This is a genomic window from Kosakonia sp. S57, assembly GCF_016516575.1.
In the GTDB taxonomy this organism is placed as follows: domain Bacteria; phylum Pseudomonadota; class Gammaproteobacteria; order Enterobacterales; family Enterobacteriaceae; genus Kosakonia; species Kosakonia cowanii.
Genome location: NZ_JACVUL010000001.1, coordinates 226,727 through 338,248, shown reverse-complemented (window position 1 = coordinate 338,248; position 111,522 = coordinate 226,727). Strand labels below are relative to the sequence as shown.

Below are 111,522 nucleotides of genomic sequence, written 5' to 3'. Positions count from 1 at the left end.
TTGCTATATCGAACTGGCGATTGAAGACAGTTATTACAATATGCGCGAGAAGGTGGCGGAGTTCCCGCACATTATTGACATTGCCCAGCAGGCGATGCGCGATTGCGATATCGAACCGGAGATGAAACCGATCCGCGGCGGCACCGACGGCGCACAGCTCTCCTTTATGGGGCTGCCCTGCCCGAATATCTTTACCGGCGGCTACAACTATCACGGCAAACACGAGTTCGCCACCCTCAACGGCATGGAAAAAGCGGTGCAGGTGATTGTGCGGATCGCGGAGTTAACCGCCGAAAGGGAGACCGCGCAGGGTTGATTCCCGGCGCGGGAATCATTGCCGGATGGCACGCGTTTGTAGGTTTTGTAGGCCTGATAAGCGCAGCGCCATCAGGCAGTTTTCAGGTGCAGTGCTCATTGCCGGATGGCGGCGTACCGCCTTATCCGGCCTACGGGTTAGTACGGTTTTGTAGGCCTGATAAGCGTAGCGCCATCAGGCAACAGGGATTACGAATGGAAAAGGAGTTTCCAGATGTCTGACTATCGTCGTCATTATGTGCGCGGCGGCACATGGTTTTTCACCGTCAACCTGCGCGATCGGCGCAGCGATCTTCTTACCCGCCATATTGATACTTTGCGTCATGCAACCCTCACGGTGAAACGCCGCCAGCCTTTTGATATCAACGCCTGGGTTATCCTGCCGGAACATATGCACTGCATCTGGACCTTGCCCGAAAACGATGATGATTTTTCCGGTCGCTGGCGAGAGCTTAAAAAAGCCTTCAGCAAGTCGCTCGGAGATAAAGAGATCTGGCAGCCGCGCTTTTGGGAGCACACCATCCGCGATGAGCGGGATTACCGGCATCATATGGATTATGTGTATATCAACCCGGTTAAACATGGATTTGTGAAATGCACCGCGCAATGGCCCTTTTCCACCTTCCATCGCGATGTCCGCGCCGGGGTGTATCCGGAGGATTGGGCAGGGGAGATAGCCGATATGGATGCCGGGGAAAGGCGGTAATGCATTGCCGGATGGCACGCTTTTGAAGGTTTTGTAGGCCTGATAAGCGCAGCGCCATCAGGCAGTTTTCAGGCGCAGCGCTCATTGCCGGATGGCGGCGCAAGCGCCTTATCCGGCCTACGGGTTCGTGCGGTTTTGTAGGCCTGATAAGCGCAGCGCCATCAGGCATGATGCCCGATGGCGCCAGAGGATATTAATCCTCGAAGAACCAATACCCGCTGTTTACCAGTGCGGCAAGCATGGCGAGGAAGGAGGGATCGTCCAGCGCATCGCCAAACATCTCGCCGGAGATAACGCTATGGCGAGCCAGCGCTTCGAGCGCCGGGCGGTGCGGGGAGTTGATCTTCTCGCCGTTGGCGTAGACATCGTCGCCGATGCGCAGCACGCGCAGGCCGCCGAGACGCGCAAGTTTGTCGCCCTGTTTCAGCGCATCGTAGATCTCATCCGGCTGATAGGGCGGTTCCGGCGGCGCGATATCCAGTTCGTGACGCGACTGGGAGATAAACTCGCCGAGCCATTCGTTAAACTGTGCCGGCTGATTAATCAGCCCAAGCATCATCTCGCGCAGCTTATCCAGCTCCTGCGGCAGGATATCCGCCGGGTGGTCGCGCTCCGGCACGTCCGGATCGCTGTAGCGCTGGCTACCCAGTTCTCGTTGCAGCACATAATCGGCAAAGCCGCTGATCAGCTCACGCCCGCTTGGCGCACGGAAACCGACCGAGTAGTTGAGCGAATTCTCCAGCGAATAACCTTCGTGCGGGAATCCTGGCGGAATATAGAGAATATCGCCCGGCTCCATCTCTTCATCGATGATCGCTTCGAAAGGATCGACTTGCAGCAGATCCGGGTGCGGGCAGTGCTGCTGCAGCGGCACTTTATCCCCGACGCGCCAGCGGCGACGGCCGGTCCCCTGAATAATAAAGACATCATACTGATCGAGGTGCGGGCCAACGCCGCCGCCCGGCACCGAGAAGGAGATCATCAGATCGTCGGTGCGCCAGTCCGGCAGCACGCGGAAGGGGCTCATCAGCGCTGCGGCAGGCTGATGCCAGTGGTTCACCGCCTGCACCAGCAGCGACCAGTTGTTTTCGCCCATGTGATCGTAACTCTCAAACGGGCCGTGGCTTACCTGCCATTTGCCATCAAGATGGCTGACCAGGCGGCTGTCGACTTCATTCTCCATCGCCAGCCCCGCCAGTTCGTCCGGGCTAATCGGATCGACGAAATCCTTAATTCCGCGTTTCAGCACCACCGGGCGTTTCTGCCAGTAGCGTTGAATAAAATCTGGCCAGTTTATCTCTACGTGATATTCCATATACATTTCCGGCAATTAATCATGGGCTGAATAATCGATTATAGCTGGGTTAAGGGGGTTCAGTCGCCCGTTATTCCCGTTTGCTGACGACCAAAAATCACTTCCATGCGCGCACCGCCGAGCAGGCTGTCGCCGGTCAGGATCTGCCCGCCATACTGCTCGACGATCTCCCGCGCCACCGAAAGCCCGACGCCCTGGCCCGGACGCAGCGTGTCGGCGCGCTGACCGCGATCGAACACCAGCTCGCGTTTCGCCAGCGGAATACCGGGGCCATCATCCTCGACAACAATGTGCAGCATGTCGTCGCTCTGGTTAACGGAGACCTCAACAAACTCGAGGCAATATTTGCAGGCGTTATCCAGCACGTTGCCCATCACTTCCATAAAGTCGTTCTGCTCGCCGACAAAACCTACCTCCGGCGAGATATCGAGCGTGATATTAACCCCTTTACGCTGATAGACCTTATTCAGCGCGGAAGTGAGGTTATCAAGCAGTGAGGCGACCGGATGTAGCTCGCGGCTGAGCATGCTGCTGCCGCGCATGGTGGCGCGGTGCAGGTAGTAACCAATCTGTTGCGAGATGCGGCTGATCTGCTCAAGCATCACCGGTTCGGCCTCGCTGACGCTCATCTTGTCGCTGCGCAGCGAGCGCAACGTGCTTTGCAGCACCGCCAGCGGCGTTTTCAGGCTGTGGGTGAGGTCGGTCAAGGTGGTGCGATATTTGTCATAGCGCTCACGCTCGCTTTTCAGCAAGCGGTTGAGGTTAAGCACCAGGCTGGTCAACTCGCGGGTGGTTTCCGGGTTGAGCTGCTCGCGGTGGTGCTCCTCCAGCTCGCGCACTTCGCGCGCCAGATCCTCAATTGGCCGCAGGCTCCACCAGGCCGCCAGCCACAGCAGCGGGATCACCAGCAGCAGGTTGGCTGAGAGCACGTAGATAAACCAGTTCCACACCATATAGGAGCGTTTAAGCTCGATCGGGATGGTATCGACTACTACGATGGTCAACTGCGGCATACGCGCGGTGGCAGGGTAGAGGTTTACCGCCACCGAGTGGGTCATTTCAGAGTCGCTGTCATCTTCACGGATCGCTTTGAGTTGCTCCGAGGCGGCGTGATCGTCGTTGATCAGCGTGCTGGTGGAGTCGATATCCGCTTCAATTTCATGAAAACCATCGCTTTTCAGCCACTCCGGCTCAATGCGTTTTTGCAACCACGGCACATCCCGCTGGGACCAGATCAGCTTGCCGTTTTTGTTGTAAATAAAGGTCATGGTCGGGCTTTGCAGATCGAGGTTTTCCGGCAGGTCGATCTCAAGCTTGTTCTCTTTCCACTGCGCCAGCGTATAGAAGAGGTTGCTCTCGCCGCGCAGCAGTCGGAAGGTGGTTTTATCGAAGCTGACGCTGTAGCCGACCAGCGCGACCACGCCATACGCCAGCGACAGCACCATCACTACCGCGGCGGTGGCGAGTAAAAAGCGCACCCGCAGCGAGAGCGGGAAGAGGTGCCGCAACAGGCGTTTCATTTTGGCAGTTCGAAAAGGTAGCCCTGACCGCGCACGGTAGTGATCACCTCATCGGGATACTGTGCCTGGATCTTTTTGCGCAGGCGACCCATCAGCACATCAATGGTGTGGCTCTCGCGCAGTTCGGCATCGGGATAGAGTTGCAGCATCAGCGAATCTTTGCTCACCACTTTGCCGCTGTTACGGATCAGCGTCTCCATAATGGTGTATTCAAAGGCGGTGAGTTTGACCACTTCCTCATTGACCGAGAGTTCGCGGCGTGAGAGGTCAACCTGGAACGGTGGCATGGAGATCAGCTGTGAGGCGAGGCCGCTGTTACGGCGCATCAGCGCCTGAATGCGCGCCACCACTTCTTCGATATGGAACGGTTTGGTGACGTAATCATCGGCGCCCGCGCTCAGCACTTCGACCTTATCCTGCCACCCTTCACGTGCGGTAAGCACCAGCACCGGCAGCGAGACCTCATGGCTGCGCCAGCGGCGGATCAGCGACAGGCCATCTTCATCCGGCAGGCCAAGATCGACAATCGCGATATCCGGCAGGTGTTCGTTCAGAAAGTAATCCGCTTCCTTTGCATCTTCGGCGGCGTCGACCTGATGTCCCAGCTCTTGCAACTGCACTTTTAAGTGGTGGCGCAGCAGAGCATTATCTTCCACAACCAGTACGCGCATCGTCAGACCTCTCCCTCTATTTTTGGAGTGAATAGTTTAACGCTGATTTTGTTACAAGAGGGATAAACATTTACTCAACCGTAACAGGAAGATGCCCTCTTTCCGGCGAAAGAGGGCGGGCAGAGCGGACGGGGATTACTTCAACTCATCAACCATGGTGATAGCGCGACCAATATAGTTGGCCGGCGTCATCGCTTTCAGGCGCACTTTTTCGTCCTCCGGCAGTGCCAGGCTGTCGATAAACTGCTTCATCCCTTCGGCGTCAACGCGCTTACCGCGGGTCAGCTCTTTCAGTTTTTCGTACGGCTTCTCAATGCCGTAACGGCGCATCACCGTCTGGATCGGCTCGGCCAGCACTTCCCAGTTGTGATCCAGCTCATCCAGCAGGCGGTCGCGGTTCACTTCCAGTTTGCTGACGCCTTTCAGAGTCGACTGGTAAGCGATCAGCGCATAACCGACGCCGACGCCGAGATTACGCAGCACCGTCGAGTCGGTCAGATCGCGCTGCCAGCGCGAGACCGGCAGTTTGCTCGCCAGGTGTTGCAGCACGGCGTTGGACAGGCCGAGGTTACCTTCGGAGTTTTCAAAGTCAATCGGGTTCACTTTATGCGGCATGGTCGAGGATCCAATCTCCCCGGCAATGGTCTTCTGCTTAAAGTGGTTGAGGGCGATATAACCCCAGACATCGCGATCGAAGTCGATGAGGATGGTGTTGAAACGCGCCATGCAGTCAAACAGCTCGGCGATGTAGTCATGGGGCTCAATCTGCGTGGTGTAGGGGTTCCACTCAATGCCTAATGAGGTGACAAACTCTTCGCTGAACTTGTGCCAGTCCACTTCCGGATAAGCGGCGATATGGGCGTTATAGTTGCCAACCGCGCCGTTGATTTTGCCGAGAATCTCCACCTGGTTGAGCTGGCGGTACTGGCGCTCCATACGGTAAGCGACGTTCGCCATCTCTTTGCCGATGGTCGACGGGGTGGCCGGTTGACCGTGGGTGCGCGACAGCAGCGGAATATCACGGTACTCAACGGCCAGCGCTTTCACCGCGTCAATCAGTTGACGCCAGTAGGGCAGGATCACCTCATCGCGGGCGCTTTTCAGCATCAGGGCGTGGGAGAGGTTGTTGATATCTTCGGAGGTGCAGGCGAAGTGGATAAACTCAGAGACCGCGTGCAGCTCCGGCACTTCGGCCACTTTCTCTTTCAGAAAGTACTCTACCGCTTTCACGTCGTGGTTGGTGGTGCGCTCAATGGTTTTGATGCGCTGCGCATCTTCAACCGAGAAGTCCGTAACGATTTTGTCGAGGAAACCGTTTGCGTGATCGGCAAAAGCAGGAACTTCCTTGATCGCCGCGTGCGCCGCCAGTTTTTGCAGCCAGCGTACTTCAACCTGAACGCGAAACTTCAGCAAACCGAATTCGCTGAAGATCCCGCGCAGCGCGCTGACTTTATCGCCGTAGCGTCCATCGACAGGGGAAACGGCGGTCAGTGAGGATAATTCCATAAGTCACAACTCCGGGAGGTTAACAATGAGCGAGAATGTGTTTGGCCTGTGTCGACAGGCGATTACGGGAAAACATTAACTGTAGCCGACCGCCGCCCACCTGGTGCCACAGCACGGCGGCGCGGATGCCTGCCAGCAGGGTGGCGCGCACTTTGGCCTGCACCTGAGCGCTTTGCAAAATGGCAGGGGAGCCGGTGACCTGAATGCGCGGCCCGAGCGGGCTGATGACGTCGACATAGATGGCGGCCATCGCACTCAGCAGGGTGTCGGATTGCAGATCGAAGTGTTCAAGCTGGCGCTGCAGGCCGCCAATGCGGGTGCCGAGCGTCTCCATCGCCGCTTTTTTTGCCGCCAGCTTGCGCTCGAGTACCATCATGCTCAGGGTGTAGCGGGTCACTTCCCCGTTCAGCCCCTGGCGGTTGCTGCCGTTGAGCACGCCAAGCAGCGACTCGAGGCCAATGCGCAAGTTGGCTTCGCTGCCGCCAAACACGCCGAGGGTGGAGTCCGGGTTCATATCGATAACGCTATTAAGGGAAACGTGCAGCGCGTCGGCGTCACAGTGGCCCTGGTGCGCAAGCTCCTGCACCAGACGTGCTGACTGACAGATGCCTGCCAGCGCCAGGGTAATGTCGTAATAGTTCTTCGCCACACTTACTCCTTTTTGTGCCCGCGTATGAGTGCATCTGCGCGGGCGTTAGCCAGTCCGATATCGCTAAAACAGAGTTAAACCGGCAGCGGCAGGCGCTGCTCGATAATGCCGCCGCCAAGGCAGACGTCATCCAGATAGAAGACGGCAGATTGACCCGGCGTGACGGCAGCCACCGGCTCGTCGAAGCGCACTTCAATGCGATCGTCGTCCAGCGCCGTGACGGTGCAGGGAATATCCTGCTGGCGGTAGCGGGTTTTCACCGTACAGCGCAGCGTGCCGTTGACCGGCTCGCGATCGACCCAGTGCAGCTGCTGGGCAATCAGCCCGACCGACATCAGGCGCGGGTGGTCGTGGCCCTGGGCGACGATGAGGATATTGTTTTCGACATCTTTGTCGACCACATACCACGGATCTTCGCTGCCCTCTTTGGTGCCGCCGATGCCTAAGCCTTTGCGCTGGCCCAGTGTGTGGTACATCAGGCCCTGGTGTTCGCCGATCGCTTCGCCATCAACGGTGACGATTTTGCCCGGTTGTGCAGGCAGATAGCGGCCGAGAAACTCGCGGAATTTGCGCTCGCCGATAAAGCAGATACCGGTCGAGTCTTTCTTCTTCGCGGTGGCAAGGCCCAGCTCTTCGGCGATTTTACGCACCTGAGGCTTTTCCAGCTCGCCGACCGGGAAGAGGCTCTGGGCGATCTGTTCATGGCCCAGCGTATAGAGGAAGTAGCTCTGATCCTTGTTGCCGTCGAGACCGCGCAGCAGGCGGCTTTTGCCGTCGACATCGGCGCGGCGTACATAGTGGCCGGTGGCAATATAGTCCGCACCAAGATCTTCGGCGGCGAACTCAAGGAAGGCTTTAAATTTGATCTCTTTGTTGCAGAGAATATCGGGGTTTGGCGTGCGCCCGGCTTTGTACTCCGCAAGGAAGTGCTCAAAGACGTTGTCCCAGTACTCTGCGGCAAAATTGACGGTGTGAAGCTCAATGCCGAGCTTGTCGCAGACGGCCTGCGCGTCGGCCAGATCCGCCGCCGCGGTGCAGTATTCCTCGCCGTCATCCTCTTCCCAGTTCTTCATGAACAGGCCTTCCACCTTGTAACCTTGTTGCTGCAACAAGTAGGCGGAAACGGAAGAGTCGACACCGCCGGACATGCCGACGATCACTTTTTTTGGGCTATCAGACATAGAATACTCACAACGAAGAACTTCAGGGCGGCGTATTCTAGCACGCACTGCTCGCTCAGGCATCCCCTGTAAACGGCCAGTTAAATTCTGCGATTGTTGCCAGCGGCAGACGCTGGCCGCTCTGGTAGCTGCGAATACTCTCGGCAACCAGCGGCGAGCGCAGGTTTGACGCGGTGAGGATCTCTTCAGCCGTGACCCACAAACAGCGGTCGATGTCGCTGTCGTGCGGCTCAGTGGCGCACATTTCGTTAAGCTCAATGGCAAACAGGAAGCGCAAAAAAGGCGTGCTGTCGGGGGCTATCCACTGATGCATGCGGATAAAGTGCTGCGGCGCGGCGTCGATGCCGGTCTCTTCCCATAACTCGCGCTTTGCGGCCTGCACTAATGTTTCGTCCGCTTCAAGATGACCGGCAGGCTGGTTCCACAGCACTTTGTCGCGGATCGTCTCTTCGACAACGAGGAACTTTCCCTGCGCGTGAACCACACAGGCTACGGTGACATGGGGTTTAAACATCGATTTCTCCCTGACAGTTAAGCGTCACGCCATTCGCCATTGGCGAGGTTTTCCAGCGTGTAGTTTCCCATAGCGTAGCGGATGAGGCGCAAAGTGGGAAAGCCAACGTGGGCGGTCATTCGCCGCACCTGGCGATTGCGGCCTTCATAAAGGGTGATTTTCAGCCAGCAGGCCGGGATCGATTTGCGCTCGCGAATCGGCGGGTTGCGCGGCCACAGCCATGCAGGCTCCTCGACACGCTCAACTTCAGCGGTCAGGGTAGGGCCATCGTTGAGCGTCACGCCAGTGCGTAACTGTGCAAGAGCTTCTTCGGTGGGTTCGCCTTCGACCTGCACATAGTAGATTTTCCCGGTGCGTTTACCTGGCTGGGTTAAGCGGGCTTGCAGCGCGCCGTCGTTGGTTAACACCAGTAAGCCTTCGCTGTCGCGATCGAGACGGCCTGCAGCATAGACGCCGGGAACGTCGATATACGCTTTCAGGGTGCTGCGCCCGGCTTCGTCGGTGAACTGGGGTAAAACATCGTAGGGTTTATTAAACAAAATCACGCGTGTTGGCGCGCTTTTTTCAGCCGATCGGCCAGGTTGTCGTGAGCTGAATCGCTCAAGCTTGTGATTTCTATAAGAAGTTTTCTTCATGGTATTTTCACAGGTTATCAATTGCCGCATTATAGCGGAATCATGATTGCCTTTCATGGCGTCGAACTATCGGTTAGTATTGACGGGCTCATTACAATTCATTAACAAAAAACGGTTTGCTCTGTGTGATTCACGTAACAGGTGAGCGGACGCAGTCTGAGCGCCCCGGCATGAAGTCAGCGAGCAAAACAACCAGAAGCGCTCGAAGGAGAGGTGAATGGAAAGCAAAGTAGTTGTTCCGGCGGAAGGTAGTAAGATCACCCTGCAAAATGGCAAGCTCAACGTTCCTGTTAACCCGATTATCCCGTTTATTGAAGGCGACGGTATCGGCGTTGACGTGACCCCGGCAATGCTGAAAGTGGTCGATGCCGCTGTGGAAAAAGCCTACAAAGGTGAGCGTAAAATTTCCTGGATGGAGATTTACACGGGCGAGAAATCGACCCAGGTTTATGGCCAGGATGTCTGGCTGCCGCCTGAAACACTGGATCTGATTCGTGATTACCGCGTAGCGATCAAAGGCCCTCTGACCACCCCGGTTGGCGGCGGTATCCGTTCTCTGAACGTTGCCCTGCGCCAGGAGCTGGATCTCTACGTCTGCCTGCGCCCGGTGCGCTACTACCAGGGCACTCCGAGCCCGGTGAAACAGCCTGAGCTGACCGATATGGTCATCTTCCGTGAGAACTCCGAAGATATCTACGCTGGCATCGAGTGGAAAGCTGACTCTGCCGACGCGGAAAAAGTGATCAAATTCCTGCGCGAAGAGATGGGCGTGAAGAAAATTCGCTTCCCGGAACATTGCGGTATCGGCATCAAGCCGTGCTCCGAAGAGGGCACCAAACGCCTGGTTCGCGCAGCGATCGAATATGCCATCACCAACGACCGTGACTCCGTGACGCTGGTGCACAAAGGCAACATCATGAAGTTCACCGAAGGTGCGTTCAAAGATTGGGGTTACCAGCTGGCTCAGCAAGAGTTCGGCGGTGAGCTGATCGACGGCGGCCCGTGGCAGAAAATCAAGAACCCGAAAACCGGCAAAGAGATCATCATTAAAGATGTGATCGCCGATGCGTTCCTGCAGCAGATCCTGCTGCGTCCGGCAGAGTATGACGTTATCGCCTGTATGAACCTGAACGGCGACTACATCTCCGACGCCCTGGCTGCACAGGTTGGAGGTATCGGTATCGCACCTGGCGCGAACATCGGCGACGAGTGCGCACTGTTCGAAGCCACCCACGGTACCGCGCCGAAATACGCAGGCCAGGATAAAGTGAACCCGGGCTCCATTATTCTGTCCGCAGAAATGATGTTGCGTCATATGGAGTGGTTCGAAGCCGCAGACCTGATCGTTAAAGGTATGGAAGGCGCGATCGCTGCCAAAACCGTGACCTACGATTTCGAACGTCTGATGGATGGCGCTAAGCTGCTGAAATGTTCAGAGTTTGGCGACGCGATTATCGCGAACATGTAATCCGCGCTGTGGGTTGCACAAGAACGGGAACCTGATGGTTCCCGTTTTTTTATTGGGCGTTTGAGTGCTTCCCCAAAACCTTTCCCCAAAACTCCCTCTTCACGACCCTGTTTTTGCGCTCAGTATCACCCAGTCTTTCCCTCGGTCATCATTGTATCTGTCCGTCATTTCCTGTGTCTTATGCCCCAGGAGTTTTTGCGTATCTACACCCTGGTCTCTGTATAACCGTTCCGATAAAGAACGCTGCTCACGGAAAGTAGGGGCTAACGACCCCAACACCTGACAGAACACGGGCAGGGTGGAATGGGCACGCAGGCGCACGGCCTGTTTGTAATCCGGCTTTGCAGAGTGCATCACGACGCGTTGCACACTGACACCGTGGCATTCACCGAAATATGCTGCGAGAAATCACACGTTATGAACCTGCTTAAAGATTTTAGCGACAAGATGCTTGCTAGATTCAAAAAAATGGGTGGGGTTTTTCTAACGATGGGTATTATATATTCACTGTACAGAACCCGCTCATAGTAGCGGGTTTTTATTTGGCGTTAGTAGCTTTCCGGATGTCTGGTTTTCCAGTTAGTCAGTTCACAACCTATTCAGTTAAGGCTACACCTTTCGCTGAAAAAAATTCTTCCTGTCATGGAATACGGAGCAGAATTTTTTGTAAAAAGGAACGCCATGTTTCACCCCATGGAGCTGGTGAAAATTGACTCTCTGCAAGCGCAGCCATAGTGCGGTTTAACTCCTCATCACTTTGTATAGCAATTGCCTGAGAAGCCTGTTGTTTGAGATTGCGAATAGCTAATTCGTTTTCCATCTCAACATAAGAACTCATAATTTCGTCGATGTTTTCGCCAAATATTTGATAATCCGGACCGAAAAAAATCACCAGCAGCTTTCTTAGTGTTTCGTAATTTTTGTCCATTATTTATCCCATGAATGGATATGCAGTTAAAACGTAATAAGGCTTGTTGTTATACATTTTTTTGAGAAGAACAATTCGTACTACATAAAGAGTTTCTTTGATCTGACTCCCTTGGCGGAAACCGTAACCAACTGCTGAGCCTGATTTATAAGTAATATCCAGCGTATTTTCTGCGCTTCGGGACAGATTTGCCCAGTGCAGAATTTTCAACCGGTTAGCTTTAAGTGCAGAACTGATAACTTTTTCAGCTTGCTCCAGCTTAAAAAAAGACGATGTGGACTGCATTTGAGGGGTTCTGGCAAGGCGAGCCAGTAACTATTCTTCAGAAACAGCGATATGTTTCGCCATTGTATGACCGCCAGCTTTAATACCTTTTACAGCTTCATGCTCTGCCAGCCTGAAATTGCCTGCGCGAACGTAGGCAACCCGGGAAGCGCCAAGCGACAAGCCGAAGGCTAGCGGCACCGCAATATCAACAGTTAAACCGATGTTTAATGCGGTATCCTCATCCGCGCCAAACTGACGGGCTGTCTGCACAGCCAGCTGGTAAGCCGCTGTGCGGGTATCACGCCCTGATATTGTCTGGTCGATGGCTGCCTGCAGTGAATCCATGCTATGAGCGCCAACAACAACACAGTCTGCCTTGGTCAGCGTGGTAGGTTCAGGTGTGACGCAAAGGACTGTCGCACCAACCAGCTCTAATGTACCCATAACCACGCCGAGACCGCCGAGAAGGCGGTTTTGCATGGTTTCGGCTTCAGTTACGGTTTTATCCGACAGGACCGCTGCCATTTGAACTGGTGACATAACAATCTGTAATCCATCACTCATATTTTTTCTCCAGAGTTCTTCGAGATCGATAATAGAAAAAGTCGCTACGCTTCGCAAAAAGCATGATTCGAACAAAGCCTTTTTATTCTTTTTTTATGCCAACAATCTCAGTTTCGCTTTTATGCGTGGATTTTCCTTTCACCTTATTTCAAGAGGATTCACAGCAAATACGAGGGGGCTTAATGTCCGAACCTGTATCCGGGTCCGCTGCGGCGGCCAGCGCCTTAACCGGTGCCAGTCTTTATGGGCTTCTGACTGGTACTGATTACGGTGTCGTTTTTGGCGCTTTCGCCGGCGCGGTGTTTTATATGGCAACTGCCGCTGATCTGACTTTGCCGCGGCGAACGGCATACTTCGTCGTCTCGTACTTTGCAGGTGTGTACGGATCCGGGCTGGTGGGCTCGATGCTCGCCAGCATTACCCATTACAGCGAATGCTCTCGGCGCGGTTCTGCTTTCTGCGCTGGCCATTAAGACGCTGACCTTTTTCAGTGAGCAGGATCCTCTGTCACTGCTGCAAAGGTGGCGGGGAGGAAATAATGGTAACGACTGACCCACTGGTGCTGACGGATGATCGTGATCCGCCTGATGATGTTCCGTAAGCCGGGCGGGAAGCACAACGTATGGGCCTCCTGGCTGGCATACGTGATCATCCTGGCGTATGCGTCCGTCCCGTTCCGTTTCATGTTCGATTTCTATTTCCACGTCCACTGGGCGACCGTCATGTTGAATCTCATCATTTGCGCTGCCGTGTTCAAAGCGCGTGGCAACGTGGCGCGCCTGTTTAACGTACTGAGGCCAGAATAATGCGGATCAGCGATAAAGGCATTTCTCTCATTAAGCAGTTTGAAGGCCTGCGCCTGACTGCGTATCAGGACAGTGTGGGCGTCTGGACAATTGGTTATGGCTGGACACAGCCTGTGGACGGCAAGCCGATCCGCGCCGGAATGACCATCAAAGAAGAAACAGCCGAGCGCCTGCTGCGCACCGGGCTGGTGGGCTACGAAAGCGACGTGTCGAAACTGGTCAAGGTGAAGCTGACGCAGGGTCAGTTTGATGCGCTTGTTTCGTTCGCCTATAACCTCGGTGCCCGCGCGCTGTCGACTTCCACGCTACTGCAAAAACTTAATGCTGGTGATAACGCCAGTGCTGCTGATGAGTTCCCACGCTGGAATAAGGCTGGTGGAAAGGCACTGCCTGGCCTGACACGGCGTCGTGAGGCAGAGCGGGCGCTGTTCCTCTCGGACAGCAAAAAATGATCTCCAGCTGGAAAGCCGCTGCGGCTTTGCTCTTACTCGCCGGCGTACTATCCATCGCCTGGACGATTAACCATTACCGCAATAATGCGATCACTTTCAAAGACCAACGCGATAAAGCCACCCACAACCTAAAACTGGTTAATCGAACAATCGCCGATATCAAGGTGCGCCAGAGCGAAGTTGCTGCACTAGATGCTAAATACACAAAGGAACTCGCCGATGCAAAAGCTGAAAATGCTGCTCTGCAACGTAAGCTTGATAATGGTGGTCGGGTGCTCGTCAAAGGCCGCTGTCCAGTGTCAGTCACAACCCAAAATAACAGTTCCTCCAGCATGGGCAATGATGCCACCATCGAACTCTCTTCAGTTGCTGGACGAAACGTTCTTAGTATCAGAGACGGAATCAAGCTTGACCGAGCAAAAATAGCCGCACTTCAACAGTTCATTACTGAGCAGTGCAGCCAGTGATTTTGGTTGTCAGTTGATGAGTTATGTAGATTAGTACTGCTCTGGGAAATGCACCTCGAAAGAGTAATTTTGCTTATCACTGCTTATGGTTAAGGTGCATTCTTCTTCGTCCCACTCCATTTTTTGAAAGCGCGAATCAAAATACTGATAACCACAGATTGCGGACTCAAAACTAAATATAACTTTGTCGTAGTCTGATAAAATAGTCACATTGTGAGGATTACCATCTACATACCCGTTTACGGTTACGTAAGTATTTCCCTTTATTCCCAAATACTCACGACAATCTTGGGCTGCTGCAATTGACTCAAAAGCCATTGTTGATTCCTTTTCAAAAAGAGAGACATAAAGATCGGCAATCCATAATAAAGCTTTAATTTACAATCGAACGAATTTGAAAAAAACGATACTGGACGAACTCTAAGATGGTGATCAATTTTAGTGGACCACTAGATTGTCGCACTGGCACAAGAGAGTAGTGAGTGGCTTTACTTCGCTCCGGGAGACGTTAAGCTCTCCCGGTTCACGCAGACGGAGGATAAGCGCCCTAGTAATCTATAAATCAAGGTACTACTTATTCCTTACTCATCTTCGCAGTCTTCCCCTTGGTACTCGCATGCACCAGATGAAGGGCCTTCATCACTATGTACGTCAAAGGCGACAACACAGTTTTCACAAAGGGTCTTGTGTGCAATGCCTTTTTCAGTACATGAAACCAGATAATCATGAACCATAAATCTCTCCTAAGAATTGAAATGGAACCCAATGACAAACAAGAAATGTTCTGTCGCGAGTACCTCATCGATTTGAACGCCACCCAAGCGGCTATTCGGGCGGGGTACAGCGCAAAGACTTCTAACCGTGCCGGCTTAAAAACCTGTCAAAATCTGAAGTCTAATCCAGAATTGCCGAAACGAAAGCTGAGCGCAATGATCTGGTTGGCATAAATGGGATATATCTCCTGAAACGTCTTGAAGGCGTCAGCCACCATTTCTGCAACCTTCTCGATACCGAACGCGAAAACGTAAGCGCTGAGCTTTCTGAGACGGCGAATCACTCTGTCGAAGCACAGGAAGCTGCGCGCTGCCTAGCTATTGCCCGCACCAAAATGCAGGAAGCCTGCATGTGGGCATGTCGTGCTGTAGCACTTCTAGACTCAGACTGCAGGGTTCATCACAAGGCGCATTTGCGAGTGCGCCTGATGATGAATCTTTTCAACAAGGGATAACGGCTAGCCACGCTGTTAAGCGTCATATTATCGGCATATACTGAAGATCCAATTTATTATGAAAAGGTTAAATGCAATCCGTGAAGCGCTATATGGTTTTTGCTTATAAAAAGGATGGGCTTCCAGGTGGCTACCGAGATTTTTGCGGTTTTGCTGACAATTTAGGACAGATCGCTGATTTAGTCGGTGCCGCTCAAGATAATGTGCTCATTAATCCTGATGTCGTCGAAGTATATGATTCCGAGCAAGAGGAACTAGTAGAGCTATTTGCTATTAATTCTGACGGTGATTGGATTCGACATGAATTAGATAACTAACCGCCTCCGGGCGGTTTTTTGTTGCCATCACCGTGCGGCATTACAGCAGGCATTCACTGAGTGCCTGTGATAATGTTAATTTGTGGAGGAATTGCCAAGGCTGATTAGCGTGACCGGTCGTTCTTGTGGCACCACAGACCTAGATCGTTAAGCCGCAAAGCCGGAGATCAGCACCGGCCACCATAACACATCTAAGCTACTGGCATCCGCTGGTGGCTTTTTTTATTGCGCCTCGCATGCGCTAAACAATCGAGAGTCTTTCAGTCGTGAGCCTGGGGAAAGCTGTGTTCTCGGGCGGCTGTCCCATGCGACAGGCTCACATCTAAAAGGATAAATCATGCGCATCACCGTTCTTGATGATGATCCCGATAAAAGAATTAACCCTGCTGTTGAGCGCTATAAAGTTTTTATTGATGGAAAAGAGATCAAACACTGCTTTGCTGCTGACGATGATAAAGGCGAAGTGATTTGCGCGGTATTCAAAGACGAGCGAATCGTACTTGAATCCGGAGAGGTTAAGCGGCAAACCCTGCGGGGCTCGGTAAGGATTGAGCCATGCGAGTAGAAATCGATGGTGTCCCGTATGTACCTGCCTGCGCGCCAACCACCAGCCGTATCGGCATAGCCATCTCTACGCACAATCGCGCTGCTGTTCTAAGCCTGGCACTGGAGCATCATCTCCGGCATCTACCTGCTGGCGCGCTGGTGGTTGTGGTTGATGATGGTTCACAGCCACCAGCGGTAGTGCCCGCCAGCGTTAATCTGATTCGGCACGATAAATCGCTGGGCATAGTGGCATCTAAGAACGCCAGCCTTACCGCGCTGATGGATGCCGGGTGTGAGCATCTCTTCCTGTGGGACGATGATGCTTTTCCGATCGCTGACGGCTGGTGGCTGCCTTACATCGAGTCACCCGAGCCGCATTTGAGTTATCAATTCCTCGATCTGGCTGGCGCGCGCAAACTTCATGACATCGCTGAACTCTACCGGGACGATAAGCATGTGGCTTATACCGGCCAGCGTGGTGTGATGCTGTATTACCACCGCAGCGCCATTGAGCTTGTCGGCGGATTTGACCCGATTTACGGTCGCGGCATGTATGAGCACAGCGATCTCGCCCTGCGCATCCACAATGCCGGGCTGACGTCGTGGGCGTTTGCTGATGTGGTTGGTTCTGAAAAGCTGATTCACTCCCTCGATGAGCATGAGCTGGTGGAGCGCTCGGTGCCACGTCCGGATCGGGAAGAGCAGGTTAAGCGCAACGTCAGGATTCACAACGAACGTCGGGACACCGGTTATACCGGCTACGCCCCATATCGACCGCAACGTAATGTGGTAATCACCACACTGCTGACCAGTGAGCCCGACCCGCAGCGCAGTACCAGAATGACAGCCTCACCTGACCTGCTGGCGAAGTGGGCTGGTTCGTTGCGCGGCCGCAGCCGGGTCGTACTGGCTGATGAGCTGGCGAACGCACCATTCCGTACACTGGAACCGACACCCTGTTTTTCATCCCCACCGCCTCGTTATAGCAAAGCAGCGGCGTGTTGCTGGCGCAACCTGACTCTATTAAAGAAACCAGCACAGCCGCCGAGGTGTTAATTATTTTCATATTTATTCCCTGAAGAATTTTGTAGCTTTCGCCAATGGTTCTGAGGGGTGAGATGTGATGGAAATGGATGAGTTTTTACCCAGCTCACCATAGATTTTAATAAATCGAATCCGCAGCACTTGCAGGGTCTGATTGGATATAGAGAATTATTGTACGATAAGCCTGTTTTTGAACAGGCTTATCTATAGAAATAGGCCGTAGTCAGGCACTAAACAGCGTTATTACCTGGCAGTCCCAGTCGATCTATTTCCAGTTCGTCGGCTGCTTTGAGGCGTTTATTCTCTACAAGGTAATTATGAAGGCGCTCAATCAGGGCTTTATCACCCTCCCAGAAGTAATATCCTTTCTTGCCCCTTCTCTCTAACATTTCAGAGTGCCAGATATCCTCCCACCATACCGATTCCTGACAGCCATGTTCAATTAAATAGTGTGGATGACAATGCCCTTCGCGATAGTAAAGGGATAAGTCATTTTCACTAAGATCATAGCTTTTCACGAAAAAATCCCCTTTTATGTAGCGGGAATATAATTCCTGAAGGATAACAAGAAAATCCGCAAGATCATGAAACCCGCCGTTACCGATTTCTTCACTCAAATGAAGATTTGTGTAAAAAAAGTCAGTGCTTAAAGTATCTTTGAATTCTCTTAAAATCAGTATGTTACCAGCGGAATTGGTTAGACGAATTATGCGAATAAACGTTACGGGATTACCTTTAGCATCTGGAGCGAGCAAAGCATCAACATCTTCAGTACTCCCTCCTTTCCAGTTGATTCGACTCTGGGAATTCATCGGAAAGGGTACTCTTTCTCCAAATTTAAGCCATTCTGCGCAACAGCCTAGTAATTCGCTCAGATTATTGAGATCTATAAATCCGGGAACTTCATTACCTGTAAACCAGTTTTCAGCGGACAATGCATTTTGGTGTCCCAATAGCTCCGCCAACTTTGCCGGAGTTAACGGAGATCCCCTGCGAAATTTATTCACAGTTGGCAAAATATTGTTCAATCGTTCAGTTATTTCATGCTGATAACGGTCTCCACCAGAGATGTTTTTCTTGCTCTCCACTGATTGAGTAAGAATATATCTGGCGTGGCCTTCCAGAGAACGTTCTGCTTCGTTGGCGGCTGTTTCAAGAGCCTGGTATATATTTTCAGGAATAAGTCGGATGAGTAATTTTTTCATAAGCCTTCCATAGGTCACGCGTTTTATCTTATGTATCATAATGACATCATTTAGATATCATCTGATTTTTTGTATGTTACAAAATGTAAATTTTGGTGCTGAGAATGATTTTTGAGCGCGATTTACCTGATCTCATGGCTTCCTATCGTGGCAAAAATGAAAAGCTGATGTAAGTTCAGGATCACCTGAATGCGAAGGGCGGGCGAGGCGCACTTTATTTTGCCGGGGAGGGGATAGATCCCGCACGGTAGATGAAGCGTGAAATGCTTTCCGCACGTATAGCGCGATTTTTCATACCTGTTAGTTGTCAGGTGAACAGGGAGCAAAATTATTTAATGGATCCAGCCAATACCTGAGCCAGAGTTGCTTATACCACCGGGATATTAATCAAGCGGCGGCAGATCGCTGAGAAGCTTTACAAAGCGCTTTCTCACTTCCTTATATCCGTTATTTTCATAAAATTTGTGCGCCTTAACCCTTTTTTCGCTGCTTGATAGTTCAATCTGAGAACAACTCTTGATAGCCGCGATGCGTTCAGAGGCGATAAGGAGTTGCTGCCCTACGCCTTGTCCTCGTGACGACTCATCTATTACCAGCGCTGAGATTAATGCCCATAAGTTATTTTCATGAACAGGCATGATGAAATTTATGACAATAACGCCACAAACCTCTTTCTCTGATTCGGCAACTAAAGTACACAGCGTGTCATGCTGTTCACGGATACGTTGTTCTAAACTCGCACTCTCTGTCTTATAGCCCAACTGCAGGAAAAGCCGTTTTAACGATGGAATGTCTTTGAGTTCAGCAGCCCTGATTGAAATCATTATGATAGCGTCCTTATTTTGATTTCGATAAAGATATTCAGGTTTGACTAATCAATTCAACAAAATTTCTGAGACGGGTACATGAACTATGCGCAGGGGCAGACATTGTTGGCATTGTGTTATGTTGTTAACCGGATGCCGTTCATGAAGGGCGGAATTGCCTGACGACACTGTTTACTGATGGGGAAGATGAATGACAAGTGATGTGATCGCGCTTTCTGCTATTGGCGTAGCTATCCTGTTTGGCGCAATGAGCCCGGGAGTGAGTTTTCTGCTCGTCGCCCGAACGGCCATGTCCAGTTCGAGAAGGGCGGCTTTAGCTGTTGCTACAGGGATGGGTTTTGGTGCGTTTGTTTTTGCTGCCATCGCCTTAGCGGGTCTTCACACCCTGTTGACGTTGATCCCGTCACTGTACACAGGTCTGAAGCTTGCAGGCGGTTGCTATCTTTTATGGCTGGCTGTGAAAATGTTTCGTCGTCCTTCAAATCGTTTTAATGATTTGACCGAAACAGAGGAAGTCAGCGTCTCAAAAGCATTTATAACTGGCGTATTTACGCAGATCAGCAATCCCCATACGGCACTGGTATTTGCCAGTATTTTTTCCGCAGCGCTTAGCAAAAATATTCAGCCTGTTATGTACATCATCCTGCCAACAATGGCATTCGTTATCGATGTGCTCTGGTATGCAGTCGTCGCATGCTTATTATCAACTCACGGGCCACGCCAGGCTTACATTAAATACCGTAAGCTTATAGATAAACTAAGTGGAGGCATTATGGCCTTGCTTGGAATACGGCTGTTGCTGAAGTAGGTCAGCAGGTGCGAGCTTTTATCGATGCAGTCTTTAGCTGGGTAGCTTCAGAACGTGGGGAGAATAAGCGTCGTAAGTATGGTGAAGAACAAACAGATAGATCGTCCTGAAGGGTAAAAGCGCTGCTAGAGCAGCGCTTTTTAGTAATTAATAATCGTGTGTAAAAGTCAAAAATCAGAAACTTTCCCAGTCTGTATTACGAGCTTCACCAGCAGTAGATGCGGGTTTTGTTTGCAGCTGCTGTGTTCTGGCGATCGGCGCGCTTACCGTTTTTCCGACATACCCTGTATTTTCGTTAAGCGTAAAAGTAGAGACCAGGCTCGACAAGGTTTCAGCCTGCTCCTGCAGAGATTTAGATGCCGAAGAGGCTTCTTCAACCAGTGAGGCGTTTTGCTGGGTAACTTCATCCATTTGCCCGATCGCCAGGTGAACCTGCTCAATGCCCTTACTCTGTTCATTGGTTGCAGCCGCGATTTCGTTAACCAGATCCGCGACCTGGCGAACCGCATTGCTCACATTTTCTGTGTTACTCCCCACATTCGCTGCCTGGTTAAGACCCTGCTCAACCTGGGAGACAGAAAGTGAAATGAGATCTTTTATTTCACGGGCAGCAGAAGAGGAACGTTGTGCCAGGCTACGTACTTCAGAAGCAACCACCGCAAACCCTCTGCCATGCTCGCCGGCACGTGCAGCCTCTACCGCAGCGTTAAGCGCCAGGATGTTGGTCTGGAAGGCGATACCTTCAATAAGGCCTGTAATATCGGAGATTTTTTCTGAGCTTCCACGAATCTCTGACATCGTTTCCAGCATCTGGCTGACTGCGCCCGCATTCACGCTGGATAAATTGTTAGCGTTATTCGCCAGTTCGCTTGCCTGAACTGCGCCATCGGCATTCTGGCGCACGGTTTCACTCAGGGTGGCCATACTGGCAGAGGTCTGCTCCAGAGAGGCGGCCTGCTCTTCGGTTCGTGATGACAGGTCTTCGTTGCCTGCGGCAATCTGAGCGGAGCCGGTGCTGACCGATTGCGCAGCATGGTTTACCGATAGCAGCGTTGTTGAAACCTTCTCCAGCAGGCCGTTAAACGCTGATGCAGTCTGGCCTATTTCATCGTTTCTGTAGACAGTGGCAACCTGGGTCAGATCGAGACTGTTACTGACCTCTGTCATTGTGCTCTTTATGCTGTTAAGGCTGCGCTTGATGCCCTGAATAATAGTGATGGAAAACAGACCAAGCAGAATAATCACCACCGCTGCGGCGCTGGTCATCATCCACCACGTTTTTGCATAAATTGTCTTGTTTTGCTCTCTCAGTCCTTCGCCAATTTTTATATTTAATTCAATCTGATTGGTGAAATCGGCTTCCATTTTACGCGATGCGGCACCCACGCCATCTTCACTTTTCAGAAGCGACAAAGATAACGCATTGTCGTGATTTCTTGAGGCTGCTAAAAAAGCGGGTAACGCCGCACGAACGGCTTCGATATTACGGTATGCCTGCTCGGTCATCGCTTTATCTTCATCGCTGGAAATATCATTTGCCATGTAATAATCCGTGAGCGATTTCAGCGTGTTAAGCAGGCTGTTTATTCTCTCTTCAGCAGCAGTCTGGCCAGCAGTGTCTAAAGCCGTCTGGTGACGATAAAAGGCGATACCAAGCTGGCTGGTAGTACTGATTGATTTATTCAAATCCTTGATGCTAGGTATGGCATTGACCTGTACATACTCAAAACGCGACTGGAAACCCGAAATCACGGAAAGTGAGACGGCAACAATCGCGAAAAGTGATATAGCGAGCAACGAAAATGCTAGCGACAAACGCTGTGTGATAGACATAAGAACCCTGGTGTTATTAGTAAATGGAGCAAAAAGGGGTTATCGACGCCGCGTTTAAAGGCTTTAACGATATTTAATAAATATATTTTTTTTGAAAAAATGGCTACTTCCCGAATTTATGCTAGCCAAGTTTTTTTACCGACATTAATTTCATTATCCTCTTTCATATTAAATAACTTAATTAATCACCGTTGCGAAAGTGACTGATAGATAAGTCAATTTACAAATAAAATAAGCAGAACATAGCCATAATAAAATTTAACCAGACGGGCTCTATGGTTATTAAAGTTGGAAAAAATTCCTTTTAGCCCGTTGATTGAACTCGCTCAACGAGAGCTCTTCGTCTGACAGCTGTGCCCGCGACTGCGACGTTAATATCAACGGTAACGGCTGGCTGCTGGCGTTACCCAGCAGCAGCGGGCCTAATGCGGCCATCAGGAACCTTTTGTCAGGCAAGTTTGAAAACCGCAGCTGATCGGTTCAGATGAGCCGCCTGATCTTCCAGCGATGCGGCAGCAGCGGCGGCCTGTTGAACCAGTGCGGCGTTTTGTTGGGTCACTTCATCCATTTGGGTGATAGCGATGCTGACATGCTCAATACCGTTCACCTGCTCGCCGGAGGCGGTGTAGATTTCGGCCATAATTGCAGAGACGTTGTTGATTGCCGTGACTACCCCAGTCATGGTTTTGCCCGCTTGCGCGACCAGGTCGGTGCCTTCCGATATGCGGCTGTTCGAGGCTTCAATCAGTGCTTTTATCTCTTTTGCCGCCGTCGCGCTGCGCTGGGCAAGTGCGCGCACTTCGCTTGCCACTACGGCGAAGCCACGGCCTTGCTCACCAGCGCGGGCTGCTTCCACCGCAGCATTAAGCGCCAGGATATTGGTCTGGAAAGCGATGCTTTCAATGGTGCTGATGATATCGCCCACGCTTTTCGAGCTGTCAAAAATAGCCGCCATGGTGGTGACGACTTTATCCACCACTTTGCCTCCCTGCTGCGCGACGCTGGAGGCGTCAGATGCAAGGCTGCTGGCGTTTTGTGCGTTAGAGGCATTTTGCCTTACTGTCGCCGTCAGTTGTTCCATGCTGGCTGAGGTCTCTTCCAGCGAAGCGGCCTGCTGTTCCGTTCGTACAGAGAGATCGGTATTACCCATCGCAACTTCTTTAGAGGCGCTGTCGATAGAGGTCGCGGCGGTCTGAATATCAGAGACCACTTTTTTGAGCTGCTCCTGCATGGCGGTCAGGGTGACGATCAGCACACCGGCTTCATCTTTTGAACGCGCAACCAGGCGGGTGGAGAGATCGCCTGAGGCAATCGCCTTCGCTGCGTTTACCGCTTCCCCAAGCGGAAGGGTGATGGCACGGGCAAGGAGATAGCCCAAACCTGAAGCGATAAGGACACCTAACAGCGCGCCGATAAACAACGCCAGGCGGGTCTGCGTTTCAACGGAGTCAACAGAACCCTGACGCTCGCCGAGCAGTTTTTTTTCATTGTTGATGATTTCATCAATGGTGGCGCGCATTTGATCCATCTGCTGCTTGCCGGTGTTAGCTTCAAAGGCGGCATTGAAATCGGCCTGCGTCATGGTCCCGGCATTGAGTGCACGACGATGAGCCAGCAATTCAGTAACAAACTTATTTCCCCACTCTTGCTCCTGTTGCAGCAAATTATTCAGGCGATCCTGCTGAGTAGGGTTATCAGAAGTTAAGCTTTTCGTTTCCTGCAAAACGTTAACGAAATCCTCTTTGCCTGAGCTCCACGGAGCCAGCATTTCCTCTTTGCCATTAATGGCATAGCCGCGCAGTCCGGTTTCCATATTTACCAGGTCCTGGGTCAAGGCACGGCTTTTATCAATAACGCGCCAGCTATGTATATTCCATTCGTTAGTACTGACAATTCTGGAAAAGTTATTGTAGAAAGTGGCGCAGAGTAATAGCAGTAAAATTAAAACGGCGCCAAAGGCAAAAAAGAACTTTTTCTTGATAGGTAAATTCCTGAACATTTGAACCTCGTTCTACAGAGAATGACAGAGCAGCTCCATGAGCCCTTAAACAGATAAGTTATCGGCATTGATTAATCTGCCTTTAACTAAAACTCGTCGAACTACAGGCAACGAAGAATATATCCACTTTGCTTTTTTTCTATGCGCATGATTTTAAGGAGATAGCGCACTGCAAACGCAAGAAGTGAAGCAGGATATATCGTTTGCGCTGGTGGTGTGGCGCAAGCAGGGCAGTGCAGAGCTCTATCAGATGCAAAATCAGGAAGAAATCCTGTGTCTTATATACACAGGATTTCACCATTTTAATTTTCCCTGACGCGCTATAAAAATGAAGTTCTGCCTGTAGAACGAGGGATTAATAATCCAGGTTATGGCGTTGTGGTTATTTACTAATAAAGAGTGGCTTTCTTCACAAATGTTATTTCGCTGATTCCTGTTCTTTTGTTAAAGCCTGTTCCAGAAAATGAATCGCGTTATTTAACGCCTGGTCGGCTTCCGGCAGAGTACCGGCCAGAAGATGCCATACATGAAACATCCCTGGCCACACTTCGAGCGTTGTTCGTACGCGCGCTTCGCCTAAATTTGCAGCCAGCTTGATAGCATCGCTCAGCATGACCTCATTCTCACCTATCTGGATGAGGATGGGTGCAAGCCCCTGGACATTCGCATAAACCGGGGAGGCATCAGGATGGGTGGCAAGCTCTCTCGCCAGAAAGCATCTTGCCAGCCTGTTAAGAAAGTCGACGTTACAAAGGGGATCAATCCCGTCACGGGTCGTCGCAGATAAACCGCTATGGGTAAGATTAGCCCAGGGCGAGATAGCCACGCCTGCGGCCGGAAGCGGAATACCCGCGTCACGGGCCTTGCGCATGATCGTCACCACCATCGCGCCACCGGCTGAATCGCCTGTTAGCACGAGATTTTCAGGCTGGACGCCGCTATCGAGAAGGGCACGATAAGCTGAAAAAACATCATCTATTGGCGTAGGGAAAGGGAATTCAGGCGCCTGCCGATAATCTGGTGTGTACACCCTGGCTTTTAGTGCCTTAGCGATACGTCCAGTAAGGCCGCGGTATGCTTCGACCCCGCCATGGACATAGCCGCCGCCATGAATATAAAGCACCACTCTGCTGCCAATATGTTCATGCCTCTCACTGATCATCGCGGGCATATTGCCCAACACGCTTGTCTTGTAGGTGACCCCTTCGATCGCAGGGAAGATTTTTTCGAGCCCCTGCATATAGCGGGCGCGAACTTCAGGCCAACTGGCTTCTGACGTACCGTAAACCTTCTCGACAACCGGACCAGCTGCACTGATCCATCCATTCAGATTTTTTTGAGCGTTTTTCGACAACATTATTGAATCCTCACTGATTGAAATTCTACAATCCGAGTATATTTAAATGATTGGCGAAAAAGGTTCCCCAATGACGGGCAGAAAAATCGCGTCGCCAGAGAGTGCTGGCTCAGCTCTGGAAATTAACGCATTACGTATCTTTGTTGCTGTGGCAGAGGCGGGCAGTTTCGTTGCTGGCGGTAAGGCAATGGGGCTGACGCGTTCAGCCGCAGGGAAAGCCATTGCGCGTTTAGAGGCTTACCTTGAGATCCGGCTTTTTCAGCGTACAACCCGCCGTTTATCGCTTACGACAGAGGGGCACGAATTTTATCATCGATGCAGCCAGATACTGGAAGATTTAGACGAAGCTGAAGCTAATATTCGTCAGAACCTGCCGTTGCCGAAAGGCACCCTCAGAATGACCGTGTCAGAAGGCTACGGCAAAATGATCGTTCTGCCCTTTATCAATGAGTTTTTGCGGGCCTCGCCAGATATAAGTATTGAAATCAGCTTCAGCGATCGGATTGTCGATCTCGTAGAAGAGGGGTTCGATCTTGCAATACGCGTAGGCAACGGAAGTACCAGTTATCAATACATCACCCAGGTGATCGACAGAACAAGCCCACAACTTTGGGCTTCACCAGAGTATCTCCGCCAGGCAGGCATGCCTGAATCACTTGCTGAGATTAAAAACCACCGTCGACTCGTTTATGGTCTGGGCGCGGCTTCCACCGCATGGACTCTCGTTGATAAAGCGCAGGGACAGGTAACAGTGAACGGCCACAATCACGTCAGGTTTGACAGCGGGGATGCCATTCGTACAGCAGCTATAGCCGGGCTGGGTATCGGATTTCTCCCCTCATTTATGGTTGAGAAGGATATTCAGGAAGGGTGCCTGGCCCAGGTGCTGCCCGACACACGAGGTGAAGAAGTCGCTATTCATGCTATCTACCCTAACCGGCGACATCTTCCTGTCAGGGTGCGGGCTTTTATTGATAGCTTTAAATCTTTCCTGAGTAACAGATAAAGCAGCGGCACATGACGCTGTATTGTTCGGGAAACCTACGCTGCCAGAAGGGGACGTTTTCATTCCTGCCCATCCCCGGCACCGTGGTTTTTAACCTCATAGTCCGTGCACGCTCTGCTATTTGAATAGCTCCGCGCCCGGATTAAATTCGCGAAAAGCATCATCACTCAAAATAAGGTCTTAAAACTTCCTCCGTCCAGTTCATAAACGCTCTTACACGCGGCGATAAATTGCGCCGGTGCGCGACAACAAAAGAGGCGGTGATTGGTTCAGGACGTAGGTCTGGCAGGATCTCTATTAGCGCGCCGCGCTGGATATGCGTTAACAGTGAAGGGTAGCCACCCTGAATCAGTCCCAGACCTGCAAGACCCGCATCATGATAAGCCGGAACGCTGTTGACCGTGATCGCACCAGGCAGCATCAGCGACTTATAGCCGTCGCCTGAGGGGTACTCCCAGCCGTCAGGTTTCGCTCCAAAACTCCGGAGGTAATGCACCATCCTGTGCCTCTGCTTGAGAAGATCCTCTAACGTCTCTGGTACCCCAAAGCGATTGAGATAGGCCGGGCTGGCGGCATTTATCATGCGCAAATGGCCCAGCGGCCGGGCAATAAGCGTTTCGTCGACAATGGGCCCCAGCCGCACCACGCAGTCAAACCCCTCCTGCACCAGATCGACGCGGCGATCGCTGCTTGAAAGCTCTATCGCCAGTTCAGGGTATGCTTCCAGCAACTGGGGCAGGGCAGGGATCACCACGCTCTGCGCCAGGATCGCAGGCATATCGACGCGCAACTTTCCCTTCAGCGGCATGCCGGATGCAGTGAACATTGAGCGCAGATCGTCGGCTTCCGCAAGTAGATCCCGCGCACGGGCATAAAAAGCCCGCCCGTCTTCCGTCAGTTGTACCGTCCGTGTTGTACGGTGAAGGAGCGTAGCGCCCAGTTCATGTTCCAGCTCACGCACCACCATTGACGCCCGTCCTTTCTGGATCCCCAGGCTTTCCGCTGCCTGGGTAAAGCTCTTCAGTTCTGCCACACGAGCAAAAATAACCAGCGGCTCAAGGTTCTTCATTGTTCATCCTCAGGGTAACAGTGCGTATTTTCTGGCGCCGTTTATGCAGGTATTAAAACTCAATAGAGTACTTTCACAGCGTCTATTTCGCATCACGTTTTCTGAAGGCAAATGAGGAGTAAACAGAAATGAACAAAGGTTATTTAATTGGTCATGTGACCGTCAAAGACCCCGACGCGTATGCCGAATATGCCCGGGCAGCGGGGGAGGCCATGCAGCCCTTCGCGCCAAAGATCATTGCCTGGTCCGGGCAGTATGAAAACCTTGAGGGCGAGTCGCATCAACGGCATGTCATTTTTGAGTTCGCTTCTTTTGACGAGGCTAAACGCTTCTATGAGAGCCCTGAGTATCAGGCGGCAAAAACACTCCGCGCAGGTGCGGCGACCGGCACCTTTGTTTTGGTTGAAGGGAGCAACTTTTAGCAGGCATAAGCCCCTGCTCTTCACACTAAGAAAGGGGAGCATTTGCTCAGGTTGTAACGTTGTAACCGGGGGGGTAAACTTACCGACACTCGAGTAGACCGTGTCGCCTGAAGGGAAAACCCTATTGAAAACCCCTAATTTCTCTGAGCTGATAAAAATGACAGCTCTGCAACTGTTCAAAGAAAACGGGTTGAATAAGGTTTCAACCCGTGATTTAACGCAAAAACTCAATATTTCACGAAGCCACATCTATCACTATTATCGTGATTGGGAAAGTCTCAAAATAGATGCTATCCAGTACATGCTGGATAAAGATATTAATGAATACCATAGCTTTTTACAGGCTTCTGAAGTCTTAAGCGCAACTGAGAACGTTCTCCACTATATTCGATATCTGCTGCCTGACGCACCTTCCGCACACTGGTTGCTCTATCTTGAACTCTGGCCAATGGCCGCCCGCGATAATAATTATGCTCAATTAGTTCACAATCAATATCTCAGGTGGAGAAGCATCCTCGAGGAAATTATTAATCTCGGCATTAAAGAAAAAGCGTTCCTCACCCAGGACGCCTCAGCCTCTGCCCGGAAAATAAATGCATTAATAGATGGTTACTCCAGTATGCTGATCCTTGAGTTTACTGCTGAAAAGCGCACTGTTTATATCAGCGAACTTTCTGAGCTTTCTTTTGAGATACTTAAAGTAAGCTCCCGGTGAGGTGACAAAATGCCTTGCGGGAGTCATCACTTTTTTATGTCAAAATAAGACAAAATACGCGCCATTTTACTCTCCGCAGTCGTGTTACCTGGCATTGTGGAATCAATCCAGGTTTCATCAGCCTCAGGATGTGGGCCAGAAAGCAGCACGGTACCTTTACCGTATTTATAGCGTGCCATTGCGATATCACCGTTCTCATAATAGGCAATTGCTTTGAAACCGTCAGCCGGATTGCCATTATTCATATAGGGCCCATCCTGATAGTAAAAAGGCTCATGTTTATTATTCCAGTCTATCTGCAGCGTGTAATCACCCTGATCGTAGGCGCGCGATCTCGGCCTGCCTACTTCTGACTCCAGTGAAGTATCGATCAACCCAATCCAATCTTTGTCTGCGAGGTAAGCGCCCATGCAAAGACCAATAAATCCTTTGCCACTTTTTACAAAATTACGCACAGCTTCGGCACCTTCATCGCTGAGTGCCTCATAAGAACCCGGGATATCCTGTCCTCCTCCAGGCTGAACGTAGATATCAAAACTTCTCAAGGTTTGTTCATTCACTTTGAGCTTTTCAGCTTCGCCTACATAGGTAATATCCAGCGGCAACCCTGTTTTCATCAACGATTTGTAGACCATTTCGGAACAGCCAGCGCATCCGGCCTGACCGCGATAAAGGGCGATGTGATAAGTCTTATGATCCTGGACTCCAGCCGCGGCAGTGCCGTAAGAAGGGGTTAAAAAGAACAAAGCTAATAAGGTTAACCTACGTATTGTTGCGGATTTTGTTGCCTGTTTTAAAAGAAACATACGAATGATTCCCCTGTCATATAAATGTCATCTTCCCGCCAGGTAAATATTTGCAGGTCACGCCAGAACCTTTTGCAAAATTAGAGCGGTTGCTCAAATTTATGCGTATCGTCGTTTATGTCAAGTTTTTTTGCTTTAGTAAGATAAAAGAAAAAGGCAACTGAACTGAAAAATTCGGCGTCCATTTCGCGGTCAACTATCTGTTTCGGTTGCGATATGTGCAGGTGGTAGAGTGAAATGGCGGGTAAAAACAGGTGCAGAATTCTGTTGTGAACAAGAACCGTTTAAAAAGTCATTACAGTAACTATTATCGCGGATTCACACTGCCTGTTTTATTAATGACGTTGGGCGGTGCAGTAAATTTTGGCTGGCAAGTGTTGCTTCCTCTCTCTTTTAGAGAGGGTTGCCAAAGGTCACTGGCAGAGGCGGGTTTACTTCTTACCTGCAATTAATCGCTTATGCGGCAGGTTTTTGCTGGCAGCGTTATGCCCAAGGCGAATGTCAGCAACCTCGCTGCACATCACGGTGCGGGATCTGCCGTTCTCTTTGCGGCAAAATAGTGTGCTGGCGTGCTGCCCATGGTTTTCTTGAACATGGTGATAAAGGCATTAACCGACTCATAGCCCAGATTGGCCGCCACGTTTTGTACCGAGACTCCACTTGCCAGCTCCCGCAAGGCAATGATCAGATGCAGCTGCTGGCGCCACCGTCCGAAGGTCAGGCCGGTTTCGCGTAGCATCAAGCGGGCTAAAGAGCGCTCGCTGAGCGCCAGCCGCTTCGCCCAGCTTTTAAAGGTGCTCCGATCTTCCGGATGGCTGACCAGCGCATCGGCCATGGCGCGGATTTTTGGATGCGATGACACCGGCAGGCTCAGTTTCTGCTGCGGCATGGTGGCGAGCTCATCGAGCGTCACGCGGGTCAGCCTGCCGGCATGGCTCTGTGCGGCGCAATCCACCTCTTCATGAGTTAAGCGCTCCACCAGCGCTTTAATCAGCGGTGAAATCGCCAGCGTGCAGCATCTCTCCGGCAGCGCGGCGGCGCCCGGTTCAATAAACAGATAGTTGAGATGCGCATTCCAGGTCGCTTTGGCGCTATGCGCGATCCCGCCGGGGATCCACATCGCGCAATCTGGCGGCACGATCCAGAGATCATTTTCCGCCCGGCAAATTACCGCGCCGTACAACGCAATGATCAGTTGCCCCTTGCGGTGCGTATGAACCGGCACTTCTGCTGCGTAATCCACGAAATCAATATGGCGTGCAACCGCCGGGCCGGAGGTGCTGTCCGGATCAAACAGAGTATGAGCAAGTCGGGGTGTCATCACTTTGGCAACATTTAGGTATTTTTTGACAGAATAGGGTATTTAGTGACCTGCGCAAACCGGAAATAATGCCCGGTATGAGCAAAATAACCTTTCGTCACATAGTTCCCGTGAACCTGATAAGCCGCATGTCGGGCCGCAGGCTTGCATCGACGCTGCTGAACGATGCCCACGCCATGCTCTACTCCGTCAGGAGCTTTGCCGCCGCGATGCTGGCCTGGTACGTTGCCCTGTCGATCGGGCTTGAGCGACCCTCCTGGGCAATCATCACCGTCTATATTGTTTCGCAAACCTCGGTGGGCGCGTCCCTAAGCCGCAGCCTCTATCGTCTGGCAGGCACCGTCGTGGGGGCAGGGGCGACGGTGTTGATTGTGCCGACATGTGTGAACATGCCCATTTTATGTAGCGTGATGCTGACCGGCTGGATCACCTTCTGCCTCTGTTTATCCCTGCTGGAACGCACGCCCCGCGCCTATGCCTTTGTGCTGGCCGGCTACACCGCAAGCCTGATTGGTTTCCCCGCCGTCTCCGATCCTGGCTCGGTGTTTAACATCGCCATCATTCGGGTGCAGGAGATCACCATCGGCATTCTTTGCGCCGCGCTGATCCACCGATACGTTTTTCCGCGCCGGATCTCAGGGCTGTTCAACACCACATTAGCGCAGACCCTGCACTCGGCGCGCCAGCGTATCGCCGACACCTTGTCAGGCAAGCCCGATGCGCAGTCAGGGCCGCTGCATCTGGCGCTGGACCTGCAATTTCTACAGGGCATCAGCCACCATATTCCCTATGATTTTGCCCTTTCGGTGCCGGTGCGCCAGGCAAGGAAAGCCCTGCACGACAGGCTGGCGCGGCTGGTCATCGTTAACGGTGAATTACGCGATCGCGTGCAGATGATTGCCGATATGCCAGCCGATATTCAGTTGCTTCTGGATGACGTTCAGGCCTGGCTTATCTGCGACGCTGCCGGGCAACGTAAAAGCACGGCAGAGGCGCTACGAAAACGCAGCGCCCGGTTGGCGCAGCGGCGCGCGGCGCAGATAAAGACATTTGAGGAGGCGCTGGTGGTGAATATGATCCGCTATATCACGGAGTCTATAACCCTCATACACGAGTGTGAGCATCTTTCTACCGCCATCCATCACGCCAGGCCAGTGCCTGCGCCGACAGAAAACTACGCACTGAAAGGGTATGTTTTTCATCGCGATCCGCTTACGGCCGCCCGCACGGCGCTGGGCGCCTTTGTCATCATCCTGAGCGGCTGTCTGGTATGGATTTACTCAGCCTGGCCAGAGGGCGGTACGGCGGTCTCTATCCTTGGAGTGTGCTGCACGCTGTTTGGCAGCTTCGACGCGCCAGCACCCCATCTTGTGAAATATATTATCGGCTCCATCTGGGGCGTATTGATAAGCCTGATCTATAGCTTTCTCCTGCTTCCCCAAATCAGCGATTTCGCCGTACTGGTTGCGGTGTTTGCGCCGGTCTATCTGCTGGCCGGGTCACTGCAGGCGCGGCCACCCACCACCTTTATGGCAATGGGCATCACGCTGACGCTGCCGGTGTTATGCGAACTGGGGGCGCACTACAGCGGTGACTTCGCCGTCGCGGCGAATACCGCAATCGCGCTCTTTATAGCGACCGGCTTTGCATTTATCAGCATGAGCCTGCTGCAAACCGTGCAGGCAGACGCCGCGATAAGTCGTTTGCTGAAGCTCTGCCAGCGCGATATTCGCCGCAGCGTGAGCGGGGTGGTGACCAGCGATGAGGCGCACTGGATCAACCTGATGATTGATCGGGCCGCGCTGCTGATCCCGCGCCTGTCGCGCAGCGGGGCGTCATCAGCACGGGCGCTCGATCATCTGTTGCACTTTCTGCGCATCGGTCTTTCTGTCCGCCACCTGCGCCGCGGCGATTCGCCTGTGAGATGTGAGATCAACGAAGTGCTGTATCGCCTAACCCGCACAACTGAAACCGAAGCCTTGCGTGAGCGCATCGTCGCGATCGCAGGCCGCTGCTTGCGTGCAACTGATGAGCCATCGCGCCAGTTTGTCGACAAGCTGGTTGATCTGCACTGCGCGTTACGCGCGCAGGACGAGGAGTCCGCCAATGATTAATGACATTAATATCGGGGGCGTTTTTATCCCCGGATTGCTGGTAACGGCGCTTATCGCGCTGGTCTGCACGTTGCTGCTCGTGCCGCTACTTTGCTACAGCAGGCTTTACCGCCGTTTGCCGTTTCGCCCGTTGCTCGATCTCTCAAGCTATATCGTTACCTTTTTCCTGCTGTTGCAGGGCCTGACCACCCTGGGGTTACTCGTATGAAATCTTTACTCTCTTTACTGGGACGCTATGTGGTGACGCTGAGTGCTGTCGCGGTGGCAACGCTTGTGGCGTTTATCCTCTGGAAACATTACGCACAGACGCCGTGGACGCGCGACGGGCGGGTGCGTGCAGATGTGGTGCAGATTGCGCCGGATGTCTCCGGGCCGGTAAGCAGTGTGATGGTGCGTGATAATCAGTGGGTTAACCGGGGCGATACTCTCTATGTTATCGATCCGCACTGGCTGAAGCTGAGTGTGCTCAGCGCGCAGGCCGACGTTGAGGCAAAACGTCATGAGATGCTGATGCGCCAGGATGCGGCGCGCCGACGTGCACAAATCAAAGAGGTCATTTCCGGCGAGGATATCCAGCAGACACGCAGCGCGGCAAGTGTCGCGGTGGCTAATTATCAGGGCGCGCTGGCTGCGCTGGAGCTGGCGCAACTGAATTTATCCCATGCCACCGTTCGCTCGCCGGTGGCAGGTTATGTCACGCATCTGCGGCTCCGCCCTGGCGACTATGCCACGGCGGGGGAGACAAAAGTCGCCATTGTTGATGCGCACAGTTTCTGGGTGGTCGGTTATTTTGAAGAGACCCGGCTGCGACATATCCAGGTTGGCAACCGTGCGCAGGTTTCGCTGATGGGGTATGACGCGATGATTAGCGGACACGTGGAGAGTATCGGGCGTGGGATCGGCGACAGCAATGACGAAACCGGCGGGCTGGGGCTGCCGGAGGTTAACCCGACCTTTAACTGGGTGCGGCTTGCGCAGCGGGTACCTGTGCGTATCCAGTTAGACAAGATCCCTGAGGGCGTAGTGTTAGTGGCCGGGCTATCCGCCAGCGTCGCTATCGCGCCTTAAACGGCATTTGCGTCCCAGGCGAGCATGGCGGACGACACCGCCGCCTCATAACGTTAAGGTTAGAGCGTGAATATCCCGGAAGGAGACGCATTCTGATGATCAGAACCACGGATTATGCACTTAACGAGCAACGGCTTTTTCGCGACAAACAGTTTATCTTTTTGGGCGAGTCCATCCATGGTGTAGCGGAATTTATGCAGTTAAGAGAGGAGATCGCGGCGTGCTATTTTGACCACGCCGCGGTGTTGATATTTGAGGCTGACAGTACAGGGATGCTGTTTTCTCATCAACACAACGAATCTGCCTTGGGCAGACTGAAGAATTTCCCCAAAATATTACGCACTCAGGAAACCGTAAGCTTACTGGCATGGGCTATCTCAAGGGATATTCCCTGTCTGGGCATCGACCCCATTCCTCGCAGACCTTTAACCGATTTCACCCAGCAGTGGCACGCAATCCGGCACCGGGAAACAGATGACTATTCCAGCGCCAAATCAGCGGGCACGCTTTTTGCCTGGCGTGACGCAACCATGGCTGAAAAGTTAATCGCCTTAACCTCAGCCTACCCCCGGCAGCGGATGCTGATCATGCTGCATAACCTGCATATAAAACGAGCCGGGAGCCGGGAGGGAGCAGCATTAAAGCTGAAATCTGTACGAGAATATTTCGAAGAGGTTTTTCCCGGGCAAAGTCACTCTGTGGCTCAGCTTGCCCGCAGTGGCAGCGCCTTACACAATGATTTATCCCCCTTTCGTTTTCACATTACCGACCCACACTCCGCAGAGTCTCTGTGCGGTGATGCTGCCTGTACTCTGCTTACCGCGGCAGAAATACCGGCTACCTGCACCGCATGGCACCATGCCTTTGAGCGTGAATCCGTGACGGCTAAACATCAGTACGAGGGCTGTTTTATCTTCAACGCCGTGCGTTCGCCAGTGATAGTTTCCTCGTAACATCCCCTCACCATCTCTGCCGTATGCCAGCAAGCGTGCAAGGGCCGCATCAATCAGCCTGATATTTATCTGCTCTCCTCGTTAAGCAGGGTTTCGTTGAGCTTTTTCAGCACTTCGTTCATTCCCCTGTTGACGATCCTGTCTTCACGCATAACGGTGCCGAGCGTCCGCTGAAGCGGGGGTGTCAGCGGGTATACGCTGAGTCCTTCACACTCTTCAGGGGCTGCCACGGCGATGCGGGGAACGATGCTGTAACCCAGCCCGGATCGCACCATTCGTTTGATCGCTTCGATACTGCCAAGCTCCATCACCGGGCTGGCAAGCTGGCCTGCGTGCCGGAACCATTCGTTAATCAGCGCGCGCGTTCCGCTTCCTGATTCAAAAATAATCAGCGGCAGCGATAAGAGCTCGTCAGGAGAAAGCGCTTTCATCGATCGCGCGGATAAATCCTCCTCCATGATGACCACAAACTCATCCCTGTAGAGTGGATTAACGCTCACGCTTTTGCCTGCAGCTGGCAGTGTGACCAAGCCGATATCGATCCGGTTCTCCTCGACGCCGCGGACAATCTCTGAGGTGTTGCCGGTGCGCACATTCACTTTCAGCAGCGGATGCGTCTGGCGTAGCTGCTGCAATATCGGCGGCAAAAGATGGATGCAGGCCGTTGCGCCTGTGCCAACGGTGACGGTGCCAGTGATCTCATCTGAATGTAGCGAGACTGCTTCCACCGCAGTGGTTACCGCTGCCGCTATTTTATGGCTGTGCTCACAAAGCGTTATGCCAGCCGCCGTGGGTTTGATTCCCCGGCCGGTTCGCTCAATAAGCCGCACCTGCAGCATCTGCTCCAGCTGTCTTATTTGCAGGCTGACAGCGGGCTGCGACAGGCCAAGCTCCTCCGCTGCTTTGGAGAAACTGCCCCGGCTGATGACCAGTCTGAAGGTGGCCAGATGGTCGAGGTTAAGGTTTGTCATGTCAAAGTTTTCCTTATGCTGCTGATAAGCCCGGTGGCCTGTCTGAAATGATCGCCAGCGGATAGTCTCTTTCTCAGACGCAATAAGGAGCCGTACTGATGGAAATTATTCAGGCAGAAGAACGACATATCCCGGCTATACAACAAATTTATGCATACCACGTATTACACGGCTGCGCCACGTTTGAAACCCAACCGCCCGACGAAGCTGAAATGGCATTCCGCCTGAAGAGGTTGCAGGCCGCAGGGCTGCCCTGGTTTGTTGCTATTGTGGATGGCCACGTGCGCGGTTACTGCTATCTGGCGCGCTACCGCGAAAGGCATGCCTACCGGTTTACCCTCGAAGATTCGGTCTATATCGATGCCGACTGTCAGGGGCGGGGCATCGGCAAAAAACTGCTCTCGCGTGCGCTGGCATGGGCCGAAGCGAGCGGTTTTCGCCAGCTCGTCGCCGTGGTGGGTAATAGCGAAAACGCCGCCTCACTTGCCCTGCATCACGGGGCGGGATTTATGCTTACCGGCACACTCAGATCGGTGGGATTTAAACATGGGCGTTGGCTCGATACCGTCATGATGCAACGCACCCTCGGGCAGGGGGAGAGCACGCTGCCGGAGATGGCTGAAAGATCCGGACATCCTGCGTACTGATGCAGTCGGCTGGAGATCAGCAGAGGTTGTTGTTGCTGATATGTTAATTCATTGTGGGTGTTTCGTTTTTGGTGATAACGTAGCCACATCATAAAACCCGCATAAGGGGTAACCGTGGCACACCAGCAAGCACCTTACATTGAAACAGAACGCCTGATTTTAAAGCAGTTTACCCTCGATGATTTTCCGGCGCTCCAGGCGTGCTGGTCGACCCCGGAAATGGCAAAAATAAGCGGTGGCGAGATCCCGACGGCAGAGATGGTCTGGGCTCGTTTATTACGTTATATCGGGCACTGGCAGGCGTTAGGGTATGGCTACTGGGCGGTGTTTGAAAAAGCAACGAACCAGTATGCCGGTGCGTTTGGCTTTCAGGATGCGCATCGCGATACCACGCCGAAGCTGGCATACCCGGAAGCGGGATGGACACTGATTCCGGAAGTCCGTGGTAAAGGCTATGCCTCTGAAGCGCTGGCAGCAATTTTACTGTGGGCAGATGAGACCTTCGCTTCGCCTGTCTGCTGCATCATTGCTGAAGAAAACCAACGCTCAAACTATTTAGCCGAGCGTTTCGGCTTCGAGTTTCAACATTATGTGAGTTATCGCAGTAAGCAGGTGCGGCTTCTGGTTCGCGGCTAAACTCTTAAAGCGCATTTATAAAATGTGATCGACATAACATTTTTTCCTCAAAAAAAAGTTTGTCCGATTAAATGTGCTTCGAAATGAAATAGTGGCGCCGGGTGAGTTAAAGCATTTCAACGGAATGTCGATATTAGATCGAATAACAACCCCAATGAGTGCCGCTAATATGACATGGAAAAATACCCAGGGCCGAATAGGCCTGTTACTTATAAGCTTTTTCGTTATCTTATTGATCGTTACCTATATTGTTATCAAGCTATTCGTTTCTCCGCAGATTATTGAAACCGAAACCAAAAATATTCAGGCGACGGTTGAATTACAAAGTAATGCCATTAAAGAGCAGATGAACCGGGTTAAGGCTCAGCAGCGCTCAATTACTGAACTGGTTGTCGGTCTGCAAAGCGAGCAAATCGACGCATTATTACCGCATCTGGTTAACCAGTATGGGGATCTCAACGTATTCGGCGGTGGGATTTGGCCTCTGCCTGGTCAGCGCGATCCGGCGCGGGACAAATTCAGTACTTTCTATGCCCGCGACAGCGGCGGCAATCTGCAAGTCAACACCGTATGGAACCAGCCGGAATCGGCTAAATACTGGGAGCAACCCTGGTATAAAGACGGTATGAATGCGCCAAAAGGCGAGTGTGCATGGGCGAAAGCCTACCAGGATGCGGCCAGCCCACAGCCCCGCACTAACTGTGCCATGGCGATCTGGAAAGATGGCAAAGTCTGGGGCGTGGCGACTATTGACGTGACGCTGGGCTTCTTTAACCAACTGGCTGTCGACATGGGCAAAGCGGTCAATGGCAGCGTGCTGATTGTTGAAGCGGACGGCAAAATCGTCGGCAATGGATCTTCCGTACAGGATAAGCCCGCGCTCTCAAATGTCCGCGATCTCGGTATTCCGGCGGCATCGCCGTTAATGAGCCTGTTAGGCCGGGGTAAAACAACGGAAGTGCGCGGAAGTTATGACGGTGAAGACGGCGCGCATTCGCTGTTCGTTCTGCCTATTAGCGGCAGCCCGTGGTTTATGGCGGTTGATATTCCGAGCAGCCAGCTGGTGAGTATTTCTGACGCCATTATGACCAAGCTCACCATCGTACAGGCGATTATTGGACTTCTTATCGTCGTGATCATGATGATTATTGTGCGCAATATTTTCCACAATGTGACGTTGCTCAACCGTAATATTGAAGCGCTCTCCAGCGGCGGCGCGGATTTAACGCAGCGTCTTGCGCAAAGTAAGAGCCCGGAATTTAATGCCATTATTAACAACTTCAATAAGTTTATTTCATTCCTTAATGAACTGATGCAGCAGGTCGGGAGCAGCACGCTGGCGATCTCGTCCGCTTCGCGCCAGATTGCCAGCGGTAACCTTAACCTCTCTTCGCGCACCGAAGATCAATCGGCATCGATTGTGGAAACGGCAGCGTCGATGGAAGAGTTGACCAGCACCGTGCGCCTTAACGCAGAGAACGCGTTGCAGGCGAACAAGCTGGCGGAAGAGGTTTCAGCGGCGGCAAAACAGGGGGCCAGCGTGGTCAACAAAGTTGTCTCCACGATGAACAGCATTAATGACTCCTCCGCTAAAGTGGTGGACATCATCAGTGTGATTGATGGCATCGCCTTCCAGACCAACATCCTGGCGCTTAACGCCGCTGTAGAGGCAGCCAGGGCGGGCGAGCACGGCCGTGGGTTTGCTGTGGTGGCCGGTGAAGTTCGTTCCCTGGCGCAGCGCAGTGCCCGCTCGGCTCAGGAGATCAAAAAACTGATTGAAGAGTCGGTGAGCAGCATTGAGCAGGGCAGCGGGCAGGTTCGTCTGGCCGGGGCAACAATGGACGGCCTGATGGAGAAAGTAGAGGGCGTGGGCGTGCTGATCTCAGAAATCAGCTCTTCCAGCGATGAACAGAGTCGCGGGATTGCCCAGATCAATATCGCCATCAACCAACTCGATAGCGCCACGCAGCAGAATGCGGCGCTGGTGGAAGAGGTGGCGGCCGCCGCGCAATCGATGGAAGAGCAGACCGTCCAGCTCGAAAACGTGGTTGGCAGCTTTAAGCTCTGACATACATAAAAGCCGGCCCTGCGGGGTCGGCTTTTTTCTCTCTTGCGTCTATCGCTTATGCTTTTCGTCGATGCTCGCTTCGCACTTCCCAGGTGAAAGATATCCCTTCGTATTTCTGCTTTTTACTAAACGGTTAATCGCCGCGGATTCGGTGGTTATTGTTAGTTTTGCAGGAGATGGACAAGGTCGGTTCTGTGCCAGGGGCGGAAGTTTAAGCACTTTAGCCTAAAGAGAAAATACATCCACCAATGCAAAATTGATGGATGTATATGATGGGCAATGGTTATTTTGTTTTTGCCACAAATGAAAACAAGTATTCACCCTCCTCTACATATCCCAGTTTTTCGTTAAAAACGTGAGCATTAAAATCGCTCACTTTCCCCACTCCTGTTTTTATTTTTAAATCTTCTGGCTTTGTCTTTTTTGCAGTCGTCTCGATGATATTTACGCTTACCTCAGGTATTGTTTGGAATGCAGGATTGAAGTGACCTGCAAATGATGCGAAATTGTTAGGTCTCATTACTTGAATCTTGATGGTTCCCTCATGGGTACCATTCTTGTTTATTTTGCTATCCTGAGCGATAACTTTTAAAACAGGATTTTTTTGCCCATTTAACCTTATCTCTTCGTATGACTGGGATTTTAATGCTGACCTTAAACTCATTAACTCATTACTCTGTATATCTATGAGTTCTTTATACGCCCTCTTTATTTCATCGATGTTGTCTTTATTAGCGGATAACTCTTGGATTTCAGAATCAAGTCTTTCTTTCTCAGAAAAAAAATATTGCTCCTTCAAATATCTATCACTTTCCAGCTCATTGTTTTTTCTAATCAATTCTACAAGATCATTAACGTAACTACCCATTTCATCAGCGCTTCCAGCCAACCGATTAAATATTGTCAAGTAGCTCATCAAGTTTTCGTCATCAGAATAATCAGGGTATCTTACCTGATGATCTATCTCACTCCAACCCTCCTCAAAAATAGTTCTTGTTTGTATTTCGCAATAAACTTGAACAGACTGGATATTTGTAGCTGGCACAACATAGTGGATTGAACGGTAATTATGTTTATGAATCTCTTTTTTACATTCAGGATGCTCATCATAAATCTTCATAATGTCACCATCTCGGTGGTAAATCATTACTGGTTCGTCTTTTTTTATTGTCCACCGTGATAAAATATGCTCATGAACTTCTTTCCAGTCACTTTTGAAGAGATAAATAGCTCTGACACCTATAAGATCAGTAATTATCGTTTTATAATTACCGGAATTTATTTCTTTGTATTTTTCAGATGGATTATCTTCCGTCAGCTTTCTAATTATTTTATTTAATAGATGGGCGGTGTTTTTAATTCGCCAACGAACGGAATGTCCAGCATTGCAGCGTTGGATTTTTTTTGCGATATATTCAGCCTCGTCCAGCAAAGTAAGCTGATTGTCTTTATAGTCTTGTGCGATTGATTTCAAATTATTTATAGATAAACCACTCTTCTCGACTAAGTCTGAACTAAGTCCCATTTCTCGTAGAAAATTTAAATCATCGTTTGTAATGTCCATTTCTTGCTCCAAAAGATACTATACATAATGTTTCTTACAAAGCGGAATTTACGTAACCATCCCCTGAACCCTTTTTATAACAGTTACCTGCCAGATTGGCGAGTCAGATATCGGTAGACTGGTCACAATTTATGAATAGGTAATATCTAACTGCTATATAAGCGCCAGAAGTGAGTATTGCTGCATCACAATATGTTACCTTACCGTGAATAGGTCAGTCAGGTGATGAAGGGAGTGAGTTGTCAAAGCTACCACCCTCCATCAACAACAGCGAGTATTCTTTCTGTTAAAGTTGCTTCAGCCTTTAGTCTGTAAAGTAAAAGCTAAATAATATCGTTGATTGAATTCCTTCTTATATAACTTAACGGTTTCTTTGTTTCTGGAAAATATGGTTTTGCAAGATGAACGGGCTACTTTAGTATTGAGCATGTGTACTTCATCGTAACTTAGATGATTGCTCGAAAAATATTTCATCCCACTGGTATTTATTAATAGAGCTTTACTGGGTGATAATGGGTAATAATAATCAACAAATTCACCTTCACTTCCTTCTGGATTCAGATTTATTACTGGTTGATCAGATGTAATGAAGTCAATACTGGATTTGTTCTCAAGTAGAATGACTTTTCTGCAGCTGTTCAAGGACATGTCATAAGAAAGGTTTGTTGCCATAAATGAACACATAAACCACCAGTTTCTATTGTAAAAATCCCTTAAACGATCCCGGATGTGTGTTTGGCCAGGAATCTTATCTAGTGACAGAATTAATAATTGCTTCATTTTCTGTGTCCTGGAAAATTGATGCCCTAAAAAATAACAAAACCCATAGTAAGTGCCTTTATCATCCAAGGGTAACAAGTTTCCTGCTTTTAATTCACTCAAAATTTTTATGGCGCTCGATTCTTGCTCGGACAAATAATTTTCGAAAGCATTGCTCTGTATAATATCTTGTAAGTTTATTGCAAGTTTTGCATTAAGAGCAGGTGATAATAAGGAGACCATTTTCTGTGCTTCGAATATCATATTTACAAAATTCCAATGAAGTTCTTTTAAAGTCTCATTGCATTTGTTTGTGAAGAGAGCTATGAGTTCTTTGTCACTTTCCTTCAATATACCCATTTTGTAGAAATCTTTTTCAAGTCCCAGACCTCTGACACTGTCAGATGCAATGTTAGATTTCTTTGTGATGTAGTAAATGTTGGTTCCATCAAGTGTCCAATCCTGAAGGTAATGAGCCCATACATAATGATGTTTGGTTTTCTTCTCAAGAATTTTCATTGGATTCCTTTCGATGATAACGATAGTAAGTGATTTATAAACCATGTTACTGTTTTTGTCTTCGGTAACTTAGAGGTCTACTGGATTAACTTTTTGTTTTTCCAATCACTGAGCCACGCGCAGTATGACCCCATACCTGAGGGGGAAATCTCCCGCTTATCCCGACCATTCCCTTTTATAGATCCTCTGCGGTATGGCTGAGGGCGAACTTCCGTTCCTCGCTCATAGCGGACCCTATGACCTTGATTTCTGTCCACACTGTGCCAGAAGCGGAAGAAATCAGCTCATTCAATTGAGGTACGTGCTTTGATCTCGTATGTTTAAGTCTATAGAGATGCGGCTTACAAAATTTTGTGGAAGAGTATGAAAATTAAAATATGTGATTCGTCAGATATTCCTGCTCTGGCGAAAATTTTTGTAGAAATGGACACTTATTACTTTGGAAGTGAGGGGGCCAGCTATGACGAAATGTTATCTTATCTGACCCACCGGGTTTTCTCTGTCTACTCGGGCGTGACCGTCCTGGGGGCATGGAAAAACGGATCGCTTGTTGGATTTGCCACGTTCACCATGATGTTCCCTGCGCCAAAATGCTCCGGTCAGGCGTATATGAAAGATCTCTTCACATCAGCTGCAGTAAGAGGTCAGGGGGTAGGTAAATCACTTATGCGATTTATAGCTGCTTTTGCAGTTAAGCATGGCTGCACAAGATTTGACTGGACTGCTGAAACTACCAATCCGAAAGCAGCTGAGTTTTACTTATCCCTTGGGGCATCCCTGATAGAAGAAAAACAGTACTTTCGATTAGATCACAAGGATTTGGCTACGTTTTCAAAGCTGGATCCAAAACTCTGATACCCTTTTGGTCCGCATGACTTAGCACTGTGTTTAAGCTTTTTTTTTGGGGATCACAAACATAGCCTTTCGTCACGAATTGAATGTTCGCCTCTCACTCAAAGCTGACCTTCAGCTCAGTCACCGTGTCCGCATCGTGCCGAAAGCATTCGTTACAGATATCAGCCCTCTTGCTATAAAGTGATTGGTTTAATTGCTCACTTTACAAAGACGACCTAAGTTGATTAAAACCCTCAGGATTATGAGGACGCAGATGATTACCACAATGGAGTCATTAAAGGAGCATTATGCATTTTCAAACGTCTATTTTACTGGCTGGTATTTTTGCTTTAACCGGCTGCGTGGTGGCAGATATGGACTCGTCTAACTACACCTATGTTCCCTGGATACAGCTCTTTCAGAAAGTGGATTCAACGGGGCAGACAAATTTCCGGGAACGAAAAGAAGCGCTCTATAGCTGTGGTATTGATCGAAGCGAAAACCTGGATGATAAACACTGGAGTTTAAATACTCTGATGCCGAATGAGACGTCCGATGAACAGTCTGAGAGATTTGATCGGGTTATTGCCTGCATGAAACGTGAAGGCTACAAGGTGTATGGCTTTGATGAGTGCGGGCCATTAAAAAAGCCCACGGGTTTATGCCCTAACTAACGCGACTCTGGTTCAGCCGAGTTTTTATTCAGTGAACGGGTCATTAGCACGGAATATCTCTTTCCCGCTCAAAGCAGCCCTGACTTCTCTCTATGTCTCCAAAAAATCCCGCCGGAGCGTGAATATCCGCTCCGTACTTTCCCTGTGCATGAATAATTTATGGCAACCCGATTCTTTGCCATTGATTTAAAAGCCTTTTATTAATCTCTTCCCGCGAGCAGCAAAAAGCGTATACGTTATCGCTTGACCAAAGTAGAACGATCGTTCTACCATCAGCCCATGAACAAAAACATACCCAACACACGCGAGAAAATTCTCGCAACCGCTGAAGAGCTTATCTATCAGAACGGTATTCATGCCACCGGTATGGAGCTTCTGGTGAAGACGTCCGGCGTGGCGCGAAAAAGTATTTATCACCATTTCACCAACAAAGATGAGGTGGCTGCCGCGGCGCTGAATGCGCGTGATGTGCGCTGGATGGAGTGGTTCAGGCGTGAGTGCGACAAAGCGGAGACGCCGCGTGAACGCATCCTGAATATCTTTACCGTGCTTAAAAGCTGGTTCGAGTCGGAAGGCTATCGCGGCTGCGCGTTTATCAACACCGCAGGCGAAGTGGGGGATGCGGACGATCCGGTTCGTCAAATCGCCAGGCTGCACAAACAGAAACTGCTCGACTACCTGGTTGAACTTACCGGGCAGTTAAAACCGGATCAGCCATTACCGCTGGCGAGGCAGTTACTGATACTGATTGAAGGCGCCATCACCATGTCGCGCGTGATGGGCGATTACCGCGCCGCCGATGAGGCAAAAGATGTCGCTCAGCTATTACTAAAGCAGATCCCGTAGCCGGGACCTACGTTCCAAAAATCAAACACTCACCTGTCCACTTATGCTGGAGGCACCACCATGTCCGATTCACCTATCCGTCCGCCACTGCCACCGTTTACCCGCGAGTCAGCGCTTGAAAAAGTCAGGCTTGCTGAAGATGGCTGGAACAGCCGCGACGCCGAAAAAGTGTCGCTTGCTTACTCTCTGGATACCAAATGGCGCAACCGGGCGGAGTTTGCCAATAATCGTGAAGAGGCGAGAGCGTTTCTTGAGCGTAAGTGGAAAAAAGAGCTGGAGTACCGACTGATCAAGGAACTGTGGGCATTTGACGGTGACCGTATCGCTGTCCGCTATGCCTATGAGTGGCGCGATGACTCCGGGAACTGGTTCCGTTCTTACGGCAATGAAAACTGGGAGTTTGGCGAAGATGGGCTGATGCACCATCGCTACGCCTGTATCAATGACATGCCGATTAAAGAGAGCGAGCGTAAGTTCCACTGGCCGCTGGGACGTCGTCCGGACGATCATCCGGGATTATCCGCGCTGGGCCTGTAAGTCTTCGGGCATCCCTCGCAGGATGCCCGTCCATTTTTGGCTGGCAGAAGCCGCAGGCCTGGAGGATCAGAAAGGTTTGGTGGGAAGGTACTTGCCATCCAGCGTGATCACGGCGCGATGGCCTCCATCCGGATCGTCGACTTTTTTGATATCCAGCTTGAAGTTGATCGCACTGATCACACCATCGCCGAATTTCTCATGAACCAGCGCCTTCAGGGTCGGCCCGTAGACCGACATCATTTCATAGAAACGGTAGAGGGTCGGATCGCCGGGCACTTCGCCCCCAAAGCTTCCGCGAACCGGCACCGTTTGTAGTAGCGCAATTTCATCAGCATTCAGATCGAGCTTCTCGCCCACGACGCGCGCGGCACTCTGCGGAAGAGGGTGCTGGCCGAGCAACGCGGCAACAACGAAGGCTTCGGAAAGCCCAGTGCCATCAACGATCTCCGCATAGGAGAGGTTTTTGCGCGCCTTCGCCAGAATGATGGTTTCAGTAAGCACCTGGCGGGCGCTCTGGGTAACTTGAGTCTGGATCATTATTTCATCTCCTGTTGATAGGTATTTCAGGCAACACGCCTGGTACGTTGGGAAACAGCATGAACATCCGGGTTCTCCGCGAGGGAGACGAATTCCCGGCCGTTGAAGGCGTCAATGCGTCCGCTGCCGATGTCATATACCCAGCCATGCAGCGTGACGCGGCCCTCTTCAAGCGCGAGGCGAACAGAGGGGTGCGTCTGAATATTGGCAAGCTGCGCAATCACATTTTCACGCACCATCGCCGCGACTTTCGTCGGCCGATCCGCATGCTGCCTCGACTCATTCACGACCTTCGCTGAATCAGCGTATCGCAGCCAGCTGGCCACGGCGGGCATATGATCCAGACACTGACAGGTGGCAATTGCCGTCATTGCGCCGCAGTCGGAGTGGCCGCAGATCACAATGTCTGCGACCCTGAGGGCGGAAACGGCGTAATCCACGGAGGCGGTAACACCGCCCGGCTCGGGGCCATACGACGGCACAATGTTGCCAGCGTTGCGGATCACGAACAGATCGCCGGGTTCGCGTTGAGTGACCAGCTCCGGCACCAGCCTGCTGTCGGAGCAGGAAATAAACAGCGCCCTCGGGCTTTGCTGGGTGGCGAGATCCCGAAACAGCGTGATGCGCTCGGGAAACGCCTCCTGCTGGAACTTCAAAAAACCGTCAATGATCGCTTTCATTGTGCTTTCTCACTGTCGTTGGGTGTGGAGCAGAGAGTAAGCCGTGCGTTGTATAAGGTAAAAGACTCATTTATTATGAGGTTTATTAGATAATCTAATGGAGAGCATGATGCTCGCCCGCCATATTCACTATTTTCTTGCAGTTGCAGAGCACCTTAGCTTTACGAAAGCGGCAGCGGAGCTGCATGTCTCTCAGCCAGCGCTTTCGCAGCAGGTAAAGTTACTGGAGGAGAGTCTGGGCGCTCAGTTGTTTGATCGCTCAGGGCGCACGACACGTTTGACGGACAGCGGAAAGATCTATCTGCAATATGCCCGTCGCGCTTCGCAGGAGCTGCGTGAAGCCACGCGCGCCATTCATGAGGTGAGCGATCTCAGCCGCGGATCGTTACGCGTGGCGGTGACGCCAACTTTTACGACCTACCTTCTGGGGCCGCTGATTGAAGCCTTTCACGCCCGCTATCCAAAAATCACCCTCAGCGTGCAGGAGATCGCCCAGGAGCAAATCGAGGAGCGGCTTCTGGCAGGGGAGCTGGACGTGGGTATCGCTTTTGCGCCGGTGCACAGTCCCGATATTGAATCGGTGCCGTTGCTGGAGGAGACGCTTGCGCTGGTGGTCAGCCCCAGACACCCCTTGTCGAAAGAGAAACGTGTTGAGTTGCAAAGGCTTGGCGAAGAGTCGCTTGTGTTACTCAGTACCGAGTTCGCGACGCGCGAGCAGATCGATCGTTACTTTCGCAAGCATCACATCACTCCACAGGTGCTGATGGAAGCCAACGCCCTTGGCGCGGTGATTGAGATTGTCCGTTGGACGCCGCTATCAACGTTGCTGCCTGCGAAGACAGCGTTTGCCCAGGACGACCTGTTAGCCATCGCGCTTGAGCCCGAGCGGTTACAGCGTACGGCTGTTTTACTGGGGCGAAGAGATGGCTATCAAAGCTTCTCCGCCCGTGCCTTCACTGAAGTGGCAACAGAGGTTTCAGCCAGGCTAACTGACTGAAAAGAAGAACATTTATCGCTAACCCGGCGGATAGAATCTCTGTACTGTAACGCCAGATAACCGCCAGCCGCCGGGGCGAATATTCATCAGAAGCGATATGTCACAGTCAGGCTTCCGGTGGGGGACGCTTTGCGTTGCACAATGGGGCTATTACGCGCATCACCCGCCAGCTGCGTATAGCCTGCATCGGCGACCACGCTCCAGCGTTCGGTGAAGTTGTGCGTCCAGTCGAGATTGAGTGACCAGGCATAGATCCCCGAACCGGCGGTGTATTGCGTAAAACCCGATGCGGCCGACTGCGTGGCACTGACCCCGTAGTAAGTCTGCATATAATCATTTGTCCCCCAGCTGCTGGTTAGCCCCAGCGTCACGCTATTTTTCGGCGAGTGATAAAGCGGGCTGACGATACCGAAATGCAGCACCGCGCCGTTATCGCGCTGGGAAAAGGGCACCTCAGCCTGCAACTGCGCACTCAGCCAGTTGGTCAATTTATACCCGAGGCCCACCACACCGAGCGCCGAGCCTTTTACATTGCCCATTCCGCGCAAGTGGTCGCTGCCGTCGCTCATGGTATCGCTGTCTACATTGTGATCTTTACGGCCGGTGCGATAGCTCAGCGCCGCGCTGTAATCGACGTTGCCAAGGCTGTTGCCATAACCGAGGCCGCGCGTCGAGCTGGCGAAGAAGCCATTACGCATTGAGTAATCGAGCACCAGCGCCGTCGAGACGCGGTTTTCATCGGAACCGGAATAGCGCGGCGCGACACCCACGCTGCCCCCCAGCGTTAAGGTGGTACCCTGGGGCGGTTCTGCCGCCAGTGTTGGAGTGGCGAGCAACGCCAGCAGCGCGCCCGGCACGATGTTTTTCAGCGGGCGTCCCGGGAATGCAGGGAGGAACTTACGACGCGGTTCGGGGTTTCTCATTAAATACGTCCTTATGGAGTCATCTGATTACGAGTCACGCCTAGTTTGCAAACCCACCCTAAAGTTCTCATGAGCCGAAAATGAAGAAAGCCTGAAGCGCGTAACGGTGAGATAAACCTGATAGATTTCAGCAACCGTTTTTTCTTCAGACGTTCTTCATTCACGCCTGGTAACGTAACTATTGTGAAAATTCTACTTATCGAAGACGACCTCGATCTTGGCAACGGCGTACGTATTGCGCTGGCCGATCAAGGGCTAGACGTCATATGGGTTCGCCGCAAAGCGGATGCGCTGCATCAGCTCGATCTCTGCGTGCCGGAGCTGGTGCTGCTGGATCTCGGGCTGCCCGACGGCGATGGCATGAGCCTGATGGCGGCGTTGCGCCAGCGGCTCAACAGGATCCCGGTCATTATTCTGACTGCGCGAGGCACGTTGCAGGATCGCCTGAGCGGGCTGGATGCCGGTGCTGATGATTATCTGGTCAAACCCTTTGTGCTCGCCGAGCTGCTGGCGCGGGTGAGAGCCCTTGCGCGGCGCAGTTACGGTTTTGACAATGAGGTGATCGACATTCGCGGGTTGTCTCTTCATGTACCAACGCGGCGCGTGACCGTAAGCGCACGCACGATTGAGCTGACGGCAAGCGAGTACGCGCTGCTTGAGACGCTACTGTTGCGCCCCGATCGCGTGGTGACGCGCCGCTTTCTGGAAGAGCGCGTCTTTGGTGAAAAAGAGAATATGAGCAACACCCTCGATGTGCATATGGGCAATCTGCGGCGCAAAATTGGCGAAGGGTATGTGCGCACGGTGCGCGGCGTAGGGTATGTCATTGATACCGTTCCGATCGAGAAGAGGGAAGGGTGATGGGAACATTCTGGCGCAGCCTGAAGGCCCCGACGCTGGCTCGGCGAATTATCATCGCCCAGATGCTGCTGCTTACGCTGCTGTGGTGCCTCTTTCTCACCTTTATTTTGTGGGAGGACCTGCGCAGCCCGCCGATCCTCACCGGGAGTGAGACTTACGAAACCATCTTTACCATGGTCGATCATATGGACGATCGCCCGCGGGAACGAACCAGGATGCTGGAAGCGTTCAGTCGGGCGTTGCGCGAGGGGTATGGCGGCGGTGACGACCCGGCGCTCTCCATCAGCCTTATCGTGCGCAAGCATCACGCGATTATTTACGCCTCTGAAGGCGCGCCATCCGGGGTCACCAACAGCAGCTATGGCAAGCTACAGAAGAGCGAAAGCGAAGGGCGCAGCTGGACCAGCCGTACCCTGAAATCAGCAAACGGCGATACAGAGGTGACGCTTATCACGCCTGCCGGCAGCTTGAACTTCTTTATCTACCTCAACTCGCGCGGCTACTACATCTTGCCGCTGCTGGTCTGCATCCCGTTTCTGCTCTTTCCCGCCTGGCTGTCGATCCGCATCGCCATGCGCCCCTGGAACAGGGTGGTCAGCGAGATTGCCTTACGCACGCCGGAGGATCTCTCGCCCTTAAACGCCGTGCCAAAACATAAAGAGCTTCGCCAGATGGTAGATGCAATCAATGACTTTCTGGCGAGATTGCGGGAAAGCACGGAGCGGGAGCGGGTGTTTATTGCCGATGCCGCGCACGAGCTGCGCACCCCGCTGGCGGCGATGCGCATCAATGTTGAGGCGTTGCAGGGCTATATCAGCAGCGAGCGTCAACAGGCGTTGCTGGCAGGAATTATTCGTAGCAACAGCCGTGCTGCCCGTCTCGTTAATCAGTTGCTGCTGCTGATGCACAGCGAAGCGCGCACCGATACGGTGATGGCTCCCGTGCCGCTGACCTCGCTTATCCAGGATCGCATGGCGGCGCTATCGCCGCTGGCCGCTGAGCGGCGGATTGAACTGGAGTTTTACGCCGATGATGAGTTTTGCATCGACGGTGTCAGGGAGCGTCTGATGTCGCTAATTGATAACGTTATTGAAAATGCCATCAAATATAGCCCGGAATGCGGGCGGGTTGAGGTCGCAGTGCGAACGTGTGGTGCATTCACCCAGCTTCGCATCTCTGATGCCGGACCCGGCATCCCCGTTGAGCTGCGCGAGCGCGTCTTCGACCGCTTTTTCCGCGATCCCAATCAGATCCAGAGCGGCAGCGGGTTAGGGCTCTCCATCGTCAGGGCGGTGGCGCAGCAACACAATAGCCGCGTTAGCTTAAGCACCTCTGAAGAGGGCGGATTAGTGGTGACCGTTGAGTTTCCCGGCCACACCGCTGCCTGAAAAAAAGGAGCTGCTTTACGAAGCGTATCGGCTTCTTAAGCAGCTTCACCTCACGGGAGAAAAGGGAAGCGATGGATCACGTTTCACCCGGGCGTTGTGTCGTAAGGGTTTGTTATTGGTTATGTTTGCTGGTGTAGATGTCAGGCCGGCTAATGGACCAGGTGTAATTTTGCCGGTTCACCGGTTGATAGCCAAACTTTTCATAAAGCCATGGCGCGGTTGTGGTGAATAACACGATGGTACGAAGCTTTTCAAACACCGGGTGACGATGAATAGACTCCATAAGCCATCTTCCCAACCCTTCGCCCTGGTGCTCCTCAAGGAGATAGACATCACACAGATAAGCGAAAGTCGCGTGATCCGTTACCAGGCGTGCAAACCCTATCTGGGTTTCATGGTGATAAACACCAAAGTTAAGGCTGTTGGCGACTGAAACTTTGACGGTCTCCAGATCGATACCTTTTGCCCATGTGGATCTCGTCAAATAGTGGTGCACTGCCTGTATGTCCAGTTTTTCGTTGTCTGTGCTAACCAGAAAATCATGCATACGCCATTCATGTATCGCTGAAGTGCTCACGCTCACACCTGTCAAAATGATGTCGGGAAACTGCACATTATCACTATCTGCACGCCATTAACCCCCACTGGATCTGGCTGGCTTTTTGTGAAGTCTGAAAGGTTAGCACTCAGGCATACGCTTCGCAGCGGCCCTTTTATGCCGCGATGCGCACGCTATTTAGCTGGACGTAATCCGCGAAGTAGCAGGTTCAGCGCGGCAATGCCTTGCGCGAGGCGCGTATCGCTTTCATCGCTATCGGCAATCCAGAACGCGGCTTCAGCCAGGCTTCCGTAGATCAGCGAAGCGAGCCCCTCCGGGTCGGCTTCTTCAATTACGCCCTGCTGGATCAGATCGCGAATCAGGGTCTGCATGGATTGCACGCAATGGCGCTGCGACTCAGGTGAAAAACCGCCCAGAACGGCTTTGGCATCGCGCAACATAATGCGCTGAAACTCAGGCTCCAGCGCCATCTCAAGGCAAGCGCGGCAACGGCTGCAAAAACCTTCCCACGGATCGGCTGCACTGTCCGAAATCGCCTGGAGCCGTTGATCCATTTCATCATCAATTTGCTCTACTACCGCGGCCAGTAAGCCTTTTTTATCCCCGAAGTGGTAATAGAGCGCACCACGCGTCAGCCCTGCCTGAGCAGTCAGATCATCCATCGAGGTTTCAGCGAAGCCATGCTCTTTAAAAAAGTGGCGGGCAGTTGTCAGCAATGTCGCTCTTGTCTCTTCCATCTCGGCACGGGTACGGCGAACCATGATTTTTCCTTTACATACGCAATGAATGATTATTTACATACGCAGCGTATGAATATAGGATTGTTTTCATACGCCTTGTATGAATTGTCGCTGTGCCACGGCGTTGTGGCAAGCACATGCTACCGGAGAATGAGATGGCAACACTCTATCGAGACCTTTTTTCTGCCCCTGGAACCGGCCGTTTTACGGCGGCTGGGCTGATTTTAGCCGCGTATGCCTGGCTAGGTTGTTGTTCGGATCATTGCGCCTGACAGGGCGCTCACATAAGGAACTGCATGATGAGTACTTTCTCTGGCGCGACCCAGGTTCGCGGTTTATGGACGCCGGTCCTCGCGGTTGGTCTGGCAACATTCTCTGTAGTGACGACGGAAATGCTGCCGGTCGGGTTGCTGACTTACATCGCCGCCACGCTCTCTGTCACCACAGGCAGTGCGGGGCTGGTGATCTCTCTGCCAGCACTGCTTGCTGCGTTATTCGCACCCTTCGTGGTTATTGCATCGGGGGGGATCGATCGGCGTTTGATACTGTGTGGCCTGCTGGTGCTGCTGATAGTGGCTAACCTGGCCTCGGCGTTGGCATCCAGCCTGGCCATGATGCTGATGGCGCGCGCCCTTGTTGGCTTATGCATGGGGGGAATCTGGGCCATCGCTGGCGGTCTGGCGGCGCGCCTGGTGCCGGAGAAATCGGTTGGCCTGGCGACATCCATTATATTTGGCGGTGTTGCGGCCGCATCGGTACTCGGCGTACCGCTGGGGGCGTTCATTGGCGATGCGATCGGATGGCGTTGGGCTTTTGGCTGCATGGCGCTTTTTAGCACGCTGGTCCTGGCGCTGCATCTTGCTGTTATCCCGCCTTTGCCTGTTGCTGCTTCCGCGAAGGTCGGCCAGTTCATTGCGCAACTTACCAACCGCACATTAGTGGCAGGTTTGCTCCTGACACTGTTGCTGGTTACCAGCCATTTTGCGGCTTTTACCTTCGTACGCCCGCTGTTGATCTCCGTGTCCGGATTCCATACCCAGTGGATTTGGGCGATCCTCTTCGCCTACGGTATCGCGGGCATCATTGGTAATTTCCTTGTGGGGATTGGCGCTGCCCGCAATACCACGCGCACGCTGATGGTGGTGGCAACGGCACTGGCCGTAACGCCGCTGCTTTTTCTGAGCGCAGGGCAGACGGTCATGGGCGGCGGGGCGATTTTGATTTTCTGGGGGCTGGCATACGGTGGGCTCTCCGTCGGGCTGATGACCTGGATGATGAAAGCCGCTCCCGACGCCGTTGAGATAGCCGCAGCCCTTTATGTCGGCATATTTAATATTGGCATTGCGACAGGGGCATGGGTTGGCGGGGAGCTGGTTGATGCGTTAACGCTTACCGCGCCTCTGTGGCTTGCCTGCGCATTAGCGATTGCAGCTCTGTTATTAACCATGATGCCGGGTCGTATCTCTGCCCGAAGATAACTGTAGCGCCCCCCAGAATCAGGGGGGCATCAACCTTCAGGCGTTTTTGTCAGAGCCAAAATGCCATTCAGCTGCGGTCGAAAGCGTTACAAACGGCCCGCCGAGCGTGGCATTGTGATGGCTGATGATGTCACTTGCTGACAAGCATTCGCTATCCATGGTGGTGTGCGCATCTGAAATCAGCACGGTTTTAAAGCCCCGCTCCGGCGCTGCCCTGCAGGTCGTATCGACACAAAACTCTGTTTTCATGCCGACAATAACCAGCTGTTTTACGCCTGCCTGCTCGAGGTGATGCAGCAGGATCGTATCCCGAAAACAGCTGGGGTACTTTTTAACAAAGATGATATCCCGCCCGGCATCAACATCCATTTCCGCTATCAGTTGCGTTAGCGGGCTCTGCTCTGAGAAGGGCGAGTCATCTGGTCCGGTGTGGCGGGCAAAAAAGATCGGCACCCGATCCTGTCTCGCTTTAGCAATCAGCAGGCAAATATTTTCCAGCACGCTGTCTGCGCAGTGTGGGGCAACAGGGCCACGGAAAAGCCCCTGCTGCATATCGATAACCAAAAGTGCCTTGTCAGATGAAATCATGATGTGTCTCCATTCAGCATGTTATGAACGGAGAGATCGTTTTCCCCGTCCGGTTTGGCGGGGGCGAGGATCTGTTTGTCAGAATTCAGTCACAGATAACTCCACACCGCCGCAAGGCCCGGTGGTGGTGGTCGTTATTGAGTGAACTGACTTAATCATTTTCTGGCCTTTAGTGATGCGTTAACGATTAAAACAGCAAAGAGAAAGATGACAGAAGCGCCTCTTCGCTTATAACACCAGGCAAATAACGTTTTCAATCTCTAATCTGAACAACGCTCATTTAAAAATGGCACGAACGGAAAGATGTCACCCCGCCTCCTCATGTATATCTCCCTTCACAGAGAAAAAAGAGGAGATGAAGATGCTGAAAGGTAAAAGAGCGGTTATTACCGGCGGGGGCAGGGGATTTGGCCAGGCGCTCTGCGTATGGCTGGCGCGAGAGGGCGTTGAAGTCGCTTTTTCCGCGCGGCGGGCTGAGGATATTGAGAAAACCTGCGGCATCATTACCGCGGAGGGCGGTGTCGCAAGAGGGTATCTCTGCGATTTAGCCCAGCCTGAATCCTTCTCTCACTTTGCCGATCGGCTTTTAGGGTCAGACAAGCCCATCGACATGTTGATCCTCAATGCTGCGCAGTGGTTGTCAGGCACCTTAGACGAGCAGCCTGCGGCAGACATTATCACGACCATCAACTCTGGCGTGACCGGGTCGATTCTGCTGACGCAAGCGTTGCTGCCGGGGCTTCGGCGATCAGAGAGCGCGGATATCGTCGCCATCATCTCTTCATGCGGTATCCCGAACTTTACGGACTCCATTGCCCACCCGGCGTTTTTCGCCAGCAAGCATGGGCTTAGCGGGTTTATCACGAAACTGTCTCAGCAACTTAGCGAAGAGAATATTCGGGTTACCGGGCTCTATCCACCTGATTTTGAAGTGACAGGATTAGACCCGATTGCTGCGAGCCAGGCGAAAATGGGCGAGCGTCTGCTGAATGGGCGTTCGGTCTGGGAGACGATGCGTTTTGTGCTGACGCAGCCGCGAAGTTGCCATATCGGCCAGATTTACTTCCAGGGCCCAACCCGCGAAGCGCTGCAACCGTAGCACTTTCAGATTCAGCAAAAGGGAGTCGAATAAAAAACCGGGTTGGCACGTTTACACGCTAAACACCCCAGGGATTATCAACATGACGCGTATCGTGCCTGCCATCGCTCTCGGATTTCTGTTCTGTTCCTCTTCGTTATTTGCCAGCCCGGCTGACTACCGTATTAATTCGCAGGAGACCACCATTACCCTCTCCTGGCAGGCATTTAGCGATATGTCACAGGCAAGGCTAGGAAATGTCACCGGGGATATTGCGCTTAATGCTGGCAACGACAGAGATGACACTGTCCATGTTGCCATTCCGGTGGCGACGCTCAATGCCTCGAATCAGCTGTTAACCTGGCAGATGAAAAGTAGCCTCTTTTTTGACGCTGAACGCTACCCGAACATCATATTCACCAGCAGCCGGGTGGTGGCGATCGGGCAGGGCCACTATCGGATCCTGGGCACTCTGGCGGTGAAGAACATTGCGCGCCCGGTGATTCTGGATGCCTTGCTGAATGATAAAACCAGCGGGCCAGAGAACCTTTCCCTGCATGCAACAACCACGATTTCACGCTCGGCGTTCAATATGGCCAGTTTCGCGACATTGGTTGATGACCATGTGACCATCAATATTGCGATTCAGGCCCGCCTGCACCGGGCCGTCTGAGCGCGCCTTTGACTATGAAAGCGCCGCCTGCAGGGTGAGCGCGTTTTGCTTCAGCTGGGACGTGGGGTTGCGGCCAATCAACACAAACTGGTAACCGTCTGCATGCCACCAGACAAGGTTCATCTGGTGGCGCTGCTCGTGATTCAGCTCCGTGCGCACGGGCTGGCTGTCCGGCGAAATACAGAGCGCCATCGGGCCATAATCGGCATGCATCCAGGCGATCTGCGCAATGGAGGTGGTGTCGTAACGCAGGATGCGCACCATTTTCAGCTCTGCTCCGTGCAGTTCAAGTTGTTGCTCATTCGCCCGTAAACCGATGTCCTGTGCCGTGCGTGCCAGCCCGCGCTGCAATGCTGTGGGCGAGCTGTCTGCATCAAGCAGCGTCTCTGCGCTGTAGAGCGACATATACTGCGCCTCAAGGTCACGAATTTTTTCGCTCTCTCCCAACGTCTTTGTTGCAGGACGTGCCAGATAGCCCAGCCCGGAGCCGATCACCAGAAAACTGAGCGAGGCGGCGATCAGCGCCCGTCGCCTGACACCATTGGCCTTCGCTTCAGTTGCAGCTGGCCGGGCGAGCAGGGTGGCGAGCTGTGCTTCCATACGTGACTGCGGTGCTTCATTCAGCAGTGGCGCAAAAGCGCTGGCAATCTCGTGCTGATTAAGGCTTAACGCGTCAGTGCGTGCGGCGAGCTTTGCATCCTCAGCCAGTGCGGCTTCGAAGCGCCGGGCGTCGCTTGCCTCCATTTCGCCATCCAGCCAGGCGACGATAGCCTCATCGCTATAGGGCGCTGTAAATCTGATGGATTTCACTGTCGCTTCTCCTGTACAGGTCGCGGGGCGTGCATAAGCTGGGCAATTTTCGCCCTCGCCGTCGCCAGCCGGCTCATGATGGTGCCAATCGGCACAGACAAGGTATCTGCCGCTTCCTGATAGGTAAAACCTTCGACATAGACCAAAAAGACCGCGTTGCGCTGTGCTTCCGGCAGGTCGCTGACGTGCTGCATAATTTTTCCATAGTGCAGGCGAGCCTCATCCTGCTCATGGGTCTCCGGCGCCAGCAGTTCATCACTTTCGACGAAGCCCTGCCCGAGGCGCACCCGGCGGGCACGCACATCTGAGATCCAGATGGAGTGCAGGATGGTGAATAACCAGCTGTCGATGCGCGTGCCGGGGGTGAACTGCGCGCTTTTTTCCAGCGCGCGCACACAGGTAGACTGCACCAGCTCTTCGGCAACCTCACGATTGCGCGACAGCACCAGCCCATAGCGCCACAGGCGTGTCAGATGTTCAGCAAGATGCTGGCGGACGTCACTGCTAGTGATTTTTTTATCCTCATACCTTTACTCAGGATCCAGCATGGCTGTTAATTGCCGCTTCGAGATCCCGATACTCCTCGCAACTCTGCCCGCAGAGTGTGGCGATGGTTTTCAGTTGTGCTTTCGCCAGGTCAGGACGCCCTTTGATAAGCCACGCTTCACCCAGATATTCCCGCACTTTGGCATAGGTAGGATCGAGGGCGATAGCGCGCTGATAATAGCCGATACCCTCATCCGTACGCCCCAATTTGCGCGTGGCGTAGCCGCGATAATTCCACGCTTCAGCCGTATCGCCCTTTTTCAGCGTGTTGAGCAGATTCAGGGCAGCCTGATACTCCCCTTTTTTTGCCAGATGATAGGCGTAACGGGTTTTATCTTCATCACTGAGCTGGCCTGTTTTTTCGGGCACGCACTGCTTTGTCGAACTGTCGTACACCTGCCCGGTTGGGCAATCCGGCGTTTTGCTGTTACTGCTATCGTCCCCGGCGGCAAAAACCGGCGCGCTTAACAGAACAAAGGCCACAGGCAGCAGACGTTGAATCATGGCGGTGGGTAATTTCATGGTGGACTCCAGGTTAACGAAACGCACGGCCGGGCAGCATGCGCCGCAGCACGCCGTCCCGTAACAGGTAGTGATGGAAAAGCGCGGCCAGCGCATGCACCAGCGCCAGTGAGATCAGCGCCCACGCTACCGTGTCGTGCCACCCAGCAAGGGTATGCCGCAAGGTGGGGGGAATTTCCACCCAGCCTGTCAGGTCGAACAGACCAAAGAACTGGAAAGGCTCATGCTGTGACCAGCGGAAAAGAAACCCGAGCACGATTTGCGTAAAAAGAAGCAGATAGAGCGCGCCGTGCATGCCGTGCGCGAGCCCTTTCGCCAGAGTGGAACCCTCGAGCGGCGGCATTGAAAACTGGCGAGAGCGCTGGCTGAATAGCCGCCAGAGCGGGCGGACAACCATCACCAACGCCAGCAGGATGCCACAGGAGATATGCACGGCCTGCAACCCTTTTCGCAGCGGCGTCCCGCGCTCCATCAGCTCCCAGATATGTGCGCTGGCAAAGAGGAAAATGACGCTGGCTGCGGTGACCCAGTGCAGTATCAGGGTAAAACTATCGTAGCGCTGTCGTGTCAGCGCCGGTGTTGTTGCGGTCATAAAGCGATTCCATCAGTCTGTTGATGATGGGTAAACGCAACACCCTGGGGATCTATTCGATAAAAAAATGTTTTTCGCTTTTTACCCCGGCAAGCGGCGCTAAAAAGAGGCGGCTATCACGCAGCAAAACCGCGAAGCGGTGCGGTTTGTTGTTCTTTAGCGCCAACTTTGCCACCATGTGCCCCCAGACACGCGCTGAGCGGTAATGTCGACCTGTTCTGCTACGAGGACCTCATATGAGCACTTTTCATCAACATACCGCCACCAGCCTTAGCGGCGAGCCTGTTCCGATGACCGACTACGCGGGGAAGGTGGTGCTGGTCGTTAATACCGCCAGCCATTGCGGCTTCACGCCACAATACGCCGGCCTCGAAATGCTCTATCAGAAATATGCCGCCCAGGGGCTGGTGGTGCTCGGTTTTCCCTGTAACCAGTTTGGTAAACAGGAGCCCGGCAGTGCGGATGATATCGCGCAGACTTGCCACATTAACTACGGCGTGAGCTTTCCGATGTTTGAGAAAATTGAAGTCAACGGCGCCGCCGCGCATCCGCTGTTTCGTTACCTGAAAAAGGCGCTGCCCGGCGTACTGGGGGAGCGGATCAAGTGGAACTTCACCAAGTTCCTGATCGGCCGCGACGGCAAACCGATCAAGCGCTTTGCGCCGTTTACCAAGCCGGAGAAAATGGAAGCATCTATCGTTGCTGCGCTTGAAAGCTGAGTTCAGCGGTTAATCGAAGGCGTTATTTTAGGATGTTGGGGCAAAGTACCCGAGCTGCAAAACCGAATACGCCCACCGTTGGGATGCTGTGACAAGGTTAAATGTACCTTTTATGGCAATCTTGGATGGCTCCTGCTTGATTCGTGATAGGTTGTATCGTATGAAGTATGTATTGGCTCCAACCCAAATACTGGTGGCGTTTGTTCGTAAATAGCTTAACGAGTTTAGGCAAGGGATGCTCCTGACGTCGCGCCTCTTCTAAAAGGGTTAGCAGTTCTCTAATCCTCAACCAGATAAGGAAATAATAGTATGAGTTCAGAATTGATTGCAAAACCTGGAACAGGGTTGCTTTCCACAGACACAACGAAATTTGAAGGATATTTAGCCTATCTTGGTTTGCCGACCGAAAATATAATTGCCTCTCTCCCTGAGCGCCAAATTATTGAAAACAATCTCCCCGCATTCATAGAATCTTTACCTGCTGAGGTAAAAAGAGATGCGCGATATTTATCAAAGTTCGTTGCTGGTGCGGCTATAGGACTATTTGACGCATCATTGAATTATGTTTGGAATGAAGTCGTACTGAATTTAAGGGAAAAAGTGGTAGTTTATGGTCTCGATATGTTCTTTGATGCCGCAGTCGGCGGAGGACGTAGAGAGCTTTATTCTACCGAAGAAGATCTTTCTGGTTTAAAAGACAACACCCTTATTAATACATGCCGTAAACTTGAATTAATATCTGACATTGTTTACACCAAGCTCAATCATATATTGACTATGAGGAATGACATTGGTGCGTCGCACCCAAATTCATACTCCATAAATGCTTTTGAACTTCTTGGCTGGCTCCAAACATGCGTTCAAGATATTTTGAACGACAAACCGTCTGCATCTGCCATACAAATAAAATCATTCATTGAGAATCTTAAAAGATCCACTGATGTCCTTGATGAAGCCACAATTCAAAGCATGGAAAGACCTTTGAATGATCTGTCGCTTCAGAATACTGACAATCTACTCAATAGTATTTTCGGCATATATATATCTGATTCAACAGGAAACGTTGTCAGAAAAAATATCGCTCTTTTTGCTCCGCATATTTGGAATAAAAGCAGTGAGAGCGTCAAATACAAGCTCGGCGTGACTCTAGACGGATACAAGAACAACCTTCATAACGAGAAACATGCTTTAGGCATTGAATTTTTTACGTTTTGTGATGGTAATCGTTATCAATCATTAGACTCTAGAATTATATCACTGGACGGCCATGCCGACGATCTCTTAGAGGCTAGGTATGCTTGGGATAACTTTTATAATGAACCCCCTCATATGCGGAAAATTCTTTCGTATTTAAAGACTGAAAACGATATCCCATCAGAGAGGGTTCATAAGCTTATTAAAACAGTTTTGATTTGCCGTGTTGGTAAAGGAACACCATATAATACTGGTGTTTCTCCGGCGGGGCGCCCCTTGTATGATCAGTTTTTTGGTATGCTTGGCGATCAAAATATTATCAATACAGTTATAGCAATGCACTCTAATGAAGTGCGCGTTAATTTAGACAATAAATACTGCCAGCAACATATGGTAAGCGTTTTGACTTTGTTAAGAGCCAATGCTCGTAGCGAAAGAATTCAAGAAATTATAGATTTTTTGATCGCCAACCAAACGAACCTCCATAAAGTACACAATGATAAGAGATATAAAGATATAACTAAGAATCACATCAGTTTCGGCTAACAAAGCGCTGCACACGGACTAAAATTACGCTGCGCTTCATTTAGCCGGTGAGCGCGGTGTTGGGCTCACCAGGGAATCATAGAACGTTATGACTCATGAGGTAATTGTTGCATTAATAATGGCCACAACGGGAATTTTAGGCGGCTTGGCTAATTTTCTTTCTGATGATAACTTGAAGTTTGAGTTTCGATCGGTTGCTAAAAGCATAGTGTTAGGTGTTTCTGTGTCGGTAATGGTTCCGCTATTTTTGAGTATGCTATCGAGCAGCTTGCTCGTTGAATTAAGTACGATCACTGTAAGTTATTTTATTCTGGCTGGTTTTTGCATGGTTGCCTCTATTTTTTCAAGATCATTTATCAATGGCGTGTCATCGAAGGTATTAAACGATCTGAAACAAAAAGCTGAATCCATCGACAAAAAAGTAGACAGTTATGAAGAACCTGTTAAACCTCTGATTGAAAGGTCAGAAGAGCTAGGAGTTGAGTCAAACGAACCTTATGATTTCAAAGGAGAAAGTATAAAATCAAAGCTAAATGATAGAGATTTAAAAATACTGTCAGCTATAAATTAGAGCAAATATACAATAAGAACCTCTAGTGGTATTGCTCAACAGCTTGGTATGGCGGCAAATAGCAGAGAAGTTATTGGCCGACGCTTGAGAGAAATGAAAGATATCGCTCTCGTAGACGAGGTAAAAGGACTGGAGCCTATAAGCCCAAAACCTCGATGGTATCTAACAAATTGAGGTCGCGCAGTTTAAAGAAATTGGAATAATGTGACAGATGAAAAGCCTAACAAGCGCATGTTGTCAGACAGGGTTTCCGCTGTGCTACAAACCAGCCGCAAATGCGTGCGTTATACCTAAAGAGAGAATTGAGGCGTCGAATAAACCCCTACATGCAATTCCTACAAGAATTTGGTCGACCATCTGGGGAGTTTACACGCGTCGAATTTAAAGATAACGGCTGTTATGAAGTCACTTACTCTTTTGGCCATGCAACCGTAACAGATTCCTTCAGCGGCAAAAATTTGAAATTTTATTTGACATTGGCGCTCACGCAATATTTGACACTATCGCGAGGCTGTATCATCATTTACATCTAGTCTCGAGCGCTTTTACGAATTTGCAATCCGAATTCTAGTTTTGTCGGCCACTACACATAAGCTGATACTGCCACTAGGAGTTTGAGCGTTTAACTGCATCTATAAATTCTTCACGAGTAAGCAAGCACAGGGCATACTCTCCTTTCAATAGAGGAATGCCATTGTTAAGTTTTTCGGACAATCTCTTATTGGCTAGAAAGAAAATGTGTCCTTTGAAGTCGAAGAAAACATAGGCGTTGGATCTCTTCCATTTCTCTATAAACTGCGTGCTACGACCAAACCACTGCATTATAGCGAAGCTATGATCATCATGCTTCACATTACGGCTTTTAAAATCAAGAGAAATATGGAAATTCCAGCCATTTGATGAAGTTGACGAAGCATCAATATGCACTAGCCAGAACATACGTCGTCCCTTTCTATAAAATGTCTCACGGGAAATTCGTTCCTCTTCGGATATAGGTGAGTGCTGGAGCTCTAAGACTGTCTCAAGGCCTGTACCTTGCCCATATAGTATATCTGCCCGATGAAGTTCATTTTTTAAATCGTCCTTGAGTGAAACTTCTCGGCACTCTTCATTGAAATACTCCTTCCAGCCGAGATGCCATGGGCCTTCAGGTTCACTCCAAGTATCGCAGTCTCTAGCTTTATGCCTCCAGTGGTAAATGTTTTGTGCAGGTAAAACGGCTGATAACGTGCCCCCGCAATCCCTGCATATTGTCTTTTCACCCTTAACTAATGGCTGACGTCTCTTACCATCAATCCAGGCATAGATCATAAATCGCCCCATTTATATTCAAGAAGTCCATAAGTAATTCTTTCATATTAATCAGTCATGAGAGGAATTGCTAACTTCCGCTTTTCGCTCACAGCGGGCTTCAGTAGTCCACAGCAGTCTGCTATGTACCAAAATCGGACATGAAAAGCATCTTGGCGAATAATATCCATAATGCTTCTCTGTATACATTTCTCACGATATCCAACTGAAGATGATTTTTTACACTTTCGAAATAATATGTTGTCAGATTATTTTATCCCATAGTTAATTTCTAAGGCCATGGATGATACGAAATTATCTTGTTTATCTTTGGGTTTTGTCCACCATGGACCTGGGTTTTCATCAAAATCCTTAAGTGCTTGTTGAGTTTTAGGACCAAAATAAATGCTTGAGAGATAAATAATGCTCTGAAACTCGCCTTGAGCATCAGTTAATTTATCAACAACCAGTTGATCAACTTTACCTTTTTTTATCATGTTAAGGTGTTCATTCCAAATATCTTGCAAACCCGGAGATTTACCAAAAATCTTAGCAGCTCTATCAATGATGGTAATTCTCTGTTCGATTATTTTAGTCTGGTATTCATAAAGGCGAGATTCTTTTTCGGTAACAGAGTTCTGGTAGTTTGTAATAAGTACTCCTCCTAAAGTTCCTAATATTCCAAGAAGCGCTAATGCAAGCGGAAGGATGATATCTTTAAAATACATCCCTCTCCGTTTATTTCGTGTGATATTTTTTTAAAGTTATTGGCATTCATGTTTACCACCTTTGCTTACTTAAGTTTATAAATAAAAAACCACTGTGATTTTAATTAAAGCATTTTACCAACATGCTTCATAGAGGATTTAATCGTTATTGGTAATGATATTTTATAATAATACCATAACTATTTAGATTTTTCTGCAATGTCCGCTCTTCGCTCAAAGCAGCCCTTCACTTCAATTAGCTCGTCCGCTTCGCGCCTGAAGAGGACATTTAACGCAAATCACACCAGCCATCAACGGCACGCCTCGGAAACGGCATAGCTATCCTCGAACATGCGAAAGCGAGTAATAAGGCCGTTTTCAATCTCCATATCGAGGACAAATTCTGTTTCGATCAGCTTGTCGGTTTTTTTAACCCGGGATGCAAGCTCTCCAATCGTCACAACCCGCTTATCCTTGACGAGGATATCTTTGATTTCAAACCGCTCTGGCGTCAGGTGTGAGCGGATTTGTGCATAAAATTCTGCCACGCCTTTTCTGCCCTCTTTGCGGCCAATCCACGGAACCAGCCGGGTATTTCCCGCCACCAACCAGTCGACGTTCTCACTCACCAGCGCCGCGATCTCATTCACGTCTTCTGCGTTGGCGATACGGTGAAAAAAGGTTTCTGCTACTGCCTGCGGTGTTTGATTTGTCATGGCGTGTTACTCCCGGTAAGCGTCGTTAAGTGTCATCAGCCTAAAAGAGCGTATTAAAAATAACCTTATCCAGCGGTGCGGTTTGGTAGGGTTTTTGAGCGCCGTGACAAGCTTCTTTTGCCGCAGCGCGCACCAAATTCAACTCCTCACGGTTCGCCTTCCCAGTAATCGACGCCTTTACCCCTGAAGTCGAGCACCCTGAAACCATCATCTTTCTGATTGGTGGATTTCACTAAATATTTATTCGAATCCGGGTATTCGCACACTTCGGGGAACTCCATGGTGCTGACAGACATATACATCAGCGGCAGGGAGGAGGTGTTGATAATCTGATGCGGCCACGCTTTCCCGGGCGGAATGGTAATAACGTCTCCCTCTTCGATGGCAATCATCCGTTCGGCGATCCTCAGCGTGCCGTTCCCCTTCAGAATGATAAACATCTCCTCCTGAACATGATGGAAATGGAAGGGCGTCGATCTTTTCCCCGGCGGAAGCGTATCAACAGAGGCGCCGAGCTTTTGGGCCAGCGTGCCGGAGGTGAGCGAACCGCCCTCTGAGGCATAGAGAGGCTCCCGCTCAAAACGTATGTCATTTACTTTATTGAAGTTTTTTATGGTGAATGTTTCGCTCATTAGGTCACTCCATAGTTATCTGAGTCCAGCTCAGTTTTTTAATGACACTGATACATTACGCGATCCGTTACTATTTTCACCTTATCCGCTTACTTCTGCTCACGATCGGCGCTATACGCTACCGCTTTCATCTCCTGCAACGCTTCAAGGCGGCTTTCCAGCGCGGCGTTGATATTCTCATAAGCCGTGCTGCCGAGCGGCAGGCGAAGCGGGGGGCTGGCAGCGTCCGCCGCTGCAATCATTGCCGCCACGCACTTCTGCGCATCGCCTTTGATGGCGAACTCACCCGCAAGCAAAGCCGCACGCAGTCTCCCCGCGGGCGTATCGCGGTAGGCGGGCAGGGCATCGGCAATATCCAGACCTGCACCGAATTGCGTCGCCGTCGGGCCTGGCTCGACCAGCAAGAAGTCAATGCCGAAGGCCGCAACTTCCTGACGAACCGCTTCGACAAAGCCTTCAACTCCCCACTTCGTCGCATGATAGAGACTGAAATCAGGATAGGCGATCTGCCCCCCTTCTGACGAAACCTGCACAATTCGCCCGCCGCCTTGTTCTCTCAACAATGGGATCGCCGCGCGGATCAGTTGAATGGAGCCGGTGAGATTGGTGGCGATTTGCCGCTCAATCTGGGCATCGTTCAGCTCCTCGGCGGCACCAAACAGGCCGTAGGCGGCATTGCTGACCACCACATCGATGCGTCCCGCCTGCGAAAATGCCGCCTCAATGGTCGGTTTTATCGTTGCCGACTGGCTCAGATCGAGCACGATGACCTGCAAAAGGTCGCCATACTTCGCTGCCATCTCATCCAGCACAGCTTTCTTGCGCACGCTTGCAACCACCCGATCGCCGCGTGCCAGCAGCGCTTCACACATCAGGCGACCCAGGCCGCTGGATGCGCCGGTTATTAGCCAGGTTTTCATTATGCTTATCTCCGTTTGATAAAGTGGAAACAATCATAAAACGAATGATTGATGCCATAATCGCCCTGAACTGGAATGAGCTGGTGTGGAATATTCAACAATGAAACGTCCCTCCTGGAATGAACTGTTAGCGGTGAAAACCGTTGCCGAGCAGCGGAGCTTTAGCCGCGCGGCCGATATGCTTGGGCTGAAACGCTCGTCACTGAGCCACACGATCAAAGGGCTGGAGACATCGCTTGGCGTGCAGCTCTTTCTGCGCACCACCCGCAGCGTTGCGCTCACCGATGCTGGTGAAATGCTGATGGCGCGCCTGTCGCCGCTGCTGGCTGAAATGGATGAGTTGCTAAATGATGTGAGCGCCAGCGCGCAGCAGCCTTATGGCACGCTGCGTATCAGCGCCAGCGATACAGCGATCGGCCTGCTGCTGGAAACGGTGTTGCCGGACTTTATCCAGCAAAAGCCCGGAATTGAAATTGATCTGGTGGCGCAGGGGCAACTGGTCGACATCGTCGAGCAGGGGTTTGATGCCGGCATTCGTCTGGTTGAAGATGTGCCGGGCGATATGATCGCCATTCCTCTCAGCGGGCCACTGCGCTTTGTAACGGTCGCTTCGCCCGCTTATCTGGCAGGGCGGCCAACGATCTCGCATCCGCAAGACCTGATGCAACACCGCTGTTTGCGCCAGCGTTTGCCCGGCGGAAAACGCTATCACTGGGAGTATCAGCAGGGTGACGCGCAGTTCGCGCTGGATGTGCCGGGTAGCCTGACGCTGAATAACAGCGCGTTAATGGTCGAAGCCGCCGTCGCCGGTTTAGGCATTGCCTATGTGCCGGAGCGATACGCCCGCCGCCATCTTGGCGATCGGCAACTGGTGACGCTGCTTGACGACTGGGCGGTGGCGTCAGCAGGAATTGCGCTCTACTTTCCGCAACATCGCCATATGCCCGTCGCATTGAGGCTTTTTGTCGACAGGGTCAAAGCGATGCAGCGTGGCTGAACCTGTTCCGTGTGAACAGACCGCTATTATGGCTGCCACCCAGCCACACATCTTTCGCTCAACGTTGTCGCAGCACGCCGGGAGGGCATCCATTGATGCGTTTGAACGCACGGCTGAAGGCGGCCTGCGAGGCATAACCCAGACGCTGGGCGACCGTCTCGATGGCGAGTTTCTCATTGCTGATCCAGTGACTTGCCAGGCGCATACGTAACTCCGTGGCATAGCGTAAGGGCGAGACACCAATGGTGGACTTAAAACGATCGGCAAAAACAGAGCGAGAGACATTCGCCTGGCTTGCCAGTTCGGCAACGCTCCACTCCCGGCCTGGATCGCGGTGGAGCGCCAGAATGGCGCGCGCCAGGCGGGGATCGCGCAGGGCAGCCATAAGACCAGAGGCGTTTTCTCCGCCGGACTCGATCCATCCGCGCACGATCATGGACGCGGCCACCTCGGCAAGCCGGGCGAGAATACCGGCGAAGCCAATACGCCCGGAGCAAATTTCACTTTTCATCGCGTTCATGATGGGCACCAGCCCCGGATAACGCTGCTCCCCGGCGTCAACCACCATTGCTTCAGGCATCAGTTTACCCAACGCCTGCATCGCGCCGAGATCAAACTCCATACAGCCATAAAAAAGCACCGTGCTTGGCGTCGGCAGTGTACTGGGGCAGGTGTCGACCCCATGCACGGATTCGCCGATAGGCGCGGCACCCAGTTCATCAATGTGCTGAAAAGTACTCGTTGCGCTGGAGAGCAGTTGATGGCTGGCGCCCTGGGGCATAAATACCGCGCTTCCGGCTTTGAGTGCATGCAGCGTGCCATCCCTGAGGCGTAAAAGGACGTCACCCACCGCGACGTAATGGAAATAGGCGTGGCCCGGTTTGGTGTCGAAACCGACGCCAAATTCGGGCCCGGTTTGCACACGACGGTACTGAACGCCGCGCAGGCGTAAACCCATCAGCAGTTCACTGATCAAATCGGAGGAGAGGGCAAAATGTGCTTCTGTGTTCATATCAGGCGTTTCGGGTAAAAATGCAGGACGCAGCATCATAGATCGTCCAGACGTTCAACTCTAGACTTTGGGTGGAAATTTAACCCAGGAAGAGATTGTGATGAGAAATGATGTAACTGAAGCACGATGCACAAAGGTCAAAGAGGGTAAAGGATCAGGATCGGCATGGCTGGCGGTGTTTTCACTGGCAATGGGCGTGTTTGGTCTGCTGACGGCGGAATACCTTCCTGCCAGTTTACTGACGCCGATGGCCTACGATCTGGGTGTCACCGAATCGATGGCGGGCCAGGCGGTCACGGTAACGGCAGTGGTCGCGCTGTTTGCCGGGCTGGTCGTTCCCCGGCTAACCCGCAGCCTCGATCGACGAATTGTTCTGCTTGGTTTCACGGCCCTGATGATTGCCTCTAACCTGCTGGTTGCGCTCTCTTCGAGCCTGATGATTGTTTTAGCGATGCGCATCCTGCTCGGGATCGCGCTCGGCGGGTTCTGGAGTATGGCAGCAGCCGTCGCCATGCGCCTCGTGCCTGAAAACCTGGTGCCGCGCGCGCTTGCCATCATTTTCAGCGGTATTGCTGTCGGGACAGTGGTTTCGATACCGCTGGGCAGCTATCTGGGGGGAATGTACGGTTGGCGCAGTGCCTTTATCGCAGCAACAGCAGTAGGGGCGCTGACGCTGATCGTCCAGCTCTTTACGCTCCCCGCGATGCCGCCGCGCAGCACGGTGAAAACGGTCTCAGTGGCAGACTTACTCCGCAGGCCAGGCATTGCGACAGGTATGATGGGATGCGTACTGGCGCATACCGGTCAATATGCGCTGTTTACCTATATCCGCCCGGCGCTGGAGAGCGTTGTGCCGCTGGATGTCGATCGCTTGTCGTTGATTCTGCTGGGCTTTGGCGTCGCCAATTTTATCGGCACGCTGCTTTCCGGTTGGCTAATCGAGCATAGCCTTCGCCTCACTCTGGTGGTGATGCCAGCCATTGTCGGTGCAGCCGCATTAAGCATGATCATATTCCCACTTGCGGAAAGCGGGCTGATGCTGCTGGTTGCGATATGGGGGCTGGCATTCGGCGGCATCCCGGTAGCCTGGTCCAACTGGGTAGCACGCGCTGTTCCGGATCAGGCGGAAACGGCCGGCGGCATGGTGGTCGCCGCCGTACAATCCTCAATCGCTATCGGGGCGGCGCTGGGAGGCGTCATCTTTGGCCTGAGCGGCATAACCGGTGTCTTTGTTGTCGCAGGTGGCGTCATGTTCCTTGCTGCGCTTGTTATTGGCACAAAAGTACGTCTTGTGCAGGCAAGCAGCGCGCGGGCGAATACCCCTGCAACCTCATTTGAATAACGATCTCTCTTTAGCTGGCCCGCCAGGCCAGCTAAATCGACGACTACGCTGTGCCACCTGACGTCACCCGCTGGCGGTGGCAATCCGCCGGTTCCACTTTTTTCCCCTCTGCGGAGCAGACACGTAACGGCTGCAGAGGCTGACCGCTGGTGTTATCTACCAGCACAGAGTGCACCTCTCCCTCGGCAAAGAGGTAGCGCTCACCCCATTGCCGCATCGCCACCACAATGGGAAACACCGCGCGGCCTTGGTCGGTGAGGACATATTCACTGTAGGCGCTGCCATCGGATGCCGGACAGATCTCAAAGATGCCGTGCTCAACTAACAGTTTGAGGCGAGCGGCGAGAATGTTTTTTGCCAGCCCCAGATTTTTTTGAAACTCACTGAACCTGCGCACATCGTCAAACGCTTCCCGGATAATCATCAAACACCAGCGCTCACCAATCGACTCGAGGGTTCGGGCCACGGGGCATTCACTGGTTCTGAGGGATTCCTGTTTCGCCATTTCTGCACTCCCGGCATCTCTTTTGAGGGAGATGAGTATAAGTCCCTCGCAAACTGGTTGCAAAAGAAAACCGTCAATGCTATCTCTGTCGCTCTTGTGGTTTTAAAAAACAACCAGAATGGGCGGGCGCGATGAGGAATAAGTTGAGTGTAGAGGCGGGTATTACGCAGGATGCAGGATCTGGCGCTGCTCTGGTGCTGAAACCGGGCATTGTTTTTTTGTTCTCGCTGATAAGCGCGCTGTCGGTGGCAAATGTTTACGCGTCACAGCCTTTACTGGAATCCATTGCGCTGACGCTCAATATTCCCCAGGCGGTGATTGGCAGCGTGGTAACAGCCACCCAGGCGGGCTATGCGCTCGGGTTGATTTTTCTTGTGCCGCTCGGGGATGGGATTAACCGAAAAACCCTCACCATCACGCTGCTGTCGCTCTCGGCTACGGCACTGCTGGCGGCGGGATTAGCGCCCAATTTTGTCACTCTGCTGTGTGCGCTGTTCTTTATTGGCCTGCTGGCGGTGGTGGTGCAGCTGGTGGTGGCCTGGGCCGCCACCCTGGCGGCACCGGAGCAACGCGGGAAGATTGTCGGCACGGTGACCAGCGGCATTGTGTTGGGTATTTTGCTCTCCCGCGTTGTCGCTGGCAGCCTGGCGGATATTGCTGGCTGGCGGGCGGTTTACCTGACCTCCGCCTGTCTGATAGTGCTGATGGCTTGCCTGGTGGCGAAAACGGCACCCGCTCCATCCGTTGAGAGGCAAACCGCGCCTTATTTCTCTCTGCTGCTCTCGGTTTTCAGGCTCTTTATCACCGAGCCGCAGTTGAGAAGAAGCGGTGCGTTCGCGCTGCTTATCTTCACTGCGTTCAGCATGTTGTGGAGCGCGATGGTGTTGCCGCTCACCGCGCTGTCGTTATCCCATACGGAGACAGGCTTGTTTGGCCTGGCAGGGGTGGCCGGTGCACTGGCCGCGGCGAAGGCGGGTGCCTGGGCCGACAGAGGCTGGGGGCGCAGCGCCTGCGGTGCCGCACTGGTCATGCTGACGCTCTCGTGGTGGCCCATCGCATGTACCGAATCTTCGCTGCGGTGGCTGGTTGTTGGCATCCTGATGCTGGACTTTGCCGTGCAGACGGTGCACGTCATCAACCAGAGCACACTCATCGCCGCCAGGCCAGAGGCTGCAAGCCGAATGGTGGGCGCGTACATGTGTTTTTACTCGACGGGCAGTGCAACGGGCGCAATTGTTGCCACCCAGCTCTACGCTCACTTTGGCTGGAGCGCTGTCTGCATAACCGGGGCGGGCGTCAGCGCCTGCGCATTTCTGCTCTGGTGCGTAAAGAGATAGTTTCATCCGCGCGCGTGAAAAATCGCCGCCAGCTTCAACACGGCGGACTCAATTTCCCGCTCGTTGTAGGCGGCAAAGCCCATCAGAAATCCTGTTGAGGCAGGTTGGCCTGCATATAACGCGGTCAGCCCGAGCATATCGACATCGGCGCGGCGGGCGGCGAGGGCAATTTCAGCTTCTGCAATCCCCTCTCTTAGGTGGCAGGGCATCTGCATGCCACCCGCTGGCGTCACCCAGGTGACGAAATCAGCGAGGTGCTGCGCTATCAGGCTGGCCAGTTTGTCACGCCGCGCAACATAGACGCCGCGCATCATCCGCACATAAGCGCCAAAGTGTCCGCCCTCGATAAATTTAGCCAGCGTCAGTTGGGGAATGGAGGCGGTATGATCATCCATTAATGTACGCGCTATCGTCAGCGGCTCTACCAGCTCATCGGGAACAATCATGTAGGCGATGCGCAGCCCAGGAAAAAGTGATTTCGTGAAAGTGCCGATATAGATCGTCCGGTCAGAGCCATCCAGCCCCTGGACGCAGGCCATTGGCTTGCCCTCATAGTGAAACTCACTGTCGTAATCATCCTCAATGATCCACGCCTGGTGCCGGTTTGCCCAGTCGATAACCGCCAGCCGCCGATCGAGAGAGAGCGTGGCGCCGCTAGGGTACTGATGAGACGGGGTAAGATAGATCGCCCTTGCCGGTTCGCTCAGGGCGTTAAGCTGCTCAATCGACAGGCCGTTCTCATCAAGTGCAACCGGCAGGGTCTTTAGCCCGGCGGCTTTGAACGCTTTATGCGCCCCTTGATAGGCGGGATCTTCAATCACCACGCCATCGTTGTTATCCATCAGCACGTTGGAGCAGAGTGTGAGTGCCTGCTGGGAACTGGTGACAATGATGATGCGATCTGCCGTAGCGTGCGCACCACGCTCCAGGTTGACATACTCAGCGATCGCCCGTCGTAACCGTTCCATACCCTGAGGCGGGCTTTGATCGAGAGCCTGGTGACGATACTCTTTCAGCACCTGGCGTTGCAGGCGCTCCCAGGTATGGATCGGGAACAACCGTGTTTCAGGAATACCCGGTGCCAGCGGGCGAGGGCGGGAAAACTCACGCACCCCTCCGCTTTCATAGATAACCTCTCCCCGGGCGCTGAGCGCGGGTTTGCGCGCTCCAGCACTTGAACGGCGCTGCCGGGCATGCGATTTCAGCAGCCGGGTACGGGGCGAGACGAAGCTCCCTTTTCCGGTGTGCCGTTCAATAAACCCCTCCGCATGCAGGCGGCTGTAGGCGGCTTCAATGGTATCCCGCGAGACCGTAAGCGATGTTGCCAGCGCGCGGGAGGCGGGAAGCGCTTTCCCCTCAGACAAGATCCCGTCGAGGATAAGCGTGCGTATCGCCCGCTGGATTCTCTCATGCAGCGGCAATGATCCGTTGGCAGGATCGATCATCCACGCTTTTACCGTTTCAAGTTGTGCATGCTTAAACATTGGCCCTCCCCGCCATGACGCATCTTAACCGCCAGTCTAAAGCAACAGGGGAAAATGCCGAACCTAAATTGGTCTGCTCTGCACGCCAAAATTGGTGGGGCTAAACGTGCCATTGCCTGCTTATAATCATTTCGCAAGCCTGATTAGCTATTTCCATTCAATGGGTGGGAATTTACCGCCGGGATCTATTCCGGTGCAGCTTATTTGCGCCTGCCGGGCACGTAACAGATATAAAAAAAGAGAGGTCATTACTATGAGTAATACTATTTTTACGATTGAAGCGGTCATCGAGAGTGATTATGAAGGCTGGTTGCCGCTGTGGGAGAAATATCAGGAGTTTTATAAGGTAGATATTCCCGAGGCGGTGACCAAACGTACGTGGCAACGATTTTACAGCCCGGTTGAACCGGTATTCTGTGCGGTGGCGAAATATAACGGCAAGGTGGTGGGGTTTGCTCACTATCTCTTTCACCGCTCAACCTGGGCGGAGAGCGATTATTGCTATCTTGAAGATCTCTATGTTTGCGAATCCGTTCGCGGCCAGCAGGCGGGCAAGCAGCTGATTGAATATGTGCAGCGCGAGAGCAGAAAGCGTCACGCCAGCCATCTCTACTGGCATACCCACGAAACCAATTATCGCGGGCAGCGTTTATATGACTGGGTGGCGAAGAAGAGCGGCATGATTGAATATCGCATGCAGGTGAGATAGCGATATTTTTTGCATCTTTCATATACCTCAAAAATAAAAAGCAGGACTTCGCAGCAAGCCACGCGCCGCAGCCGTTTTAATGTGAACAGGATGGAAAATAGTGAAGAAGATACTTTTGTGTGGCCTGATACTGGCCTCTGCGTCATGCGCTGATTTCCAGAAAAGTATGCAAGATCAGATGAGAGCGGTGAACGCTGCGCTCACACCTAAAGGCTCAAACGTGCCGCAGAGCGCCTCTGCCAGGAGGGTGGGCACCATCACAAACGAGCAGTGCAAAACCAGCATCGGCAAGAGCCGCAGCTATTTCGAACAGATCATTGGGTTCAAACTTAACGAGTCCAACTCGTCCAGCTATACCTCTTTTTCGCAAACCTACAATTTGAAAATATCCGACAGGAAAGATCGCCTTGGCGGTAACTATGCCATCTGCGTCATTGCCATCGATCCGCAAACTGATAAAGTCACGACATTCTCTATGCCGGTTTAATACCGTGCAGAGAGGGTAATAAAACGGGGGCATACACAGGTGCTCCCGTTTCTATATGCATTACGAACCCGGCCAGCTTATATGTCTTGACTGATGGATAAAGCGATTTACAACAAGGCGCTGAGTGCGATAACTAATTGAAATGAAAGAAGCACTAACGCGACTTTAAACCATGAAAGTTGCCGATGTTTTTTAAAACTGAATTTGCCGAATACGCGGTTAAATTTTGATTTTTTAAGTAAGAGTTTACCAATCAGGCAAAGCCAGAAAAAATTCAAAAGCGGGATTGCGATATAAAGCAGCGGAAAAGCGGGTATGGTGTTGTTTTCTATTAGAGCTGCAAGGATTTTTCCCGGCCAAAAAAATACAAAAGAGACTAAGGATAAGAATTTGAACAGCACACTAAGTGAGTGATTGGAGTGCTGGATTGAATACGTCAACCATGTGAGCATCCAGCTGCCCACCGTGCTTAGCACCACACCTAAGATTTTGTCCCATGCACTATCTGATATGCCAGATGATCCCCCTGAGTATGAGCGGTATGAGGATTGTGAACTGTAATCAGTGTTTTGGTTGCTGTACGAAGATGAAGAATCGTAGCTGTTATTATTCTGTTTATAGCTTTGTTCGGCTTCATCTTTATTATGATAAATACCTCCATCCTTTCCTTCAAAGATGTCAGCACCAAAAATATTCTTACCCTTATAATCTGAGCTCATACTTGCCCCTGTTTCGCGATCAACTTTGCCATTTTTGGCAAAGCAAATTAAATCTATCTTCAGATGTTAACTATAAAAATGACAATACATCATACTGAAAACGTTTCCGGGCCGCTACAAAGCATAAAGGCGATCTGAATAAGGCGTGGGGAAACTGAATTCTGTGAAGCGTAGAAAGTAAAAACCCGGCCTTGGCCGGGTAATCATCAGCTGGCGTTTTCACAGCCCGGCTGAGCACGGTCAATGACCTGAGTGCCTTCAACGAGGTAGCCAAATTTGCCAAACAGGAAAGAGTAGTTAAACTGCGTCACGACAATATCTGATAGTGCGACAGAGCAACGATCCTTTTCAATTGCGCGATCAATAGCGGTTTTTACATTAGGAATACCTAACGGGAAAATCACTACCGGGGCAGAATCCTCGGCTTTCACGCGAGCACCTTTTACAAACTTATTTGAGTTAAGGTTATAATTTTTGGTGCTTGCTACTGTCAGGTCTGCCACGCGGGAACTGCACCCGGTTACCATCATTACGCCAACGACTAAAGCTAAGAACTTATTCATCTTATATTTCCAATTATTGCAATCAGAAATATCTTAACATTATTATGGTGCAATTAAAGCTACCATAATTGTCACTATTGAACAGAGAATAGACAGAAAACAATTTCAAGGCTTATTTGAGGCCGCATATGTGAATACGTATTTAATTCCGTACTGACAAGCGCGCAAATAAAACGGGAACCTTAGGGTTCCCGTTTTGCGTACAATGCCAGCCGCCTGAACTCGTCAGGCGAAGCGCAACTTACTGTGTTGACGTGGTGGTGGTCGTCGTGGTGCCGGTATTCGAACCGTTATTGCCGCCTGCCGCCATCAGTGCGAGGCCGGTTATGGCTGTAGCGACGGTCACTCCTGCAATGGCGGCAGACCCCACGGCAAACTCAGAGGCGTTTGCGCCAGCCGCTTCACCGCTATTGATCTCCAGGGCAGAGCCCGGCGCGGCAACAGCGTTACCCGCCGCTGCAAGCAGAACCAGGGCAGCAATTGTCATTTTCATTTTTCTCTTCTCCATATAACGTTTCCTCCATCAGGGCAATGACACCCACCCATACACTATTTTTATTGTTACTTAAGTGGAATTTATAACTGTATCTATATGTTAAATATGATTTTTATTCACTTGTGATATGACTATCAAGGGACTGATTTTCCGACGCCTCGTTTTTAATCTCATCGGGTATTTTCAGACTATCCGCATCCGTGTCCCCGCCGCTGCTGGCGCTTTTAGCGGCGAGGCCTACGCTTAAAAGGTGCGACGCAGCGGCCTGTAAACGGGCTGCGCGAGAGCTGTGGTGAATGGAAAACAGAACAAGGAGCAAGAATGAACATTGCCTGTCTTGGTTGGGGATCGCTGATTTGGAAAGCGGATGGTTTACCACTGGCCAGCCGCTGGCATGCCGATGGCCCACGTTTACCGATCGAGTTTTCCCGCGTCGGTGATGGGGGCGAGCTGGCAACGGCAATATGCATTAACGCGCCGGCAGTTCCGGTCCACTGGGCGTTTCTCAATACGGGCGATCTGGAGCTTGCGACTGCGGCTCTGCGCAAGCGCGAACAGATCCCGGATTCACGGGAAGATGGCGTCGGCTCGCTGGTGCTGGCGGGCAATATGGACGGTGCGCTCGCCACATGGGCGGCGGCGAAACAGCTTGATGCGGTGATCTGGACCGCATTGCCACCGCGTTTCAATGGCATTGAAGGGCGGATCCCCTGTGTCGATGATGCGCTCGCTTACCTGCGCTCGCTAACGGGCGATACCCTCAACCACGCGCAGGATTATCTCTGCCGGGTTCCCGCCGTGTTCGACACGCCCTATCGCAGAGCGATTCGCGAGCAGCTCGGTTGGCCCTGCTAATTCCGACCATCGCGCAACTAATCACATTTTTGTAACACTTTCATCGCACCCTGGTAGCGCTTCGCCAGGGTAGACTCTGCCTGCTCATTGAATATGGAAAAAAGAGAACTTTAAGATGCCATTACGTTCGATTCAGGCGTTGTGTTTGCTCAGCTTTTTTATGGCGGATGTGCGGGATGGTCTTGGCCCCTTTCTGGGGATCTTCCTGATTCACTATCACTGGAGTGCGGAAGCGATCGGCTACGCGATGACCGCAGGCGGCATTGCCGGGCTGCTGGCGACGCTGCCCTCCGGGATTATGGTGGATGCCTCGGCGCGTAAACGGGCGATTATCGCCGTGGCCGCGCTGCTGATTATGGCGGGCACGCTGCTGCTGTGGTTCTTCCCCGGCTCGTTAATGGTTTACGCAAGCCAGGTGGCAACGGGCATTTCAGCGGCGTTTATCGGCCCGGCAATGGCCGGTCTGACGCTCGGCCTCGTGGGGCAGAAGCGCTTTGCTCATCAATTGGGGCGCAATGAGGCTTATAACCACGGCGGCAATATGCTCTCGGCGCTGCTGGCTGGTGTTGCCAGCTGGTACTGGGGCATCGGTGCGGTCTTCCTGCTGATGCTGGTGATGGCCTTTGGCGCGCTGATGGCGGTGCTCGCGATCCGCGAGAAAGATATCGATCACCGCGTCGCGCGTGGGCTGAATCCTGAAGAGGCCCTCGGCGAGATCCCCTCGCTCTTTACGCTGCTTAAAATCCCGGCGCTCACCATTACCGGGCTGACCCTGATGCTGTTCCATCTGTCGAATGCCGCACAGTTACCGATGCTGAGTATGCAGGTGGCTTCAGGCCATAACGCCACTCTGTTTAACCCTGGCGCGTATGCCGCAATGACGGTGGTGATAGCGCAGGGCGTAATGATCCCGGTGGCGCTGATGGTCTCGCGTTATGCCCAGCGATATGGCTATGAAAAACTGATTTTGATTGCGCTGATTATCCTGCCGGTTCGCGCAATGACCGCCGCGCTATGGCCCTCGCCGTGGGCGGCGATCCCGGTGCAGATTTTCGATGGAATGAGCGCCGGTATTCTCGGCGTGGCGGTGCCCGGCTTTGTCGCCTCGCTGTTAAACGGCACGGGGCACGTCAACGCCGGGCAGGCGCTGGTGATGCTGATGCAGGGCTTTGGTGCCGCCATCAGCCCCTCGCTGGCGGGAAGCGTGGCAACGCACTATTCATGGCGCACGGCTTTTATTACGCTGGCGAGCATTGCCCTGACGGCGCTGCTCATCTGGCTCGGCTTCGCCAAAAAAGGATCAACGCAACCCCTTCGCGAGTGACCTCTCCTGCGGCTGATGCGCTGTTAACGGTTCCCGGCGCATCAGATCGCGGCAGACATAAAAGAGCCCAATCATAAAGGGAAACTCATACAGCTCTTCAATCAAATCCTGATAGTCGCGCTTGTGCAGGAAGAAGTGGGCGATTGCGCGATGGTGCTCCACGCTGTCGGAGATCAGGAAGGTGACGACCACCAGCGCGAAACTCCAGATAAGCAGGGTTTGATGGCGCAGTCGGTCACTAATCTGCTGGCGCAGCGCATGGGAAAAGAGGGGAAACAGCACCAGAGTGCCAATCAGTAACACCGAAATGGCGCGAAAGAGCAGGCGCGGCTCGTGGGGAAAATAGTCGCGGCCCCAGCTGACGCTGCGTCCGAGCAATACCAGCCACCACGTTGCCGCCCAGAGCCAGAAGCGTTTGCGCTCGGGCGTCAGCGGAGTAGTGAGCGCGAAGCGCAAGGTAAAAACAAAAGCAAACAGCAGCCACAGTGCCTGGACATTTTCTATCACTGATACCGACAGCCCGTGATAAAGGGGCAGAGAAAAGTCGGCGAAAAAAGGAATGATGCAGGAGAAAACCGCCAGCATCACGGTAGTGGGCGTCAGGCGTTTATCGAATTTCATAATATTGCCACATTGATAATAATTAGCGGGCTAACATAGCGGATGAGGGGTTGTGCTGCTTTGCGATTAGTGGCGTATTGACTTATCAGGATGGGAAACGCACCGGCAAAATAGCCGGTTGCGTTATTTTCAGGCGGCCTGAACGGTATTGATAATCTTATGGATGCGTTGTTTGAAGCGCTTAATTGACCTGTCTATTTTCCGGCGATGAAGAAAGCGGAAATAAGATGAGAGCGGCACAAACTCCGCTTCGCCAATATTATCGATAACGACCAATTCATACTCTTGCGGCGCGGTTTTACGCACCAGCACATTGTACTCTTTCAGCGTCATGGTCGAGATGCCGTACTCAACGAGATGCGTGCGCAGCTCGGCGAGTTTCTCCTCCAGCAGCGGCAGAGAAAGGCGCTTATTCTTCAGGTAGAACTCCAAGCTTTTGGAAATTTTCCCATCGTAATCGGTGACCAGATCGAAAACATGGCCGGTGCCAAAATTGGTCTGGATTTTACCGTAGTAGTTGGGAATGGCCTGGCATGCCTGAATAGAGCCTGATTTTTTGCGGTAGTAGCGCGTTTCGCGCTTCACCTCTTTTAACCCACCGTCATCGGGGTTATAGAGGGTTTTGACACATTTTTGACTATCAAACGGGTGCTGGTAACACCGGCGGTGGCGGCCGCTACCTATGTTCTCTTTTAGTATCAGCATGGTTACTCTCCTTGCCGGGTACTATGAGATTGCGCGGTTAAATATTTCCTAAACGAGGGAAATGCTTTGATACATTTGCCCGGAAGGCAGGGAATAAGCGCACCACATGTTAAATTTGGTCGCCCGGCGGGGGTAAAGAGCGACCCTGAAATAACGCACGGCGCGTATCACGTCATTGACGTTTACTCCTGAACCATCCACATATCTGCCTCTTCAAACATCTCTTCCAGCATGCGGTTGAGCTTTTCGCGATCGCTTTTGCTGGCATCGCTGTTCAGGCCGTTAGCCTGCATCGGTTTTACCCGCACATCGGCGTCCGGGAAGATGCGGTGTACGCGCTTTGTCAGTTCAGTGAGGATAATCTCGCGCGCGCCGGGTAAACCTTCAACATTACGCTTGTCGTAAACCAGTTCAACAAACACAGGGTCGTCCTATTCAGTCTGAATTTTTCGTGCAGCATTTATACTGGATAAAAAATCAGTATTCAAGATTAAAGCGTGTAAGAGAGGCGCATTCTGCGTACAAGCCCGTAAACCGGGCATATTGGGCAGAGCAGGGGGTGTTTTTTTAGCAGGGGGAAGAAATAAAGGATGGCAGTTTCGACATCAAAACTGCCAGCGAAGAGAGTACAAATTGTTTAAGCGTATATCCGTCACTTGCGCACTTTATAACCTGGTGCCCAACGCGGCACAAACGCAAATTTTTCGCTGGAGGGATTCATAAAATTGATGATCAGTGTATTAATCATCAGCCTTTGTAATTCCCCTGGCGAAAATGTGCTTATACCGGGTCGCGCTGAAGTTTGAAGATGCGAACCATCTCTACCAGCTGTTCCGCCTGCTGCTGCATCGCCTGCGCGGCGGCGGAGGACTCTTGTGAGAGCGTGGCGTTCTGCTGCGTTGCGGCATCCATGTGCGTGATGGCGACATGTACCTGATCGATGCCCACACTCTGCTCGTTGCTGGCCAGCGAAATGGTATCGACAAGTTGGCTTACGCGCTCAACGCTCTGCATGATTTCGGTCATCGCGCTGCCAGCGTTTCTCACCAGTTTGTTGCCTTCATCAATGCGATTCACCGAACGCTGGATCAGTTCACTGATCTCTTTCGCCGCCGTGGCGGAGCGCTGGGCGAGGGCGCGCACTTCCGATGCCACCACGGCAAAACCGCGGCCCTCGGTTCCTGCGCGCGCCGCTTCTACCGCCGCATTAAGCGCCAGGATATTAGTCTGAAACGCAATGCTGTCGATCACGCCGATAATGCTGCTGATCTCGGTCGAGAGATGATTGATCTCGCTCATGGTGGTCACGACGCGCTCCACGACTTCGCCGCCCTGGTTCGCCACGCGCGTGGCTTCACGGGTGATATCACTGGCGATACGTGAATTATCGGCATTGTTTTTCACCACCGATGTCAGCTCTTCCATTGAGGCGGCGGTTTGCTCAATCGCGCTGGCCTGCGCTTCATTGCGTGCGGAGAGCTCGCGGCTGCCGCTGGCAATCTGCTGCGAGGCGCCGGCGATCGTTTCAGTGCCGGAGCGCACCCCGGAGACGACGCGCGTCAGGTTCCGGTTCATCTCTTGCATAGCGCGCATCAGCTCGGCAGTTTCATCGCGCCCGGAAATGACGAAGGAGGATTGCAGATCGCCCGCAGCGACGGTGCGGGCAACGGAGACGGCCTGCGCCAGTGGACGTGTAATACTGCGAATTAACCACCAGGTGATCAGCATGCCGACAATCAGCGTAAAAGCCATCACCAGCGTCAGCATCAGGCGCGTCTCTTCAAACAGGGTATTATTGTGCGCCTCGGTTTGCTGGCGGATGTGCGCCGCTTGTTGCAGCGTGCTGGCCACCACCGTATCGATCATTTTGGTCGGTTCCCGATCGATACCGGTCACCATATGGTCGACCCGCTGTGCACTGCTGGCATCAGCAATATCATAGTGCTGCAAGGCATCCAGATACTCCCTTTCGAGCGTTGCATGCAAGGCGATGGTTTTGACAACCTCGTTGTTCGCGACCCCAATCTTCGGAAGCAGCACGCTCAGGGTTTTTAACAGCGCCTGCGTTTTCTGGCTCTGTTCAACAAAGGCGTTTTTGTATTTAACGAAGGTTTCCTGGTTTTGTGTCCCGCGCAGCAGCGTGTTTTTCCACTCCTGCACCTGAATTTTGAACTGCACTTGCGCATTACGCGCCGTGTCGATGCTCTGCGCAACTTCGCCTTCGGTTGCCATGATCTGTTTGTTTTGCGCGAGTGCGCCAGCGTTAATGGCGAGGCCGCGGATCCCCATAAACAGCGTTGCCAGTAACAGTAACGTCGCCAACAAACCCAGACGCTGCCCAATAGTAAGATGGTTAATTTTCATGCTGTGTCACTTCCCCTGGTGGTGAGGCGCAAATGGCGCGCACGCCAGCACTATCGACGTATTTAAGCAGGGCTTTAATATCGATCTGGGCAGAAATAGAGCATTTTTAGCTTAATAATTTGATATATAAGCAGATGGCACTTTTATGACATTTTCGTGACGCTGTATTACTGCTCAACTTTGCGCATGCGCAGAGGGTTAACCTTCCAAATGATGTCTGGGATCGGCATGGAGCTGTGCCAGCAGGCGCCAGGGTTTGCTGTCCAGCAGCCAGGCGGGAATATCCGCCGCCGGTAACGGGCGGGCAAAAAGATAACCTTGCGCTTCATCGCAGCCATACGCTTCGAGCATGCGCGCGGTTTCCAGATCTTCCACCCCTTCCGCCAGCACCTCGTAGTTCAACTCTTTAAGCATCATGATCACATTGCGCGCGATGATGCGGCTGTCGTTATCGGTAGCGATCTGGCTGACCAGCGAGCGGTCGAGCTTGATCATGTCAATCGGGATGCGCCGCAGGTAGCTGATGTTGCTGTAACCTGCGCCAAAATCATCAAGCAGGATGGTAAAACCGAGCGCATCGAGGCGGTTAAGCTCGCGCAGCGCGGCATCGCTCTCCAGCACTTTCTCTGTTTCCAGACACTCAATATGAATATCGGCAGGTGTAAGCCCGGCATCGATAATGTGCTGCGCCAGTTCATCGGCGAAACCGCTGCGCGAAAAGTCACTCACCGTGACGTTAATGGAGACAGGAAGAGCGATGCCGATCGCCTTCCATGCTTTGACCTGGGCAATAACCGTTTTAATCACCCAGCGGGTGATATCCGCCATCAGGGTCGTTTTTTCCGCCAGCGTGACGATCACCGCTGGCGAAATTGGCCCAAGCTCGGGGTGGGTCCAGCGCAGCAGCGCCTCCACGCCCTCGGTCTTTCCTGTACGCAGTGAGACTTTAGGTTGATAGGCCATATGGAGCTGATCGCCCGATTTGATCGCTTCACTCAGATCATACAGCAGGCGGAAATCGGTATTACGCTGCTCATCAAGAACCTGGTTGAAGTGCAGCACCGGAATGTTCTCGCGGATCGCCTCATGCAGGGCGCTGATTGCCTGGCGCACCACCTCCTGCACGCTGTCCGTCTGCGGCGTAAAGGGGACATAACCCGCGTGAATAGAGAGATTGATATTGATATCGGCACCAATGGTCGCCTGAAAACCATGCATGCTCTGAACCCGCTTAGCCAGCCTGAGCGCCGCGTTACGCTCGGTCAGCACCGCAAAGCGCCCGGTGGCGAAGGCGTAAAGGGTTGTTGCTTTGTTAAGCCGCAGGCGCATCTGTAACAGCGGGCCAAAGCTGCGCAGCAGCGTCTCCAGCGCCTCAACGCCGAGATAGCGGGTCAATTCATAGGCACGGGGAATATCAATACAGTCAAAAATGATCAGCGCATAGTCACCGGTCGCACTTTGCTTCAGGCGCGTCATCTCTTTGATTAAGCAGGGGCGATTCGGCAGGCCGGTCAGCGCATCGACGAGGCCGATGTTGTAGCAAGATTCAAGGTAGAGCGTGGCGAGCGCCGCGATGCGCTCAAAACTGGCGAGCTGCCGGGCAGTGGGTTGGTGAATATCCGGATGGGTGACGCACAGCGTGCCGAGCACCGTGCCCTCTTTGGCGATCAGCGGCGCCGAGGCATAAAAGAGGATATCGCCACCTTTGACCAGCGGCTGATGGGAAAAGCGTGCGTCGAGGCGGGTATCGGCACACACAATCATCTGGCGTTCGGCCAGCGAATACTGGCACATGGTGCGATCGATGGCGATTTTATCATGCTCAATCGGCACGTTTTCGACGAACTTGATGTACTGAAACTTATCATCAAAGGTAGTAATAAAGCAGCCTGCTACGCCCATCACTTCGCTTGCCAGACGCGCAAATTCTGCCAGCGCCGCATCGCGGGCCGTATCTGCCTTACTCAATAATTCGAGCGCGGCCAGCTGTCTGCTTTCACTTTTTTTAAGACCCGTAAACATGGTGCGCTCCTGGCCAACAAGTTAAAACAGGGTGTCTTACTCTGAGTACGCCATCAGTGTGACAGGCCCCGGGTTACCCGATGCAGCCGCGTATCACTATTTCCACCAGCCAAGCTGGGTGCCGACCACGGCGATAATTGCAACGATCAACATAATGATGGTGGTCTTTTTCATAGGGGCTCCTCGGTCAGCGGCATGCGCCGACCCTGTTAAGTGTATATGAAAGCGAGGGCATTAAGATTTGCCTCATGTCAGCAACCGAGAAAACGCCATTAATTGAGCTGCTGGAACGCTTTTTTGCTTTTACTCTTCTTCACCCGATACATCACTTCATCGGCCGCGCGCAGGGCGCTGTCCGCATCGTACTGCTCAGGGTTAATTTCAATCACGCCGACGCTGGCACCGGGGTAATAAAGATGGATATCACCGAGTTGATACTCACCGGCAATCTGCTTATCAAGGCGCGTTTTTAGCGCGCTGAGCAGCACGCCCTGCGGCTGGTGGAGCGGGCCGCCGGGGCAGGCGAGTAAAAACTCATCGCCGCCAAGACGCCCAGTGATGTCATCTTTACCGCGATCCTGCGTCAGCCGCTTGCCTACTTCAATCAGGAAGCGATCGCCGGCCTCATGACCAAACTGATCGTTAATCCCTTTGAAATTATCGAGATCGATAAAGGCGATAATGACGTGAATGTGGAGATGGCGGGCGAGGGAGAAGAGCGTCTGCAGCGACTCAAACAGCGCGCGGCGATTCGGCAGACCGGTCAACACATCGGTATAGGAGTGGGCGATCAGCGCGGCGTTGGCTTCGCGCAGCTGGTCAACCAGATACTCTTTTTCAATATATTGCGCGATCAGGCCGGCAAACAGGCGCAGCACCTGCTCGCCGCGCGCGCTGAGCATCTTTTTCTGATTGCTGGCCGCACACAGCGTGCCATAGAGCGAACCGTCCGCCAGCTGCACCGGCTGGCTGAGATAGGTGGTGATCCCCAGCGCCTGGGCGGCTTCGCAATCGCGCCAGCGGGTTGCCACATCATTGGCAAACAGGCAGTTATCATCCAGCGCGCGTTTACACAGGCTGTCGCCAAAGGGGAGGGAGAAGCCTTCAGGGATCTCAAGCTGCTTGCTGTTACGGGAGTAGACAATATGCTGCTGGCGGGGGTCGTCGCTGATTTTGGTCAGATAGGTCGATTCCATATCGGTCACCATCTCCAGCATTTCCAGAAACTGGCGGACTAAGCTTTCCAGCGAGTGCTCTTTCGACAGGGTTTCCGATACCCGGGCGAGAATGAAATCGGACATGAATATTGGGCTCCGGTGCGTGGGTACCTCGTTGACCCGGCACGTTATTACTGACTATTTCGACGGCGCGCCATTAAAACATGAACCTAAAAGATTTGATATATCGTGTAACGGACAAAAAAAAGCCCCGCTGATGAAGCGGGGCAAAAACTCATTGATTACGGAATGATGTTCTCTGGTCATGGGTGAGAACAAGGCAGACTATAACGGCGAAAAGTGCATTAAGGATGGAGAAATCATGGAGATATGCTGCTTGCACGGCTATTCTGAAGAGCGTTGTGGGTCACTGTAAGGAAAAGAAGATGCGTTATGGGTTACTCGTTTTACCGCTGCTGGTCTCTGCCTGCACCTCATCCCCTGCTCAAAAACCGGATCATCCGCAGGTTGGCATGGCTAACCCGGCGGCAGTCTACTGCCAGCAGCGCGGCGGCGAGCGCGTGCCGGTGCAGAGCCCGCAGGGTGTGCGCACCGAGTGCAAACTGCCAGGCGGCGAAGTGATCGACGAGTGGGCGCTGTGGCGTCGCGATCATCCGACACCGGGATCGTGACAGCGGCAGAAAAGCCCGGTAAACTTCTCTTTCAGAATTATCTCATATTCAGCTTTAACGAGATCACGCGAGAGAAGCATGTTTCAGTTACGACCGGGCAGCCAGGCATTAGTCATCGGCGCCCAGACCGCCAGCGGGCGGAGCAATATCGGTAAATCCGTTGAGTTATTTGGTCTCTGCCAGCCGGGTGAGCGCTTTCTTAACCCGGTGAATGGCGTGGTCACCGAAATGCCGCGCACCGCGGCGCGCGCGCTCTGGCTGGTGACGGGCGATGTGACCGCGTTTGATGGTCAGCACGGTTTTGCCTTTGTGCGCGCCGAGCACCTGATGCCCCTGCAGCCGGACAGCGAGCCGCAGGACGAGCGCTCGCAGGTGATGAGCTAACGCAGCGCGCGCAGCCACTCCGCCAGCACGACGGCGTGGTTCTGATCCCTCTCTTTTGCCGCATATAACAGCGTGACGGTGCCGTTTTCCCCCCGCGCCGCCAGCTGTTTTCCTGCCTCTTTCTGTGCCTTCAGCTCTTCACAGTAGCTCTTCTTAAAGGCAGCAAAATCGATCGCCTCGCCGTGAAACGCTTTACGCAGCTCCGTTGACGGCGCCAGCGCTTTGCACCATTCGTCATAAGCCAGATCGACTTTCTTTATGCCGCGCGGCCAGAGCCTGTCGACCAGCACCCGGTAGCCATCCTCTTTACTGGCGGCGTCGTAAACACGTTTACACTGGATCATCGCGTTCTCTCCCTTTTCGTCTGGTCATTGATTTTAAAGTGTTGTGATTAATGTTAAAGACGTCTAGTGTGATGCGCCTTATGTTAGCCATTATCTACCACGGCATAGGGGCACTTCTCCATGAACCACATTCCGCCTAAAAAGACACTGCGTATTGCGCTGATCGGCGACTATAACCACGACACTGTTGCGCATCAGGCGATCCCGCTTGCCATTGATGATGCCGCGGCTGTGCTTGAGATCACCGCTGATTATGACTGGCTGGCAACCCGCGAGATCGACAATCCTGAAGATCTGGTCGGTTATGACGCCATTTGGGTCGTGCCGGGCAGCCCGTATGAAAATGCAGCAGGGGCGTTTATCGCCATCAAGTATGCGCGTGAAAACGCCATTCCGTTTCTCGGCACCTGCGGCGGTTTCCAGCATGCGGTGATTGAGTATGCCCGCAATGTGCTGGGCTGGGAGGATGCCGCCCATGCTGAAACCGAAACCGCAGGGCAGATGGTGATTACGCCGTTGACCTGTTCGCTGGTGGATCAAACCGCTGCCATTGAGTTAAGACCCAATACGCTGATCGCCCGTGCCTATGGGCGCAATGAGATTGATGAAGCCTACCGCTGTAGCTTTGGCGTCTCCCCGGAGTTTGCCAGCGAGCTGGAGCGCGGCGATCTGCGGGTGACCGGCTGGGATGAAGAGGGTGAGGTGCGGGCGGTAGAGTTGATCACCCATCCGTTCTTTGTCGCCACGCTGTTCCAGCACGAGCGCGGCGCGCTGGAAGGTCGCCCGGTGCCGCTGGTGCATGCGATGCTGCGCGCCGCAGGCGAATAAGCCCGTGGATTGTGCCGGATGGCGCGTAAACGCTTATCCGGCCTACAACACCCCGGTACCGCTTTTGTAGGCCGGATAAGGCGCCAGCCGCCATCCGGCAGAGCATCGGTGCCACCCTCCGATCCGGTACCGCTTCTGTAGGCCGGATAAGGCGTAAGCCGCCATCCGGCATTTACCCGCAATCCCGCTTTTACCCACCATCCATCCTCTACCCGGAAACGATCTCCCGGTTCCGTCCGGCAAACGCGCCGCACAGCGCCATCACTACCGACAAGAGCGCACAGGCGATCAGCGGCAGATGCCAGTCGCCGCTGGCGTCATGCACTTTCCCCATCAGCGGCGGCCCGCAGGCGGCGAGCAGATAACCCACTGATTGCGCCATCCCCGACAGCGCGGCGGCCTGATGGGCCGAGCTTGCCCGCAGGCCAATAAAGGTCAGGCCAAGGATCATCGTCGCCCCGGAGCCAAATCCGTACACCACCGTCCAGATCGCCGCGTGCTCCGGTTGCAGCCATAGCCCCAGTGCACCCGCAGCACACAGCAGTGCGACCAGCGCCGCGATAGCGCGCTGATCCCGCAGGCGGTGCAGCACCAGCGGCACCAGTAAACCGGGCGCTGCGGTAGCCAGTTGCAGCACGCCGTGCAGCGAGCCGGCCTGAGCCTCGCTGAAGCCCTGGCTTATCAGAATCGACGGCAGCCAGCCGATCACAATGTAGTAAATCAGCGAGTTGATCCCGAGGTAGAGTGTTACCTGCCAGGCCAGCGCCGAGCGCCAGATGCCGCGGCTGTGAAGCGCACCGCTGGTACTGAGCGCAGCCGGCGCACCGTGGCGCAGGCGCGGCAGCCAGAGCAGCAGCGCCAGCAGCGGGAAGATCATTAGCGTCAATAACGCGCCGTGCCAGCCCGCGCCGCTCTGCGCAATCGGCACCATTGCCGCGGATCCGAGCGCCGCCGCCGCGCCCATGGTGAGCGAATAGGCTCCGGTCAGTTTGGCGACATGCTGCGCAAAATCTCGCTTCAGCATGCCGGGCAGCAGCACATTGCCAAGCGCAATGCCGCAACCAATCACCGCCGTACCGATAAACAGCAGAAGAGAAGAGGGCAGCGAGCGCAGGGCGATGCCAGCGCAGATCAGCAGCAGCGCGGCAAACAGGCTTCGCTCCATACCAATCCGGCGCGCCACGCCCGCCGCCAGCGGCGAAATCAGCGCGAACGCCAGCAGTGGCAGCGTGGTGAGCATGCCGGTTTGCGCCGTGGTTAAGCCATAGTCGGCGCGAATGGCATCCAGCAGCGGTGCGGCGCCGGTGAAGGTGACGCGCAGCGTGGTGGCAATCATCAGGATGCCAATAATCAGCAGCACGCGCTGTTTGCCGTCAGAGGAGGGTGTAATCATGGTGTTCTCATTCATAAACAGAGGGCACTACGATAGCGTTTTTCACCGCTGTTTGAATCAAGCTAAAATGACACTTTATCGCTAAATTCGGACAACTTTATGCACGACTTAGCCTTAGCGGGCTTCGATCCCGACAGCCAGCAGGAAGCCGCCGTCGCCTTTCACATCCGTATGGCGGCGCACGAGCAGCGCATTCCCGCGCATCATCACCGCAAAGGGCAGTTGATCCTCGCCTTAAAAGGGGCGATCACCTGTGAAGTGGAGAATGCCCGCTGGATGGTGCCGCCGCACCACGCCATGTGGCTTCCGGGTTTTGTGCCGCACAGCAATCACGCCACCGCCAATGCGCAACTCTGCTTTCTGTTTATTGAAAGCTGGGCGGTGGTAATGCCGGAGCACTGCTGCACCCTCAAAATCTCGTCGCTGGTGCGCGAGTTGATCCTGCAACTTGCTGCCCGTTCAACCGCTGCACGGCGTGAGCCGCAGACCCAGCGCCTGATCCAGGTGCTGTTTGATGAGCTCCCCCATCAGCCGCAAATGCAGCTCCAGCTTCCCGTCTCCATGCACCACAAGATCCGTCAGATGGTCGAGACGATGGAGCAGGCCCCGGCGGAGCGGCAGACGCTGGCGCAATGGGCGCAGCGTTTCGCCATGAGTGAGCGCAACCTTGCTCGCCTGGTGGTGAAAGAGACAGGGCTGAGTTTTCGCCGCTGGCGACACCAGTTGCAGCTGATCCTCGCCCTGCGTCTGTTGATTGAAGGACACAGCGTGCAGCATATCGCCCAGACGCTGGGGTATGACTCAACCACGGCGTTTATCACCATGTTTAAAAAGGGATTGGGGCAGACGCCGGGGCGCTATCTGGCAACGCTTGGCGAGCAGTAATATTTTTTCCTGCCAAGTCCACTTATGTTGTGTGGAATTAAATCGTTTATAGCGCCCGAAACAAAAGGATAAGTCATTAATATCGCGAAACTGTTTTTAATAACTTTTTCAGATATTCAATGCACTTTTTGATATTTGTGTGATGAAAAACCTTATGTGACTTTAACGCGGCAATAACACAATAACCGGGCATAAGGATTAGCATGGCAACTTCATTACACACAAAAAACATCGTTGCGCTCAGCGCGCTGGCGCTGCTTTCGGCGCTCTCCTTCTCCGCGCAGGCAGACAAGCTGGCAGATATTAAAGCCGCAGGCGTCGTTAAAGTCGCCACTTTTGACGCTAACCCGCCCTTTGGCGCGATCGACCCTAAAACCCACGATATTGTTGGCTACGACGTCGATTTTGCAAAAGCGCTGGCGAAAAGCCTCGGCGTTAAGCTGCAACTGGTTGCCACCAACCCGGCGAACCGTATTCCGCTGCTGCAATCCGGCAAGGTCGACCTGATTGTTGCGGATATCACCATTACCCCGGAGCGGGCGCAGGTGATTGATTTCTCTACCCCTTACTTTGTCACCGGCCAGCAGTTCCTCGTTCCGGCCTCTTCACCAGACAAGCTTGATGCCTACAGCAAAGCGCGCATCGGGGCGGTAAAAGGCACCACCGGCGAGCAGGCGCTGCATCAGCGCTTCCCGCAATCCCGCGTGCTGGCCTATGACGATATCCCGCTGGCGTTGACCGCACTGCGTAACGGCAACGTGCAGGCGATCACCCAGGACAGCACCATTCTGGCGGGGCTGCTGGCGGGCGCGCCGGACAAAGCGAAGTTTAAGATCCTGCCCGATCTGCTGTCGAAAGAGGAGATTGGTGTCGGCGTCAGCAAAGGGGAGAGCGCCCTGCTGAACAAAGTTAACGAAGAGCTGGTGAACCTCGAAAAGAGCGGTGAAGCAGCGAAAATTTATGACACCTGGTTTGGCCCGCAAACGAAAACTCCGGCTCCGCGTAGCTTTACCATAGAAGCGAAATAACGATGTTGGCAGGTCTCTTCTCTTCCTCTGCGGCAGATGCCGCAGGGGCGTTGCCCGTGCAAAAAGGCACGGTAGTGTTTCGCCAGGCGAGCAAACGCTTTGGCGACAACGTGGTGCTGAAAGCGATTGATTTACAGGTTGCGGCGGGAGAAGTGGTGGCGGTATGCGGCCCTTCCGGCTCCGGGAAATCGACGCTGATCCGCCTGATTAACCAGCTCGAAAACCTCTCCAGCGGCGAGATTTTTGTTGATGGTCAGCCCACCAGCCAGCTCACCGGCCGTAAGTTGCGTGAGTTGCGCCGCCATGTTGGCTTCGTTTTCCAGCAGTTCAACCTCTACGCCCACCTCACCGCGCTTGAGAATATCACCCTCGCGCTGCGCCACATTCACGGCAAAAGCGCTGCCGAGGCGCAGCAGATTGCGCTCGCGCTGCTGGCGCGCGTTGGCCTGCAGGAGAAAGCGCAGCACTACCCGGCGCAGCTCTCCGGCGGTCAACAGCAGCGGGTGGCGATTGCGCGCACCCTGGCGGCCGACCCGCACATTATCCTGTTTGATGAGCCGACCTCGGCGCTCGATCCAGAGATGATTGGCGAAGTGTTGCAGGTGATGAAATCGCTGGCGCACAGCGGCATCACCCTGATTGTGGTCACACACGAGATGCAGTTTGCGCGCGAGATCGCCGACCGGGTGATTTTTATCGACGGCGGCGAAATTCTTGAGCAGGCCGCGCCCGCCGACTTCTTTACCGCGCCGCAGCATCCGCGCGCGCAGCGTTTTCTGCAAAAGGTGCTTAACCCGCTGCATGCCGATAACAAGGAGTTGTAATGGCACTGCATCTTGACTGGGCGGGTGTGTTAAGCGGCCAGCCCGCAGCGTGGATCCTCTCCGGCTTTCTCACCACCGTATGGGTCACGCTGGTGGGCATGATCCTCGCCACCCTGCTTACCGTGCTGCTGCTGGCGCTGCGTCTGGCAGGGGGCCGCGTGGGACGCGGCGCGGTGGCGGCATGGGTGTCGCTGTTTCGTAACACACCGCTGCTGGTGCAGCTGCTGTTCTGGTATTTCGCCGCATGGAACGTTTTGCCGCTGGCGGTTCGCCAGTATGTAAACGATGAACACGCCTTTAGCATTCTGCCGGGCGATGTCTGGTGGTTTACCCCAGAGTTTCTCTCCTCTGCCTGGGCGCTTGGGCTCTTTACCGCCGCTTTTCTGGTGGAGGAGATCCAGGCCGGGCTGCTCGCTGTGCCGCGCGGTCAGGTGGAAGCGGCGCAGTCGCAGGGCTTCAGCCCGCTTGCGATCTTCCGTTGGGTGCTGTTGCCGCAGGGGCTACAGAATGCCTGGCAGCCGGTGGTGGGGCAGTATCTCAACCTGATGAAACTCTCCTCGCTGGCGACCGGGATTGGGCTGGGCGAGTTGACCTACCAGACCCGACAGATTGAGAGCTTCAACGCCCACGCGCTGGAGGCGTTTGCCGTGGGCAGCGCGCTCTATCTGCTGCTTGGGCTGCTGATGAGCGTGCTGTTTAACCTGCCGCGCCACTGGCGCTCACTGCGCCACGCCACGGAGGTGCCGCGTGATCGCTAATATCACCGTCATTACCGATAACCTCGACTACCTGCTGTGGGGCAGAGCCGCGCAGGGTGAGCCGGGCGGCGTGCTGCTGTCGCTGTTAATGACTATTGGCGCGGCGGCACTGGCGTTTCCCGGCGGTATTCTGCTGGCGTGCTGCGCCTGGCGTTTTCGCGGCTGGCCGCGCAAGGTGCTGTTTCTGTGGGCGGAGCTGATTCGCGGTATCCCGCTGATCTTCGTTATCTTCTGGCTCTGGTTTTTACTGCCGTGGATAACCGGGGCGGATCTGCCCGGCGCGGTAACGGTCACGCTGGCGCTGGCGTGGTTTACCTCGGCCTCGGTGATGTACTCGACGCTGGCAGCACTGGGCGCACTCCCGCGCGGGCAGTATGAAGCGGCGCTGAGCAGTGGTTTTTCCAGCGCACAGATCCTGCGTCGCGTGTTGTTGCCGCAGGCGTTACGCAACGCGCTGCCGTCGTTTATCGGCTTGCTGATCGCGCTGCTGAAGGACACCTCGCTGGCCTTTATTGTTAACGTCCCGGAGCTGACCACCGTCGCCGGGCAGGTGAACAACCGGGTGCAGGTCTATCCGGCGGCGCTGTTTATCTTCACCGGGCTGGTCTACTACCTGCTGTGCAGCGCGCTGGAGTTTGGCGTGAAGCGCTGGCAGCGGCGGCTTTCACTGCCGGCCAATTAGCAGCGATACCAGGCCTGCGGCAATCAGTGGCCCGACCGGCACGCCCCGGAACAGGGCCACGCCTAACACCGTTCCCACCAGCAGCCCTGCGACCAGCGAGGGCTGCGAACTCATCAACGTAACCCCGCGCCCGCCCAGCCATGAGACAAACACCCCGACGGCAATCGCCACCAGCGATTTCCAGTTGGCAAAGGAGTGCAGCAGCGTCGAGGGCGGCAGCGATCCACTGGCAATCGGTGCCATCACGCCAATCGTCAGAATGATAATGCCGACCGTCAGCCCCTGCTTTTCGATCCACGGAAAGAAGGTGTTGAGCGGTGTGACGCGCACAATGATCAGCACGAGGATCGAGACCGCAACGGTGGTGTTATGGCTGACAAAGCCGAGCGCGGCGAGGGCGAGCAGAATAAACAGCGTGGTATCAAACATGCAAAGCGTCCTTACTCTGCGCTCTCGCGCCTGAAATCGACCAGCGCTGGCTGGGCGATGCGCAAATAGTCGTGTGTATTCATGATCACTGATTTTTCCAGCAGCCCGGCGTTAAAGGCGATCTCATCGAAGCGCTGAAACAGCACCGGGTCGGCAACCAGGTCAAGGTCAGGGTGAAAAGAGAAGGGGGGAATGGCACCAAAAACGCAGGCGGTAAGGGCATCGACCTCCGCCGGGCTTGCCAGCGACGCTTTCAGGCCGCCAAAGTGTTGTGCTAAGCGGCTGAGATCGGCCTGCAGGTCGGCGGCCAGGATCGCCAGCACATGTTTTTTCACGCCGTTGCCTTTGATTTTACACACCAGCGCTTTAGCACCCTGGCCGAGGGCGGTACCGCGAATTTCACTTACCGCTTCACATTTGCCGACGGCATCATGCTCAACCACGCGAAAGCGTGCCTGTTGCTCAGTAAGAAGTTGAAGTAGATGCGCGTGGATATCGCGGCTGGCAATCTCAGACATGGTCGCTCCCGGAAAATGTAAAGAAGTTTACATTACCTCACATCGCGGGGGCTGAAAATAAAAATGCCGCCCCGGGGGGCGGCTAAAAAATACAAGCACTACAAACAATTCGTTGTGTGTACGGAAAAATCGGTTCTAAGCCCTGGTGGGCTTTACTCGCTCACATTACCAGCCGCAGCGATGACTCCCGCTGCGCCTCAAACTTCAATGACGATAATGTGCCACATGCTGGTGGCGGCAAGAGGGTAAATAAACCCCGTTTTTACGTCTATTTCTGCCTATCACCGGCAAATTTCGCTTATGTTACGTCATCTTAGGCGCAGCTCTGACAAAAATGGCGATCTCAGGTGGCTTAACTAGACTTAGAGATTCACTTATCCACATCGGGAGTGTGACTATGGCTAATGAATATCAGTCATGTATTGATGCCTGCTATCAATGTGCCGAAGCCTGCGATCGCTGTGCGGTCTCCTCTCTGCAGGAGCCGCGTCTTGAGATGATGAGAGCGTGCATTAAAGCGGATATGGAGTGTGCGGCGCTCTGCCGCGTGACCGCGCAGCTATTAAGCCTTGAGAGCGAGCAAGCGAAGCAGGTGTGCCGCATTTGCGCTGACGCCTGCCGCGCCTGTGCCGAAGAGTGCTCGAAACATCAGCACGATCACTGCCAGCAGTGCGCCGCAGAGTGTCGCCGCTGTGCCGAAGTCTGTATGCAGATGACCGCTTAAGACGCCTGGCAGGCAAATGGAACGGGAGGGTGGCGTCAGCAACGCGCCACGCCCTACGCCCCGTGGCTTTTAAGCCTCTCGTTCACCTTGAATAGATTGTGGTAGAACTCGCCCTCTTTTTTAATCTCCGCCAGACGTTCACTGACCATCTGCCTGAAGGAGTCACCCTGGTGATTGCGCAGATCCGGGTCAGCACCCTTATCCAGCAGAAGCGCGATCTTGTCGAACTCGGCACCATAAAACGCCTCGGCCAGCAGTGTGTTGCCGAGCGAGTCACGGCTGTTTACATCCGCACCGCGTGCGAGCAATAGCGCCAGCGTGGCGTTGTTTTTCGCTCTGATGGTCGAGAAGATTAGCGGCTCAGCGTAACGCTTCTCGCGGGCGTTAGCATCCAGCCCACCGTCAAGCATCGCTTTCAGCCAGATATCCTTATCGCCCATCGCCACCATTTCTGCCGGGCTCCAGGATTTATCCTTCTGCGGCTGCAGCGGGTCTGCACCCAGGCGCACCAAATCCGTGACGATCTGCAACCGCTCAGGCGGGTTGCCATTATAAAAAGACTCATTGAGGGCAAAAAAGAGGATCGTCAGGTCTTCATTTCCTGGCGTGCTAAGATCCGTCTTTTTTGCCAGACGCAGGATGGTGTAGCGATCTCCAGCCTGAATCGCCTTTGCCAGCATCAGCTGCGCGCCCGAAAAGTGCTTTTCAGGCTCGATTTTTTTCAGGCTCTTACAGCCGGGCAGCAGCGTACACAGCAGAGTGAGCAGGAGAGTGGAGAGTAATTTTTTCATGTCGTTTCCCCCGTAGAGCGGGGTTTACATCCTCTACGAGTGCTTTTTGGGCTGTAACAGCGCGACGGCCTGCACATAAACCGCCTTTGCGGCACCGACGGCTTCACCTTCGCAGGCAATAAGGTGCGCCAGAATATTACCCTTGTTTAGGGTGCGCCCGGCGCGAAGCACCGCTTGTGCTGCGTTGCCTATTGCGGCATGGACGGCGTCGTTGTCGTCTGAGTGGGAAATTGTCACGCTCTGTTCCTCGGGATGCTAATCCAGTTGGTGGCTTATCTGTGCGCCGGTGTTTATGGTGCGTAGCCACTGGTCGCCTCGCCTGAGGCACAAAAAAATGTGTCAGGGCAGAGCTTTTAAAAGTTTTTCACGCAGCCCGCTAACCCGGGTTGCCAGGTCAGATAACTCTGCAAACGGCGTGTCCATTACCGAGATCATATCGGCGGGAACGCCGGCGGCGTCGATCTTTAACTGCTGCCCCTGTTCGGTCAGGGTGATCAGCACCCGCCGCTCGTCGCCTTGCGTATCGCGTTTTCTGGCGACCAGACCGGAGGCCTCAAGCCTTTTCAGTAGCTGGCTTAGCGTGCCGGAGTCCAGCTGAACGCGCGCGCCCACTTCCGACACCGTCACGTTATCTTTTTCCCACAGCGCCAGCAGCACCAGATACTGCGGGTAGGTCAGCCCAAGCGGTTTCAGCCGTGACTGGTAAAGCCGGGTCATCGCCAGCGAGGCGGAGTAGAGCGCGAAGCAGAGAAATTGATCCACGGTCACCGGCGCATTGCCCGGGGCCGGCAGGTCATCACTCTTATCGCTGTCGTTATTTGCGTCGATACACATAAGCAATATGGGCCTGTTGCAAAGATGGAATTCTCTCTCTGAATAGCGGCAACGGATTCAGGGAGGCTGGCATGTTCACGTCGGATTAAAAGAGGCGCAGGGGAAGAGGAAAAAACGGCCTGCGCGTCGGTTGTCAGAGCGAAGTATTGAGTCTAATTATGTTGACGTCAACCTAATTAAGGCTGGTGTATGAATCAGAGGCAAAACCGCGCCGCCATTATGCTCTTTTCAGGCGGCGCGCTGTGGCCGATTAGAGGCGGAAAGTGTCCACCATGCCGCGCAGGGCATGCGCCTGAGCAGAGAGCGACTGCGACGCGCTGGAGGACTCCTCCACCAGCGCGGCGTTGTTCTGCGTCACGCCGTCCATCTGGCTGACCGCCAGGCTGACCTGGCTGATACCCTGCATCTGCTCCGAAGAGGAGAGGGAGATATCATCCATGGCGTCAGCCAGATCGCCGACCATGCCCACCACCTTCAGGATGTTGTCACCGGTGTCGGCGGCTTCAGCGACGCCATCTTCCACCTGGGCTACCGCCTGTTCGATCAGCGTTTTGATATCCAGTGCCGCACTGGCACTGCGCTGCGCCAGGGTTCTCACTTCCCCTGCGACGACGGCAAAGCCGCGTCCCTGATCACCGGCGCGGGCCGCTTCGACCGCGGCGTTCAGCGCCAGGATGTTGGTCTGGAAGGCGATGCCTTCGATTACGCTTGTGATCTCACGGACTTTTACCGCGCTCTGGGAGATGGCGTTCATGGTCTGCGACATGCGCCCCAGCTCCTCACCGCCGGTGCGGGCAAGGGTGGCGGTGGTGCGGGCAGTGTCAGCAGTCTGGCGCGCGCCGTCGGCATTGCTTTTTACCGTAGCGGTCAACTGCTCCATACTGGCGGCCGTCTCCTGCAGGGCAGCGGCCTGCTGCTCAGTACGGGATGAGAGTTCGGTGTTGCCCTGCGAGATCTCATCGGCCGCTGATGCCACCGAGACGGAGGCATCGCGGATATCAGAGACCAGGCTGCGCAGATTGGCCTGCATACCGGCAAGAGAAGCCAGCAGGCTGCTGCTGTCGTTGCGACGCAATGCTACCGGCGAGCTGAGATCGCCCCCGGCAATCGCCGCCGCAAGGGTCTGCGCCTGGGCGGGTTCGCCGCCGAGCTGGCGCATCAGCACGCGCACCGTAATCATACAGGTTGCCACTGCCAGTAAGATCGACAGCCCTGCCAGCCCCATCAGGATCATCGCCGTACGGGAGATATTTTCACCGTTCTCCGCGAGCGTATCGCGGCTTAACTTCATCTGCACATCCGTCAGTGCATTAAGGGCGTCCAGCAGCGCTTTTTGCGCCGGGCGGGCGGTGTTCATCAGGTAGGTGGTGGTCTCCTCCTGGCGATTTGACAGCCCCAGTTTTCCCGCTTCCATCAGCGTCGACAGGGCCGCAGGCTCTGCGGCAACAATGCGTGAAAGCGCCGCTTTGCCTTCGTCGGAAACATTTGACGCCATGCTCTGCTCCAGCAGTTCACGGTTATGGATGAAGAGTTCGCGCTGATCGTTCAGTCGCTTCCACTCCGGCTGCATCTGAGCCGGGTCTGTCAGCAGGGCGAGGTTACGCACGGCGATAGCCATATCGCGCGCGCTGCCCCGCATATCCAGCACCAGATCGTAGCGCTTCATTTTGGAGTTAACGGTGTCGTTCATACTGTCGCGCGCTTGCCACAAGCCCTGCAGTGCGGTTGCCGCACAAAGGATAAATAACACAATAATCAAGCCAAACCCTACGCTCAGGCGTGTAGAAATTTTCATCAGTTTTCTCATCCTATTTATGGTGTGGAGCACTATCGGCAAGCAGACGAGAAATCATTAGGGTTGAAATCAATCAAAATGTGTTCAATTGTGTCGTGCGTTAGTTAATTGCGGGTTTTGTAGATTTTGAGGACGGTTAAGTAAGTTAAGTTGCGGCGTCAGGAGGCAGGGAAATAGCCAGTTATTTTCATTTAACTGGCTGATTTAGCGGTTAATTTGAGGCGTTTTGTTTGTGAAACAGCTCACGGAATACCGGGTAGATATCATCCTGGTCACGAATATGCTGGATAGCGAAATTATCAAACATCGTTTGCAGATGTTCATACTCGCGCCACAGCGTCTGGTGCGCCCGACGGGTGATCTCAATATAGCTGTAGTAACGCACCACCGGCAGGATCTTCTTCGCCAGTATTTCGTGACACAGGGGTGAATCATCCGCCCAGTTATCGCCATCGGAAGCCTGTGCGGCGTAGATATTCCACTGCCCAGGGTCGTAGCGCGCTTTTACCACCTCATCCATCAGTTTCAGGGCGCTGGAGACAATGGTGCCGCCCGTCTCCTGCGAGTAGAAGAACTCATGTTCATCCACCTCTTTCGCCTGCGTGTGGTGGCGGATATAGACCACTTCAACGTTTTTATAGGTCCGGCTCAGGAAGAGGTAGAGCAGGATATAGAAGCGCTTGGCCATATCTTTGGTGGCCTGATCCATCGACCCGGAAACATCCATCAGGCAGAACATCACCGCCTGGCTGGAGGGCTCCGGGCGTTTTTCATAATTCTTATAGCGTAAGTCGAAGGTGTCGATAAAGGGCACTCGTTCGATTTTCGCCCGCAGCTCGGCAATCTCTTTGCGTAAACGCTCCTCCTCCAGCAACTGCGCTGGCTCGCTTTTGGCGACGGTCTCCAGATTACTCTCCAGCTCGCGCAGTTCGCGACGTTTACCGGCCGTCATCGCCGTGCGGCGGGCGAGGGAGTTTTGCAGCGATCGCACGACGCTGATGTTTGCCGGTACACCGTTGGCGGTATACCCGGCGCGGTGCGTTTTGTACTCGTTCATCTGCCGCTGCTGGTTTTTTTGCAGGTTTGGCAGGGCAAGATCTTCAAACAGCAGATCGAGATACTCATCTTTCGAGATCTGGAAAACAAACTCATCCTGGCCTTCACCATCCTGGCTGGCGTCGCCCTGACCGCTGCCTCCGCCACCGCCGCCGCCCTGCGGACGTTCGATGCGATCGTTGGGCACAAAATGGTCGTTCCCCGGGTGAACGCGATGGCGTAAGCCGCCGCGTCCCTGGTGGAACATCGGTTCGCTAATATCTTCCGTCGGGATTGAGACAGACTCGCCGCTCTCGACATCCGTGACCGATCGTTTATTGATCGCCCCGGAAATGGACTGCTTTATTTGCGCTTTGTAACGGCGCAAGAAGCGCTGACGGTTCACCGCGCTCTTGTTTTTGCCGTTCAGACGCCGGTCAATGAACCAGGTCATAGTTCCCTCCCGCTGCGTATGCCAACTTTGCAACAGACCGCGCACGGGGCGCGGCCGGGGTGGTGCTGTTATGAGGATTTACGAACCCGCAGATACCATTCGCACAGAAGGCGCACCTGCTTGCGGGTATAGCCTTTCTCCATCATGCGGTCGACAAAGTCATCATGTTTTTTCTGCTCGTCGGTCGAGGTTTTGGCGTTAAAGGAGATGACCGGCAGCAACTCTTCGGTATTAGAGAACATTTTCTTCTCGATAACCGTGCGCAGTTTTTCGTAACTGGTCCAGTTCGGGTTGCGACCGCTATTATTGGCGCGGGCGCGCAGCACGAAGTTGACGATCTCATTACGGAAATCTTTCGGGTTGCTGATCCCGGCCGGTTTCTCAATCTTCTCCAGTTCCGCATTAAGGGACTCACGGTCAAACAGCTGTCCGGTGTCGGGATCGCGGTACTCCTGATCCTGAATCCAGAAATCGGCGTAGGTGACATAACGGTCGAAAATGTTCTGCCCATACTCCGAGTAGGATTCGAGATAGGCGGTCTGGATCTCTTTCCCGATAAATTCGGCGTATTTCGGGATCAGGTAGCCTTTGAGGAACTCGAGATAGCGCTCGGCCTGCTCCTGCGGGAACTGTTCGCGCTCAATCTGCTGCTCCAGCACATAGAAGAGGTGCACCGGGTTGGCCGCCACTTCCACATGGTCGAAGTTGAACACCCGCGAGAGGATCTTAAAGGCGAAACGCGTTGAAAGGCCGTTCATCCCTTCGTCGACACCCGCGTAATCACGGTACTCCTGATAGGATTTCGCTTTCGGATCGGTATCTTTCAAACTCTCGCCGTCGTAAACCCGCATTTTGGAGTAGATGCTGGAGTTTTCCGGCTCTTTCAGACGCGACAGGATAGAGAAGCGCGCCAGCGTTTCCAGCGTCCCCGGCGCGCATGGTGCGTGGGAAAGCTCAGAGTGATTAAGCAGCTTTTCGTAAATCTTCATCTCTTCCGAGATGCGCAGGCAGTAAGGCACCTTGACGATATAAACACGGTCGAGGAACGCCTCGTTGTTTTTGTTGTTACGGAACTGCACCCACTCCGATTCGTTGGAGTGAGCAAGAATAATGCCGTTAAACGGCAGGGCGGAGATCCCCTCGGTGCCGTTGTAGTTCCCCTCCTGGGTGGCGGTCAGCAGCGGGTGCAGCACCTTAATTGGCGCTTTAAACATCTCGACGAACTCCATCACCCCCTGGTTGGCGCGGCAGAGCGCGCCGGAGTAACCGTAGGCGTCCGGGTCGTTTTGCGCATGGTTTTCCAGTTTGCGGATATCGACTTTACCCACCAGCGCGGAGATATCCTGATTGTTCTCATCCCCCGGTTCGGTTTTGGCGATGGCAATCTGCTCCAGAATCGACGGCCACACTTTAACGACGCGGAATTTACTGATATCGCCGCCAAACTCATGCAGCCGTTTTGCCGCCCACGGCGACATAATGGTGCCGAGATAGCGGCGCGGCACGCTGTACTCTTTTTCGAGGATCTGCGCGTCTTCCTGCGGGTTAAACAGGCAGAGCGGATGGTCGTTGACCGGGCTGCGTTCGCCATTGGCGCTCAGCACGTAGATCGGCACGCGCTGCATTAAGGATTTCAGGCGTTCAGCCAGCGAGGATTTACCGCCGCCGACCGGGCCGAGCAGATAGAGGATCTGTTTCTTCTCTTCAAGCCCCTGCGCGGCGTGCTTGAGGTAAGAGACAATCTGCTCGATAGCTTCTTCCATACCATAGAACTCTTCAAACGCCGGGTAGCGTCCGATAACCCGGTTCGAAAAAAGACGGGAAAGCCGTGGCTCCTGAGCGGTGTCAACCATCACGGGCTCACCAATGGCCATCAATAGCCGTTCTGCCGCGTTAGCATAGGCACTGCGATCTTGCTTACAGATGGCAAGAAACTCCTGCAGTGTGAACTCTTCGTCCTTGGCAGCTTCATAGCGCTGGCGATAGTGATCGAATATATTCATGGCATGCCGTCCTGTTGTAATCTGTGGGAACATTTTACAGCTATCAGCTTTTTGTACTTTTAGCGTCGGAAACCAACGGGATAAAAATATGCTCCGTCCAATAAGTTATGAACGCGTCTCTACTTTTCAGCAAGTGGAGATGGGAAAAGGTTTGGTGGACCAGCGGTCTTCATTGACTGCATTTTTAGATAAAAATGCTGATAAGTTCACGGATGAGAGGGTTTTTATAACGGACGAGGGCGTGTCGGCATTCAAAAATGCTAACATTGCTCCTGAGTCGAGTCTCGGTAAATTTTTACAAGATATACGTGATAAAAAATACGGTAAAGGTGATGCTCTGATTGTATGCAGTCTGGATCGTCTCAGTCGCCGTTCAAGCTGGTCAGAGAACACAATACAGTTCATTGTTGCGGCGGGTATCGTTATCTATGACATATCTACCGATGTAGTTTTACGTGATGATGACAGTTTTTCAAAAATACTCATGGAAATTATTCTCCAGCGTTCGCATAACGAATCGCTAATGAAGTCTGTACGTGCAAAAGTTGCATGGCAGAACAAAGTACAACGTGCAGTAGCGAATGGTGAGGTTGTATCCAATCGTATGCCGTTCTGGCTAGAGAACATTGATAACAAGTACTCGGTCAATCAGGAACAGGCAGAACTAATCACACGCTGTTTTGAATGGTACAAGCAGGGATTTAGTACAGGTGAGATTGTTAAGCGTATTGATGACCCAAAATGGCAGATGGTGCGAGTATCTAGATTGATACGTGATCGCCGTCTTTTAGGTGAGCACAAACGTTACAATGGCGAAGTGATCCCGAACGTCTATCCCAAAATTGTTGATGATGAATTATTCATCATGGCAAATCGCATGATGGATACGGTGATGACAGAGAAGAAAAAACCTGCTGAGGATCTTCTTCTTGAACCGGAAGTAGTTAAGACAATTTTTTCACTATACGAATCGGGGTTAGGTTCTGGGGCTATAGTTAAGAGGTTGCCCGATGGGTGGAGTACTGTAAATGTACTTAGAGTACTCAGAGACAAGAGAGTAATAGCTCAAAAGATCATTGATAACTTATCATTTGAACGGGTGAATGAAAAACTAAACAAAAATGGCGTAGCTAATCGCATTAGAAAGGACGTCACTATAGCCCAAGATGATTACATTACTAATCTGTTTCCTCGAGTACTCAAATGTGGTTGTTGCAATGGCAATATAGCTATTCATTATAACCATGTACGTACAAAATATGTAATTTGCCGTACTCGTGAAGAAAAGAAACGGTGCGATGCAAAATCGATACAATATACGAGGATTGAAAAGAACATTTTGAGTACAGTTCTTAATATTGATTTCTCAAAGTTTCTTGAAGATAACCCTAGTGAAATTAGCAACGATGAAGTTTTAAAATCTGAATTGTTGGCCTTACGACAAGAAGAACAAATTTACCAGCGTAAGATATTAAAACGAAAAGAAGAGGGAAAAAAAGCATCATTACCATTGATGGATGGTCTAACTGATGTACAAGATCGAATCGATGATTTGATTACACAAATCAAACAAGTTTCAAATGTGCAGGATATACCAAAACTAGATTATGATCTTGACAGTATACTTGACCCAATGAATGTGGAACTAAGAGCTAAGGTTCGGAAAGAACTTAAGCAGGTACTCTCTAAAATCACATATAGGGTTATAGAGAAATTTATATTGCTCGAATTGCATTACTTCACGGATGTATTGAAACATATACTAATTATTGATAACAAACGTGGCGGTGGTACGCTTCAAACACAGCTATGTATTCGTCGTGTAGATGGTGGTATTTGGTATGAGGCACCTTCATTCAAACTTGAGGTTAATGAACGAGAGTTAGTGTTGGTACATGACGGTGACATTAATATCATTGAGTACTCATTGCTACTGAACTATGTTGACACAATACAGACAGCAAAGAATGTTGCTGAGTGGATGCGTAATCAATTCAGTTTTCTGACTTATAATTAATATCCGCATTTGCGGGTGTTTTTCTCCTGTATCTACTAAATACTGAAAATAATCAGATACAGGAGGAAACGCAAATGACTAACTTTCTAATTGAGATACTCGCTACACTAATCTATATGTTCGTACTATTCCCAATGTTCATAGTGCTGAATTTCTTTTTTATGATTCTGGTAGTACTTCTACTTCCACTAAAGATACCAGTAATAAATAGATGGGTTAGAAACTACCTGAAACGGGAAAAATAAACATGGTATAATATAGGTATAAAGCACTTAATGCTTTCTCTCAACTTCTTCAGTACTCCCAGATTGAATCAACAATAAGAATTTAAAATTCGTGAAACGATTTTAAATAAAATCCTATACTAAAAATGTCTTCACATATCTCGCATGTTTCGAAGAATAATAATAAATAATATATAGATTGTGACTCATCTATCTTTCCATTGAAAAGAAACCCTACGCCGTAGGGTTCTTTTTACATGGGGTTTATTACGAAATCGAAATCATTAAATAAGGAAAAATAAATGAAAAACAAAAAGGATGTAAAAACTAATTGTGTGACTGTGCGATTGACTGACGCTCAAGTTATCGCATTGCAGGAACTATCTAAGAGTGGAGTCTGCGACCGCGAAACACTTGCAAGTGCTTTTCAGTACTTACTAAACCGACACATTATTCTAAAAAAGGGCTAACTCTCACAGGCCAAGTAGATGTGAGAAACGCGATCAAAGGAATTGACGCGTTAATTATAAAAGGAAGTTCAAATGAAAAAATGGAAGAAAACACAGTATGAAAACTACATAGTAAGCTCTGATGGTGAGGTTTTTAATACTAAGACAAAAAGAAAACTTAAAAACTCATTAAGTAAATCTAATGGGTATTATAAAGTCTCATTATCTGTAAAAGGATATGGTAGTAAAGTTATTGAGGTACATCGTCTTGTAGCCGAAGCATTTATACCACGCAATCAGTCGTTGAACTTAGTAGTTGATCATATTGATGATAATCCATTAAACAATAAAGTTAGTAACTTACAATGGATTACTCAGAGAAATAACATTGCAAAAATCAAAAAAAGAAAGCCTGGTGTTCGTTTTACAAAAGAAGAGAAAGAAGAGATTATTAGTACTTACAAAACTGGCGAGTACTCATTGATTGGAATAACAAACTATTTCAATAATCTTTGGAATCGTTCAGTATCACGTCAAACTTATACAAGAATTATAAAAAAAGCAGTGCAATAAAATACAAATGGCCTGTAGTGGGTGGAATTACTACAGGCCAATTATTAATTACATTTATACAGGAGTATTTATCATGGCAAAAACCTATTCAAGTTTTGATAATAGAAACATAAAAGCACTAATAAGCCAGTACAAGCTATATAAAGATATCCCATGTGAAGATATCAAAAACATTATGAAGGATTCAGTGGCTAAACTGAATGTGAGGGATAAGATTAGTGTATACGATGTGTTTACAGTATTGAGTAATGAAGATGAAATACGAAATGATTTACTATTCAATACGATCAATCTTATTAAAGTAAAGCAGAATAAGAAACAAGTAAAAGAACGTATGATTAGGTACTACGGGGCAGCGATAACGGATGCAGCAAAACGAATAGAGCAGTATATGATGGAGCACCCAGACGCACTACCAGCACCAGCATATGGGCAAAGAACGCTAACGTATAAAGAGGTAGGTAAGCTATTGGAATTACAAAAACAAGGTAACTTTATTGATGACATGATTGATTACTTAAAGAGCTTGCGTTAACTGTGCATTATTACGGCATATTACGGCATATATCCATGCCGTATTACGGCAGGAAAAGCCCCTCAAACCCGCGTTCTACCATCAATACGGCAACTAAGTATAGAGATACGAAATCCATTCCATTTCATTCCATGTATTTCTTTCTCTATCAGTATTCAATGAAACTGTGACTGGCGTCACGAATACTACTCGTCGTGAACTCCTCGTAGTATTGGTTAGAAACGTTCCGATTTTCTCGCGGGTACTCGAAAAGACGGAAGGCGTTTTTCTTCTCGCTTTGCTCGATAGGTGTTAGGGACAGCAAGTGAAGTACCTAAAATGACTTGGTAAGTACGAAATGCCCCGCCAGTTTCACACCTCTAGCTCCGGTCATTTCCCTTACTATGATGCCATTTGATAACTACATAAAGTACTGGATCAAGTGTGCAATTTTTGTGTACAAAGAGGTACTTAAGAGAGGGATAACATGAACAGAAAACAATTCATCCAGTCGCATGGTGCGACATGTAAAAATTGGACATGGAGTTGGTCGTTTATCAACCATTCCAAGAGGATGGTGATCTTTGGTGCATGGGATGTTCAGAAAGAGCAAGAAAGATCAGTCATACTGAGGGAGCGGTGGAAAACCAAAGTAGTGAATGGCAGGGTAAGAAAAAACTTGGGATATATTCAAGCTGTTGAACACATTCAATTGATAGCTGAAGGTTATGAGCTTTACACGTTTGATATGGAGCAGGGACGAAACGATGAGAATAGAGATGTAGCTGTTATCAAACGGTTCACTCCAAAACTTGAAAAACGTTACCTTCGGAAAGAAGGAACAGTTTGGTATGCAGACTTTTTACCTAATCCATTTCCAGATGAAATTACCTCACCTGAAAACTACGCTGAGGGTGCAAAAAAGCAAGTTACAGTAAACTCCTACGAGCGTGATCCAAAAGCACGACAGGCTTGTATTGACCATCATGGTACTTCCTGCGGCTGTTGTGGGTTTAACTTTGAGAATGTCTATGGTGAACACGGCAAGGGCTTTATACACGTTCATCATATCAAACCGCTACACACAGTAGGCGAGGATTACGAGGTAAATCCAATTACTGATATGGTTCCACTTTGTCCAAACTGTCACGCAATGGTACATCGCGGTAACGAAGTATTAAGTATCGAAAGTTTAAAAGCACTGTTGTTTAAAGACAGCAATCAAATTTGAATTTATTTTAGACTTAATACGACATACTTGAAAAGTTATGAATACAGTATGCTTTAAATTAGACATGTAAGTTGAGAAAAAAATGAGCATAACAACAATAGCAGCTACATATAAAGATGTGTTAACTATTGCTTTTTCGGCGTTGTCATTTATTATTGCATGTACTTCCTTATACTTCTCCGGTAGGACAGCATGGCATGATAGATCAAGGCTAAAAATAACAGCTGACCTTGTTTACGAGACTTTTGATGAGGAACCTTATAAAATCGAGGTGGTAGTGATTAATGTTGGTAGGCGTGATGCAGTTTTGGAAGGGATGCTTTGCCATTATGAAAAAGGCATTAGGAGCCATTCATCTCCAAAAGAGGGCATTGTTATTAAAGAAAAGCAAAGAAAAAAATTTGAATTGGTAAGCTCAGACTTAGTCACGATAGATAATGAATGTGATATTTGTCATTTAGAAGATATAACTATTTTAGATGTGGAGGGGAATGAACATAAAATCCCTAACTCTCACAGACTAATTGCATTACTTAAGCAAGATAAAAAGACTTAAGAATAATTATTTTTGGAATGTTAGGTAAATGTTAGATGCCACTATAGATTGAGGGTTAGAACTACTAACCCACTATAGGGTTTACGAGATGATAAGAATGGAATTTAACACCTACGATGGTGATATATATTACTTCCTCTATTTATATAGGAGGTACGAAAGGGGGAGCACTTTAATGAAGTCCTTATAAATCTTAATATTGAGATGTTAATTATAGCGGTGAGGATACCCCACCGTCTATTGGGAGTTGTGGACTCTAATTAGAGAAAACGAATAAGTTATTCATGTCCTTTTTCAAGGTTGCATGTGCTTCTATTAAACCATCAAATGTATCTACTAATAACTTTCCATAGCTGACATTGTAATGATATCTATCATGAATGTCATTTATATCAAAACTTATCGCTTCCGCCAATGTTCCTAAAGCTATTTGGTTACTGAAGAAATAATTATTGAATATAGCTTCATCTTTTGGCGATACTTTCCAAAAGGTAAGTGATTGCAATTCGCTTTTTAATGAGGCTAACTTAATGTTTAATAGATCGATAACTTCTCGTTCAGTTTTAACTAAATGTGCGAAATTTTTTGGTTCTATATCTGGTTCAGTATTGTTAAGATTGCGTATATTTTCATATGTTTTCAACATCTCCAACGAAAAAAGATCGCAATTAGTCCAGAACTTAGTAACTTGATTTAATGCATTTTCCTTTATTTTAGTTTGAAACCAATTTTTAGCGTTCCATGCTGCATATAGGGCTGCTCCAGCCATAATGAGATTGGCAATAGAACTAACCAAGTCACTAACCGATCCCCACTCGAAACCTTCAGAACCAACAAAGAGTGATTTTATTAGTACTAAAATTACAACAACCAGTAATACTGCTACGGTCGATAAAAGAACGATATTTAATTTTCTACAATCCATCGAAAGTAGTTCCTGAACTCATTAAAGGGGCAAATACTTTACCATCCGAAACACAATCAAGTACACTACACCTTCACGTACTGCTCACATGTTGGGTTTGTTATTTTGGTTGGGGTGAGCAGTACGTGAATCCTCAGAAGGGTAATTCTCCCTGATCGCAGAACCAATCATCCTGTTCACTGCTCTTGTGCATTCGGTACTCAGCAGATAGATATGCTAACCCATCTAAAACACTTTTCAGTGGGGTGTCACAGGTGAGTACAAAACAATCTCGCTCAATAGTGCCTAACCAATATTCCCTGTACTGGTTCTGGAAGAATACCCGATCCCCATAGTGAAATTCTGTTAGTTCAGATCCCCAATAGCAGACAGTAGCCCACCGTCCGAAATGTGAAAACGACTGGGTCCCTCGCGTAATCGAAGGATCGAAACCGTCTTTGCTCATATGCTACCCTCCTCTTTGTTGTTACTGTATATCCGTACAGTATTGCAGTCAGTTTCCCAAAAATCCAGTACCCCATCCAGGAGAGTTACTTATCACTTTGATCAATAAAATTGATCGTTATGATCAATTTTATTGATCAATTTCATTGCCAATATTTTAAAAATGATCAATTATCAATGACTTAAAGCGTAACGGGCAAAGTTATGAACATTGATAATTGGGCAATACCAATAACAAATTTGAACGGTCAGATACTGGCGATTGAGTTGGTCAGCCATGTAGAACGCGATGGAATCAGGCAGATAGGAGTAGTGGAAGAGGAGGTACTTAATGAGCAACTAAGGCTTATAGAAAGCAAGGCCGCATGGTTCAGGGATAACGGTATGTACTGTGTGATTACTACTGGCCGGGTAGAACGCTATGAGTACTTACCATTCCTCCGGCAACTGACAACAGAGGGGAAAGTACATAACCAGCAATGGCTTGATGATCTCGGTGTACATGGCGGTACTGCTATTCACTTGGTTACAAGTGGTTTCGAGGTTGCCCGATTAAATAGAAGGTACACCGAAGAGAACATTGACCGTCTGATCTTTCCAGTACTCATAAAAAGCATCCGCCAGTACTGCGAGAAGGTGATCGTACCCGTCAGAGATAAAACGCATTACCCAATGCTCCGGGAAGCCGGTGTATGGGCAGTACAGGGAGAGTACATGCCAATGCGATTTGAGCAATGTGAGAAATTAATAGGAAAACAATAATGAAAAAATTACTAATTGGGGTGCTACTGACCCTTAGTACTGGCTGTACTACTACACACAGTTTCATGGATAAAGCTTATGTTGGCTATGTAAATAACAAGGCCGTAGTACTGTTTGATGCAGGAACACGTAATGGGGTGAAGTACTATCGTCCTCAGTTCCAGAGTGATTGCGGTCGCATCTATAACAAGAGCTATCAGGATGACAATAGCAGTACTGGTTGCCTCATACGTGATACTCGCATTGCTGAACTTCATCCCTATAGAGAGCATGTAAGTAAGGTAATGCTACATCAGACCGATAGAGTTCACGATTGGTTAGAAGGTGTTAATTCACCCTCCTATATCCCCGACAATCTATAGGGTACGTATGGGAAAGGTAATGGTGATTCTGTTAGTACTGGCTGGGGTACTCTTCAAGATTGCAGGTGAGGATGCACCCCAGCCACAGTACACGGACAATGAGAACCAGAACGCTATGGATTTCGCACAGTCACTAATCAAGGGTAAGTACCCATGTGATATGGTGACTATGTATAGTACTGAGAATGGTACAGGACGTATTGATGTACGGTGTGATGGTAAGTACCAGTATGAGATCATCCGGCATGATGGACACTGGAAGGTATCTGAGAAGTAATTAAAGCCCTGTAAGGTGAGAATCTATAGGGCTTTTCTTTTACCTTGTAAGTACTTTGAAAGAGAAAATGGAAAGTACATTAAAGTACTTTTCAATAAGTCTCAGTACTAATAAGTACTTTGGCGAGTATTTAAATATTATTAGAAGGTATATACAAAGAACGAAAATAAAGTATTCTCAACGATTAAGTACTGCCAATATTAATATTTTCTGAGTTTTCAGTTATTAATTTGTTGTTGCTGCTTTTCAATTAAATCAATGAGTTAAAGTCAAGGGTGGCGAGCTTCAAAAAAAATCTCGAAAATAAATTTGCAAATGTTGTTTCCAGCATTTAAATTTCATCTCACCGAAAGGGCACAAGCGAAATTAACTTAACCTTACAGGAAGAATAAATTATGAAATTACGTAATGGCTATATCTCAGATACTCTCTCACCCATGTTTGATAAATTACTGACCAAAAAATTGCCAGGCTATGCGTTTTCCAGCTCCATGTTTTGTCATGCTGGTATCGATGAACTTGGTGATGATACTGGCGAAACTACATGTTTGTATTGGGTAGAACCACATGATGATGTAGGAACATATCAGTTCTTCATTGCAGATGGACAACTGGTAGTAGCTGATTACTTTGATAAAAATTATGTGTACGGTACTTACTCAAATGCTCAGGAATTTGATGCTCAATATGATCTGGGGGCTGATTATTCTCTTATCATGATTATGATTGAGATGTTATCTGACCATAAAGCCTATGCTTATCTATCATTGGATAGCGAATACATTGATCACCGTGAGCTAATGTCTCGTAGTGGTTGGAATGATCGCCGCATAAAAAAGCATTTCCCAAATGTACAATTATGCGAAATTGACCGGGTTAAGTACTACCCATTGAATCAAGTGCTCGCAATAGAGAAAATAATTGACTAATAAGGGCTATAGTACTAATTAATTCTATAAAAATTACAAAAAGAAGTTAACTATAGTACCCCCATCTATTAAGTACTCTCAATAATAATATCAACACTTATATCGTTGATAGGTGAAGTATCGCTTATAAAAACTATGAGAAGCTTTGATGGGGGAATTATCTAACTTCGTCAATTAGGACAGGATTTATGGATAACATTCAATTCTTCAAACAACACTTTCTATTAGATAGAAGAAAAGATTTTACAGCAACAATTGATCTACGCTACTCAGGTAAACCCGGTTTTGAATTGATTGGGCGTGGTCAGCTAAATGAGGGCTTTGGCTTTCGTCATTACCTGTTAGATGATGGTGAATTCTACGGTATCCGTGATAACCAAACTCGCATGAAACGGAATGGCTATGGTGTTACATCCGTGACTGAATCAAGTAGTTTCTGTGATTACAGCGGATTGATGGATCGCTACTTCGGTACAGTACTTGTACACTTAGCTCTTGAACTACATGCTAAAATAACGGTGAAGTTCACTTCTGATACTGAGTATAAAGCACGAGATCTACCACCATGTTATGTTGGTGAGTTTGGCTATCTCGGTAAGGGGAGAGGGCATTACAAGGTATTCACACCAGAAACAGTGTATGAAGAACAATTACTAAAACAACTGATGCCACCAAATAAGAAAGCAGAAGTAGTACTTACAGATAGAACGATAGCAGTTCTTGATGAACTACCTTATATGCTATCACAGATAATGGATCATGATGAAACGTTTGAATATACATCTGTGTATCAAGGTAAGAACCATACACGTAAATATCAGTACTAAGCATTACATTCCCAATCAATTCTAATGGGTCCCCCTGTACTGGCGGTACTATCGGGGGTTTTCGGCACCGAATGTAGTGAACTATGTGTCTTACAAATGTAAGACACATAACAACGATATTAGTTAGAGAAGTATAGTTCCATCCAGATACGAGCAAAGTCACCTTCGGCCGCAAATGAAGCAGGTAAAATATTTTTATATCTCATATCTATCCAAGTTAAGGATATTATTTTTACTTCAGGTTCGCCATATTCGATAACTTCATGTGAATTGGCGATAGCGGCAGTACCGATAGCATGTACAGGAAGTTCGGTATTACTAAAAAATTGCTGTAACTCTCGCATTTGCATTCTTTCTTGTATGAATAAATCTTTCTCATATTCTTTTTTATCGTGATAAGAGGTATAGTCTACATCATAATCTAAAATATCATAAAAATTTGGGATCTGCATAGATGCTATTCGGGTTGCTGTATTTTCAGTTAAGTTAGCACGCCATATATTTAAATCAGAGATGCCAAGTATTCCAGAAGGGGAACCATAAGTACCTAAATTAAATGTATTAGTAGACTCGTTGATGGCATTTGAATTGAATTTTTCAGGACTCATAGCACCCATATATTCTAAATCAGCAAAAACGTGTTTAAAGTGCCTAATGAGAGGGTAGTCATATCTTGTAATTACTATATTTTCATAATGATATGAAGCGGATGTAGACCAATTGTAGCTTCCATTGATTAATATGGAGTCATCAATTATGCAAAATTTATTGTGCATAAGCCTACCAGGGATTGGGTTTTTAATAAAAATTATGCTTATATAGTTCTTTAGACGACTTGTTTTCCAAATATTGATGTTCGACTCGTTAAAATCACAAATAATTTCAACCTTTACACCTGAAACAATTTTTTCAATCAATATTTCTTCGAATACTTTAAAATTTATCCATGCAACACAAATTTTAATGTTTTCTTGGGATTTATTTAATTCTGTTAAAATTACGCTTTGGATGTCAGTAGTGTATATCTCATTAACAACTTGCCGAAACATTTTATTCTCCTTCATAACAATTCATAGAAGTATATGATAAATACTAAAAAATATAAATTTAAAAAGAGAATTTAAATGAGAGATAAAGCACAAAGAAAAAGCATTTTAACATTGACATATAGCGAACTTTCACGCCGATACGGTTATGACGTATCTGTGATTAGCCGTGATTGGGTAGCCAAAGGTCTTGATTGTACTAAATCAGAAAATGAAATTTACCAATGGATTAGAACTAACGTTATTGATCAACTACGTAATACAGATACTAAAGAATTGATTGAAAAAGAACGGCTAATGAAGCTTACAGCAGAAAGACAATTAGCAGAATTAGAATTAGCAGAAAAGAATGGGCTGGTGGT

121 protein-coding genes and 7 pseudogenes (2 of these 128 only partly in view) are annotated in these 111,522 nt (G+C 51.5%); 63 read left to right on the top strand and 65 right to left on the bottom strand.

Features of this window, described 5'->3' with window-relative positions; genetic code table 11:
• Nucleotides 1-316 carry the 3' portion of a peptidase T gene (gene pepT, locus IAE48_RS01760; RefSeq protein WP_200133264.1) on the top strand. The gene continues 923 nt to the left of window position 1, outside the view, so only the last 316 of its 1,239 coding nucleotides appear in the window; the start codon falls outside the window, past its left edge; it ends in the stop codon at nt 314-316.
• 213 nt (nt 317-529) lie between these two features.
• On the top strand, nt 530-1,021 hold the full coding sequence (locus IAE48_RS01755; RefSeq protein ID WP_200133263.1) for a transposase: 492 nt from the start codon (nt 530-532) through the stop codon (nt 1,019-1,021).
• Nucleotides 1,022-1,214: 193 nt separating this feature from the next.
• Here the strand turns inward: IAE48_RS01755 and IAE48_RS01750 are convergent, their stop codons facing one another.
• The 8 genes from IAE48_RS01750 to rluE form a co-directional block, all read right to left on the bottom strand.
• Nucleotides 1,215-2,336 carry a cupin domain-containing protein gene (locus tag IAE48_RS01750; RefSeq protein ID WP_200133262.1) on the bottom strand — a complete coding sequence of 374 codons (1,122 nt, stop codon included), beginning with the start codon at nt 2,334-2,336 and terminating at the stop codon, nt 1,215-1,217.
• A 59-nt stretch (nt 2,337-2,395) separates the two neighbouring features.
• Nucleotides 2,396-3,856 carry a two-component system sensor histidine kinase PhoQ gene (gene phoQ / locus IAE48_RS01745; protein ID WP_200133261.1) on the bottom strand — a complete coding sequence of 487 codons (1,461 nt, stop codon included), beginning with the start codon at nt 3,854-3,856 and terminating at the stop codon, nt 2,396-2,398.
• A complete protein-coding gene (phoP, locus tag IAE48_RS01740) occupies nt 3,853-4,527 on the bottom strand; it encodes a two-component system response regulator PhoP (RefSeq protein WP_023481368.1) in 675 nt (224 codons plus the stop codon). The genes phoQ and phoP overlap by 4 nt, the downstream gene beginning before the upstream one ends.
• 135 nt (nt 4,528-4,662) lie before the next feature.
• On the bottom strand, nt 4,663-6,033 hold the full coding sequence (gene purB, locus IAE48_RS01735) for an adenylosuccinate lyase (protein ID WP_200133260.1): 1,371 nt from the start codon (nt 6,031-6,033) through the stop codon (nt 4,663-4,665).
• A 19-nt stretch (nt 6,034-6,052) separates the two neighbouring features.
• Nucleotides 6,053-6,682: a high frequency lysogenization protein HflD gene (hflD, locus tag IAE48_RS01730; protein WP_042717549.1), complete on the bottom strand. Its 630-nt coding sequence runs from the start codon at nt 6,680-6,682 to the stop codon at nt 6,053-6,055.
• 74 nt (nt 6,683-6,756) lie between these two features.
• On the bottom strand, nt 6,757-7,863 hold the full coding sequence (gene mnmA, locus IAE48_RS01725; RefSeq protein WP_042717548.1) for a tRNA 2-thiouridine(34) synthase MnmA: 1,107 nt from the start codon (nt 7,861-7,863) through the stop codon (nt 6,757-6,759).
• Between the two features lie 55 nt (nt 7,864-7,918).
• Entirely contained in the window at nt 7,919-8,377 is a 459-nt protein-coding gene (locus IAE48_RS01720) for an NUDIX hydrolase (RefSeq protein WP_094420194.1), read from the bottom strand.
• A gap of 17 nt (nt 8,378-8,394) precedes the next feature.
• Nucleotides 8,395-9,042 carry a 23S rRNA pseudouridine(2457) synthase RluE gene (rluE, locus tag IAE48_RS01715; protein ID WP_200133259.1) on the bottom strand — a complete coding sequence of 216 codons (648 nt, stop codon included), beginning with the start codon at nt 9,040-9,042 and terminating at the stop codon, nt 8,395-8,397.
• Nucleotides 9,043-9,229: 187 nt separating this feature from the next.
• Here rluE and icd point away from each other — a divergent pair, with 187 nt between their 5' ends.
• Nucleotides 9,230-10,480, top strand: coding sequence for an NADP-dependent isocitrate dehydrogenase (gene icd, locus IAE48_RS01710; protein WP_023481567.1), 1,251 nt, complete (start codon nt 9,230-9,232; stop codon nt 10,478-10,480).
• A 99-nt stretch (nt 10,481-10,579) separates the two neighbouring features.
• On the opposite strand, the pseudogene IAE48_RS01705 reads toward icd, so the two are convergent.
• The 4 genes and pseudogenes from IAE48_RS01705 to IAE48_RS24280 all read right to left on the bottom strand — a co-directional run.
• A pseudogene (locus tag IAE48_RS01705) lies at nt 10,580-10,744 on the bottom strand (integrase); the annotation flags it as partial.
• Nucleotides 10,745-11,120: 376 nt separating this feature from the next.
• On the bottom strand, nt 11,121-11,408 hold the full coding sequence (locus IAE48_RS01695) for a contact-dependent growth inhibition system immunity protein (protein WP_200133257.1): 288 nt from the start codon (nt 11,406-11,408) through the stop codon (nt 11,121-11,123).
• A gap of 3 nt (nt 11,409-11,411) precedes the next feature.
• Nucleotides 11,412-11,720 carry an RNase A-like domain-containing protein gene (locus IAE48_RS24285; protein ID WP_309228082.1) on the bottom strand — a complete coding sequence of 103 codons (309 nt, stop codon included), beginning with the start codon at nt 11,718-11,720 and terminating at the stop codon, nt 11,412-11,414.
• A 3-nt stretch (nt 11,721-11,723) separates the two neighbouring features.
• Nucleotides 11,724-12,239, bottom strand: a complete 516-nt coding sequence (locus IAE48_RS24280) for a hypothetical protein (protein WP_370568921.1) — start codon at nt 12,237-12,239, stop codon at nt 11,724-11,726.
• A gap of 182 nt (nt 12,240-12,421) precedes the next feature.
• Between IAE48_RS24280 and IAE48_RS01685 the strand changes: the two are divergent.
• The 4 genes and pseudogenes from IAE48_RS01685 (at nt 12,422) to IAE48_RS01670 (ending at nt 13,964) form a co-directional block, all read left to right on the top strand.
• A pseudogene (locus IAE48_RS01685) lies at nt 12,422-12,791 on the top strand (putative holin).
• Nucleotides 12,778-13,045 (top strand): annotated as a pseudogene (locus IAE48_RS01680) (phage holin family protein). Before IAE48_RS01685 ends, IAE48_RS01680 begins: the two co-directional pseudogenes overlap by 14 nt.
• Complete coding sequence (locus tag IAE48_RS01675; protein ID WP_200133294.1) at nt 13,042-13,497, top strand: lysozyme; 456 nt, start codon at nt 13,042-13,044, stop codon at nt 13,495-13,497. The pseudogene IAE48_RS01680 and the gene IAE48_RS01675 overlap by 4 nt, the downstream one beginning before the upstream one ends.
• Nucleotides 13,497-13,964 carry a lysis protein gene (locus IAE48_RS01670; protein ID WP_370568925.1) on the top strand — a complete coding sequence of 156 codons (468 nt, stop codon included), beginning with the start codon at nt 13,497-13,499 and terminating at the stop codon, nt 13,962-13,964. Before IAE48_RS01675 ends, IAE48_RS01670 begins: the two co-directional genes overlap by 1 nt.
• 30 nt (nt 13,965-13,994) lie before the next feature.
• Here IAE48_RS01670 and IAE48_RS01665 read toward each other — a convergent pair whose 3' ends face one another.
• Both IAE48_RS01665 and IAE48_RS01660 read right to left on the bottom strand, forming a co-directional pair.
• A complete protein-coding gene (locus tag IAE48_RS01665) occupies nt 13,995-14,282 on the bottom strand; it encodes a hypothetical protein (RefSeq protein WP_200133255.1) in 288 nt (95 codons plus the stop codon).
• A 263-nt stretch (nt 14,283-14,545) separates the two neighbouring features.
• Nucleotides 14,546-14,698: a hypothetical protein gene (locus IAE48_RS01660; protein WP_200133296.1), complete on the bottom strand. Its 153-nt coding sequence runs from the start codon at nt 14,696-14,698 to the stop codon at nt 14,546-14,548.
• Between the two features lie 21 nt (nt 14,699-14,719).
• On the opposite strand from IAE48_RS01660, the pseudogene IAE48_RS23980 reads away from it, so the two are divergent.
• From IAE48_RS23980 to IAE48_RS01640, 5 genes and pseudogenes are all read left to right on the top strand, one after another.
• Nucleotides 14,720-14,937, top strand: a pseudogene (locus IAE48_RS23980) (terminase small subunit); the annotation flags it as partial.
• Nucleotides 14,917-15,129: pseudogene (locus tag IAE48_RS23975) on the top strand (hypothetical protein); the annotation flags it as partial. The pseudogenes IAE48_RS23980 and IAE48_RS23975, both read left to right, overlap by 21 nt.
• A 134-nt stretch (nt 15,130-15,263) precedes the next feature.
• On the top strand, nt 15,264-15,509 hold the full coding sequence (locus IAE48_RS01650; protein WP_200133254.1) for a hypothetical protein: 246 nt from the start codon (nt 15,264-15,266) through the stop codon (nt 15,507-15,509).
• 337 nt (nt 15,510-15,846) lie between these two features.
• Nucleotides 15,847-16,074 carry a hypothetical protein gene (locus IAE48_RS01645; RefSeq protein WP_200133253.1) on the top strand — a complete coding sequence of 76 codons (228 nt, stop codon included), beginning with the start codon at nt 15,847-15,849 and terminating at the stop codon, nt 16,072-16,074.
• Nucleotides 16,065-16,988 (top strand): annotated as a pseudogene (locus tag IAE48_RS01640) (glycosyltransferase family 2 protein); the annotation flags it as partial. The gene IAE48_RS01645 and the pseudogene IAE48_RS01640, both read left to right, overlap by 10 nt.
• Nucleotides 16,989-17,329: 341 nt before the next feature.
• Here IAE48_RS01640 and IAE48_RS01635 read toward each other — a convergent pair.
• Nucleotides 17,330-18,304 (bottom strand): hypothetical protein, encoded by a 975-nt coding sequence (locus tag IAE48_RS01635; protein ID WP_200133252.1) that lies wholly within the window; start codon nt 18,302-18,304, stop codon nt 17,330-17,332.
• 173 nt (nt 18,305-18,477) lie between these two features.
• Between IAE48_RS01635 and IAE48_RS23970 the strand changes: the two are divergent.
• A pseudogene (locus IAE48_RS23970) lies at nt 18,478-18,552 on the top strand (hypothetical protein); the annotation flags it as partial.
• 135 nt (nt 18,553-18,687) lie between these two features.
• On the opposite strand, the gene IAE48_RS01630 reads toward IAE48_RS23970, so the two are convergent.
• The gene (locus IAE48_RS01630; protein ID WP_200133251.1) at nt 18,688-19,128 is read right to left on the bottom strand and encodes a GNAT family N-acetyltransferase; all 441 of its coding nucleotides are present in this window, start codon (nt 19,126-19,128) and stop codon (nt 18,688-18,690) included.
• Nucleotides 19,129-19,321: 193 nt separating this feature from the next.
• On the opposite strand from IAE48_RS01630, the gene IAE48_RS01625 reads away from it, so the two are divergent.
• Nucleotides 19,322-19,939 (top strand): LysE family translocator, encoded by a 618-nt coding sequence (locus IAE48_RS01625; RefSeq protein ID WP_200133250.1) that lies wholly within the window; start codon nt 19,322-19,324, stop codon nt 19,937-19,939.
• Between the two features lie 174 nt (nt 19,940-20,113).
• On the opposite strand, the gene IAE48_RS01620 is transcribed toward IAE48_RS01625, so the two are convergent.
• The 3 genes from IAE48_RS01620 to IAE48_RS01610 form a co-directional block, all read right to left on the bottom strand.
• On the bottom strand, nt 20,114-21,772 hold the full coding sequence (locus IAE48_RS01620) for a methyl-accepting chemotaxis protein (RefSeq protein ID WP_200133249.1): 1,659 nt from the start codon (nt 21,770-21,772) through the stop codon (nt 20,114-20,116).
• Nucleotides 21,773-22,220: 448 nt separating this feature from the next.
• Complete coding sequence (locus tag IAE48_RS01615) at nt 22,221-23,771, bottom strand: methyl-accepting chemotaxis protein (RefSeq protein WP_200133248.1); 1,551 nt, start codon at nt 23,769-23,771, stop codon at nt 22,221-22,223.
• Between the two features lie 418 nt (nt 23,772-24,189).
• On the bottom strand, nt 24,190-25,128 hold the full coding sequence (locus IAE48_RS01610; RefSeq protein ID WP_200133247.1) for an alpha/beta hydrolase: 939 nt from the start codon (nt 25,126-25,128) through the stop codon (nt 24,190-24,192).
• 70 nt (nt 25,129-25,198) lie between these two features.
• Between IAE48_RS01610 and IAE48_RS01605 the strand changes: the two genes are divergently transcribed.
• Entirely contained in the window at nt 25,199-26,134 is a 936-nt protein-coding gene (locus tag IAE48_RS01605; RefSeq protein WP_200133293.1) for a LysR family transcriptional regulator, read from the top strand.
• A gap of 163 nt (nt 26,135-26,297) precedes the next feature.
• On the opposite strand, the gene IAE48_RS01600 is transcribed toward IAE48_RS01605, so the two are convergent.
• The gene (locus tag IAE48_RS01600; RefSeq protein ID WP_200133246.1) at nt 26,298-27,203 is read right to left on the bottom strand and encodes a LysR family transcriptional regulator; all 906 of its coding nucleotides are present in this window, start codon (nt 27,201-27,203) and stop codon (nt 26,298-26,300) included.
• A gap of 128 nt (nt 27,204-27,331) precedes the next feature.
• On the opposite strand from IAE48_RS01600, the gene IAE48_RS01595 reads away from it, so the two are divergent.
• Together IAE48_RS01595 and IAE48_RS01590 are read left to right on the top strand one after the other, a co-directional pair.
• Entirely contained in the window at nt 27,332-27,625 is a 294-nt protein-coding gene (locus IAE48_RS01595; protein ID WP_200133245.1) for a DUF1330 domain-containing protein, read from the top strand.
• A 124-nt stretch (nt 27,626-27,749) separates the two neighbouring features.
• Nucleotides 27,750-28,340, top strand: a complete 591-nt coding sequence (locus tag IAE48_RS01590) for a TetR/AcrR family transcriptional regulator (protein ID WP_200133244.1) — start codon at nt 27,750-27,752, stop codon at nt 28,338-28,340.
• 26 nt (nt 28,341-28,366) lie between these two features.
• Here the strand turns inward: IAE48_RS01590 and IAE48_RS01585 are convergent, their stop codons facing one another.
• Both IAE48_RS01585 and IAE48_RS01580 read right to left on the bottom strand, forming a co-directional pair.
• The gene (locus IAE48_RS01585; RefSeq protein WP_200133243.1) at nt 28,367-29,146 is read right to left on the bottom strand and encodes a BPL-N domain-containing protein; all 780 of its coding nucleotides are present in this window, start codon (nt 29,144-29,146) and stop codon (nt 28,367-28,369) included.
• 520 nt (nt 29,147-29,666) lie between these two features.
• The gene (locus IAE48_RS01580) at nt 29,667-30,467 is read right to left on the bottom strand and encodes a helix-turn-helix domain-containing protein (RefSeq protein WP_200133292.1); all 801 of its coding nucleotides are present in this window, start codon (nt 30,465-30,467) and stop codon (nt 29,667-29,669) included.
• Between the two features lie 128 nt (nt 30,468-30,595).
• Here IAE48_RS01580 and IAE48_RS01575 point away from each other — a divergent pair, with 128 nt between their 5' ends.
• From IAE48_RS01575 to IAE48_RS01560, 4 genes are all read left to right on the top strand, one after another.
• Nucleotides 30,596-32,581, top strand: a complete 1,986-nt coding sequence (locus IAE48_RS01575; RefSeq protein WP_233631361.1) for an FUSC family protein — start codon at nt 30,596-30,598, stop codon at nt 32,579-32,581.
• A complete protein-coding gene (locus IAE48_RS01570; protein ID WP_042712952.1) occupies nt 32,574-32,789 on the top strand; it encodes a DUF1656 domain-containing protein in 216 nt (71 codons plus the stop codon). The genes IAE48_RS01575 and IAE48_RS01570 overlap by 8 nt, the downstream gene beginning before the upstream one ends.
• Nucleotides 32,786-33,649, top strand: coding sequence for an HlyD family secretion protein (locus IAE48_RS01565; RefSeq protein WP_200133241.1), 864 nt, complete (start codon nt 32,786-32,788; stop codon nt 33,647-33,649). Before IAE48_RS01570 ends, IAE48_RS01565 begins: the two co-directional genes overlap by 4 nt.
• A gap of 95 nt (nt 33,650-33,744) precedes the next feature.
• A complete protein-coding gene (locus tag IAE48_RS01560; RefSeq protein WP_200133240.1) occupies nt 33,745-34,602 on the top strand; it encodes an erythromycin esterase family protein in 858 nt (285 codons plus the stop codon).
• A gap of 65 nt (nt 34,603-34,667) precedes the next feature.
• Here the strand turns inward: IAE48_RS01560 and IAE48_RS01555 are convergent, their stop codons facing one another.
• Nucleotides 34,668-35,573: a LysR family transcriptional regulator gene (locus IAE48_RS01555; RefSeq protein ID WP_200133239.1), complete on the bottom strand. Its 906-nt coding sequence runs from the start codon at nt 35,571-35,573 to the stop codon at nt 34,668-34,670.
• Nucleotides 35,574-35,671: 98 nt separating this feature from the next.
• On the opposite strand from IAE48_RS01555, the gene IAE48_RS01550 reads away from it, so the two are divergent.
• From IAE48_RS01550 to IAE48_RS01540, 3 genes are all read left to right on the top strand, one after another.
• Nucleotides 35,672-36,220, top strand: coding sequence for a GNAT family N-acetyltransferase (locus tag IAE48_RS01550; protein ID WP_200133238.1), 549 nt, complete (start codon nt 35,672-35,674; stop codon nt 36,218-36,220).
• 114 nt (nt 36,221-36,334) lie between these two features.
• On the top strand, nt 36,335-36,856 hold the full coding sequence (locus IAE48_RS01545; protein ID WP_200133237.1) for a GNAT family N-acetyltransferase: 522 nt from the start codon (nt 36,335-36,337) through the stop codon (nt 36,854-36,856).
• Nucleotides 36,857-37,025: 169 nt separating this feature from the next.
• Nucleotides 37,026-38,924 (top strand): methyl-accepting chemotaxis protein, encoded by a 1,899-nt coding sequence (locus IAE48_RS01540; protein ID WP_200133236.1) that lies wholly within the window; start codon nt 37,026-37,028, stop codon nt 38,922-38,924.
• A 283-nt stretch (nt 38,925-39,207) separates the two neighbouring features.
• On the opposite strand, the gene IAE48_RS01535 is transcribed toward IAE48_RS01540, so the two are convergent.
• On the bottom strand, nt 39,208-40,488 hold the full coding sequence (locus IAE48_RS01535; RefSeq protein ID WP_200133235.1) for a RelA/SpoT domain-containing protein: 1,281 nt from the start codon (nt 40,486-40,488) through the stop codon (nt 39,208-39,210).
• 297 nt (nt 40,489-40,785) lie between these two features.
• Nucleotides 40,786-41,766, bottom strand: a complete 981-nt coding sequence (locus tag IAE48_RS01530) for a DUF4238 domain-containing protein (RefSeq protein WP_200133234.1) — start codon at nt 41,764-41,766, stop codon at nt 40,786-40,788.
• A gap of 363 nt (nt 41,767-42,129) precedes the next feature.
• On the opposite strand from IAE48_RS01530, the gene IAE48_RS01525 reads away from it, so the two are divergent.
• From IAE48_RS01525 to IAE48_RS01510, 4 genes are all read left to right on the top strand, one after another.
• Entirely contained in the window at nt 42,130-42,621 is a 492-nt protein-coding gene (locus IAE48_RS01525; protein WP_200133233.1) for a GNAT family N-acetyltransferase, read from the top strand.
• Nucleotides 42,622-42,908: 287 nt separating this feature from the next.
• Nucleotides 42,909-43,274 (top strand): hypothetical protein, encoded by a 366-nt coding sequence (locus IAE48_RS01520; RefSeq protein ID WP_200133232.1) that lies wholly within the window; start codon nt 42,909-42,911, stop codon nt 43,272-43,274.
• A 279-nt stretch (nt 43,275-43,553) separates the two neighbouring features.
• Nucleotides 43,554-44,120 carry a TetR/AcrR family transcriptional regulator gene (locus IAE48_RS01515; RefSeq protein ID WP_200133231.1) on the top strand — a complete coding sequence of 189 codons (567 nt, stop codon included), beginning with the start codon at nt 43,554-43,556 and terminating at the stop codon, nt 44,118-44,120.
• Nucleotides 44,121-44,180: 60 nt separating this feature from the next.
• Nucleotides 44,181-44,657: a nuclear transport factor 2 family protein gene (locus IAE48_RS01510; protein ID WP_042712975.1), complete on the top strand. Its 477-nt coding sequence runs from the start codon at nt 44,181-44,183 to the stop codon at nt 44,655-44,657.
• Nucleotides 44,658-44,723: 66 nt separating this feature from the next.
• On the opposite strand, the gene cynS is transcribed toward IAE48_RS01510, so the two are convergent.
• Both cynS and IAE48_RS01500 read right to left on the bottom strand, forming a co-directional pair.
• A complete protein-coding gene (cynS, locus tag IAE48_RS01505; RefSeq protein ID WP_076769715.1) occupies nt 44,724-45,194 on the bottom strand; it encodes a cyanase in 471 nt (156 codons plus the stop codon).
• 26 nt (nt 45,195-45,220) lie between these two features.
• Nucleotides 45,221-45,874, bottom strand: a complete 654-nt coding sequence (locus tag IAE48_RS01500) for a carbonic anhydrase (RefSeq protein WP_200133230.1) — start codon at nt 45,872-45,874, stop codon at nt 45,221-45,223.
• Nucleotides 45,875-45,983: 109 nt separating this feature from the next.
• Here IAE48_RS01500 and cynR point away from each other — a divergent pair, with 109 nt between their 5' ends.
• A complete protein-coding gene (gene cynR, locus IAE48_RS01495; RefSeq protein ID WP_200133291.1) occupies nt 45,984-46,871 on the top strand; it encodes a transcriptional regulator CynR in 888 nt (295 codons plus the stop codon).
• Nucleotides 46,872-46,957: 86 nt separating this feature from the next.
• On the opposite strand, the gene IAE48_RS01490 is transcribed toward cynR, so the two are convergent.
• Nucleotides 46,958-47,794: a MipA/OmpV family protein gene (locus IAE48_RS01490; protein WP_200133229.1), complete on the bottom strand. Its 837-nt coding sequence runs from the start codon at nt 47,792-47,794 to the stop codon at nt 46,958-46,960.
• A gap of 183 nt (nt 47,795-47,977) precedes the next feature.
• Here IAE48_RS01490 and IAE48_RS01485 point away from each other — a divergent pair, with 183 nt between their 5' ends.
• Nucleotides 47,978-48,655: a response regulator transcription factor gene (locus tag IAE48_RS01485; RefSeq protein ID WP_200133228.1), complete on the top strand. Its 678-nt coding sequence runs from the start codon at nt 47,978-47,980 to the stop codon at nt 48,653-48,655.
• On the top strand, nt 48,655-50,043 hold the full coding sequence (locus tag IAE48_RS01480) for a HAMP domain-containing sensor histidine kinase (protein ID WP_200133227.1): 1,389 nt from the start codon (nt 48,655-48,657) through the stop codon (nt 50,041-50,043). Before IAE48_RS01485 ends, IAE48_RS01480 begins: the two co-directional genes overlap by 1 nt.
• Nucleotides 50,044-50,155: 112 nt before the next feature.
• Here IAE48_RS01480 and IAE48_RS01475 read toward each other — a convergent pair whose 3' ends face one another.
• Entirely contained in the window at nt 50,156-50,590 is a 435-nt protein-coding gene (locus IAE48_RS01475; RefSeq protein ID WP_200133290.1) for a GNAT family N-acetyltransferase, read from the bottom strand.
• Between the two features lie 185 nt (nt 50,591-50,775).
• Entirely contained in the window at nt 50,776-51,363 is a 588-nt protein-coding gene (locus tag IAE48_RS01470; protein WP_200133226.1) for a TetR/AcrR family transcriptional regulator, read from the bottom strand.
• A 278-nt stretch (nt 51,364-51,641) separates the two neighbouring features.
• Here IAE48_RS01470 and IAE48_RS01465 point away from each other — a divergent pair, with 278 nt between their 5' ends.
• Entirely contained in the window at nt 51,642-52,820 is a 1,179-nt protein-coding gene (locus IAE48_RS01465) for an MFS transporter (RefSeq protein ID WP_200133289.1), read from the top strand.
• A 36-nt stretch (nt 52,821-52,856) separates the two neighbouring features.
• Here the strand turns inward: IAE48_RS01465 and IAE48_RS01460 are convergent, their stop codons facing one another.
• Nucleotides 52,857-53,408, bottom strand: coding sequence for a cysteine hydrolase family protein (locus tag IAE48_RS01460; protein ID WP_200133225.1), 552 nt, complete (start codon nt 53,406-53,408; stop codon nt 52,857-52,859).
• Between the two features lie 361 nt (nt 53,409-53,769).
• Here IAE48_RS01460 and IAE48_RS01455 point away from each other — a divergent pair, with 361 nt between their 5' ends.
• Nucleotides 53,770-54,507 (top strand): SDR family oxidoreductase, encoded by a 738-nt coding sequence (locus IAE48_RS01455; RefSeq protein WP_200133224.1) that lies wholly within the window; start codon nt 53,770-53,772, stop codon nt 54,505-54,507.
• An 82-nt stretch (nt 54,508-54,589) separates the two neighbouring features.
• Entirely contained in the window at nt 54,590-55,159 is a 570-nt protein-coding gene (locus IAE48_RS01450; RefSeq protein ID WP_200133223.1) for a YceI family protein, read from the top strand.
• A 12-nt stretch (nt 55,160-55,171) separates the two neighbouring features.
• Here the strand turns inward: IAE48_RS01450 and IAE48_RS01445 are convergent, their stop codons facing one another.
• Genes IAE48_RS01445 through IAE48_RS01430 form a run of 4 tightly spaced genes read right to left on the bottom strand, consistent with a single transcriptional unit; the run spans nt 55,172 to nt 57,629 of the window.
• Nucleotides 55,172-55,969, bottom strand: coding sequence for an anti-sigma factor (locus IAE48_RS01445; RefSeq protein ID WP_200133222.1), 798 nt, complete (start codon nt 55,967-55,969; stop codon nt 55,172-55,174).
• Nucleotides 55,966-56,481, bottom strand: coding sequence for a sigma-70 family RNA polymerase sigma factor (locus tag IAE48_RS01440; protein WP_200133288.1), 516 nt, complete (start codon nt 56,479-56,481; stop codon nt 55,966-55,968). The genes IAE48_RS01445 and IAE48_RS01440 overlap by 4 nt, the downstream gene beginning before the upstream one ends.
• A gap of 22 nt (nt 56,482-56,503) precedes the next feature.
• On the bottom strand, nt 56,504-57,019 hold the full coding sequence (locus IAE48_RS01435; RefSeq protein ID WP_370568924.1) for a tetratricopeptide repeat protein: 516 nt from the start codon (nt 57,017-57,019) through the stop codon (nt 56,504-56,506).
• 31 nt (nt 57,020-57,050) lie between these two features.
• Nucleotides 57,051-57,629, bottom strand: a complete 579-nt coding sequence (locus IAE48_RS01430) for a cytochrome b (RefSeq protein ID WP_200133220.1) — start codon at nt 57,627-57,629, stop codon at nt 57,051-57,053.
• A gap of 236 nt (nt 57,630-57,865) precedes the next feature.
• On the opposite strand from IAE48_RS01430, the gene IAE48_RS01425 reads away from it, so the two are divergent.
• From IAE48_RS01425 to IAE48_RS01415, 3 genes are all read left to right on the top strand, one after another.
• Nucleotides 57,866-58,348 (top strand): glutathione peroxidase, encoded by a 483-nt coding sequence (locus IAE48_RS01425; RefSeq protein WP_200133219.1) that lies wholly within the window; start codon nt 57,866-57,868, stop codon nt 58,346-58,348.
• Between the two features lie 309 nt (nt 58,349-58,657).
• Nucleotides 58,658-60,088 carry a hypothetical protein gene (locus IAE48_RS01420; RefSeq protein ID WP_200133218.1) on the top strand — a complete coding sequence of 477 codons (1,431 nt, stop codon included), beginning with the start codon at nt 58,658-58,660 and terminating at the stop codon, nt 60,086-60,088.
• Between the two features lie 88 nt (nt 60,089-60,176).
• Nucleotides 60,177-60,659 (top strand): YEATS-associated helix-containing protein, encoded by a 483-nt coding sequence (locus tag IAE48_RS01415; protein WP_200133217.1) that lies wholly within the window; start codon nt 60,177-60,179, stop codon nt 60,657-60,659.
• Nucleotides 60,660-61,265: 606 nt separating this feature from the next.
• On the opposite strand, the gene IAE48_RS01410 is transcribed toward IAE48_RS01415, so the two are convergent.
• From IAE48_RS01410 to IAE48_RS01390, 5 genes are all read right to left on the bottom strand, one after another.
• Nucleotides 61,266-61,970, bottom strand: a complete 705-nt coding sequence (locus IAE48_RS01410) for a competence protein CoiA (protein ID WP_200133216.1) — start codon at nt 61,968-61,970, stop codon at nt 61,266-61,268.
• 248 nt (nt 61,971-62,218) lie between these two features.
• Complete coding sequence (locus IAE48_RS01405; RefSeq protein ID WP_200133215.1) at nt 62,219-62,677, bottom strand: hypothetical protein; 459 nt, start codon at nt 62,675-62,677, stop codon at nt 62,219-62,221.
• A 290-nt stretch (nt 62,678-62,967) separates the two neighbouring features.
• Nucleotides 62,968-63,372 carry a nuclear transport factor 2 family protein gene (locus IAE48_RS01400; RefSeq protein ID WP_200133214.1) on the bottom strand — a complete coding sequence of 135 codons (405 nt, stop codon included), beginning with the start codon at nt 63,370-63,372 and terminating at the stop codon, nt 62,968-62,970.
• A gap of 146 nt (nt 63,373-63,518) precedes the next feature.
• A complete protein-coding gene (locus IAE48_RS01395) occupies nt 63,519-64,004 on the bottom strand; it encodes a cupin domain-containing protein (protein ID WP_200133213.1) in 486 nt (161 codons plus the stop codon).
• Between the two features lie 89 nt (nt 64,005-64,093).
• Complete coding sequence (locus tag IAE48_RS01390) at nt 64,094-64,924, bottom strand: SDR family oxidoreductase (protein WP_200133212.1); 831 nt, start codon at nt 64,922-64,924, stop codon at nt 64,094-64,096.
• A gap of 100 nt (nt 64,925-65,024) precedes the next feature.
• Between IAE48_RS01390 and IAE48_RS01385 the strand changes: the two genes are divergently transcribed.
• Nucleotides 65,025-65,921, top strand: a complete 897-nt coding sequence (locus tag IAE48_RS01385) for a LysR family transcriptional regulator (RefSeq protein ID WP_200133211.1) — start codon at nt 65,025-65,027, stop codon at nt 65,919-65,921.
• Between the two features lie 58 nt (nt 65,922-65,979).
• On the opposite strand, the gene IAE48_RS01380 is transcribed toward IAE48_RS01385, so the two are convergent.
• On the bottom strand, nt 65,980-66,972 hold the full coding sequence (locus IAE48_RS01380; protein WP_200133210.1) for an AraC family transcriptional regulator: 993 nt from the start codon (nt 66,970-66,972) through the stop codon (nt 65,980-65,982).
• A 61-nt stretch (nt 66,973-67,033) separates the two neighbouring features.
• Between IAE48_RS01380 and IAE48_RS01375 the strand changes: the two genes are divergently transcribed.
• Complete coding sequence (locus IAE48_RS01375; protein WP_200133287.1) at nt 67,034-68,275, top strand: MFS transporter; 1,242 nt, start codon at nt 67,034-67,036, stop codon at nt 68,273-68,275.
• A 43-nt stretch (nt 68,276-68,318) separates the two neighbouring features.
• Here the strand turns inward: IAE48_RS01375 and IAE48_RS01370 are convergent, their stop codons facing one another.
• A complete protein-coding gene (locus tag IAE48_RS01370; RefSeq protein WP_200133209.1) occupies nt 68,319-68,780 on the bottom strand; it encodes a helix-turn-helix domain-containing protein in 462 nt (153 codons plus the stop codon).
• Nucleotides 68,781-68,911: 131 nt separating this feature from the next.
• Here IAE48_RS01370 and IAE48_RS01365 point away from each other — a divergent pair, with 131 nt between their 5' ends.
• Nucleotides 68,912-70,117 carry an MFS transporter gene (locus IAE48_RS01365; protein ID WP_200133208.1) on the top strand — a complete coding sequence of 402 codons (1,206 nt, stop codon included), beginning with the start codon at nt 68,912-68,914 and terminating at the stop codon, nt 70,115-70,117.
• A gap of 2 nt (nt 70,118-70,119) precedes the next feature.
• Here the strand turns inward: IAE48_RS01365 and IAE48_RS01360 are convergent, their stop codons facing one another.
• Complete coding sequence (locus tag IAE48_RS01360) at nt 70,120-71,601, bottom strand: PLP-dependent aminotransferase family protein (protein WP_200133207.1); 1,482 nt, start codon at nt 71,599-71,601, stop codon at nt 70,120-70,122.
• Between the two features lie 253 nt (nt 71,602-71,854).
• Between IAE48_RS01360 and IAE48_RS01355 the strand changes: the two genes are divergently transcribed.
• Together IAE48_RS01355 and IAE48_RS01350 are read left to right on the top strand one after the other, a co-directional pair.
• Complete coding sequence (locus IAE48_RS01355) at nt 71,855-72,310, top strand: GNAT family N-acetyltransferase (RefSeq protein WP_042716608.1); 456 nt, start codon at nt 71,855-71,857, stop codon at nt 72,308-72,310.
• Nucleotides 72,311-72,410: 100 nt separating this feature from the next.
• Nucleotides 72,411-72,797: a hypothetical protein gene (locus IAE48_RS01350; protein ID WP_200133206.1), complete on the top strand. Its 387-nt coding sequence runs from the start codon at nt 72,411-72,413 to the stop codon at nt 72,795-72,797.
• Between the two features lie 107 nt (nt 72,798-72,904).
• On the opposite strand, the gene IAE48_RS01345 is transcribed toward IAE48_RS01350, so the two are convergent.
• From IAE48_RS01345 to yjbE, 3 genes are all read right to left on the bottom strand, one after another.
• Nucleotides 72,905-73,516, bottom strand: a complete 612-nt coding sequence (locus IAE48_RS01345; RefSeq protein WP_200133205.1) for a hypothetical protein — start codon at nt 73,514-73,516, stop codon at nt 72,905-72,907.
• A 206-nt stretch (nt 73,517-73,722) separates the two neighbouring features.
• The gene (locus IAE48_RS01340; RefSeq protein ID WP_200133204.1) at nt 73,723-74,079 is read right to left on the bottom strand and encodes a hypothetical protein; all 357 of its coding nucleotides are present in this window, start codon (nt 74,077-74,079) and stop codon (nt 73,723-73,725) included.
• Nucleotides 74,080-74,320: 241 nt separating this feature from the next.
• Nucleotides 74,321-74,572: an exopolysaccharide production protein YjbE gene (gene yjbE / locus IAE48_RS01335; RefSeq protein WP_042716606.1), complete on the bottom strand. Its 252-nt coding sequence runs from the start codon at nt 74,570-74,572 to the stop codon at nt 74,321-74,323.
• Nucleotides 74,573-74,896: 324 nt separating this feature from the next.
• Here yjbE and IAE48_RS01330 point away from each other — a divergent pair, with 324 nt between their 5' ends.
• Together IAE48_RS01330 and IAE48_RS01325 are read left to right on the top strand one after the other, a co-directional pair.
• Nucleotides 74,897-75,430 carry a hypothetical protein gene (locus IAE48_RS01330; protein ID WP_042716603.1) on the top strand — a complete coding sequence of 178 codons (534 nt, stop codon included), beginning with the start codon at nt 74,897-74,899 and terminating at the stop codon, nt 75,428-75,430.
• Nucleotides 75,431-75,545: 115 nt separating this feature from the next.
• Entirely contained in the window at nt 75,546-76,754 is a 1,209-nt protein-coding gene (locus tag IAE48_RS01325) for an MFS transporter (protein WP_200133203.1), read from the top strand.
• Here IAE48_RS01325 and IAE48_RS01320 read toward each other — a convergent pair.
• From IAE48_RS01320 to IAE48_RS01290, 7 genes are all read right to left on the bottom strand, one after another.
• A complete protein-coding gene (locus tag IAE48_RS01320; RefSeq protein ID WP_200133202.1) occupies nt 76,731-77,375 on the bottom strand; it encodes a hypothetical protein in 645 nt (214 codons plus the stop codon). The genes IAE48_RS01325 and IAE48_RS01320 overlap by 24 nt on opposite strands.
• A 129-nt stretch (nt 77,376-77,504) precedes the next feature.
• A complete protein-coding gene (locus IAE48_RS01315; protein WP_042716590.1) occupies nt 77,505-78,080 on the bottom strand; it encodes a YrbL family protein in 576 nt (191 codons plus the stop codon).
• A gap of 182 nt (nt 78,081-78,262) precedes the next feature.
• Nucleotides 78,263-78,502 (bottom strand): DinI family protein, encoded by a 240-nt coding sequence (locus IAE48_RS01310; protein ID WP_023481865.1) that lies wholly within the window; start codon nt 78,500-78,502, stop codon nt 78,263-78,265.
• A gap of 358 nt (nt 78,503-78,860) precedes the next feature.
• Nucleotides 78,861-80,444, bottom strand: a complete 1,584-nt coding sequence (locus IAE48_RS01305) for a methyl-accepting chemotaxis protein (protein ID WP_200133201.1) — start codon at nt 80,442-80,444, stop codon at nt 78,861-78,863.
• A gap of 198 nt (nt 80,445-80,642) precedes the next feature.
• Entirely contained in the window at nt 80,643-82,466 is a 1,824-nt protein-coding gene (locus IAE48_RS01300) for a sensor domain-containing phosphodiesterase (protein WP_200133200.1), read from the bottom strand.
• Nucleotides 82,467-82,562: 96 nt separating this feature from the next.
• Nucleotides 82,563-82,640: a protein YoaJ gene (yoaJ, locus tag IAE48_RS24275; protein ID WP_071789586.1), complete on the bottom strand. Its 78-nt coding sequence runs from the start codon at nt 82,638-82,640 to the stop codon at nt 82,563-82,565.
• Between the two features lie 98 nt (nt 82,641-82,738).
• Complete coding sequence (locus IAE48_RS01290; protein WP_200133199.1) at nt 82,739-83,767, bottom strand: sensor domain-containing diguanylate cyclase; 1,029 nt, start codon at nt 83,765-83,767, stop codon at nt 82,739-82,741.
• Between the two features lie 302 nt (nt 83,768-84,069).
• Here IAE48_RS01290 and IAE48_RS01285 point away from each other — a divergent pair, with 302 nt between their 5' ends.
• Complete coding sequence (locus IAE48_RS01285; protein WP_054802910.1) at nt 84,070-84,315, top strand: DUF333 domain-containing protein; 246 nt, start codon at nt 84,070-84,072, stop codon at nt 84,313-84,315.
• 78 nt (nt 84,316-84,393) lie between these two features.
• The gene (locus IAE48_RS01280) at nt 84,394-84,699 is read left to right on the top strand and encodes a hypothetical protein (protein WP_200133198.1); all 306 of its coding nucleotides are present in this window, start codon (nt 84,394-84,396) and stop codon (nt 84,697-84,699) included.
• Here IAE48_RS01280 and IAE48_RS01275 read toward each other — a convergent pair.
• On the bottom strand, nt 84,696-85,043 hold the full coding sequence (locus tag IAE48_RS01275) for a DUF488 domain-containing protein (protein WP_200133197.1): 348 nt from the start codon (nt 85,041-85,043) through the stop codon (nt 84,696-84,698). The two genes, IAE48_RS01280 and IAE48_RS01275, sit on opposite strands and share 4 nt — an antisense overlap.
• A gap of 120 nt (nt 85,044-85,163) precedes the next feature.
• On the opposite strand from IAE48_RS01275, the gene IAE48_RS01270 reads away from it, so the two are divergent.
• Nucleotides 85,164-85,871, top strand: a complete 708-nt coding sequence (locus tag IAE48_RS01270) for a CTP synthase (protein ID WP_128483103.1) — start codon at nt 85,164-85,166, stop codon at nt 85,869-85,871.
• A 208-nt stretch (nt 85,872-86,079) separates the two neighbouring features.
• Here IAE48_RS01270 and IAE48_RS01265 read toward each other — a convergent pair whose 3' ends face one another.
• Nucleotides 86,080-87,264 carry a CynX/NimT family MFS transporter gene (locus tag IAE48_RS01265; protein WP_200133196.1) on the bottom strand — a complete coding sequence of 395 codons (1,185 nt, stop codon included), beginning with the start codon at nt 87,262-87,264 and terminating at the stop codon, nt 86,080-86,082.
• A gap of 99 nt (nt 87,265-87,363) precedes the next feature.
• Here IAE48_RS01265 and IAE48_RS01260 point away from each other — a divergent pair, with 99 nt between their 5' ends.
• The 5 genes from IAE48_RS01260 to IAE48_RS01240 all read left to right on the top strand — a co-directional run bounded on the left by IAE48_RS01260 (nt 87,364) and on the right by IAE48_RS01240 (nt 91,441).
• Entirely contained in the window at nt 87,364-88,149 is a 786-nt protein-coding gene (locus tag IAE48_RS01260) for a helix-turn-helix transcriptional regulator (protein WP_200133195.1), read from the top strand.
• A gap of 203 nt (nt 88,150-88,352) precedes the next feature.
• Nucleotides 88,353-89,177 carry an ABC transporter substrate-binding protein gene (locus IAE48_RS01255; RefSeq protein WP_200133194.1) on the top strand — a complete coding sequence of 275 codons (825 nt, stop codon included), beginning with the start codon at nt 88,353-88,355 and terminating at the stop codon, nt 89,175-89,177.
• A gap of 2 nt (nt 89,178-89,179) precedes the next feature.
• Nucleotides 89,180-90,001, top strand: a complete 822-nt coding sequence (locus IAE48_RS01250) for an amino acid ABC transporter ATP-binding protein (RefSeq protein WP_023481742.1) — start codon at nt 89,180-89,182, stop codon at nt 89,999-90,001.
• Nucleotides 90,001-90,759, top strand: coding sequence for an amino acid ABC transporter permease (locus IAE48_RS01245; RefSeq protein WP_200133193.1), 759 nt, complete (start codon nt 90,001-90,003; stop codon nt 90,757-90,759). Before IAE48_RS01250 ends, IAE48_RS01245 begins: the two co-directional genes overlap by 1 nt.
• Nucleotides 90,749-91,441, top strand: a complete 693-nt coding sequence (locus tag IAE48_RS01240) for an amino acid ABC transporter permease (protein WP_200133192.1) — start codon at nt 90,749-90,751, stop codon at nt 91,439-91,441. Before IAE48_RS01245 ends, IAE48_RS01240 begins: the two co-directional genes overlap by 11 nt.
• Here IAE48_RS01240 and IAE48_RS01235 read toward each other — a convergent pair.
• A complete protein-coding gene (locus tag IAE48_RS01235) occupies nt 91,424-91,870 on the bottom strand; it encodes a DUF441 domain-containing protein (protein ID WP_054802901.1) in 447 nt (148 codons plus the stop codon). The genes IAE48_RS01240 and IAE48_RS01235 overlap by 18 nt on opposite strands.
• 11 nt (nt 91,871-91,881) lie before the next feature.
• Complete coding sequence (locus IAE48_RS01230; protein WP_200133191.1) at nt 91,882-92,388, bottom strand: YbaK/prolyl-tRNA synthetase associated domain-containing protein; 507 nt, start codon at nt 92,386-92,388, stop codon at nt 91,882-91,884.
• Between the two features lie 397 nt (nt 92,389-92,785).
• On the opposite strand from IAE48_RS01230, the gene IAE48_RS01225 reads away from it, so the two are divergent.
• Entirely contained in the window at nt 92,786-93,112 is a 327-nt protein-coding gene (locus IAE48_RS01225) for a four-helix bundle copper-binding protein (protein WP_200133190.1), read from the top strand.
• Nucleotides 93,113-93,165: 53 nt separating this feature from the next.
• On the opposite strand, the gene IAE48_RS01220 is transcribed toward IAE48_RS01225, so the two are convergent.
• The 6 genes from IAE48_RS01220 to yeaG all read right to left on the bottom strand — a co-directional run bounded on the left by IAE48_RS01220 (nt 93,166) and on the right by yeaG (nt 100,024).
• A complete protein-coding gene (locus IAE48_RS01220) occupies nt 93,166-93,903 on the bottom strand; it encodes an ankyrin repeat domain-containing protein (protein WP_200133189.1) in 738 nt (245 codons plus the stop codon).
• 33 nt (nt 93,904-93,936) lie between these two features.
• Nucleotides 93,937-94,140 carry a hypothetical protein gene (locus tag IAE48_RS01215; RefSeq protein WP_200133188.1) on the bottom strand — a complete coding sequence of 68 codons (204 nt, stop codon included), beginning with the start codon at nt 94,138-94,140 and terminating at the stop codon, nt 93,937-93,939.
• A 102-nt stretch (nt 94,141-94,242) separates the two neighbouring features.
• Nucleotides 94,243-94,737, bottom strand: coding sequence for a MarR family winged helix-turn-helix transcriptional regulator (locus IAE48_RS01210; protein ID WP_042714625.1), 495 nt, complete (start codon nt 94,735-94,737; stop codon nt 94,243-94,245).
• A gap of 250 nt (nt 94,738-94,987) precedes the next feature.
• Nucleotides 94,988-96,532 (bottom strand): methyl-accepting chemotaxis protein, encoded by a 1,545-nt coding sequence (locus IAE48_RS01205; protein WP_200133187.1) that lies wholly within the window; start codon nt 96,530-96,532, stop codon nt 94,988-94,990.
• Nucleotides 96,533-96,743: 211 nt separating this feature from the next.
• On the bottom strand, nt 96,744-98,021 hold the full coding sequence (locus IAE48_RS01200) for a YeaH/YhbH family protein (protein ID WP_023481649.1): 1,278 nt from the start codon (nt 98,019-98,021) through the stop codon (nt 96,744-96,746).
• Between the two features lie 68 nt (nt 98,022-98,089).
• On the bottom strand, nt 98,090-100,024 hold the full coding sequence (gene yeaG / locus IAE48_RS01195) for a protein kinase YeaG (RefSeq protein ID WP_042714617.1): 1,935 nt from the start codon (nt 100,022-100,024) through the stop codon (nt 98,090-98,092).
• A gap of 88 nt (nt 100,025-100,112) precedes the next feature.
• Here yeaG and IAE48_RS01190 point away from each other — a divergent pair, with 88 nt between their 5' ends.
• The 5 genes from IAE48_RS01190 (at nt 100,113) to IAE48_RS01170 (ending at nt 105,588) form a co-directional block, all read left to right on the top strand.
• Nucleotides 100,113-102,041, top strand: coding sequence for a recombinase family protein (locus tag IAE48_RS01190; protein WP_200133186.1), 1,929 nt, complete (start codon nt 100,113-100,115; stop codon nt 102,039-102,041).
• A 766-nt stretch (nt 102,042-102,807) separates the two neighbouring features.
• The gene (locus IAE48_RS01185) at nt 102,808-103,287 is read left to right on the top strand and encodes an HNH endonuclease signature motif containing protein (protein ID WP_200133185.1); all 480 of its coding nucleotides are present in this window, start codon (nt 102,808-102,810) and stop codon (nt 103,285-103,287) included.
• Nucleotides 103,288-103,360: 73 nt separating this feature from the next.
• Nucleotides 103,361-103,822, top strand: a complete 462-nt coding sequence (locus IAE48_RS01180; RefSeq protein ID WP_200133184.1) for a hypothetical protein — start codon at nt 103,361-103,363, stop codon at nt 103,820-103,822.
• 466 nt (nt 103,823-104,288) lie between these two features.
• Nucleotides 104,289-105,032 carry an HNH endonuclease gene (locus tag IAE48_RS01175; RefSeq protein WP_200133183.1) on the top strand — a complete coding sequence of 248 codons (744 nt, stop codon included), beginning with the start codon at nt 104,289-104,291 and terminating at the stop codon, nt 105,030-105,032.
• Between the two features lie 82 nt (nt 105,033-105,114).
• Entirely contained in the window at nt 105,115-105,588 is a 474-nt protein-coding gene (locus tag IAE48_RS01170) for a hypothetical protein (RefSeq protein WP_200133182.1), read from the top strand.
• 256 nt (nt 105,589-105,844) lie between these two features.
• Here the strand turns inward: IAE48_RS01170 and IAE48_RS01165 are convergent, their stop codons facing one another.
• Nucleotides 105,845-106,513 (bottom strand): hypothetical protein, encoded by a 669-nt coding sequence (locus tag IAE48_RS01165; RefSeq protein WP_200133181.1) that lies wholly within the window; start codon nt 106,511-106,513, stop codon nt 105,845-105,847.
• Between the two features lie 648 nt (nt 106,514-107,161).
• Here IAE48_RS01165 and IAE48_RS01160 point away from each other — a divergent pair.
• The 4 genes from IAE48_RS01160 (at nt 107,162) to IAE48_RS01145 (ending at nt 110,114) form a co-directional block, all read left to right on the top strand.
• Nucleotides 107,162-107,719 (top strand): hypothetical protein, encoded by a 558-nt coding sequence (locus IAE48_RS01160; RefSeq protein ID WP_200133180.1) that lies wholly within the window; start codon nt 107,162-107,164, stop codon nt 107,717-107,719.
• Entirely contained in the window at nt 107,719-108,081 is a 363-nt protein-coding gene (locus tag IAE48_RS01155; protein WP_200133179.1) for a hypothetical protein, read from the top strand. The genes IAE48_RS01160 and IAE48_RS01155 overlap by 1 nt, the downstream gene beginning before the upstream one ends.
• 672 nt (nt 108,082-108,753) lie before the next feature.
• The gene (locus IAE48_RS01150; protein ID WP_200133178.1) at nt 108,754-109,287 is read left to right on the top strand and encodes a hypothetical protein; all 534 of its coding nucleotides are present in this window, start codon (nt 108,754-108,756) and stop codon (nt 109,285-109,287) included.
• Between the two features lie 188 nt (nt 109,288-109,475).
• Nucleotides 109,476-110,114: a hypothetical protein gene (locus IAE48_RS01145; RefSeq protein WP_200133177.1), complete on the top strand. Its 639-nt coding sequence runs from the start codon at nt 109,476-109,478 to the stop codon at nt 110,112-110,114.
• Nucleotides 110,115-110,233: 119 nt separating this feature from the next.
• Here the strand turns inward: IAE48_RS01145 and IAE48_RS01140 are convergent, their stop codons facing one another.
• On the bottom strand, nt 110,234-111,163 hold the full coding sequence (locus IAE48_RS01140; protein WP_200133176.1) for a phospholipase D-like domain-containing protein: 930 nt from the start codon (nt 111,161-111,163) through the stop codon (nt 110,234-110,236).
• 75 nt (nt 111,164-111,238) lie between these two features.
• Between IAE48_RS01140 and IAE48_RS01135 the strand changes: the two genes are divergently transcribed.
• Nucleotides 111,239-111,522, top strand: the 5' portion of a protein-coding gene (locus IAE48_RS01135) for a terminase small subunit (protein ID WP_233631358.1). It continues 232 nt past the right edge of the window; 284 of the gene's 516 nt are visible here — the first part of the coding sequence; the start codon lies at nt 111,239-111,241; its stop codon lies off the right edge, out of view.

Coding starts and splice junctions, on each gene's coding strand:
- IAE48_RS01755 (WP_200133263.1), top strand. CDS start 530: ATGTCTGACTATCGTCGTCATTATGTGCGCGGCGGCACATGGTTTTTC.
- IAE48_RS01750 (WP_200133262.1), bottom strand. CDS start 2,336: ATGGAATATCACGTAGAGATAAACTGGCCAGATTTTATTCAACGCTAC.
- phoQ (WP_200133261.1), bottom strand. CDS start 3,856: ATGAAACGCCTGTTGCGGCACCTCTTCCCGCTCTCGCTGCGGGTGCGC.
- phoP (WP_023481368.1), bottom strand. CDS start 4,527: ATGCGCGTACTGGTTGTGGAAGATAATGCTCTGCTGCGCCACCACTTA.
- purB (WP_200133260.1), bottom strand. CDS start 6,033: ATGGAATTATCCTCACTGACCGCCGTTTCCCCTGTCGATGGACGCTAC.
- mnmA (WP_042717548.1), bottom strand. CDS start 7,863: ATGTCTGATAGCCCAAAAAAAGTGATCGTCGGCATGTCCGGCGGTGTC.
- IAE48_RS01720 (WP_094420194.1), bottom strand. CDS start 8,377: ATGTTTAAACCCCATGTCACCGTAGCCTGTGTGGTTCACGCGCAGGGA.
- rluE (WP_200133259.1), bottom strand. CDS start 9,042: ATGCGGCAATTGATAACCTGTGAAAATACCATGAAGAAAACTTCTTAT.
- icd (WP_023481567.1), top strand. CDS start 9,230: ATGGAAAGCAAAGTAGTTGTTCCGGCGGAAGGTAGTAAGATCACCCTG.
- IAE48_RS01695 (WP_200133257.1), bottom strand. CDS start 11,408: ATGGACAAAAATTACGAAACACTAAGAAAGCTGCTGGTGATTTTTTTC.
- IAE48_RS24280 (WP_370568921.1), bottom strand. CDS start 12,239: ATGAGTGATGGATTACAGATTGTTATGTCACCAGTTCAAATGGCAGCG.
- IAE48_RS01665 (WP_200133255.1), bottom strand. CDS start 14,282: ATGGCTTTTGAGTCAATTGCAGCAGCCCAAGATTGTCGTGAGTATTTG.
- IAE48_RS01660 (WP_200133296.1), bottom strand. CDS start 14,698: ATGGTTCATGATTATCTGGTTTCATGTACTGAAAAAGGCATTGCACAC.
- IAE48_RS01650 (WP_200133254.1), top strand. CDS start 15,264: ATGCAATCCGTGAAGCGCTATATGGTTTTTGCTTATAAAAAGGATGGG.
- IAE48_RS01645 (WP_200133253.1), top strand. CDS start 15,847: ATGCGCATCACCGTTCTTGATGATGATCCCGATAAAAGAATTAACCCT.
- IAE48_RS01635 (WP_200133252.1), bottom strand. CDS start 18,304: ATGAAAAAATTACTCATCCGACTTATTCCTGAAAATATATACCAGGCT.
- IAE48_RS01630 (WP_200133251.1), bottom strand. CDS start 19,128: ATGATTTCAATCAGGGCTGCTGAACTCAAAGACATTCCATCGTTAAAA.
- IAE48_RS01625 (WP_200133250.1), top strand. CDS start 19,322: ATGACAAGTGATGTGATCGCGCTTTCTGCTATTGGCGTAGCTATCCTG.
- IAE48_RS01620 (WP_200133249.1), bottom strand. CDS start 21,772: ATGTCTATCACACAGCGTTTGTCGCTAGCATTTTCGTTGCTCGCTATA.
- IAE48_RS01615 (WP_200133248.1), bottom strand. CDS start 23,771: ATGTTCAGGAATTTACCTATCAAGAAAAAGTTCTTTTTTGCCTTTGGC.
- IAE48_RS01610 (WP_200133247.1), bottom strand. CDS start 25,128: ATGTTGTCGAAAAACGCTCAAAAAAATCTGAATGGATGGATCAGTGCA.
- IAE48_RS01605 (WP_200133293.1), top strand. CDS start 25,199: ATGACGGGCAGAAAAATCGCGTCGCCAGAGAGTGCTGGCTCAGCTCTG.
- IAE48_RS01600 (WP_200133246.1), bottom strand. CDS start 27,203: ATGAAGAACCTTGAGCCGCTGGTTATTTTTGCTCGTGTGGCAGAACTG.
- IAE48_RS01595 (WP_200133245.1), top strand. CDS start 27,332: ATGAACAAAGGTTATTTAATTGGTCATGTGACCGTCAAAGACCCCGAC.
- IAE48_RS01585 (WP_200133243.1), bottom strand. CDS start 29,146: ATGTTTCTTTTAAAACAGGCAACAAAATCCGCAACAATACGTAGGTTA.
- IAE48_RS01580 (WP_200133292.1), bottom strand. CDS start 30,467: ATGACACCCCGACTTGCTCATACTCTGTTTGATCCGGACAGCACCTCC.
- IAE48_RS01575 (WP_233631361.1), top strand. CDS start 30,596: ATGTCGGGCCGCAGGCTTGCATCGACGCTGCTGAACGATGCCCACGCC.
- IAE48_RS01570 (WP_042712952.1), top strand. CDS start 32,574: ATGATTAATGACATTAATATCGGGGGCGTTTTTATCCCCGGATTGCTG.
- IAE48_RS01565 (WP_200133241.1), top strand. CDS start 32,786: ATGAAATCTTTACTCTCTTTACTGGGACGCTATGTGGTGACGCTGAGT.
- IAE48_RS01560 (WP_200133240.1), top strand. CDS start 33,745: ATGATCAGAACCACGGATTATGCACTTAACGAGCAACGGCTTTTTCGC.
- IAE48_RS01555 (WP_200133239.1), bottom strand. CDS start 35,573: ATGACAAACCTTAACCTCGACCATCTGGCCACCTTCAGACTGGTCATC.
- IAE48_RS01550 (WP_200133238.1), top strand. CDS start 35,672: ATGGAAATTATTCAGGCAGAAGAACGACATATCCCGGCTATACAACAA.
- IAE48_RS01540 (WP_200133236.1), top strand. CDS start 37,026: ATGACATGGAAAAATACCCAGGGCCGAATAGGCCTGTTACTTATAAGC.
- IAE48_RS01535 (WP_200133235.1), bottom strand. CDS start 40,488: ATGGACATTACAAACGATGATTTAAATTTTCTACGAGAAATGGGACTT.
- IAE48_RS01530 (WP_200133234.1), bottom strand. CDS start 41,766: ATGAAAATTCTTGAGAAGAAAACCAAACATCATTATGTATGGGCTCAT.
- IAE48_RS01525 (WP_200133233.1), top strand. CDS start 42,130: ATGAAAATTAAAATATGTGATTCGTCAGATATTCCTGCTCTGGCGAAA.
- IAE48_RS01520 (WP_200133232.1), top strand. CDS start 42,909: ATGCATTTTCAAACGTCTATTTTACTGGCTGGTATTTTTGCTTTAACC.
- IAE48_RS01515 (WP_200133231.1), top strand. CDS start 43,554: ATGAACAAAAACATACCCAACACACGCGAGAAAATTCTCGCAACCGCT.
- IAE48_RS01510 (WP_042712975.1), top strand. CDS start 44,181: ATGTCCGATTCACCTATCCGTCCGCCACTGCCACCGTTTACCCGCGAG.
- cynS (WP_076769715.1), bottom strand. CDS start 45,194: ATGATCCAGACTCAAGTTACCCAGAGCGCCCGCCAGGTGCTTACTGAA.
- IAE48_RS01500 (WP_200133230.1), bottom strand. CDS start 45,874: ATGAAAGCGATCATTGACGGTTTTTTGAAGTTCCAGCAGGAGGCGTTT.
- cynR (WP_200133291.1), top strand. CDS start 45,984: ATGCTCGCCCGCCATATTCACTATTTTCTTGCAGTTGCAGAGCACCTT.
- IAE48_RS01490 (WP_200133229.1), bottom strand. CDS start 47,794: ATGAGAAACCCCGAACCGCGTCGTAAGTTCCTCCCTGCATTCCCGGGA.
- IAE48_RS01480 (WP_200133227.1), top strand. CDS start 48,655: ATGGGAACATTCTGGCGCAGCCTGAAGGCCCCGACGCTGGCTCGGCGA.
- IAE48_RS01475 (WP_200133290.1), bottom strand. CDS start 50,590: ATGCATGATTTTCTGGTTAGCACAGACAACGAAAAACTGGACATACAG.
- IAE48_RS01470 (WP_200133226.1), bottom strand. CDS start 51,363: ATGGTTCGCCGTACCCGTGCCGAGATGGAAGAGACAAGAGCGACATTG.
- IAE48_RS01465 (WP_200133289.1), top strand. CDS start 51,642: ATGAGTACTTTCTCTGGCGCGACCCAGGTTCGCGGTTTATGGACGCCG.
- IAE48_RS01460 (WP_200133225.1), bottom strand. CDS start 53,408: ATGATTTCATCTGACAAGGCACTTTTGGTTATCGATATGCAGCAGGGG.
- IAE48_RS01455 (WP_200133224.1), top strand. CDS start 53,770: ATGCTGAAAGGTAAAAGAGCGGTTATTACCGGCGGGGGCAGGGGATTT.
- IAE48_RS01450 (WP_200133223.1), top strand. CDS start 54,590: ATGACGCGTATCGTGCCTGCCATCGCTCTCGGATTTCTGTTCTGTTCC.
- IAE48_RS01435 (WP_370568924.1), bottom strand. CDS start 57,019: ATGATTCAACGTCTGCTGCCTGTGGCCTTTGTTCTGTTAAGCGCGCCG.
- IAE48_RS01430 (WP_200133220.1), bottom strand. CDS start 57,629: ATGACCGCAACAACACCGGCGCTGACACGACAGCGCTACGATAGTTTT.
- IAE48_RS01425 (WP_200133219.1), top strand. CDS start 57,866: ATGAGCACTTTTCATCAACATACCGCCACCAGCCTTAGCGGCGAGCCT.
- IAE48_RS01420 (WP_200133218.1), top strand. CDS start 58,658: ATGAGTTCAGAATTGATTGCAAAACCTGGAACAGGGTTGCTTTCCACA.
- IAE48_RS01415 (WP_200133217.1), top strand. CDS start 60,177: ATGACTCATGAGGTAATTGTTGCATTAATAATGGCCACAACGGGAATT.
- IAE48_RS01410 (WP_200133216.1), bottom strand. CDS start 61,970: ATGATCTATGCCTGGATTGATGGTAAGAGACGTCAGCCATTAGTTAAG.
- IAE48_RS01405 (WP_200133215.1), bottom strand. CDS start 62,677: ATGTATTTTAAAGATATCATCCTTCCGCTTGCATTAGCGCTTCTTGGA.
- IAE48_RS01400 (WP_200133214.1), bottom strand. CDS start 63,372: ATGACAAATCAAACACCGCAGGCAGTAGCAGAAACCTTTTTTCACCGT.
- IAE48_RS01395 (WP_200133213.1), bottom strand. CDS start 64,004: ATGAGCGAAACATTCACCATAAAAAACTTCAATAAAGTAAATGACATA.
- IAE48_RS01390 (WP_200133212.1), bottom strand. CDS start 64,924: ATGAAAACCTGGCTAATAACCGGCGCATCCAGCGGCCTGGGTCGCCTG.
- IAE48_RS01385 (WP_200133211.1), top strand. CDS start 65,025: ATGAAACGTCCCTCCTGGAATGAACTGTTAGCGGTGAAAACCGTTGCC.
- IAE48_RS01380 (WP_200133210.1), bottom strand. CDS start 66,972: ATGATGCTGCGTCCTGCATTTTTACCCGAAACGCCTGATATGAACACA.
- IAE48_RS01375 (WP_200133287.1), top strand. CDS start 67,034: ATGAGAAATGATGTAACTGAAGCACGATGCACAAAGGTCAAAGAGGGT.
- IAE48_RS01370 (WP_200133209.1), bottom strand. CDS start 68,780: ATGGCGAAACAGGAATCCCTCAGAACCAGTGAATGCCCCGTGGCCCGA.
- IAE48_RS01365 (WP_200133208.1), top strand. CDS start 68,912: ATGAGGAATAAGTTGAGTGTAGAGGCGGGTATTACGCAGGATGCAGGA.
- IAE48_RS01360 (WP_200133207.1), bottom strand. CDS start 71,601: ATGTTTAAGCATGCACAACTTGAAACGGTAAAAGCGTGGATGATCGAT.
- IAE48_RS01355 (WP_042716608.1), top strand. CDS start 71,855: ATGAGTAATACTATTTTTACGATTGAAGCGGTCATCGAGAGTGATTAT.
- IAE48_RS01345 (WP_200133205.1), bottom strand. CDS start 73,516: ATGAGCTCAGATTATAAGGGTAAGAATATTTTTGGTGCTGACATCTTT.
- IAE48_RS01340 (WP_200133204.1), bottom strand. CDS start 74,079: ATGAATAAGTTCTTAGCTTTAGTCGTTGGCGTAATGATGGTAACCGGG.
- yjbE (WP_042716606.1), bottom strand. CDS start 74,572: ATGAAAATGACAATTGCTGCCCTGGTTCTGCTTGCAGCGGCGGGTAAC.
- IAE48_RS01330 (WP_042716603.1), top strand. CDS start 74,897: ATGAACATTGCCTGTCTTGGTTGGGGATCGCTGATTTGGAAAGCGGAT.
- IAE48_RS01325 (WP_200133203.1), top strand. CDS start 75,546: ATGCCATTACGTTCGATTCAGGCGTTGTGTTTGCTCAGCTTTTTTATG.
- IAE48_RS01320 (WP_200133202.1), bottom strand. CDS start 77,375: ATGAAATTCGATAAACGCCTGACGCCCACTACCGTGATGCTGGCGGTT.
- IAE48_RS01315 (WP_042716590.1), bottom strand. CDS start 78,080: ATGCTGATACTAAAAGAGAACATAGGTAGCGGCCGCCACCGCCGGTGT.
- IAE48_RS01305 (WP_200133201.1), bottom strand. CDS start 80,444: ATGAAAATTAACCATCTTACTATTGGGCAGCGTCTGGGTTTGTTGGCG.
- IAE48_RS01300 (WP_200133200.1), bottom strand. CDS start 82,466: ATGTTTACGGGTCTTAAAAAAAGTGAAAGCAGACAGCTGGCCGCGCTC.
- yoaJ (WP_071789586.1), bottom strand. CDS start 82,640: ATGAAAAAGACCACCATCATTATGTTGATCGTTGCAATTATCGCCGTG.
- IAE48_RS01290 (WP_200133199.1), bottom strand. CDS start 83,767: ATGTCCGATTTCATTCTCGCCCGGGTATCGGAAACCCTGTCGAAAGAG.
- IAE48_RS01285 (WP_054802910.1), top strand. CDS start 84,070: ATGCGTTATGGGTTACTCGTTTTACCGCTGCTGGTCTCTGCCTGCACC.
- IAE48_RS01280 (WP_200133198.1), top strand. CDS start 84,394: ATGTTTCAGTTACGACCGGGCAGCCAGGCATTAGTCATCGGCGCCCAG.
- IAE48_RS01275 (WP_200133197.1), bottom strand. CDS start 85,043: ATGATCCAGTGTAAACGTGTTTACGACGCCGCCAGTAAAGAGGATGGC.
- IAE48_RS01270 (WP_128483103.1), top strand. CDS start 85,164: ATGAACCACATTCCGCCTAAAAAGACACTGCGTATTGCGCTGATCGGC.
- IAE48_RS01265 (WP_200133196.1), bottom strand. CDS start 87,264: ATGATTACACCCTCCTCTGACGGCAAACAGCGCGTGCTGCTGATTATT.
- IAE48_RS01260 (WP_200133195.1), top strand. CDS start 87,364: ATGCACGACTTAGCCTTAGCGGGCTTCGATCCCGACAGCCAGCAGGAA.
- IAE48_RS01255 (WP_200133194.1), top strand. CDS start 88,353: ATGGCAACTTCATTACACACAAAAAACATCGTTGCGCTCAGCGCGCTG.
- IAE48_RS01250 (WP_023481742.1), top strand. CDS start 89,180: ATGTTGGCAGGTCTCTTCTCTTCCTCTGCGGCAGATGCCGCAGGGGCG.
- IAE48_RS01245 (WP_200133193.1), top strand. CDS start 90,001: ATGGCACTGCATCTTGACTGGGCGGGTGTGTTAAGCGGCCAGCCCGCA.
- IAE48_RS01235 (WP_054802901.1), bottom strand. CDS start 91,870: ATGTTTGATACCACGCTGTTTATTCTGCTCGCCCTCGCCGCGCTCGGC.
- IAE48_RS01230 (WP_200133191.1), bottom strand. CDS start 92,388: ATGTCTGAGATTGCCAGCCGCGATATCCACGCGCATCTACTTCAACTT.
- IAE48_RS01225 (WP_200133190.1), top strand. CDS start 92,786: ATGGCTAATGAATATCAGTCATGTATTGATGCCTGCTATCAATGTGCC.
- IAE48_RS01220 (WP_200133189.1), bottom strand. CDS start 93,903: ATGAAAAAATTACTCTCCACTCTCCTGCTCACTCTGCTGTGTACGCTG.
- IAE48_RS01210 (WP_042714625.1), bottom strand. CDS start 94,737: ATGTGTATCGACGCAAATAACGACAGCGATAAGAGTGATGACCTGCCG.
- IAE48_RS01205 (WP_200133187.1), bottom strand. CDS start 96,532: ATGAAAATTTCTACACGCCTGAGCGTAGGGTTTGGCTTGATTATTGTG.
- IAE48_RS01200 (WP_023481649.1), bottom strand. CDS start 98,021: ATGACCTGGTTCATTGACCGGCGTCTGAACGGCAAAAACAAGAGCGCG.
- yeaG (WP_042714617.1), bottom strand. CDS start 100,024: ATGAATATATTCGATCACTATCGCCAGCGCTATGAAGCTGCCAAGGAC.
- IAE48_RS01190 (WP_200133186.1), top strand. CDS start 100,113: ATGCTCCGTCCAATAAGTTATGAACGCGTCTCTACTTTTCAGCAAGTG.
- IAE48_RS01185 (WP_200133185.1), top strand. CDS start 102,808: ATGAAAAAATGGAAGAAAACACAGTATGAAAACTACATAGTAAGCTCT.
- IAE48_RS01180 (WP_200133184.1), top strand. CDS start 103,361: ATGGCAAAAACCTATTCAAGTTTTGATAATAGAAACATAAAAGCACTA.
- IAE48_RS01175 (WP_200133183.1), top strand. CDS start 104,289: ATGAACAGAAAACAATTCATCCAGTCGCATGGTGCGACATGTAAAAAT.
- IAE48_RS01170 (WP_200133182.1), top strand. CDS start 105,115: ATGAGCATAACAACAATAGCAGCTACATATAAAGATGTGTTAACTATT.
- IAE48_RS01165 (WP_200133181.1), bottom strand. CDS start 106,513: ATGGATTGTAGAAAATTAAATATCGTTCTTTTATCGACCGTAGCAGTA.
- IAE48_RS01160 (WP_200133180.1), top strand. CDS start 107,162: ATGAACATTGATAATTGGGCAATACCAATAACAAATTTGAACGGTCAG.
- IAE48_RS01155 (WP_200133179.1), top strand. CDS start 107,719: ATGAAAAAATTACTAATTGGGGTGCTACTGACCCTTAGTACTGGCTGT.
- IAE48_RS01150 (WP_200133178.1), top strand. CDS start 108,754: ATGAAATTACGTAATGGCTATATCTCAGATACTCTCTCACCCATGTTT.
- IAE48_RS01145 (WP_200133177.1), top strand. CDS start 109,476: ATGGATAACATTCAATTCTTCAAACAACACTTTCTATTAGATAGAAGA.
- IAE48_RS01140 (WP_200133176.1), bottom strand. CDS start 111,163: ATGTTTCGGCAAGTTGTTAATGAGATATACACTACTGACATCCAAAGC.